We start from the raw sequence: 115,343 nt of genomic DNA, 5'->3' as shown, positions 1-115,343 counted from the left end.
GCGCAGCATTTGCTTCGCCGCTCGACATTCCAGAAATGGCTGATCGCGCAATCGTGGTCTCCTCCATATCCAAGTCGCATGCAGCACCCGGTTTTCGCGCGGGTTGGGCTATTGGATCGGAAGAGTTCTGCCAAAGATTGCTGCCGTTTTCCGAATCCATGCTCTTCGGCGGACAGCCTTTCATCGCCGACATGGTGGCTTATGCGCTGACCCACGATCTGACGACATCTTCCGTCATGCGCGCCCAATACAAGGCCCGGTCGGAACTCGTGGTCAAACAATTGCGCGGTGTCGCGGGCATCAAGCCGTTGATGCCGGAAGCTGGCATGTTCGTACTGCTGGATATTGGCGGCACCGGACTGAATGGCGAAGAATTCGCCAGCCGCCTGCTTGAAGAACACTATGTCTCGATGATGCCCGGCACGTCTTTCGGCCAGGTTGCGAAGGATCTGGTGCGCATGAGCGTCACCGTTCCCGAAGACCGGATTATCGAGGCTTGCGACCGCATCGCGCGTTTTGCCCGCGGCCTTAACCACAATGCGGAAAGTCTGGTGTCATGAGCAGCAAAACAACGGTCGGGCAGGCGTTGATTGAGCTTCTGGAAGCGTACGACGTTGACACAGTATTTGGCATTCCAGGCGTGCATACGGCAGAGCTTTATCGCGGTCTGGCCGGGTCGAGCATTCGGCACGTCACCCCGCGCGACGAGCAGGATGCAGGTTTCATGGCGGATGGCTATGCGCGGGTTTCCGGCAAGCCAGGCGTTTGCCTGCTGATTACCGGCCCGGGATTGACCAACGCCATCACCCCCATGGCGCAGGCGCGCGCGGATTCCATCCCAATGCTGGTCATCTCCGGGGTCAATGCCCGCCACACGCTCGGACATTACCGGGGGCATCTGCACGAATTGCCCGATCAGTCCGCAACGATGCGAACAATCGCCTTGTCATCGGAACGGCTGGAACAATCCGGCGATCTGGTATCACTGGTTGACCGCGCCTTTGCCCGGCTGAAATCGGGACGTCCCGGTCCCGTCCATATCGAAATTCCAACCGACCTCATGGAAGCTCCATTCGAAGGCGCACCACTGAAGCTGTTGAAAAAGGCTGCCGCCGCTTTCGACACTGACAAAATCGACGACGCAGCAACATTGTGTGCGAAAGCGCGGCGTCCCTTGATTCTCGCTGGCGGGGGCGCCAACCGCTCGTGTGATGCCATTTCCACCCTTGCACAAATGCTTGACGCACCGGTGGTGACCACAACAAACGCCCGTGGTTTGCTTGGTCGCCATCCCCTTATGGTACAGGCAAGCCCGAGCCTGCTGCCGATCCGCCAACTGATCGCAGAGGCCGATCTCGTCATCGCCATTGGAACCCAGTTTGGGCCGACCGATTACGACATGTATGTGGATGGCGGTTTTGAACCGCCCGCCAGAATGATCCGCATTGATGTCGATCCCGATGCAGCTGCTACCAGCTATCCGGCCGCGCTCTCACTCACAGGCGACGCAGCCCTGATAGTGGAAGCGCTCGCGTCGTCCCTCCGTGATTTGTCTCACACAGAGCGCGACGGCGGAAAGGAACGCGCTTCTGTCGCAACAGAGGCAGCCTACCGCTCTCTTTCATCCAAAATGCAGGCATTGATCGAAGTTCTGGACACCATTCGGGACACGTTGCCCGGGAGCATTATCGTCGGGGATTCCACCCAGCTTGCCTATGCTGGCAATCTGTTCTTCGAAGCCGATGACCCGCGAAGCTGGTTCAATGCTTCAACCGGCTATGGTGCGCTCGGGTTTGGTCCTCCTGCCGCAGTCGGCGCAAGCCTTGCGCAGAGCGGCGCGCCTGTCGTCTGCCTTGTGGGCGATGGCGGTTTCCAGTTTTGTCTGGGCACGCTTGGCACTGCCGTGGACGAGAAAGCGCCGGTGATTTTCGTGGTCTGGAACAATCACGGTTATCAGGAAATCGAAGATTACATGCTGTCCCGGGAGATAGAACCGGTTGGAGTGCGCCCGACAGCGCCCGATTTCGTCAAGCTCGCACAGGCCTATGGCATAGCGGGCGAACATATTCGGCTGACAAATGGCGACAATCAGGACGCGCTTCGTCCGGGCGCACTTGATCTTGCGCAGCTTGCCAAAGCGCTGCGACGCGCCGGGGCGGTTGAGGGACCTGCACTTATAGAAATAACAACGCCATAGGCCAGAGGGTCTAAGCAAGGCGTAACGGGAGGAACGCAATGCATTTCGGACTGACTGAAGAACAGGAAATGATCGTCTCGACAGTTCGAAGCTTTGTCGAGAACGAGATTTATCCGCATGAAACGACCGTCGAACGTCTCGGTCATGTGCCACAGGAGATCGGCGAGGAAATCAAGCGCAAGGCGATCGAACTTGGCTTCTACGCCAGCAACTTCCCGGAATCTGCCGGCGGCCCAGGTCTCTCCCATCTCGAATTTGCGCTGGTTGAGCGCGAACTCGGTCGCGGATCGATGGCGCTCACACATTTCTTCGGGCGTCCGCAAAATATTCTGATGGCCTGTCAGGGCGAACAGATCGAGCGATATCTCCTGCCTGCCGTGCGCGGCGAAAGGATGGATGCGCTCGCCATGACCGAGCCCGATGCGGGCTCCGACATTCGCGGTATGAAAGCCAATGCGCGCCGCGATGGCGGCGACTGGGTGCTGAACGGTACCAAGCATTTCATTTCAGGCGCGGAACACGCCGATTTCGTCATTGTCTTCATGGCGACCGGCGAAGAACAATCTTCTGCCGGAACGAAGAAGAAAATCACGACCTTTCTGGTGGATCGCGGCACGCCCGGCTTCACGATCCGCGAGGGATATAAATCCGTCAGCCACCGCGGCTACAAGAATATGATCCTTGAATTCGATGATTGCCGCATTCCGGATGCTCAGGTTCTCGGCGATGTCGATGGGGGCTTTGCCGTCATGAATGAATGGCTTTATGCCACCCGCATCACCGTGGCGACAATGGCGGTTGGGCGAGCGCGCCGTGTGTTCGACATGATGGTGGACTATGCCGCGCAGCGTAAGCAATTTGGTCAGCCCATCGGGCGCTTTCAGGGCGTTGGTTTCCAGCTTGCCGATTCCGTTACCGAAATCGATGCCGCCGACTGGCTGACATTGGCAGCTGCCTGGCGTCTCGATCAGGGCTTGCCAGCAAACCGTGAGATTGCGTCCGCGAAGGTCTATGCGTCTGAGATGCTGGCTCGCGTTACCGACCGCGCCATTCAGGTGCATGGCGGCATGGGATTGATGGACGACCTGCCGTTGGAACGCTTTTGGCGCGACGCCCGTGTGGAGCGAATTTGGGATGGCACCAGCGAAATCCAACGCCACATCATTGCCCGCGACCTTCTCCGACCACTCGGAGCCTGATCGTGAGCAAAAAGAACCTGTCTCGTGTTCTACGTCCGCGTTCGATTGCGATCTTTGGCGGCGGGTGGTCTATGGCAGTGCTGAGGCAATGCCGTAAAATGGGTTTTGAAGGCGACCTTTGGCCAGTCCACCCCACGCGCGATACGATCGACGATATCCAGTGCTATCGATCTGTCGCAGACCTGCCCGGCGCGCCCGATGTCAGCTTCATCGGCGTCAATCGCGACGGAACAATCAACATCGTTCGAGAACTGGCAGCGCGCGGCAGTGGCGGCGCGGTATGCTTCGCATCCGGCTTCAATGAGGTTTCCGATGGCGCCGAGCGCAACCGGGCTTTGCTGGGAGCGGCGGGCGATATGCCGATCCTCGGCCCCAATTGCTATGGCTTCATCAATTATCTTGACGGCGCGCTGCTCTGGCCAGACCAGCATGGCGGCAAGAGAGTGGAAAGCGGTGCCGCAATTGTCGTGCAGTCGTCCAATATCGCCATCAATCTCACTATGCAGCGTCGCGGCCTGCCGATTGCCTATGTGCTGACCGCCGGAAATCAGGCCCAGACGGGTCTTTCTGAACTTGCCGAAGCAGCCCTGGACGATCCGCGTGTTACCGTTCTTGGCCTGCACATTGAAGGCTTCGACAATATTACACGGCTGGAACGTGTATTCGCTAAAGCGCGCGCAATGAGGAAGCCCGTCGTGGCGATCAAGGTCGGGACCTCCGCCGCGGCACAGGCGATGACCCTTTCACATACCGCTTCACTGGCCGGAGCCGACACGCTTGCCGATGCCTTTTTCGCACGATGCGGCGTCGTCCGTGCCCGGACGCTCGACGAATTTGTCGAAACCCTGAAGCTGCTGCATGTGCTTGGTCCCTCGCCGGATCAAAGTCTCGGCTCGATGAGCTGTTCCGGCGGCGAAGCATCGCTCGTTGGCGATCTTGCAAGCGCTGCCGGTCTTGAGCTCCGACCGCTTGCACCTGACGAGGCCGAGAAACTACGCGCCACCTTGCCCGAAATGGTCACGATCTCGAACCCCCTCGACTATCACACCTTCACATGGGGAAATGGACCAGCACTCACGGCAACCTATCGCGCCATGCTCGACGGAAATTTCGGCCTGACCATATTGGTGCTCGACTTTCCTCGCGGCGACCGCTGCGTCGACAATGGTTGCGAAACATCGCTAGAAGCGGCGATAGAAGCGCACAAGGCAAGCGGTGGGCGCTTCGCACTCGTCGCCAGTCTGCCGGAAAACCTCACCGAAACCCATGCCGAACGGTTGATCGCCGCCGGTATCGCGCCAATGATGGGGCTTGCCACAGCGCTGACGGCTGCGGCCAATGCCGCCTGGATTGGTGATAGCTGGTCGCACCCGCAACCTCCACTGCTCACCACCCAGGCGCCAGCCCTTGCATCGGACGCGATTGCAATGGACGAATGGTCGTCCAAAGCTGTCCTGCATGAAATCGGCATCGTCACCCCACAGGGCGGCATCGCATCCACCGTCGATGATGCTGTCGCGCTTGCTGAAAAGCTGGGCTACCCCGTCGTCCTGAAGGGCGTTGGAGACAACCTTCTCCACAAGACCGAAATGGCGGCGGTCCACCTCAATCTGGCGGATGCCGAGGCTGTGCGTACAGCCGCAGTTTTGCTTGCCCATCTTGAGTGCGATTTTCTGGTCGAGAAAATGGTTCAGGGAGGTGTTGCCGAACTGATCGTCGGCATCGCACGCGATCCGCAATTCGGGCTTTATCTCACCATCGGCGCAGGCGGCGTGATGGTCGAACTCTGGAATGATACGCGCGCGCTTCTTTTACCCGCCAGTCGCGATGATATTCGAACAGCGCTTCTCTCGTTGCGCTCAGCCCCGCTTCTGACCGGGTTCCGTGGCCGACGGAAAGCGGACATCGAAGCCGCCGTGGAAGCGGCGTGGCGAGTTGGCAACCATGCTCTCGCTCAGGCAGGCTTGATTGAGGAACTCGATATCAATCCGCTCATCGTCACCCCGGATAATGCCATCGCCGTCGATGCCCTAATACGCAACAGGAGAGCATGATGTCTGAAGAGGTCAAAATCGTTCGCAACGGCCAGATATTAGAGATCACGCTCGACCGGCCCAAGGCCAATGCGATAGACCAGCCAACCAGTCGAAAGCTCGGCGACGCCTTCGCCATTTTTCGCGATGATCCGGACCTGCGCGTTGCGATTTTCACAGGTGCAGGTGAGAAATTTTTCTCCGCTGGATGGGATCTGAACGAAGCTGCCGCCACTGGCGGAGATGGCTATATCGCTGACTATGGCCAGGGCGGCATCTATGGCTTTTCAGAACTGCCCGGATTGGAAAAGCCGGTCATCTGCGCGGTCAACGGCTATGCCATTGGCGCTGGCTTCGAAATACTCCTGACCGCCGACTTCATTATCGCCGCGGATCATGCACAATTCTGGCTACCCGAGACATCGCTCGGTGTTCTGCCGGATATAGGTTCGTTCGTTCTGCCCAAACTTCTGCCCAAGGTCATTGCAAACGAAGTTCTTTACGGCGGTCGACGTTTCAATGCACAGGACTGTCTGCGGTGGGGGCTGGTCAATGAGGTGGTGCCGCAGGCCGAGCTGATGAATGCGGCCAGAGCGCTCGCCGCACGCATTCTGCGTTCTGCGCCGCTTTCGGTTGCCGCCGCAAAACAGACGACACGCATGGCCGAGCATATGAGCCTGGCCGAGAGCTATGCCGCCATGCGCGCCGGTACGTTTCCACTGTTCAGAGCGCTGATCGAAAGCGAAGACGCGCTGGAGGGACCGCGCGCAGCTGTCGAGAAACGCGATCCCGTTTGGAAAGGCAGATGAAATGAGCACGCAGGCCGAAGCTGCCATAACAACCCGCCGTGAAGGCGCTATTCTGGAAGTTACGTTGGACCGGCCCAAGGCCAACGCGATTGATCTTCCAACGTCGCGGATCATGGGGCAAACCTTCGCGGCCTTTCGCGACGATCCCGAACTGCGCGTCGCCATTCTCAAGACCGCCGGTGAACGCTTCTTCTCTGCCGGTTGGGATTTGAAAGCAGCGGCCGAAGGCGCTCCCATCGACGGTGACTATGGGATTGGCGGCTTTGGCGGCATTCAGGAACTGCGCGACCTGAACAAGCCTGTCATCGCTTGTGTCAGCGGCATGGCCGCAGGCGGCGGCTTCGAACTCGCTCTGTCCTGCGACCTGATCTATGCCGCGGACCACTCTTCTTTTTCATTGCCGGAAATCCGCTCGGGAACCATTGCAGATGCAGCAAGCATCCGGCTTCCGAAACGCATTCCTTATCACATCGCGATGGAACTGTTGTTGACCGGCCGCTGGATCGACGCTCAGGAAGCGCGCCGCTGGGGCCTCGTCAACGAGGTCCTGCCTCAAGATAAACTGGAAGAGCGCGTATGGGAGATCGCGCGTTTGCTGGCATCCGGCCCGCCGCTGGTTTACGCAGCAATCAAGGAAACCGTGCGCCACGCCGAAAGCGAAGATTTTCAGACCATGATGAACCTTGTCATGCGTCGCAAGCTGGCAACGGTCGATATTCTCTATGGATCGGACGACAATCTGGAAGGCGCCAAAGCCTTCGCCGAAAAGCGCGATCCAGTCTGGAAGGGAAAATAGCAATCAGGTCTACGGCTGAATGCGCTTACGACTGCCCTGCCAATGCCATCACGACATCTCTCGTCAATCGGCTTTCCTCCGTTCAGTTCTTCCATTAGCTAGAAGCAATGAACACGCAGAACTTATTGAACATACCGCTGAAGGCATCTTTCGGTGGATGGAAAGCTATTCCCTGGATAGCATGGGGCCATAACAATATTGGTCCGCGGCTTACGCTCCATGATGACCGCATTGAATTCCGGCTTTTTCTCTTGCGCTCCAAGCCATATTCCAGCGTGTCACGCGTTGACTATCGCACCATGCGCGGAACCGAGAACATCGTATTGGAGTTCAAAGATTCACTGACGACCTTTATAGGCAATGCGGCTGATCGCGCCTTGGCGCGCAATGCCTTGCAATATCTCGGCGAAAAAGGCTGCCCTTTGTCCAAAAGCGCTTCAGCTCTGCTGGAAGACATTGCCGTCCCGACTGGGTCTTAGGTTGATCTCCGCCCTGCAAGCTATTGGGTATTCCCTCGAAGGGACTTGACGAACACGGTTCGGATACAGAAAACCAAACCAAAATTGCAATTCATGCCTTCTGGCAAACGGGAGTAGTCAACTGTGGCAGTCGGTCGTCAATCCATGCCGCCGCTTAATGCGCTGGTGGTTTTCGACAGCGCGGCCAGACTTGGCAGTTTCTCCCGTGCAGGTCTGGAACTGGGCCTGACCCAAAGCGCCGTCAGCCGCCAGATCGGCAAGCTGGAAGCGTTCATCGGCTCCAAACTCTTCAATCGTCTGCCCGTCGGCGTGCAACTGACCGCTATCGGCGAGAGCTATGCCTCGGAGGTCAGTCGACTCTTGGGCGATCTGAGCGCTGTCACAGACGGCCTTCGGGCTTGGATCGGGCCCCGGCAGATCACCATCGCCTGTTCGCGCGGCATTGCCGACCAGTGGTTTCTTTCGCGCATAGGCAAGTTAAAAGCTGAAATTTCGGGTATTGAAATCCGGCTGCGCGTGACGGATGACGTCGCCCATTTGCGGCTCGATGAGTTCGATCTTGCATTGTTCTATCGCAAAGAGCGCCCCATCGGCGTCAATCTCACAGTGCTGGGTCGAGAGGAAGTTGTGCCGGTATCAGCACCGGGCGTGCCCAATATCATGGAGCAGGAAGCGCCTGTGCTGCTTGCTATCGAAGATACGATGCGCGAATGGCAGGGATGGCCGGAATGGTGGCACGACGCCCGACTGTCGCCGCCCGCTGGCGCGCTGGAATGGCGGCTTGGCGATTACGGCCTTTGCGTCGCCGCGGCAACGCAAGGCATCGGCATCACGCTCGGCTGGACATGGCTGATCAAGGAACAGCTTGCGAGTGGGACACTGGTTCCCGTGCACAGCCACATGATGCGGTCGGACGCCTATTTCTATCTGATGCGGCCAGCCGACCGTCACCAGCGTAAAATCGTGCGGGAAGTGGCCGACTGGCTGATTGCAAGCAACGGAACCGATCCGATCACGTAAAGATGATCGGATCGGCGAAACGCATCATTCCTGTGCGAGTGCGGCGCGGCGACGCGACACCATGCGGAAGCGGATATATCCGAAAACGGTTATGACCAGCCAGGCAACCTGCGAAATGAAGGAGCCGAGGTTGAAATTCCAGGCTAACGAATAGATCAGGGCAACGCCGCCCAGAACATTCAGCAGCGGAATGACCGGATCATCGACGGTAAAAATACGCAATTGAATCAGCGCATAGCCAAGCAGGTAAAAGAACGCGCCCACCAAGCCGATAACATCCGGCAAACCCATTTTCGATCTCCAGGATCATCCAAATCTGAAAAAGCAGGAGCGGCTTCCCTTACGGAAAAGCGCCCCTGCCGGTACTGTTGGACGCTCCTTTATTCCTGTTCGCGCAAATGCCAAGACACACATTTCGCATGGGGGTATGCTTAAAAGTCATACCCAGAAATCGGACATCAACCCTTGAAAATAAGGGCTGCAGTAAGCTACCCCACCCGCAAAAGCCGATAAGCTATGACTTAAACACAGGGGTACAGAATGCCTGAGCAAAAAAGCCAGTTTCAATTGACGCGTCGTTCTTTCATGGCGGGCGCAGCAGGCCTCGGTCTGGTGGGCATCACTGGCATGAGCGGCCTGATCACCTCGCCCGCTGCTGCGGCAGGCGATGGCGCGCCAAAGAAAGGCGGAGTGCTCAAGCTCGGCATCGGCGGCGGCAGCACGACCGACAATTTCGATCCGCGCCTTCTGAAAGATTGGGTTCCGGTCAATCAGGCCTACATGCTGATGAACGGCCTTGTCGAAATCGACGCCGATAACAAGGCTGTGCCTGAGCTGTTCGAAAGCTGGGAACCGTCAGCCGACGCCAAGGAATGGACCTTCAAGGTTCGTCAGGGCGTGACCTTCCATAACGGCAAGACGCTTGACGCCGACGACGTCATCTATTCGATCAACCTTCATCGCGGCGAAACCACATCTGGCGCGCGTTCGCTGGCATCGGAATTCACCGATGTCGCCAAGGTCGATGCTGGCACGGTCAAGATCACACTGAAGAGCGGCAATGCCGATCTGCCTTACATCCTGTCCGATTATCACTTCCTCGTGGTTCCGAAAGACTGGACCGATTTCAACAAGCCGGTCGGCACCGGACCTTTCGTTTTCGAGCGTTTTCAGCCGGGCGTGCGTTCGCGTTTCACGCGCAATGAGAGCTATTGGAAGCCGAACACGGCATGGGTTGATGCAGTTGAAGTCATCGTCATCAACGATGTGTCCGCCCGCACCAACGCCATGATGTCCGGTCAGGTTCACGCTATCAACCAGCTCGATTTCAAGACCGTCGATCTGTTGAAACGCAATCCGAACCTCAACATCGTCCAGTCGTCCGGCGGCCAGCACTTCTCCTTCCTGATGGATTGCACGCAGGCGCCTTTTACCGACAACAATGTCCGTCTCGCCATCAAGCACGCCATCGACCGCGAACAGATGCTCAAGACCGCCTTGCGCGGCTATGGACGTCTCGGAAACGACAACCCTATCCCGAGCACCGACCCGTTCTTCGACGCAGCACTGCCGCAGCGCGCCTATGACCCGGAAAAGGCCAAGTTCTATCTGAAACAGGCAGGCATGGATTCGCTGAAAATCCAGCTGTCCGCATCCGATGCCGCCTTTACGGGCGCTGTCGATGCCGCAGCGATTTTCCGCACCGCCGCCGCCAAGTCGGGCATCGAGATCGATATCAAGCGCGAACCGGCTGACGGATATTGGGACAATGTCTGGATGAAGGCGCCGTTCTGCATGTCTTATCGTGGTGGTCGCCCGACCGCCGATCAGGCCCTGTCGGTTGCCTACGCATCCAACGCATCGCAAAACGATACGCATTGGAAGAGCGCCGATTTCGACGCCAAACTGCTTGAAGCCCGTGCGATGCTCGATCAGGCCAAGCGCAAGGAAATCTACGCCGAACTGCAGGCCATGATCAGCAATGATGGCGGCGCACTTATCCCAATGTTTGGCGACTATCTCGATGCCACCTCCAAGAAGCTCAAGGGCGTGACCACGCATCCGATGTTCAATCTGATGGGTGCGCGCCTTGCCGAAAAAGTCTGGCTGGAAGCATAAATGTTCGTTCTAATCATCAAGCGTGTGGGGCTCGGGCTCCTCACGCTGTTCCTCGTGTCGGCGTTGATTTTCGCCGGCACGCAGATCCTGCCGGGTGACGTGGCGTCCGCCATTCTCGGCCAGAATGCCACGCCGGAAGCGCTTGCGACGCTGCGCGAAAGCCTTGGCCTCAATCAACCGGTCCTCGCACGCTATTTCGCGTGGCTTGCTGGGTTCGTGACTGGCGATCTTGGCACCTCGCTTGCCAACCAGCAGCCGGTAGCCGATCTCCTGTGGCCGCGTTTCTGGAATACGATGGCGCTTGCAGCCTTTGCAGCGGTCATCAGCGTTCCTATCGCTATTCTCCTTGGCCTTATCACTGCGGTGAAGCGCGGCGGCATCTTCGACCGCGTCGTGAATATTGTGGCGCTCGCCTTTGTTTCACTGCCAGAGTATTTCCTCGGCCTGCTACTGATCCTGTTCCTGTCGATCCGCTTCAATCTGCTGCCCAGCCTCGCCGACACCTATGAGGGCATGACGTTCCTCGAATGGATTCAGGCCACTGCCCTGCCCGCACTGACACTGGTTCTGGTAACCGTTGCGCAGATGATGCGCATGACCCGCACTGCCGTTTTGTCGGTTATGGATCAGGCCTATGTTGAAACGGCATACCTCAAGGGCCTGCGCACCAAGCGCGTCGTGACCAAGCACGCTTTGCCCAATGCGGCAGCGCCGATCGTCAATGTGGTGGCGTTCAACATCGCTTACCTCATCACCGGCGTTGTGCTTGTCGAAGCTGTCTTCAACTATAATGGCCTTGGCCGCTTCATGGTCGATGCCGTTTCCAAGCGTGACCTTCCGCTCGTGCAGGCTGCGGCCCTCGTCTTCGGTGCGGCCTATGTCATTCTCAATATCATCGCCGATGTCGCTGCCATCGCGCTCAATCCGCGCCTGAGGCATCCACGGTGAAGACAATGAAGAAATCTATTCCCCTGACGGCGTGGGTCGGTCTCGCCATCGTTACCCTCTGCCTCCTGATGTTCCTGTTTGGCCCAATGATCGCGCCTTATGGTCAGGAAGATATTGTCGGCGCACCATTTGATCCACCATCGGCCCAGTTCTGGTTCGGTCTCGATCAGAATGGCCGTGACATGCTCTCGCGCCTGCTCTTTGGTGCGCAAATGTCGATTGGCGTTTCGCTGGCTGCATCGCTGTTGTCATTCAGCGTCGGCGTGCCTCTCGGTTTCCTTGCCGCCATTTTCGGCGGCTGGGTCGATACGATCCTGTCGCGCATCGTCGATACCGTCATGTGCATTCCGGTGCTCATTTCGGCACTCGTCATCCTTCAGGCGCTCGGCTCGTCGCTGCCGGTGCTGATCATCACCATCGCATTGCTCGATTCCACCCGCGTATTCCGCTTGGCGCGCATCGTGGCGCAGGGCGTTAATGTGCTGGAATATGCCGAAACCGCTCGTCTTCGCGGCGAAGGTCTCGGCTGGCTGATCTGGCGTGAAATCCTGCCGAACACCTTGCCACCGCTGATCGCGGAATTCGGCCTGCGTTTCTGCTTTACCTTCCTCTTCGTGGCCGGTCTGTCGTTCCTGGGCCTCGGTATCCAGCCACCGTTTGCGGACTGGGGCGGAATGGTGAAGGACAACCAGCAGGCCATTCTCTACGGCCTCTACGCACCGCTGTTCCCGGCGGCTGCCATCGCCATTCTCACCGTTGGCGTCAACCTCGTCGTGGACTGGCTTCTGGCCGGACGCACGACCACACAGGGAGCTGATCGATGAGCAAGGATATCGTTCTTTCAATCTCCGACCTCGTCGTCAAAGCACCCAATGGCGCAACGCTTGTCGATCATGTCGATGTGACGCTAAAGCGCGGTGAAGTGCTGGGCCTCATTGGAGAGTCCGGTGCTGGCAAATCCACCATTGGTCTGGCCGCAATGGGCTATGGCCGTGGCGGCTGCGGGATCGCTGAGGGCACCATTGTCGTTGACAATATTTCGTTGATGGACGGTACTCGCGAGACCCGTGAAAAGGCGCGCGGCGCACGCATTGCCTATGTGGCGCAAAGTGCGGCGGCGTCGTTTAACCCGGCGCACCGCATTGGCGATCAGATCATGGAAGGCCCGCTCTATCACGGCCTGATGACCAAAGCGGAAGCAAAGGCATGGATGCTGGAACTGCTGCATACATTGCAACTTCCAGACGCCGATACTTTTGGCGATCGCTATCCGCATCAGGTTTCCGGTGGTCAGTTGCAGCGTGCGATGGTCGCCATGGCCATGTCCTGCCGCCCGGATATTCTCGTGCTGGACGAGCCGACCACCGCACTTGATGTGACGACCCAGATCGAGGTGCTGGCACTTTTGCGTAGCCTGATCCAGCGTTACAACACCGCTGCTCTTTACATCACGCATGACCTTGCAGTCGTGGCGCAAATTGCCGACCGCATCATGGTGCTGCGTCATGGCAAGATGGTCGAGCTTGGTTCTGCGGAAGACATTCTCGAAGCACCCAAGCAGGACTATACTCAGCGTCTGGTGTCTGAACGTGAAGCCAGCATTTCGGGCGAACAGGCCGAACACAAGACCGGCGAAATCCTGCTCGAAGTGAAAAGCGCGACGGCCTATTACGGCAAAAAACTCGTTCTGACCGATGTGGGTTGCTATATCCGTCGCGGTGAAACGCTTGCGGTAGTGGGTGAATCCGGCTCGGGCAAGTCAACGCTTGCGCGTGTGATTGCAGGCCTGCCGCCGCACTCAAGCGGCATCATCACGCTTGCCGGGCAGCGGCTGGAAGCGAACTACAAAAAGCGTAGCCGCGAAGAACTGCGCCGCATTCAGCTCGTTTACCAGCTGCCTGACGTGGCGTTGAATCCACGCCAGACCGTTGGTGAAATTATCGGGCGTCCGATGAAGTTCTATTTCGGCATGAATGAGGACCAGCGCGAGATTGAGGTCAAGCGCCTGCTTGAGCTCATTGGCCTGCCTGCCGATTTCGCAAGCCGCCTGCCGGGCGCGCTTTCGGGCGGCCAGAAGCAGCGTGTTTGTATCGCCCGTGCGCTGGCTGCCAAGCCTGATCTCATCATCTGCGATGAAGTAACTTCAGCACTCGACCCGCTCGTCGCAGAGGAAATTCTCAGACTTCTGCGCAAGTTGCAGGACGAATTGCACGTGTCATATCTCTTCATCACCCACGACCTTGGCGTCGTCCGTCGGCTCGCCGATCGCACCATGGTGATGCAGAAGGGCAAGGTGGTCGAAACCGGCACCACGAAGGCAATCTTCGAACCGCCTTACGAGCCCTATACGGAGCAGCTCATCACATCCGTTCCGGAGCTGCGCCGCGACTGGCTGGACGACATCCTGAAGACACGTGCCGCCAGTTAAACTACCGATGCGGCGCTAATGCCGCACCGGCTCCTCTTTATTGAAATTGGAACCGATCATGACCGTCAACATCACCGAGCATCTGTGGATCACTCTCAAGGATGGCACCCGTCTTGGTGCGCGCCTGTGGCTGCCTGAAGGCGCCGAGGGAAATCCCGTTCCTGCCGTGCTCGAATATATTCCGTACCGCAAGCGCGACGGCACGCGTGGCCGCGATGAACCAATGCACGGCTATTTCGCGCAGAACGGCTATGCCGCAATCCGCGTTGATATGCGCGGCACGGGCGAGTCCGATGGCCATATGGCCGATGAATATATCCAGCAGGAGCAGGACGATGCGCTGGAAGTCATCGCCTGGATCGCGGAGCAGCCATGGTGCAGCGGCAATGTCGGCATGATGGGCAAGAGCTGGGGCGGTTTCAACGGCCTCCAGGTTGCAGCCTGCCGTCCGCCCGCATTGAAGGCGATCATCACCGCCTATTCGACCGACGACCGTTTCCGCGACGACATCCACTACATGGGCGGTCTGCTGCTCAATGATAATCTGTGGTGGGGCACGATCATGCTCGCCTATCAGTCGCGTCCGCTTGATCCGGCGATTGTGGGCGCTGGCTGGCGCGATGCATGGATTGAACGTCTGGAGCGTCTGCCGTTCTTCCCGGCGCTCTGGCTCGAACACCAGCATTACGACGAATATTGGAAGCATGGTTCGGTCTGCGAAGACTGGTCTGCAATCCAGTGCCCGGTTCTCACCATTGGCGCATGGGCCGACAGCTACACCAATGCCGTTCCGCGCCTTCTCGAAAACCTGCAAGTCCCTGCGCGTGGCATTATCGGCCCCTGGGGCCATGTCTATCCGCAGGACGGCCTGCCGGGCCCGGCAATCGGCTTCCTGCAGGAAGCTGTGCGCTGGTGGGACCAGTGGCTCAAGGGCAAAGAGACCGGCATCATGGACGAGCCGAAGCTGCGCGCCTATATCTGCGATACTATCGAGCCCACCGGCTCGCGCGACTTTACCAATGGTCGCTGGGTTGGCGAACAGAACTGGCCTTCGACCGAAATCACGCCAAAGCCTTTCGCGCTTGGCGCCGACTTCACGTTGGGCAAGGCCGATGCAGCCAAGGGTATACTCTCAATCTCCTCACCAAGCAGCCATGGCAAGGCCGGTGGCGAATGGATGGCGACAGGTTGCCCCGGCGAACACCCGACCGATCAGCGTCTTGACGATGGCGGCTCGCTCAACTTCGATACCGCTGTTCTCGCCGAAGACCTCGAAATTCTGGGCGCGCCAGTTGCCCGTCTGACATTCACCGTCGATCAGCCGGTTGCACAGGTTTCGCTGCGTCTGAGCGATATTCTGCCTGATGGCCGTATCACGCGCGTCAGCTATCAGGTCTTCAACCTCAACCACATCAACGGCCATGACAAGCCGGAAATGCTGGTGCCGGGCAAGACCTATGAGATCGCGATCAAGCTCAACGATAGCGGCTACAGCTTCAAAAAGGGCCACCGCATTCGTCTTTCGGTTGCGACCGGCTACTGGCCGATGGTCTGGCCATCGCCTAAGCGCGTGACACTAACGCTCGACACCGACACCTCGGTTCTCGATCTGCCAGTGCGTCAACCGTCTGCCGACGATGCTAAGGTTTCCTTCCAGAAGCCTGCGCATGGCCCGGCAACACCGATGACGCAGCTTGATCCGGGCAGCGTGCGCCGCTGGACCGAACAGGATCACGTTACCGGCGAAACGCTCTATGTGACGGAAGGCATTGGTGGTCTCTTCGGTGAAGGTATTTTGCGCTTTGACGATCTCGGCACGCAATTGAGCCACAGCCTCAAGCGTGAACTGCGCATCAATGACAATGATCCGTTATCCGCGTCTTATGTGCTGACACAGGCCTATCAGATGGGCCGCGAGGGCTGGATGATCGATATCGAAAACACCACCAGGATGCATTCGGACGCCACGAATTTCTATATTTCCGGCGTGCTGACGGCAAAGGAAAATGGTGAAGCGGTGACAACCCGCGAATGGAACCAGACCATTCCGCGCGATCACCTCTAATAGCCGCGAAAAGCGTCAATCCAATTCGTTGGATTGACGCTATCTACACGAATGCAAGATCTGCTGAACCAAGGTTGGCGAGCAATCACTCGCGCAATGTGTCAGCGACAAGGGCATTGGCATGACCATGGCCCATGCCATGTTCCTGCTTGAGCCATGCGACCAGCTCCATGTGCTTCTTACCGCTTTGACCGCGGATCAGCTCTTTCCATTCAGCGATCGGACGCCCGTATTTGGCCTCTATAGACGGAAAATAGGACGCGGGGCCCTTTACAGTATTCGTCGCCATTGCTCCTCCCGGGCATCAGGTTCCTCACGCGACAAGTGATAGCACGACCAGACGCACTGTCACTATCCGCCTTTTCGGCCACGAATTGTTCGGCAACTATCAGCGCCGCGAAAACTTTACGGGAGCCGTAACCGTCCTGTTGACGTCGGGCGGTGGTGCGGGAACCGGCGAAGCGCGCTGCACCAGCGACAGAACTTCCTCATCAAGTTCGGCGAAGCCAGACGAACGCGCCAGCGAAACTGACAGCACCTTGCCCGCTTCATCGATGCGGAAGCGAACATAGACGACACCCTCCTCATGACGGGACTTCGCGCCCGCCGGGTAGCGCTTGCGCCGCTCCAGATGCGCCATCAGCCGTGACTGCCAGCGGGCCGGACTGACTGAAGAGGCAAACATGCCGGATGCCGACTGGCGGGCCGCATTGCGATTGGATTGTGTTACCTGCGCCTGCGCATGATTGGCCTGCCGCGATGCGGCCTGCTCTTGTTGGCGCTGTTTCACTGGGTTTTTCTTCGGCTCTTCTTTCCGGACGGTCTGCTTTTCCGGTTCCTGCGGCTTGGGCCTTGCGAGCGGCAGCGGAACCTCGACCTTGTCGAGCTGAACCAGCTCTTCCGCCGGTTCGGCTTCAACCGGCTCCTCCAGCTTTTCCGCAGGCGTGCTTGCATCGGCGGTTTCTTGATCGGGAGAGATTTCGTTTTCTTCCGTCATCTCGGCTTCCGGCGTTTCCGCAAGTTCTATCATGATCGCGGCAGGCGGTGTGTTGTCGGCAGCCGCCATTGCAGGCTCACGCAGGAGCCAAAGCGCCACCCCAACATGAACGGACAGAACCACAAGCCCTGCCGCAGCCCACAGGACAAACTCCACAAAACTGGTCTCGAGTCCCCGGTTGTCTTCCATAGGGTTCACGTTGCGCTGGCCTGCATCCTGTGCCACGTCAGGCGCACGGTCCTGCCCGCCGCTGCGGCCCTACAAAGAGCAGCAGTCCTGCAAAAAGCAACACGTTGATCGTCATTTCAAAATGCCAGAAGGGGCGCGGACCGAGCGCCAGTGTGACCACACAAAGCATGGCTACCAAGGCGAAAATCGCCAACCGGATAAAACGAGGAAACGCGCCGAGCCGCCGCCAGAGCGAAAGCGCATGGCGCGCAACGCCGTTCGTCTCGAACCAGCGCAACGCGCGCGATGACAGCTGGATAAGGCAGAGAAGCGCACAGAAGGCAAACAGAGTTGACGGCATCAGCGGGACTTGCAGTCCAACCAAAGAAGCAGCGCCAAGCATGAAGCCAAGCGACAGATAACCCGCGCGCTGCCTTTCATCGGGATAGCGGATTGCTTCACTGGATGGGACATCCACATTGCAGGTTGATAGTTCGATGGCATTCATTGGAACATCTCCTTCACAAGAGCGTGGATACGAAGGAATGGCGCGACCGTCTGGACAACGATGCGAGCCGTTCTGGACCTCAACCTAGAAGTGGAAGTTGAGGCCGAGCTTCACCGTATGCGTATCAAGCGAGTTCGAAGCCTTGCGCCCATTCATGACACTGGAGCTTCCCTGGTGTTCGACAGTCTCGTAGATCGGACGCTCGCTCGGTTCGCAGAACTCTCCGCCCAGAATTTCGCAGATGATCGGCTCCGGCGGCACGATCTCCGTCCCAACCTGTTCTGATGTGGTATAGTTGCCGCTGGTGCCACTCCGGCCGTTTTCGAAAGCAAAGTTACGGTTTCCGAACCGGCTGTAATTGTAGTCGGCCTTCACCGACCAGCGATCATTGATCGCATATTCCACACCGCCGCCGATGGTTAGTCCGGCGCGCATCCCCGAAGACTGGTCAACGGCAAACATGGTCGTGCTTTCCTTGCCCATAATATCCATCGAGTAGCGATACTGATCACGTGTCTGCCTCTCATGCAGGAAGGCCACGCCCGCCGTGCCATAGACCAGCCAGCGATTGTCGAGCGCATAGCCGAGGCGCCCCCGAACCGAGCCTGTCCAGTCGACGTCGTAATGGGTCACGGACTGAATACCCACCGTGTCATTGACCGGCTGAAGCCAGTCCTCCTGCATCACGGCGGTCTGCGAACCACGCATCCGCGTCTTGCTCACATCGGCCTCAATGCCAAGCACAACACGGTTGCCAAGCTGATAGTTGTAACCGGCCTGCACACCATAGAGTGCAGCTGTACCGAAGCCCCGATCTGCCGATTCAGATGAAGATATGGGGTCCACAGTGCCATCAAGAGCGGTGGTTGTGCCCCATGTCCGCCCCGATGACATGCCGGTATGGACACCGGCATAGAACCCGGTCCAGTCAATCCCCGGCGATCCTCCTTGCGAACGGGAGAATGGTGACAGTTGCGGCAGCTTCTGATCGCCGCCAAATGTGCTCGTCAGACCCGCATAGAAGGTGCGCCCCGGTCCCGGCTGGTTCACCAGCCCCAACGGATCGACATAATATTGATCGGTCAAGTTTTCGATACGGGCCGTCGCGGTCAGGCTGTCGGTGACCTTGTACTCGGCGAATACATCCACCAGCGTATAAGGCTTCCAGCGCGTCTGCGAGATGAACTCGCTTGCGCCAGTCGCGGTCACATCGCCATGGCCGATGGCGCGCGGACCGATATAGGACACACGCCCGCCAAGTGTCAGCCTGTCGTCGAGCATTTTCTGCGACAATGTCAGATCAACCGAATACTTCGGCGGAACATGGTTGGTTGCATAGTCGCCATAAAGCGACTTGCTTCCGCATGTGTCGGAGGTTCGGCAAAACTCCACATCGAGATAATAGTTCGCAGACAGATCGGCGGTGAAACCACCAGCCTCATACCGGCTGGAAAACTCAAGACCGGAAAACTGCGCCCGGTCAATATTGTGGATGCGCATGCTCGAATAACCAAGCGGGCTGCTCCACCACTCGCGCGAGATATAGTTCTTGATGTCCCAGTTAAAGTAACCGAGCTTCATCATCAGTGTGTCGTCGCTCTGGAACACATCGCCCCGTTTGAGATTTGCACCGATATCCCAGTTGTTGCCCCGCTCCGGAGCAAGATCGGGCTGGATGACGGTGAAGACACCCATGGACTCCACAACGCTCGGGAAACGCAGCGCGTTCGAATAATTCACATAGAGCTGTGCGCCGTCGAAAGGCTCGACCACAACGCCCGCAGTCGGGCTTACCCCGCCCTGCGAACGCTCGCTCGGTTCCGCCTCCACATTGGAACTCTCACCACGGTTATGCGACCAGTAATGCGAGTAGCGCAGACCCGTATTCAATGTCAGCCAGTCCACCGGCTTGTAGGACATTTTGGTGTAGACGGCGGCTTCGTCACGATAGACGCTTGGAAGCTGCAACCAGCCTTCCAGCAACTCGGTATATCCGCTCGGCTTGGTATCCTCATTGAGATAGGAAACGCCATAGGTGAGATCGACCGACCCATAGCGACTCAGATCGAAACTTGACGTATTCGACACATCGCCGCCCCACATGACGGTATCCGAACCCGTTCTGTAATCGGATGGAAGACCCACCGATTCCGATGTCGGTATCGGCGAACCGCGTCGCGGATTGCGCATCTCCAGCCTGGTCAGCCACAGATTGGCTTTCATGTCGATCAGGTCATTGTCGTCCGGGTTCCAGCGATAGCGCAGCGTGCCCGTATCCAGCTTGGTGCCGGATGTCAGCTCCTGCTGTGTCGGCTGGGTGCGTTCGCTGGTGAAGCGCGAGGCGAGAAGATCGCCCGCCTCGCTGCGAAAACCATTATAGCCAAGCTGAAGCTCGTGACCACCGTCAAAACGCAGCGTCGCCTTGGTCAGATAAGATTCGGTCTGAAGCTGAGTGTTCAGCACCTCCTCGCCGGCACGGTAATTCGTCAGACCACCATTCTCGACATAAGACGGCCAGTTTTCACACCAGCTACCCGAACTGTTGCAGATCCTTCGCGGTCCGACATTGATCGGTTCCGCCGCAGGTCCATGCTTGCCCGCATAATAATTGCCGCGCTTGCGATAGGCATAGCCTGCAAGGAGATCGTAGTTTTCCTCCTTCATGGCTGCCACGACGCTGCCTGAACCGGCGGTCGGCGTGAGAAGGGACGGCCTGTCCAGGCCATCGCTGGAGGGAACGGCGACCGGATTGTTCCCCGGAGAATAGGGCCATTCGTAACCGCCCTTCGCGCCACCATGCGGCGTTGCGGAGTTTCCGGCATATTCGCCCTTCACCCGGAGACCCCAGGTGTCGCCCGGCTTGACGATATCATCTGCATTCACCGTGCGAATGGCGACGCTGCCCGCTATACCGCGCGACGTCGCATCCGACCCCTTACGCACATCAATGCCGCCAATAAAATCAGGGTCGATATAGGTGCGGTTCGAAAGGCCCTGATAGCCCTGATAGACCGTGACGCCGTTTTCCGCGCCGTCGATGGTGGTAGCAACACGCCCGAAGCCCTGCATGCCGCGAATATTCACATCGACTGCACCCGCGCCGTTGCGGGCTTCGCCCGACATCACACCCGGTGTGCCGCGGAAGATATCGGCGGGACTGGAACCCCTGAACCGCTCAATCGTCTCGGCCGAAATATAGTTCGTCGCTGCCGGTGTAACATAAGGCGCATCTGACGCGGCGACGCCGCTGCCGCTCGTCACCGTGATCGTATCGAGAAGGGTGGTTCCAGCCACATCAAGCGGTGCTTGCACCGCTGCCGTCTGGCCGGAAAGCGCGACCGTGCTGCCGCTTGTGAAACGATAGGAAATACCAGACCCGGAGAGAAGCCTTGTCAGCGCCTGTTCTGATGTCATCGTGCCGGAAACACCGGCAGAGCGCTTTGCTGAGGCCAGTTCCGGCAGATAGGTCACCTGCAATCCCGCCTGCTTGCCGAATGCGGCAAGCGCACCGGACAGCGACCCGGCGGGGATGTTGAATGCAGTCTGCCTTGTTGTCTGGGCTTGCGCGGCGCCGCTTGTCGCCAATGAGAGCGCGAAAACGCAGGTCGACCCCAGAAGCGCGGTGGTTAAAATACCTATTCCAAACTGCCGCCGAACACGATTATTGACATCAAGCCCCATAGCTCAACCACTCCAATCCGCCATTTATGGAAATGGGCTGTCGTATGGCAGCAGCTAACTTCCGGCCCTGTTATCTGAAACGGACGGAGCTATGTAATTTTCTCCCCCTGCTTCAAAAAAAAACGGGCGAAAAATCAGATGGTGGAAATAATCGTTAGCCAGGGTGATATCTGGCGGACTTTGCCGCCATAGGGTTCGACGACGGCTTCAAGCGCCGACAGCGGCTGGTTGAGGTCGAACACACCGGAAATGCGCTCGGCACCGAAACTCGACTGGGCCAACACAACACGGCCAGATTTCCAGCGCGCAATACGCGCCACAACCGAGGCAATGCTGTCGCGATCTGCCACCAGCAGCCCTTCCCGCCAGGCTGCGATCTGGCTGACGTCGCGAATGCCGCGCTCGAAGCTTGAACTGCGTGGATCAAAGGACAGCCATTCGCCTGCACCGACCGATGGTTGCGCAGGCAGGCTATCCGGCTGAACCTTCACATCCACAGCGCCATGATCGACAGATACAGCGAGATAACCTGCATCATTGCTGACATCAAAAGCCGTTTCCAACGCCGTCGCTACCAGATTGCCCGTCATTACCTGAAACGGCCGCGCCGTATCCGGCGTGACATCGAAAAAAGCCATGCCAGCCAGAAGCTCAACATTGCGGGAGTGCTCGTCGAAGCGCGACCGGATGGCGCTATCGGGTCCGAGTGTCACTTGCGTTCCGTCTTTGAGCGTGACGCGCCGCAGTTCAGCGGTAGCTGTCAGATAGTCGGCGCGCGCCTGCAAGACGAGCTGCGGCCCAAGCATGGAACCCAGTCCGATGGCAGCCAGACCAGCTGCGCCACCAAACAGAACTGAGCGACGCGACATGCCCCGGCCTGCGCTTGCTGTGCTGCGCTGCGCCTGCATGACCTTTCCGGCCATGCCGTGAATTTCCATTGCCTCGCGCCAGGCCGTCTCATGGTCGGCGCTGCGTGCGCGCCAGCGCGCAACGAGGTCGAGCGCGACCGGATTACCGGGATCGTCCTGCATGCGGATAATGAGGTCCAGCGCTTCCTCGAACAGCCTTTCGCTTTTCGACACTTTGTCATCCATCAACGAACGGTTCCTCGTGGCGCTGCAACTCCGCAAGCCGGAGCAATCTCTCTATAATTGGTGAAACGGACGAGTGGCGGAAATTTTCACCCGCTGGCGGAAGAACAGCGATCAAAAGGAAGCGTCTTCCTTCAGCCGCTGGCGCAAATGCAGATAGGCGCGCTTGATCAACGTCCATGTCCGCGAGATGGAAAGGCCAAGCTCGGATGCAACCTCAGCAATCGTCTTTTCATCGAGACGATGCATCTCGAAGGCCCTGCGCGTCTTTTCCGGCAATTCCAGGAGCGCGCTTTCGATAATGGCGAGGCGCTGCCGATCATAGACCACGGCTTCAGGCGTTGGCGTGGTGTCGGCAATCCGCTGCCATTCGTCTTCCGCCAGATCGGATTGCTGGAACAGCCTTTCACGCCGGTAGAGGTCAATCGACAGGTTGCGGGCGATCTGATGCAGATAAGCGCGCGGATTGTTATCGGTCTGGGGCGTTGCAGTCAGAACCCGGACAAATGTGTCCTGTGTGAGATCGGCAGCCGTTTCCGCATTATGCCCCCTGCGCCGGAAGAACCGGTTCAGCTCCCGGGCATGGTTCTGGAAGAGACGGTGCAAGTTCCACATTGGTCGAAACTTTATTTAACCCGGTCGGATGGGAATGAACAAACTGGCGCGCCGCCACAAGGCAGCGCGTCTGCTTCTCATCTTATATATGACTATAATAGTCAAGTTTAATTTGACGTCGAAAAGGATGGCTATAGCCTCCTGCCCGCGCCCTTTATCGGCGCGGGCAGGAGTGGCAATCAGAGGTTATACTGTTGGCGTGCAATAACCCCGAGACCAGCCTTATCCAGATTGGCCAAAGGCGCGAGGAATGTCACCTGTATCACGCCCGGATCGCGCCCGATTTCAATCGCGCCGTTGATCGTCGCCCGGTTCCGCACTTCCGAAACGGACATATCCAGCAGTTTGGCCGCTCTTTCCAGACCGTTGGCAATAGCGGCATTCATGTTGGCCGCAGTACCAATGACGGAAATCGGCGCAACATCCTCAACGGCTTTGACACCCCATTGCTGAGCCAATTTAGCACCGCGCTTTTTCTCGTCCTCCGTGAAGGGCTTCGCCAATGGCGGCAAATCTTCAAGCAATGGGAACAGTACGGGACCGTCATTGTTGTATTTCTTCAGCACTTCAACCTGCAGGGTCACGCTTCCGGCCACGTCCATCGTGTGGCCTGCGATTTCGCCGTCACCCTGGGCAGCGTGCATGTCGCCCATATAGACGCCAGCACCCGGAACCTTCACAGGGCAAACCAGCACAGCGCCAGCGCGAACGGCATCAATATCCATATGCCCATCGGTCTTGTGCTTCTGCAATTCCTCCTCGGTCAAAGCATAAGGATGTGGCGCACCGACAAGGAACGCGCCAAAATCGCCTGCATTGTGAGAATCCGGCATAGCCTTCGACGGTGTGGTGCCCAACTGCCCAAGGAAGGGCCGCATGCGCACAATCGCACCAACCAGATCAGCCGGAGCGTAGTTCAAAACGGAATGTTGCACGGATTGATCGGGCAACGATGCATAATGGTTCGCGTTCTTTGCAATGCGTTCGGCGGCGTCTTTATTCACCGTCAAGCCGACATCTTGCGCTTCGTCGAAAACAACCGTGTAGCCATGCACAATCTCGAATGGCTTGATTGCGGTTCCGCATTTGTTGCAGCGCACGGAATCCTGACCCACACCTTCAATGTGCGTTTCAGGCCATACCTCGTCACAAACGGGACAACGCGCGGCGACAAACGGGTCACCAAGGCAATACTTGTTCGAAACAGCATCATGCCCCGATGCAGTTGCCAGCGATGTTACGGATATATCGCGAATGCGGATGATAACACCATCACCAACATCTGCGCCTTCAATATAAACCGGCTTCGTGACCTCGTGCCCGCCACGCAGCCGCGGCGTAATCATTGGTCCCCAGCAGCCCGGCGCTGTATTGGCAATGATCGTTCCACCATTTTGCAACGGGCCCATCATTGGTTGGGACGGGTCCAGAACGCTATTGGTAAAACCGTCAACGACGACGCTTCGTTTCGCAATGTTTGCTGGTGTATCGGCCATGATTGCTCTCCCGCTGATTTGCATTGAAGGCCTGATCATACCGCCAATGGCCGCGACCACAAGGAAAGAACGCTTGGTGTCTGGCTATCGCTGGAATTGAAAGCAGCGCCTTTTTAGCACAGGCAGGGTTTTAAGCGGCCACGCATAGCAGCCATGTCTTATTGAAGCTTGTCGGCAACGAACCTGATAAGTATTTACGCTGCAATTACTGAACATCGGATAATCTAATGAGCCCGAACACTTATGTGGCCACGGTGGTTGTGGCTTGTGCGTTATTCCTGGCTTGGTCCATCGCGGAGCGGTTTCGATACGAAATGGCGAGCACGCAGATTTCTGTCCAATCGGCAGAGTGGTGAGCTAATGTATTGCGCATCGACCGATTGGTCGAGACGACACTAATCGCGCGATGATGAACGCTTTCCACCTGCTGATGCAGAGGCTTGCAGCTTTGAGGGCTTCTGCTCCGAAAGACAGTTGATCACAACGTCAACGATATCAGACGAAACAAAGTCTGCGTGTATTCGACTTTGAAGCTCCGCGGGTTCCTTGCGATTTTTGGCTGGCGTCAGCGACCAAATTGCAATGCCAATCAGGGCATCCGGATTAAAGCGCTTCAATCTGCGGATTGAAAATCTGCCGCGTATCGCAGATTCCACATTCAGATAACAGACGACGACAGCCGACGCCGCGGCAATAGCCTCTTTGCTCAACTGACTTGGCAATAATCCCGCATGGCCAATCACAGTGGCCTGCGCACCCTGAACCGACAGCGCCTGTCCCACCATTTCGGCGGTGATGTCCCCCAGCGCATCATGTCCCCCGATGCTGACGATCACCTTTCCATCGCCGGATGGGAGTTCGATCTTGGCCTTTTCGTCCGATGCGGTTTCGACCGTCACATCTTCATCATTGTCGAGTTCTTCACTGGCGATCATGCGAAGATTGGCAACCAGCATATTTGCACTGTTCGTCACATCGTCGAGCTGCTTGTCGTTCAGTGCACCACGCGCCCTATCCTGCTCCGCAAGTAGAAGAGCTGGAATTCCAACCGTGCTATAATACTCAACCAGAAACTTCTCTTCGAGTATCTCTTCCGCGTTGTCTGTCGCTTCAATAGGGTCTCCAGCGAGCAGGCGTTGATAGAGCCTCTCCTCGGGATCAAGAACCGGCTCATCACCGAACAATATCTCAAAGAACTCAAACTGCGGAACGTGCCGACCCAAAACAACAAGACAAACCGTCAATGGTGTGGAAAGCACCAGTCCTACAGGCCCCCACAACCACGCCCAGAAAATTGCGGATACAATGATTGCAAGTGGAGACAATCCTGTTCTGGAACCATAAAGCCAGGGTTCGATCACATTGTTGCTGATGAGTTCCACAACAATAAAAAGTGCAATCGTGCAGATGAGCAAAGTCCAGCCGGGTGAAACCGCAAAGGCCAGAAATATCGGCATCACCGCAGCTATCACTGGTCCGATATAGGGGACAAACCGCAAGACGATGGCGAGCATGCCCCACAACAGCGCATTGGGTATGCCAAGTAACCACAAGCCTATACCCAATGGAACACCATAAGCGATGTTGACCATAAGCTGCGTCAGCAGATACTGGCCCACACGACTACCAGCTTCCTGTAGGGCCTCTGTGGTTCGGTGCAGGTCGCCATAGCCGACAAGCCGGATGAACCTGTCGCGCAGTTCCTCCCTTTCAAGCAACATGAACACAACCACCACAATGACGAGGCCCGTTGTCGCCAGTGGGCTGACCAGCGGCCCTATGATGCTTTCCAGTGTTTCAATGGGGCTTCGACGCGAAAATACCTCGACCAGAACCGGCTTTCTTTCCGGCTCCGGATTGATGCCCGGAACGTTCGGCTTATCTTCCGGACTATTGATCTCGGCCCCCACCCTTTCGGCAAAGCGGTTCAGACGGTCAATAATCCCGCCTTCCGTGCCTGCCTTCTTCAGGTTCCGTATCTTTTCAATGATATTGTACTGGTAAGTCGCAATATTCTGCCCGACTTCCGTTACCTGAAAGGCCAGAATTGCGCTGAAAACTGCAATGATCAGAAAGCCGCCAGCAACGCTGGTGATGATTGCCACCAGCCTCGGCAGCCGTAACCTCCGCAGGAAGGCAACAATTGGCGCAAGCATGAAGGTCAGCAGAATCGCAATTGCCAGCGGCAGGAAAACATCTTTGGCAAAATAGAACACAGCAATGACGCCAGCCATCGCGGCCAGAGTGGGTAATCTGGTGTGTGCTGCGTTCAAAGGCAGATTTCGATTAGGAACCCCACCATAACGGTCCATAGTGCATCCGGCTAATAATTGCTCACCTTATAAATAGTGCTGCGCCGCTTTTGTTCCGTCGAACGGAAAACTGGACCGGATAATAAGAAAAAAGCGGCCTTTCGGCCGCTTTTGACTAGAATTTCGCACCGACCCGCAGTGCAATTGCATGGTCTCTCACACCAGAACCGCCGAAGCCGGTTCGATATTCGATGCCGGTTGCCCAGGCATTATCGAAGCTGAAATCTAGCGACAGGCCCACATTGCCGCTGTCGCTGCTCTCGCCTTCAACATCCAGTGCATAGGGAAGCCCGCCAAGCGCGCTGTAACCCATTGCGGCACGGCTTGCCCCCTGAAAATCATGCGCATATTCAGCCCGGACACCTGGTGTCAGGCGTCCCCACGTGTAGTCGATGGAGTAATTTGCGCGCAAACCAACCACACCCGTGACGGTGTCCACTGTCTGATCGCCATAGGTCAGACGATAGATACTATCGCCGCCTTCAGAATAGCCATCAAGCCAGGAGCGCGACATTTCCATCCGGCCATAGGGCGAAACAAGCCATGCTTCTTGACGAAACTCGTATGCAGCCGTGACGGACCCGAACAGTTGATGGCCGTCACGTTTGCCATCCGTCAAGCTTGCGTCAGCCGTTATGAAGCGCGTTGAGTCGAAATCCAAAATGCTGCCACCGACAAGCGCGTCGATAAAGAAATTGTCGATCGGCTTGAAGCTACCATAGACAGCGGCGCTATATGCATTGGCGCGGCTTTCAGTACCGTTATCGCCAATATCTGTACGATCCCGTCCATAACCGACACCGAAGCCCGCCACGAAGCGTTCCGAGAACCGGTAGTCTATGCCTCCGCTCACGCCGACAAGCGTATAATCCAGATCGAGCTTGCCGCTATCGCGCTGGCCGAAATTGACAAAGCCGCTGCTCCACAAGGCGACCGGTCCAAGATCAGGCTCAAAGCTCCGCTGGGGCTGTTCCGGCTCTTTCAGGCCAATCGCCTTGCCCGGAAAAGCATCACGCTTTTCGGAGGCATAACCCAGAGGCGAAATTCCTCCCGACGATGCAGAAGAAGATGGATTGGCCGGGTCTTCCGGTTGCTGCGTAGCCGATGAACCACCAAGCCGCACGCCGAGGCTGGACCGTCGCCTGTCGCCTTCATCATGCAATTGCTCTAGCCGGTTTTGAAAATTCCGTGTTTGAACCTGCGCAAAGCGTCGTGCGGCACTTGTCTGCGCATTCAACAAGCCGATCACTTCGGGATCAAGCGTCGGATCGGGGAAAACCATGGCCGCACGGCTGACGACAACCGTATAGCTGCGACTGGCTCCACTTGGCGCAGTCACAACAATCGAAACCGTGTTCGAACCAATAGCCAGTCCGACGGGTGCACTGGAACTTCCAGACGCAACACCGCGACCAGCAACACTGACCCGCGCTGAGGGTTCTGAAACCGTTGGGGCGAAAGATATGCTTTCGACACTATTCTCAACGTTGAGAGAATAGCTGAGCGTCTCTTTGTCAAATGCCGGGTCAAGTGTTCCGACGCTGGGAATAAGGCTTGCAAGCGTTGCGTCCGCTGATGCAGCCCTGGTAACGTTTATCGTATAGCTGCGTGTCGTTCCATTCTGTGCTGTCACGACAACCGTGACGGTCGTGGTACCAGCACCCAGTTGGAGTGCATTGCTTGAACCACCAGATGATACGGTTGCTCCATTGACCGTAATGGTAGCCGCCGCGTCTGCTGATGTGGGCGTCAGTTGGAGCGATGACGTATCTGTGGGGACCATCAACGAATACGTGGCCGTGCTCGGCGAAAATGCAGGGTCCAGTGTTCCGACGCTCGGAACCAGCCCCACAAGATCGGCATTGCCCGACTGCGCGCGGATGACATTGACAGTGTAGGTTTTCTTGGTGGTGCCATCCTGCGCAGTTACAGTCGTCGAAACCGTATTGCTTCCAACCGCCAGATTAATTGCAGGGGTGGCCGTTCCATTGGGTATTGTTGCCCCGTTGACGACAATCGTTGCGTTTACATCTGCAAGCGAGGGCCTGAACGTAATATTCTCGACGTCGCTTGCTACATTCAGCGTGTATGAGGTTGTGTTGGGAGCGAAGGCAGGCGTTAAGATGCCTGCGCTGGGAGTGAGGTTCTGCAAATCTGCATTTGACAATTGCAGTATAGGCACAGTCATTGTGTTGGAAGGAGTGTTTGGATTTCCGTACTTACTTTCGACACCTCCCGATAGCAACTGCACGCTGAGCGTGCCGTTGCCGGTTACACCAACGTCAAGCGTATAAATTATACCGCTTTGCGTTTGTATTGGAAAAGGCGTTACTGCGACATTGCCGGTCATTATAAAAGCAAAATCATTTAAGGATAACCCCGTGACAGCTTCTGAAAACGTCACAGTGAAGCGTTGAACCGTATCGGATGGTAGCGATGAGGTCGTGATTACGGCTGTAGGCTTCGACGTATTCACGAGCACGCCGACCATAGACCCGACACTGTTGAGCGATGGCATGGCCGATTGACTTGTGTTGCTGAGGATCGTCCCGCCGTTCATTGCGATCGATGAACCAAGTGTAATTCCGTCCATATCCATATCACCGGACTGAACTGAATAGGCGAAACTAAGGACCGATGTGCCACTGCCACTTGCATATCCGGCGGATCGACCAGTCGAACCAATAGTAAGTGACAAAGATGGCGTGCCCGTAACAAAAACATTTTGATCAAATGCTACGGAGAAATTCAGTGTAGATCCTTCTCCATAATAGCCATTTGCAGGAACACTCACGGCAGTTACCTGCGGAGACATATCAGATATTGTGAAGAAAGCATTACCTTCTGAAGATTCTCTGGTCGCTCCACTGGTTTCTTCCACCAGGTATTTGAATGAATCACCGCCCGTGAATTCAGCATTAGGCGTATATGTAAAGCTTCCACCGGCATTAAGCACAATAGTTCCATGCAAAGGAGCAGTGACGAGGCTGAACGTAAGCACGCCTCCGCTCCCCGTGGCTGTCAGTGTACCCGTCACTGCTGTGTTTTTAGGACCACCGAAAGAGTTCGAGGTGATAATCGGGGCAGTATGTGCCGATATCGAACAGAACAATATTGCGTAAAGCCCCAGCAACATCGCACACAAATAACGCCATCCCGGCGCGCCAAGCGCCCCCGCCAGTGTCCCCGACCGCACGATATCCCCCTTGCCCCGAAATTCTTATTTTCTTTGTCACTAAAATGTATTTGCGACAAGAGGTCATCGAATAGACATACAGAAACATTTAACAAAATACGGCACATGCCGTATTTTACATTGTCTTCAGAAAACAATTTTCAACATTGCATGGAAGTCTGAATATAACCGCACGCATGAGTGGAAAAAACTGCGCGCGCATCCTGTCAGAAACCCTGATCAATCGATCATTATTTTTGACATGACATTACTCCGCGCCAGGAGTAACAGCTCATTGAATAATAACGGGTTTGGCGGGTCATTATGTCAACGGGCATGCAGGAAACGAAGCCGCTGGTCGGAATTGCGCTGGCATCGGCTGGCTATGCCTGTTTTGCTTTGCAGGATGCATTAGTAAAGTGGCTGGTCGCGAGTTATGCTGTGCCGCAAATCCTGTTCATGCGCAGTCTGGTCATCGTGGTGATCACCGGCATTCTGGTGCGTCAGTATCGTCACCCGTCGATCATGCACAGCCCCTATCGCGGGACGCTTGTTCTGCGCGCCGGGCTGATGCTGCTTGCATGGCTGCTGTTCTATAATGCAGCCAAGTTTCTCGGCCTTGCCGAGCTGACTACACTTTATTTCTCCGCACCCATCATGGTCATGTTCCTGTCCATTCTCGTTTTGAAGGAACGAATTGGAACCGGTCGCTGGATCGCCTGTTTCGGCGGCTTCGTCGGCGTTCTCATTGCGGCCAATCCCGGTCATTCGCCAAACCTGATACCCGCCATCATGTGCGTCGTGGCTGGCTTTTGCTGGGCATGGAGCACGATCCTGATCCGGCTTGTCAGCCGCAGTGAAACAACGCTGACCCAGATGTTCGCCACGAGCCTGATCTTCGGCATCGCCTGTGCAGTCTCATTTCCGTGGATCTGGCAATGGCCCGATGCCATGGGTTGGGCGCTCATGTTTGGTCTCGGCCTGATCGCCACGCTCGGCCAATATCTTCTTTATGAAGGGTTCCGCCACGCGCCCGCCTCCGCGCTTGCGCCTGTGGAGTATACCGGCCTCATCTGGGCCTTTGTATACGGCTACGCGATCTGGGCGGAGATCCCGGCCTCAAACGTGTTCGTCGGCGCCTTGCTGATCGTCGCCTCCAGCTTTGTACTTGTCGGATGGGAACGCTACGAAATCACCATGAAACGCAGGCGCGCAGTCTGACGCGTGCCGGACCGGTTCCACAACTAACTGCCGAGAACATAGAGCCAGAAGGACATGGTGACCGCCGACAGCAGCGTGCCGATGAGGATGGCATTGGCCGCCACACCGGAGGCGCGGTTGTAATAGGTCGCGAATATATAGACATTCACCCCGGCGGGCATGGCCGCGAGCAGCACGCCATAACGCGCGGTTTCCACCGGCACCTTCAGCACCCAGATCATCAGGACATAGGCCAGCGCCGGATGCACCATCAGCTTGATGATCGATGCAACGAGGGCCTGCTTCCAGTTTTCCGAGAGCTTGAATTGGGTCAGCGCACCGCCGATGCCGAACAGCGAAACCGGCACGACCGACTGCGCCATCATCGAGAAAAACGCATCCGCTGGCTCTATCAGCTGGAGGCCGAGGCTGGAGCCTATAATGCCAGCGGCAATGCCCCATATGAGCGGGTTGGAACCAATACGGCGCAGCGCGACAACGATTGTCTTGCTCAAAACCTCACCGTCGCGACGCACGAGCTCCATCGTCATCATGCCGACAGTCAGCAGGATGGCCCCATGCAGACCGATGATCGACAAGGTGACCGGCAGCGCCTGATCGCCATAGGCGCGCGTCATGATCGGCAAGCCGATCAGCACGGTATTGGTGAATGTGCCGGTGAAGCCAACGGACACGCTTTCGCCCGGACGGTTCGCATAGACTTTGCGGGCAATCGTAATGCCCAGCACAAAACAGATGATCGCCGCCACGTAAAACGGCCCGATGATCTTGAGATCGAAGGCGGAACGAAAGTCGCTCGTCGTAATCGAGTAAAACAGCAAACAGGGCGTTGCAAAATTATTCACGAAGGAGATGAGACTGCCAACACCAGCAGCCGGGAATAAACCCGCCTTCACCGCAAGAAAACCAAATGCCATGAGCGCGAATATCGGCGTAATAACGTATATGATATCGATCATTTCAAGACTTCATTGCCATTCTATTGCGTATTTCTCTTATCTTTACCAAATAATATTATTTTCTCAATAAAGGAATATGAATATTATTCTTGATAAATTCAAAGACCTAGAAAAGAATTTACACGCAACTTTCTCCCAACTTTGGCCTTGTCTTGCAGATCAACGGCGGCTGCCGCCATCATCAATATTTAACTATATGCGACGCTTTGCACATTTGACCGATAACCGCCCCATCCTGTCAACATAATATAAAGGCTTCCTGATACTAATATCGCCTCAAGCAGGGGTTGTAGACCTTCAAGAGCTGACATAGGCAAATGGTGCGCCGGATGAAGACGCTTCCGTCGATCCGTGCACCAAACGCGGGGAAATGAATCATGAATGAATCCATTCGGGAACTTCTGACCAAAGTTGGCGGCTTGCCCATAGCCGTAACCGACATCGCTGACGATGCAGATCTCTATACGGCTGGCCTGTCATCCTTCGCGTCGGTGCAGTTGATGCTTGGCCTCGAAGACAAGTTCGACATCGAATTTCCGGACCAGTTTCTCAATCGCAAGTCCTTTGCGAGCATCAGCGCGATTGAACAGACGATCACCAGCATCCTCAAGGATAATGAGGCCGTGTAATGAATGCAGGCGGGGGGAATAGCCTTTCCGAGCGTGCAGGTCGCGTAGCAGCCATCGCCGGAAAATTTGCCGATAGTGTCGACAAGGAAGGACGCTTTCCACAGGAAGCCATCGATGCGATGAAGGCCGAGCGCCTGCTCGGTATTCAGGTGTCGCGCGATCTGGGCGGCGAAAGCGCCGAGATCGACCAGATTGCAGAACTGTGCTGCATTCTGGGACAATCCTGTGCTGCAAGCGCGATGATCTTCGCGATGCACCACATCAAGCTTTCCAGCCTGGTGGAGCATGGGCAATCGGTAGAATGGCATCGCAACTTCATGCGTGACGTCGCGGACGAACAGTTGCTGCTCGCCTCGGCGACGACAGAAGGCGGCATTGGCGGCGATTTGCGCAACTCCATCTGCGCGATCGAAATCGATGGCGACACCTGCCGTCTGGAAAAGAACGCTACGGTTATTTCCTATGGCGTCTATGCTGATGCCGTCCTGATCACGTCGCGTTCGCATGAAGGTGCGGCCTCGTCCGATCAGGTCATGACCGTTTTCCGGAAAGACCAGTACACGCTGGAAAAGACCAATGAATGGGACACGCTCGGCATGCGTGGCACCTGTTCGGAAGGCTTTGTGTTCCGGGGTGAAGCGGACAAGGTACAAATCCTGCCGCATCCGTTTGCGGAGATTGCCGCGCAGTCCATGCTGGCGCAGTCCCATACATTGTGGAGTTCGCTCTGGTATGGCATCGCCGTCGATGCCGTGAACCGCGCGCAGGCTTTCGTACGCGCCGCGGCGCGTCGCAATCCGGGCGCACCACAGCCGGGCGCTTTGCGCGTCGCCGAAGCCTCGAACATGCTGCAAATGTTGAAATCGGAAATCGTCGCCTGCCTCAAGACCTATAAGGACGCGAAGCACGACGCGGACAAGCTTGCTTCCATGGGCTTTGCCATTGCGATGAACAATCTGAAGGTCGCGGCCTCGCAGACGATCTTGCAGGTCATCAACCACGCCATGCTGGTGTGCGGCATCATGGGCTACAAGAACGGCACGCCCTACAGCCTTGGCCGTCATTTGCGCGATGCGCATTCGGCCCAGCTCATGATTTCCAACGAGCGCATCCTCGGCAACACGGCCACCATGCTGCTCATTCACAAACAGAACACCAGCCTCTTGGGATAATGCCATGGACGCGCAAAGATCTTTTCTCAACCGGCTTTTCGATGCCGGACTGCTGATTGAAACCGGCGTGGACGGCCTTTACGGACGCTCCGGCCAGTTTGAAGATGTCATCGTCGCCTTCGAGCGCCTTGTTGACCGCACCGGTGGCGCTGATGGCGCAGAAGCGATCCGCTTCCCGCCCGGCCTCAATCGCGCTTACTTTGAAAAAAGCGGCTATATGAAGAGCTTCCCGCAGCTGGCTGGCACGGTGCACAGCTTCTGCGGTTGCGAGCTGGACCATATCAACCTCATCAAATGCATGGATGCTGGCGAAGACTGGACGCTGGAGCAGAAGGCGACAGACATCGTCCTGACGCCCGCCGCCTGCTATCCGCTTTATCCGACGATTGCCAAGCGTGGACCGCTGCCGCAGGGCGGCGGCCTCTATGACCTGCAATCCTATTGCTTCCGTCATGAACCATCGGTCGACCCTGCCCGCCAGCAGCTGTTCCGCATGCGCGAATATGTGCGCATGGGCACGGAAGCCGATGTGATGGAATTCCGCCAGCTCTGGATCGAGCGCGGCACGGACATGATGAAGAAAGTCGGCCTGCCGGTTGAAATCGACGTGGCGAACGATCCCTTCTTCGGACGAGCAGGACGCATGCTGGTCAATAACCAGCGTGACCAGAACCTGAAATTCGAACTGCTGATCCCGATCACCAGCGTCGAAAAGCCAACCGCCTGCATGAGCTTCAACTATCATCAGGACCAGTTCGGCGTGAAATGGGGCTTGTCGCAGCATGACGGCGAAGTTGCGCACACGGCTTGCGTCGGCTTCGGACTGGAGCGCATCGCATTGGCGCTGTTCCATCATCACGGCCTCGACGTCAAAGCCTGGCCGGAGAGCGTACGCAACGAATTGTGGGGTTAAAGCGCGACATGCAGGCAGTCTTTCCGCATATCTCGCCAGAAACCTACGCGCCGCATGCGCTGCATGCGCAGACACGCATTTGGCCGGAAACCAATTGCTATGTCGATCTCTGGATCGAAGTGCTGTCATCGCTTCAGGTCGCCCCCGAAGCCATGCTGGGCTTTACGCTGACGCAGGATTTCGAGGGCGACCAGTTCACCTTCTTCAAGGTGCCGCTGGAAGACCTCGAAGCGCTCTATGGCGTGCGGGCGACGGAACTTGCGATTTTCGACAATGTAGAAGGCCATATCGCGGAACAGATCTCGCGCGGGCGGCTGTGCATGGTGGAGATGGACAGCTATTTCATGCCTGAAACGCATGGCGTGAGCTATCGCACCGAACATGGCAAAACCACCATCGCGATCAACCGCATGGATGTAGAGAACCGCTCGCTCGATTATTTCCATAATGGCGGTTTTTATCATCTGGAGGGCGAGGATTTCGACGGCGTTTTCCAGCGTCATCTGACGGAAGCCGACCTGCCCTTCCTGCCCTATACGGAATTTGCGAAATTCCCGAAGGACGTGCCCAGTGAAGCACATCAGCGGCGCGTAGCGGAAATTCTGCTGCCGCGCCACTTTGCGCGCAGGCCCAAGGATAATCCGATCCGCGCTTTCGCCGCTGTGTTTCCGGCACAGGTGGAAGCGATTGCGGAGCGTCCCTTCGGCTTCTTCCACAAATATGCGTTCAACACGCTGCGCCAGCTCGGCGCGAATTTCGAACTGGCCGCAAGCCATCTGCAATGGCTGGGCGAAGGCAAGCGTTTTACCGCTGCCGCTGCCGATGCGATCCAGATCGCCGAGACGGCCAAGGCGGTGCAGTTCCAGCTTGCGCGTGCAGTGATGCGCAAGAAGTTCGATACGCTGGCAAGCGCGCTGGTGCCTGCCGCCGATGCTTGGGATCGCATGACAGGAGCGCTTGAAACAGAACTTGGTCGCGATGCTGCCTGAACAAACTGCCACAAGCCGCCCGCTCACTGAGGGCTGGCGGCTTTTCCTGACCGCAGCCAATGAGGCCGCAACGCCGGGCGATGTCTTGCGCGATGGGGTATATCTCGATGCGCCGGTTCCGGGCACAGTGGCGGAAGCGCTTGAAAAGGCAGGCCATTTCAGCCGCACTGCTCCGACGCCGCTGAACAATCAGGATGCGTGGTATTTTCTCGACCTCTTAGAGCCGCCCGGTGAGGCAATGCTGCATTTTGCGGGTCTTGCCACGATTTGCGAAGTCTATTTGAACGGTGCTTTGGTTCACAAGAGCGACAGCATGTTCCTCGCCCACGACCTGCCGGTCACGCTGACGGGCGTGGATGAGCTGGCGCTCTGTTTCCGTGCTCTCGGTCCCCGGCTGGAGCAAAAGGGCCCGCGTGCGCGGTGGCGCACGCAATTGATGAACACGCAAGGCTTGCGCCTGATCCGCACGACAGCGCTTGGTCATATGCCGGGCTGGTGCCCGGAAGTTCATGCCGTTGGCCCCTGGCGTCCGGTGACGATCAGCCGAGCCGACGCGGAAGCTGTTACCGAAATTGCTATCCAATCCACGCTTCATGAAAATGGCGACGGAGAACTTACCGTCAGTTTTACCTACGCGGGCAATGCTGAAAATCTGGCCCTGCATTGCGCGGGATCGAAGATCACCTGTAACCGACAAACGGATGGTCGCTGGCAGGCGAACCTGACCATTCCCGCTGTCGAAGCGTGGTGGCCGCACACTCATGGCGCGCCGACGCTCCATGATGTGGAACTGTCCATCGACGCCAAAAAGCAGCCGCTCGGGCGCACCGGCTTTCGCCGCATCAGCGTGGATCGCGGATCGGACGGAAAATCCTTTGCGCTGGTGATAAACGGCGAGAAAGTCTTTTGTCGCGGTGCTGTCTGGAGTTCTGCCGACATTGTCCGCCTGCCGGGCGCACGCGCCGACTATCAACCGTGGTTGCAGCTTGCGCAGGATGCGGGCATGAACATGCTGCGCATCAGCGGTATCACCGCTTATGAAACGCCTGACTTTTATGCCCTTTGCGATGAACTCGGCATCATGGTCTGGCAGGACTTCATGTTCGCCAATTTCGACTATCCGGTGAAAGACGAGGGCTTCGTCGCCAAGGTACAGGATGAAGTACGACAGCTTCTTTGCGCCATTCGCCGTGCACCCTCGCTAACGGTGTTATGCGGTGGCAGCGAGATTTACCAGCAGGGCGCCATGATGGGCCTGCCCGAGACAATCTGGAAAGGCGCGCTGACAGAAGAAATTCTGCCTGCCATCGTGCGCGAATTCTGCCCTGACATTCCTTATGTGCCGAACTCGCCCTGCGATGGGGCGCTGCCCTTCATCAGCAATGAAGGCGTCAGCCATTATTATGGCGTGAGCGCCTATTGCCGACCACTGGACGACGCGCGCCGCGCCGAAGTGCGCTTTGCAACCGAAAGTCTGGCTTTCTCCAATGTTCCCGAAGCACGCACGCTCAAGGCGCATTTGGACGTGCCCGCAGTCCATGATCCGCGCTGGAAAGCCCGTGTTCCGCGTGATCGCGGCGTGTCGTGGGATTTCGAAGATGTGCGCGATGCCTATCTGGAAATGCTCTATGGCTACGATCCGGCTCGCTTGCGGCGGGAGGATATGGAGCAGTATCTCCATCTTTCCCGCGCCGTCACGGCGGAAGTGATGGAGGCGACCTTTGCTGAATGGCGACGACCGGCAAGCACCTGTTTCGGCGCTCTGGTCTGGACATTTCAGGACGTGTTGCCCGGCGCTGGCTGGGGCGTGGTCGATGCGACCTGCGAACCGAAACCTGCATGGCATGGGTTGAGACGCGCGTTTCGTCCGGTGCAGGTTGCCTTGACCGACGAAGGCGTCAACGGGCTTGCCATTCACGTCCTGAACGAACAACCCCATGCCGACGATCTGACACTGGAACTCGCCTGCCTGCGCGCCGGTGCGCAGCCGGTTGTGAGCGGTCGCCGGGATATTTCACTCTCCGCACGCTCGGGCGTCACGATACCGGCGACCGAATTGTTCGGTGCATTTTTCGACACAACTTATGCCTATCGCTTCGGCCCTCCGGCCCATGACGTGACGGTCGCCCAGTTGAAACGTGGCGAAGCCACCATCGCGGAGGCTTTTCATTTTCCGCAGGGACGCACCAAAGCTTTCCACGATGCCGCAATTGAATGCAGTCTCGTGGAAGACAGCGGCAACTGGTTTCTCGATCTGAGCACATCCGTGCTGGCACAATCGGTCAGCATCGACGCGGAAGGCTGGAGAGCAGCTGAAAACTGGTTCCATCTCGCCCCCGGCGAGACAAAGCGTGTCGCCCTTCTCCCCCGTTATGGTTTCGAAGGCAAACCGTCCGGCGAAATTCGCATTGCCGGATCGGCGCGAACCGTCTGGTTTTAACCAGCGTTCAAAGTCAGCGCGCGGATCGCATCGATATAGACCGTGCGTGCATGTTCCGGCGTCAGATTGTGATCGGCGTCCGGAATGACCGCAACCTTCATATTGTCGAAGCCCTGCACCTTGTCGCCCGCCTGATCGAAATAATAATTGAAATGCTCGCGGCCGGTGTCTTTTTCGGCGTAGACCAGCGTCAGCGGCACCTGCCGCAGCTTCAATTCATCGAAAGCGGAATAGATCGCCCGGCCTTCAACCGTGCGGCTGCGCAAGAGCTTGCGCGCCAGCCCAAGCACCCGCCCACTGACACCCCGCACAAGATTGCGCAGGATGGCGCGAATATCGAGTTCTCCGCGAAACAGGCGCTTAAACGTATCAAGACGCATCGCGCGGCTGCCATAATCTTCCAGCGTGCGATTGCCTTCCCGGACCACATCGTCAACTGAAAGCTCCGGCGACCAATAGAATGTCACCGGATTGACCAGCACCGCACCCGATACCCGCTCATCCAGCACCGCGCAGTGCAGCCCAAGGAACGCGCCGCTGCAACGACCGGCCAACACCGGACGCCCAAGCCCAATCGTGTCCAGATAATCGAGCGCGTCGGCCACATCGGCCTCCGGCGCATGGGTATAAAGCACCTGTTCCGGCATGCCCGGATTGGGCGGGCTGTCGCCGGCATTGGCAATGTCGAAGCGAAGCGACGGCACGCCATCGCGCGCCAGCTTGCGCGCCATGTCGACGGTGGTCCGCCCCCATCCGACGCGCCGATCATAAGAGGACGACAGGAACAGGACCGTCTGTCCCTTCCTTTCACCTGAGGGTTCGCAGAGCACACCCGACAAACGGCTATGTGAACCGAATGCGACCGGCGTTTCGACGAAGCTGTCGCCCGCGATCTGCCCGCCAAGACCGCTTTCATCGGCACAGTTCCGGGCGGGTCTGGAACCGGCAAGCGCCACCGCCCAATCGACCAGCCGATCCGCAACATTCAACGGCAATCGTGAAATAACCGGATTGGAAATCAGCTTATCGTAATCGGTGAAGGCTTCCACCGTAACTTCCGCGCCCAGCTTTTCGAGATGCGCTGCCAGTTCTGCGTCATTCGGACGGTCGATCCTTGCGAGCAGAAGGCACTTGTCCGCAGGCTTTTCAGGCAGCGACAGAAGATTGATCTTCTTCACTTCAGTTGCGATTTCGGGCGTCATCGTCAGGGACGCGATGGAAACGGCCCCTTTGATCCGCTGCGCATCGGGAAGGCCCAGATCGGCATCGACCATGCTCGACCAAACCGCCAGTTCGCGGGTGTAAAACCGACCGGAAATCACCGGAGACAACAGTGCGAGTGCGTCCAGACCTTCAATACGCGGTCCAGCTTCGGCGGCGACTGCCGCGCCAAGGCTCTGCCCGATGATCACGACGCGGCTTGCACCCGACAAAAGCCGCGCCTTGTCTGCCGCTTCGATCAGCGTCTTACGCCAGAGTTCCAGCCCGGAAAAAAAGTCGATGTCATCGCGCCCGTCGCCGGTGCCCGGCCAATCAAACCGAAGCGATGCAATCCCACGGCTCGACAGCCTGTCGGCGATGATGCGCCAGAACTTCCGCGTGGTGCAAAGCTCTTCCAGCCCCCAGGGGCTTGCAAACACGACAGCCGTATCGAGACATGTGCCGGAAGCGCGTTGAAATAGTCCCAGAGTGCCGGAAAAGACAATCGGACTGGCCGCCGCCATGCCATCCAGGGGCTTGGAAGAAGATATGCTTTCCGCGCCGTCGCCCATGCCCGATATCCCCCGTTATATACACAATATCTGCAATAACGGAATTTAAGCGAGGAACCAAGGGGGCACAGTGAATACCTAAAAGCGACTAAACCCTAGGATGTAAATCATAAGCTTATTTTACAGGTCATCACGACATCTCAACACATGCGAAAAGCGCGTTTTTCCGCCAAAAACGTTGTAATAGCAGGCACTTTATTATAACAATCTCGTGAAAATTTCCACTTGCCCACAATCTTGATATTCGCGTTAACCGCTAATCAGTAATTGCTATGCAACCAAAGGATCATCAAATTCGGGCTTGGGTTTCTAGAGGCTAAGATGTGTTACACGACTATGATGCGCCGATGTGCGTTGATACGATCTGGGCATATCGGCCGCTCGGTTCCTATCGAGTCTCTGCATTTGTAATGACCACCTAAGCAGCCAGGTTTCTCTGTCGGATCGTAACGGACCGACGTTAAAGCCAAGCCGATCACTTTGGGCAATTCAATGCCCTGACCTCGTTTTATAGGGCTATCGGGGCCAATCCACTCCATGATTACCGTTCTCAATTGTATTGCCACGCAGCATGAAGCGTGGCTGACAACGTTGGCAGCCTTGATCTGCCTCGTCGGTTCAGCGATCACGCTCAATCTCGTCCGCAAGGCAGCGAAATGTCATGGCGCGGTTCGCTATGGCTGGCATTTTCTGGTGGCAATCGCGTCGGGTTCGACCGTCTGGAGCACACATTTCGTCGCCATGCTGGCCTATGAGCCGAGCGCGCCCGTGGTTCTACTGCCAGACTTGACAATCCTGTCGCTGGTGATTGCCGTTGTCGGCACCGGGATCGGCTTCGTCGTCATGACCGGCGGCTTTCCGCGGTTCGCCCCGGTCATTGGCGGCGCCATGGTCGGCGCTTCGATTGCCGCCATGCACTATATCGGCATGCTGGCTTATCGCGTCGACGGGCTGATCGAATGGAACATGGATTATTTCTATGCGTCCATCGTGCTTGCCGTATTGTTCGGTTCCCTGTCCGGTCAGGTTCTGATGCGCTTGCGATATCCAACCTCATATCGTCTGGCAGTTTTGACCTTCACGATCGCCATTGTCAGCCTGCATTTTACCGGCATGGCCGCAATGACCGTCACGCCGATGAACTATCTGCAAGACGCCGCACTGGCCGACAAGTTTGCGCTCGCCGTTTCGGTTGGCGGCGTCGGCCTGCTCGTGCTCGGTACAGCGCTTGCAAGCTACCTCATTGACAGCCACGTCCAGTCGTCCAACTTGCGGCAGCTGCAACATATTGCCCGCCATGACTCGCTGACCGGATTGCCAAACCGCACCCAGTTTGTCGAGCGCTTGAACCGCGAGAAGATCAATGCCGATAACGGCCATTATCGTATCGCACTGATCGGCATCGATCTGGATCGCTTCAAGGAGGTCAACGACCTCTATGGCCACGCCGCCGGTGACAGGCTGCTCTGCGAGATTTCCGCCCGCATGACCGAGCATCTGGAAAGCGGTGAGCTGATCGGTCGCTTTGGTGGCGATGAATTCGCAGCCCTGAAGACATTTGAGGACGAAGACGACCTGCGCAGCTTCATGTCACGCCTGAATACCGCGCTTTGCGATCTTGTCGACCTCGGCAATGCCGTTGTCCGCCCCGGTGCGAGCCTTGGTATCGCGATCTATCCGACTGATGCCGACGATGTGGAGAAGCTCTTGTCCAATGCGGACATGGCCATGTACCGTGCCAAGCAGAGCATTGAAGACAAGATCTGTTACTATGAAAGCAGCATGGATGAAGCGGCACGCAAGCGCGCAGCGCTGGCCCGCGACATTTGGACGGCTATCGACGAAAACCAGTTCTTCCTGAATTTTCAGGTCCAGCGCAGCATGAAGGATGGCGGCGTATCGGGATATGAAGTTCTGCTACGCTGGCGTCATCCCGTGCAGGGTCTGGTTCCGCCAACCGTGTTCATTCCGATAGCCGAAGAATCCGGCGTCATCACACAGCTTGGCGAATGGGTATTGCGTGCAGCCTGCCGCGAGGCGGCTAGCTGGCCCGTCGCCCGCAGGATTGCGGTCAATATTTCCCCGCTACAGCTCAGCCATACCGGCCTCGTGGAAACGGTTCGGGATATCCTGACCGAGACCGGTCTTTCGCCAAAGCTTCTGGAACTGGAAGTGACCGAAAGCGCGATCATTCGCGATCAGGCGCGTGCCCTGCACATCTTGCGCGAAATCAAGGCACTTGGGGTCAGCATCGCGATTGACGATTTCGGCACCGGCTATTCATCGCTGGCGACACTTCGTTCCTTCCCCTTCGACAAGATCAAGCTCGACCGCAGCTTCGTCACCGATCTGGCACAGAATGTGCAGTCTAAGGCTTTCGTGCGCGCCATTCTTGCACTTGGCCAGAGCCTTGACATTCCGGTGCTGGCCGAAGGTGTCGAAACGCAGATCCAGATGGATATTCTGCAGGAAGAAGGCTGCAATCAGGTGCAGGGCTTCCTGCTCGGTTATCCCGCACCCGCCATTCAGCTCGGCCTCAATAAAGAGGCTGAGGCCCAGGCAGCCTGACGCCGTTACAGAGCAAACCGCAGGACTAAAGCCTGCGGTTTCGTTGGCTCGGTTCGCAACGTGTGCGGCGCTATTACAGCAGCTTGCGAATCTGCCTATAATCACCACATGCCCATTCGACACTTAAGCGAAACCATCATCAATCAGATCGCGGCAGGCGAGGTCATTGAACGGCCTGCCAGCGTGATCAAGGAACTTGTCGAGAATGCCATCGACGCTGGCGCAACCCGCATTGAGGTTGTGACCGGCGGCGGCGGCAAGACGCTGCTGCGCGTCACCGACAATGGCTCCGGCATTCCCGCCAACGAGCTGCCGCTTGCGGTTTCGCGCCACTGCACATCCAAACTTTCCGACGATGTGCACGATATTCGCGCGCTGGGCTTTCGCGGCGAAGCCCTGCCCTCCATCGGTTCGGTCGCGAAGCTGACGCTGAAATCGCGTCCGCAGGATGCGGATGCCGGTTTCGAAGTCTCCGTTTCAGGTGGGCATCTGGAAGGCCCGCGTCCCGCCGCACTCAATCGCGGCACGATCGCCGAAGTGCGCGACCTGTTTTACGCGACGCCCGCCCGCCTCAAATTCATGAAGACCGACCGTGCCGAAGCTTCCGCCATCACAGATGTGCTGAAGCGTATCGCCATCGCCTTCCCGCATGTGCGCTTTTCGCTGTCGGGTACCGACCGCTCGCCTTTGGAAATGCCCGCGACCGGCACGGGCGCTGATGCCACGCTGGAACGGATCGGGCAGGTTCTGGGTCAGGATTTCGGCGAAAACGCGCTGGCCATTGATGCCGAGCGCGACGGTGTGCGGCTCGCAGGATTTGTCGGCATACCGTCCCATAATCGCGGCAATGCACAGCACCAGTTCGCTTATGTGAATGGTCGCCCGGTGCGCGACAAGCAGATCTTCGGAGCGCTGCGGGGAGCCTATGCCGATGTGATTGCGCGTGACCGCCATCCGGTCGCCGTGCTGTTTCTGACGCTCGATCCTGCACTGGTCGATGTGAATGTGCACCCGGCCAAGGCTGATGTGCGCTTCCGCGATCCCGGTCTGGTGCGTGGTCTGATCGTCGGCGCGATCAAGCAAGCGCTGGCTCAATCCGGCATCCGCCCGGCAACCAGCGGTGCGGAAGCCATGTTGCAGGCCTTTCGCGCAGAAGGATTTCAGTCGCAGTCCTCGTCAAGCGCGCGCGCCGCATCCAGCAGCTATGCCTCCACCAGCTGGCGACCGGATCGGCCAGCGCCTCGAAGCGAATGGTCGCCCCAGACCGCACATCCAGCGCATAGACCGCTTGATTTCGGCAACGCATCCGCGTTTCACGAAAGCGAGCAGGCGACAATCGACGTCGTGAACGTTCCCACAGCCGATGCGCGGGGAACGATGAGTGAAGTCCCGGTCGAGTTGCAGCAAAAGCCGCTGGGTGCTGCCCGTGCACAAATTCATGCCAATTATATTGTCTCACAAACAGAAGACAGCCTCGTGATTGTGGACCAGCACGCAGCCCATGAACGGCTGGTCTATGAAGCACTCAAGAACGCGCTGCATTCCCGCCCCATACCGGGTCAGATGCTGCTGATCCCGGAAGTCGTCGATCTGCCCGAAGAAGACGCTGAGCGGCTGGCAAGCCATGCTGAAACGCTGGCCCGGTTCGGGCTGGGCGTAGAGCAGTTCGGGCCGGGCGCGATCGCCGTGCGGGAGACGCCCGCCATGCTGGGCGAGATGAATGTGCAACAACTGATCCGCGATCTGGCCGACGAGATAGCCGAGCATGAAACCGCCGACGGGTTGAAAGCCATGCTCAACCATGTCGCGGCCACCATGGCCTGCCACGGTTCAGTGCGTTCCGGACGCCGCCTCAAACCGGAAGAAATGAACGCATTGCTGCGCGAAATGGAGGCAACGCCCGGTTCCGGCACGTGCAATCATGGACGCCCGACATATATCGAGCTGAAGCTGAGCGATATCGAACGGCTCTTCGGCAGACGTTAACGATTTTTCTAACAGCTGCTCATCCAGCACCGCTGGACGCCGAGGTTCGCACTTGCTAGAATCCAGCGCAAAGGTTTTACACATATGAACAGATTTGAATCGCCCCGCTCATCCTCCGAAGCTGTCCTGCGTTATCTCGACGGCGACTATGAAATCGTCAAGCACGGTTCCTATGTGCTCTGTGCCGTAACTGGCGCGCAAATTCCGCTGGACGAGCTGAAGTACTGGAGCGTTGCGCGGCAAGAAGCCTATGCAACCGGCCATATTTCCTTCGAGCGCGAGCTTGAGTTCAATCCGGAAATGCGCAGCCGCAAGAAGGCCTAGTTTCCTAATAACGACCGGCTTTTAAAGCGCTCGATCACCGTATCGAGGATATGATTGAGCGCATCCGTGCGCTCAAATTTCAGATCGATATCAAGAACCGCCAGTTTCGACAGAAATTCCGCCGGTACACCGACCATGGTCGCCAGACGCACATGGTCCTTCGCCGTGGTGATCAGGTTCAGGCCGTTGCGGCGGGCCGTATCGATCAGATCGCGAATTTCATCAGGCTCGAAGCTGTGATGGTCAGGGAACGAGCGTGTTTCGACAATCGTACCGCCTGCCTGTGCAAGACTTGCATAGAACTTGTCCGGATTGCCGATGCCGGCAAAGGCCAGCCATCGCTGCCCTGCCACCGTTACCGTCGAAGATGGAATGAGCTTTGCCTCATAGATCGGTCGTCCCGCACGGGCCGCCTGACGGATCACGAAATCCGCCGCATCGCCCTTGCCGATCCGCAACAGCGCATCGGTCTTGCGCATCTGGTCGGTCAGCGGCGCACGCAATGGACCAGCCGGGATAACACGGCCATTGCCGATCCCGCGTCCTGCATCCACCACGAGCAGCGCAAAATCGGCATGAAGCCGCGCGCTCTGGAACCCGTCATCCATGATGATGAAATCGCAGCCGAGCGATTGCAGATGCTGCGCCGCTTTTACGCGGTCGGGCGAAAGCGCGACCGGCGCATGGCGCGCAAGCAGCAGCGGTTCGTCACCGACATAACGGGCGCTGTCATGCCCCGGATCAACGACATGCAGGCCCTGATAACTGCCGCCATAGCCGCGCGAGACGATGCCCGGTTTCAGCCCACGCACCTTTGCGCCTTTGGCAAAGGCAATCGCTGTCGGGGTCTTGCCTGCGCCGCCGACCGTGAAATTACCAATGCAGAGAACGGGCAGAGCAATTTTGGGTGGTTCGGAGCGGATCAAGCGTCGCCCGGCGATAGCGCCGTAAATCCAGGCGGCAGGGGCAAGTGATCTTGCGCGCCAATCGGGCTTTTCCCACCAGAAAGGCGGCGCTTCGCTCGCCATGTCAGATGCCGCCTTGGATGTAGGCAACCTCATTGCGATTGCCGGGGAACTGCGCCTGCAACACAAGCGGCTGGATGAAAGGTTCCAGCGCGACAAGCGTGCGGTCGAGCGCACCGCGCATATCCTTGACGGTGCTGACACCCGCATTGATCATGCCGCGCAGATGCTGCGGATTGTTGAACAGGAAATTGATCGCCCCGGCGAGCATGTTCCGGTCCTTCACGATACGCGCGCCGCCATTCTTGATCAGGCGCTGGAAGGACTCGCGGAAGTTCTGCACATTCTTGCCGGTCAGCACCGCTGTGCCCATCATCGCCGGCTCCAGCGGATTGTGCCCGCCTTCCTTGGTCAGCGAATTGCCGATGAACGCAATCTCCGTCAGCTGGAGATAAAGCCCCATTTCGCCAATCGTATCGCCCAGCAGAATATCGGTATCCGCTTCAACGGCCAAGCCGCTGCTGCGTTTGGTGACTTTCAGCCCCTTTTCCGCCAACATCGCCTCGATTGCAGGCGTGCGGTCCGGATGACGCGGCACAATGATCGTCACGAGATGCGGATAGCGGACCTTCAGCATCTGGTGTACTTCGGCAGCGATTGCCTCTTCGCCGTCATGGGTGGAGATCGCCGCCCAGCTGCGCCGTCCGGCAATCTGCCGCTGCAATGTGGACAAGGCCTGCGGATCGGCAGGCGGAGGCATAGTGTCGACTTTCAGATTGCCCGATACACTGACCGGACGCGCACCCAGCGCACGGAAACGGTCACCGTCGAGTTCCGACTGGGCCACGACATGGGCGAAATTTTCGAACAAGGCTTCGGCCAGCTGAGGTCGCTTCTGCCATCTGGCGAAAGAGCGATCCGACATGCGGCCATTGACCAGCACCTGCGGAATATGACGACCGCCGAGCGACAGCACCGTTGCGGGCCAGATTTCGGATTCGCAGCCAATGGCGAGGTCCGGCTTCCAGTGATTGAGGAAATTATTGACCGCCGGCTGCAGATCGAGCGGAGCATATTGATGGATGACCTTGGAGCCCAGCTGATCGGCCACAAGCTTTGCGGACGTCACCGTGCCGGTCGTCATCACGATATGAATGCCGGTTGCGGCAATGCTTTCGATCAGCGGCGTAATGGCAACGCTTTCGCCAACGCTGGCGGCATGGGCCCATATGACCGGCCCCTGCGGGCGGGCAACTGCTGACTTGCCATAACGCTCACCACGACGCTGCCGCTCTTCCTTGCCGCGCGATGCGCGATAGGCAATGTAAGGCCCCATGAAGGGATAGGCGGCGGAGCCGAACATGCGATAGGCTGACAATAGATTGCGCGCCCAGCGTTCGCTCATTTCGCTTTCTCCAATGCCGCATAGGCGCGCACCGTGGCATCGTTGAGCAGGCGCGTCAGTTCCATGCGTTTTTCTTCCAGTTGCGTTTCATCGGCGTCGGCATCCACCCACACATTGTCGGCGCGCACAACAACGGACCGTCCAAAAGGCAGTGGAATCGTCGTCTTGTCCCACGACTTCTCCAAAACATGATTTCTCGAGAAGGCATAAGCAACCGGAATGATCGGTCGCCCGGACAATTTCGCCAACAAAATGATCCCCTCGCCCGCCTCGCGCGGCGTGCCATGGGGAATGTCGGCGATGATCGATGCCGACTGTCCTTTTTTCAGCGCGTTCTTCAAGGTGAGGAGCGCACGCGCACCACCCTTTTCCGGCTTCGCGCGTGAGCTGCGTCCACCTGAACCGCGAACCGTCATCAGCCCCAGCTTTTCCGCCACGCGGGCATTCAGCTCCGCATCGGCGCTACGCGAGAACATAGCAACGAGTTCGATCCCCTTGGGGCAGATAAACGGCCCCATGAGATGCTGGCCGTGCCAGAAGGTCACAATGAAAGGATCGTCCTTGCCGACCAGCGCCTGCGGGTCGGCCGATCCTTTCAGACGTGTATTGGTATAATAGACGAACTTGAAATAGCTCGTGATAAGCCAGACCAATATCGATTTGAAGACAGCCGACTGCGTCAGCGGCCCGCGCACGCGCTTCCAAAGACGCTTCGCAAAGCCGTCTTTTTTCTTGCGCCTGGCGGGTTCTACCGCTGACTGGACCGGACGCTCTTCGCCTTCGGTTGTATGTTGGTCTGGACCGGGCAAACCGCTCAGTCCGCCTGCAGCGTCACACCTTCGGGATCGAGCAACCGATGCAGGTGCACGATGAAATAACGCATATGAGCGTTGTCGACAGTCTGCTGGGCCTTGGCCTTCCAGGCGGTCTTTGCGGATTCATAGTTGGGATAGATGCCGACGATATCGAGGTTTTCGAGATCGCGGAACTGAACGGTTCCGAGCTTCGACAGCTCGCCGCCGAAAACCAGATGAAGAAGCTGCTTTTTGTCGCCTTCGACACTCATGACAATAATCCCTGAACAATTTTGGTTCGCGGCATGATTAACCCAACGGTCACTCCGCGACAACACTCAACATTTCACGCAGCAAATTCCCGCTGGCCGCGACAAGAGCCCCATGGCTCCGCGTCGGACCGCCATAAATGAGCGGAAGAGCATCGTTTGTCAGAATTGCCCCGCCCGACTCACTCAAGATGAGATCGGCTGCAGCCAGATCCCAATCATGCGAATTTGGCCGAATGAAGGTGCCTGCGATGTCGCCCCGCGCTACCATCGCAATACGATAGGCAAGCGATGGCACATAGGCGTGCAGCTTGACCCTGTCACGCCATTTTTCCGGCAGCGCGGCGGTCATGTTGCGCGCCGAGGCAATGGTAACCTTCTCGCCTTCCGGCGGCAATTTGACTTGGATCGGCGCATCGTTTTGCACTGCGCCAAGTCCCTGCCCGGCCTCAATCAGTTCCTTGCGCACCGGGCATTCCAGAACCCCGGCAATCGGCCTGCCATCCTCGACAATCGCGATGCTCACGCACCACTGGTCCTGACCGGCAATATAAGCGCGGGTGCCGTCGATGGGATCGACGACGAAAGCCCGCCGTCGTTTTGCCTTGGCGCGCTCATCGCCGGTTTCCTCAGAAATCCAGCCATAATCGGGACGCGCTGTCAGAAGCACGTCTTTCAGATAGCGATCAACTGCCAGGTCGGCCTCGCTGACCGGCGAATGACCATCCTTCAACCAGACTTCAGGCGAGCGCCCGAAATAACGCATCGCAATGCGCCCGGCCTCACGGGCTGCATCGCGCAACAGCGCCAGCTCGTCACGCGTTTCGCTGTGTTTGTCAGTTTCCGGCAAGTGTCATGCCTTCGATTACGAGGGTCGGCGCCGTCATCCCGAAATTGCGGTCGATATCCGATGCCGGTGTCAGATTGAGGAACATGTCCTTCAGGTTCGACGCGATGGTGACTTCGCTGACCGGATAGGCAAGTTCGCCATTTTCGATCCAGAAGCCGGAAGCGCCGCGGCTATACTGGCCGGTGATCATATCCACGCCCTGACCGAAAACTTCCGTCACATAGAAACCCGTGCCGACAGCGCGGATGAGATCTTCCGGCGATTGCGTGCCCGGCTCAATGGCAAAATTGGTCGAGGCAGGCGAAACACCGGAACCCGAACGCACGCCACGTCCGTTGCCCGTCAGGCCCAGTTCGCGGGCGCTGGAACCAGACAACAGCCAGTGCTTCAGCACACCGTCTTCAACCATGGTCAGTGGCTGACCCTCAATGCCTTCACCGTCGAAAGGACGGGACGACGATCCACGCATGCGCAGCGGATTGTCCGTCACCGTGATGCCCTGCTTCAATATCTGCTTGCCCAGACTGTCGCGCAGAAAGCTCGTCTTGCGCGCAACCGATGCACCATTGATGGCGCTGGCCAAATGCCCGGCGATGCCGCGTGCGAGGCGCGGATCAAAGACCACTGTGACCGGGCCGGTCTTTGCCTGCCGTGCGTCGAGCCTGCGCACAGCGCGCTCCCCGGCGCGACGGCCGATGGCGTCCGGCGTATCGAGATCGGCGAAATGCAGCCGCGAGCTGAAATCATAGTCGCGCTCCATCTTGGTGCCTTCGCCCGCAATGGCCGAAACCGACCGTCCGAAACGGGTGGCGGCATAATGACCGGCAAAGCCGGTGGAAGTGACAAGCACCAGTCCGCCGAGGCTGCGCGATGCGCCCGCGCCGCCGGAATTTGTCACGCCCTTGACCTCGCGCGCAGCGGCTTCTGCTGCCAGCGCATCCTGTGTCAGACGTTCGGTATCGATTTCGGTCGTGTCGTAAAGATCAAGATCGCGCGGCGACTTCACCAGCAGGGCCGGATCGGCAAGCTGCTCATAGGGATCTTCCGGTGCAACGCGCGCCATGGCGACGGCGCGCTCCGCCAGACGGTCGGGATCGGCGCCCGCATTGGCAGAAACACTGGCGATCCGCCGTCCGACAAAAACGCGCAGCGCAAAATCGTCGCTCTCCGACGATTCGGTTCCCTCAACCTTGCCAAGTCTCACCGAGACGCTGACGGAGCGGGCACGCATCACGACAGCGTCAGCATGATCGGCACCCGCACGTTCGGCAGCTTTCACCAACTGGGCCGCACGCTCGACCAGCTTTTCCGCCGAATTATTTGAAATCATTGCACAATCCCGCTTTGGCAAGCTCGCCTCCGCCTGACCGGACATTGCAATGTGCAACGGGTCGTGACCGGGACTTGCTAAAAAAATATCGTCAATTTGGTCGACATCGGGCTGATTGCAGCCATATCTTGTTTCTATATTGCCGAAATCGGGGGGCATCAAGGCACGCCCGTCCACATTTCTCCAAATCCTCAAGTCGCGAGACCCTTCCGTCTCCGAACCACAAGAGCGCGCAGCATGATTCCGACCGGTGGAAATCTCTACCTACAGGCCCTAATGATTCTCGGTGGCGCCATCATCGCCGCACCGCTGTTCAAGCGTCTGGGGCTTGGCACTGTGCTGGGCTATCTGGCTGCCGGCATCACGATTGGACCCGTCGCGCGCCTCATCGCCGACGGTGAGGAATTCCTGCACTTTTCCGAGTTGGGCGTGGTGTTCCTGCTCTTCATCATCGGCCTCGAACTGAAGCCGTCGCGGCTCTGGGCGTTGCGCCATGCGATCTTCGGGCTGGGCGCGGCACAGGTTCTGCTGTGTGGCGCAGTTCTAACGGGGCTTGGAATCTATCTGGCAGGCCTAAACCCGGAAGCAGCCATCATCATCGGTTTCGGCCTCGCCCTGTCCTCGACCGCCTTCGCCATGCAGGTGCTGGAAGATCGCGCCGAGACCAACCAGAAGCACGGGCAGCGCGCCTTCGCGATCCTGCTGTTTCAGGACCTCGCCATCGTCCCAATTCTGGCAATCATTCCGGCCCTGTCGCCGAATGAACCGTCACAGGCGAGCGCGGGCTTTCACCTTGCAACCGCCGTTGCCGCCATTGCCGCGCTCGTCGTTGCCGGGCGCTATCTGATCAATCCGATGTTCCGGATCATCGCCAATACCGGTGCGCGCGAGGTCATGATCGCTGCCGCCCTGTTTGTCGTGCTGGGATCGGCAGGATTGTTGCAGGCCGCCGGTCTGTCGATGGCCATGGGCGCGTTCATCGCTGGCGTGCTGTTGGCCGAGTCCTCCTATCGCCACGAGCTGGAAGCCGATATCGAACCGTTCCGTGGTATTTTCCTCGGTCTGTTCTTCGTCGCTGTGGGCCTGTCGCTCAATCTCAGCGTGATTTTGGAATATTGGAAGACGATCCTTCTGGCCGTGCCGGTCTTCATGGCGGCAAAGATCGCCGTCATCTATGTGCTCTGCCGCATCTTCCGTTCCAGCCACAATGATGCCGTGCGCATCGCCTTCCTGCTGCCGCAGGGCGGCGAGTTCGCCTTCGTGCTGTTCTCGGCTGCTTCTGCCGCAGCGATCATCTCCGGTGCTCTCGGCTCTGAACTGGTGGCAGCTGTCACGGTTTCCATGGCGCTGACCCCGCTTTCCGTGGCCATCGGCTCGAAGCTTCTCATCAAGGACAAGCCCGTCGATGAAATCGAAGAGGATTTCGAAGGCGCTGGCTCCGACGTATTGATGATCGGCTTCTCGCGTTACGGCCAGATTGCATCGCAGATCCTGCTCGCTGGCGGTATCGACGTGACGGTGATCGACAAGTCGCCGAACCGCGTGCGCGCCGCCGGAAAATTCGGTTTCCGCATCTATTTCGGCGATGGTACCCGCAAGGACGTGCTGGAAGCTTCCGGCATCCGCAAAGCCAAGATCGTCGCGGTCTGCACCCACAACAAGGAAACGACGAACCATATCGTCAGCCTGATCCAGTCGGACTATCCGGATGTGCGCCTGTTCGTGCGCTCCTATGACCGCGAGCATACTTTGCAGTTGCGGGCACAGGGCGTGGAGTATGAACTGCGCGAAACTTTCGAATCCGGTCTGCTCTTCGGGCAGCGGGCGCTGGAAGGTCTGGGCATGGCGGAGAATAGCGCCTATGCCATCCGTGAGGATGTGCGCCAGCGCGATGAGGATCGCCTGCATGTGCAGGCCTCCGAAGGCATCATGGCGGGACGACACTTGTTGTTCAACAAGCCGGTTACGCCTGAACCTCTGGTCAAGCCGACGCGCGAAGGCCAGCGTATCGACAAGACGGTCGATGCGCCTTCCCCTGCCGCCAATGACGATACGATGGAAGATGCAATTCCCGCCGAATAAAGCGGGAGCTAGGACAGCGTCGGAAGATTATCGCCCTCGATAATGCGATCGAGGGCGTGTTTCAGCTCTTCGCGTACACCGACGCTCTGTTCGAGAATCTGATCGAATTTCAGGAAATCGAGCAGGCCGATCCGGCCCACATCCGGCCGCAGAAAAATATGCGGTGGCCGAATGCGGAACTTGTTCTCGATGATCGAGCACATGGTGAGCTGATTGCCGCCGATGACCGCTTCGAATGTCGTCGGCATATAATCGTCGTCACCGGGCGGCGCGCCTACGACATCGATGCCGATGACGATATCCGCCTTGTCGAATAGAAGATCGAACGGCACCGGGTTGAACAGGCCGCCATCAACCAGAATGCGGCCATTGCGGCGCACGGGTGCGAAGACCGGCGGAATAGCGCAGGAAGCGGCGATTGCAGAGCGCAAATCGCCATCGACGATCTGAACTTCCTTCGCGGCGTGAAAATCCGCCGCAGTAATGCTCATCGGAATCTTGAGGTCTTCGACCTTGTCCGGCAGCGATGCGGGCAGGAACACATCGATGATTTTCTCGATGTTGAACTGGCTGACGCGAAAGCCGCCCTTCAGCAATTCGACCCAGCGGGATGGACGCGTCTGCCACATGCGGCGCGCCACTTCCGAACGGCGATTGAAAATCGCCGCCATATAGTCGTGTATTTCCTTGCCGCTCATGCCGTTGGCCATGCCCGCACCGACAATCGACCCGATGGACGACCCGGCAATGGCGACAGGCTTGATGCCCAGCTCGTCAAGGGCTTCGATGATATGCAGATGCGCAATGCCCCGCGCTCCGCCACCGCCGAAAGCGACGGCAATGCGGGGCGTGGATGGCATGGCGTTATCCAACATTTTATCCTCTTGAGAGGCGCCTTAGGCTCTTAACTTTTAGCGGGTCCGTAAATCAGTATCGCCGGTTCGGCTTCAAGCAGCTTTTTGGCAATAGCCTTGACCTGATCGAGCGTCACCGCATCGATAAGCGCCGAACGCTTGTCGATATAATCACGCGGCAGTCCCGCATCCTGCAAGCTGACCAGCGTTTCGGCAATCGCGCCCGAAGAATCGAGATTGTTCACCGCATAGGATCCTTTGAGGAAGCTCTTTGCAGCGGCAAGCTCTGCTTCGGTCGGGCCGTCGCTGGCCATGGCAGCCACCTGCTCGCGAATGATCTTGAGCGAGTCCTGTGCCTTTTCCGGGCGTGTCGCCGTGGAGATTGCCAAGGCGGACACATGATCGTGCAACACCAGCTGCGAAGAAACCGAATAGGCGAGACCGCGCTTTTCGCGCACTTCGGCATAAAGCCGCGAAGTGAAGCCGCCACCCAGAATGTGGTTCATCAGGTAAGCCGCAAAGAAGTCCGGATCCTTGCGCGGAATTGCCGGATAGACGAACCGGATCGCCGTCTGCGGTACATCGAACGAAAGGCTGGTGGTCGTGCCGAGCGCCAGCTTGACGTCCGGCACCGGAACCAGTTCCGCCGCTGCGGGCAGATCGCCGAACACCTTGTCGAGCATCACGCCAAGGTCCTTGGCATTGATGGAGCCGACCACACCGACGATCAGCCGGTCGCGGGCGAAATTCTTGCGATGGAACGCCACAAGATCGTCACGGGTAATCGCCTGAAGCGATTTGACCGTGCCTTCGTCTGGCCGTGCATAAGGATGGTTGCCATAAAGCACTTCAGCAAAACGGCGCGCTGCGATGGTTCCCGGATTGCGCTGCGCCGCCTCAATGCTTGCCACGACCTGACTGCGGATGCGGTCAACCGCAGGCTGATCGAAGCGCGGCTTGTTGACGGCCAGCGCCACGAGATCGGTCACGGCATCGCGATTTTCCGCCAGCATACGAACCCCGCCAGCAACGGCATCCTGCGTGGCGGTGAAGCTCATTTCCGCACCCAGATTATCGATCCGCTCCTGAAACGCATCGGAATCGAGATCACCGGCGCCTTCATCGAACAGACCGGTCATCAGATTGGCGAGGCCTTCCTTGCCAGCCGGATCCTGCGACGTGCCGCCCTTGAACGAGAAGCGCATGGAAACCAGCGGCACCGAATTGTCCTCCACCAGCCAGGCATGAATGCCCTTGGGCGAAACGACTTCCTGTATCTCGATGGCGCGCGCAGGCAGAGCGCAAATCACGAGAAGCGCCATGGATGCGACCAGAGCACTTGCGAGCGAACGCGGACCGCCAGAGGCAAAAACGCGTTTGAAGTTCAGCATGATCATGGTCTTCACTGGATCGCTCCCTCTGCACCATTGCCGCTGGCACCGTTTGCGGGCGCGTTGGGGTTCTCACGGGCGTTTTCCGGCTCGGCATTGGGCGGCAGAAGATAACTGGTCACCGACTGGTCCTTGACAAGATACCGCTCCGCCACGTCACGAATCTGATCGGCTGTCACCGCCTTGATAAGATCGGGCCATTTCTGGATATCTTCAACCGACTGGCCGACGGATAGCGTCGAACCATAAATCCGCGCCATGCCAGCCTGGCTGTCACGGGCGAAAATGACCGCCTTCAGGAAGCGGTTGCGCGCCTGATCCAGTTCGGTCTGGGTCACGCCGTCCTTGACGATCCGCGCCAGTTCAGCTTCCACCGCCTTCTCCACATCGCCAAGCGTTGCGCCGTCGCGCGGCGCGCCATAGACCGAGAAGGTGCCGTCATCGAGCGCATCACCGCTATAGGTTGCACCCGTATTGGCTGCGATGTTGTTCTTGACGATCAGCGTCTGGTAAAGGCGCGACCGGGTCGAGCCGCCGAGAATTTCACTCAACAAATCGAGCGCAGGCGCATCGCCCGGCTTCACATCGGGGAACCGCTTTTCATTGGCATAGGACGGAACCAGCCAAGACATGCGGAACGACGGCGTGCTGATGCGTGCATCATGCAGCGTCACCACGCGGGCGGCGTGTTTTTCCGGCTCCTGCGGGCGGTCGCGCGGCAGAACTTCGGCACGCTTCGGCACATTGGCCCAGGTCTTGAGCGTCAGTTCACGCACGCGTTCCGGCGTCACGTCACCGGCGATGACCAGCGTGGCGTTGTTTGGCGTGTAATATTGCTGGTAGAAGTCGATAGCGTTCTTGAGGCTCAGCTTTTCCATTTCCTGACGCCAGCCGATGACCGGCTTGCGATAGGGGTGGTTGTAGAAGAGCACGGCATCGGTGTTCTCGCTCAGCATCGCAGCGGGGTTGGAATCAACGCGCATGCGCCGTTCTTCCAGAATGACCTCACGCTCGGTCGTCACGGCTTCTTCGTTCAGGACCAGATTTTCCATCCGGTCCGACTCGAAACCCATGATCATTTCCAGCGCTTCCGGCGAAACCCGCTGGTAATAGGCGGTGTAATCGTAGGAGGTGAAAGCGTTTTCCTCGCCGCCGATCGATGCGACCTTGGACGAGAACTCGCCTGCCGGATGGTTCTTCGTGCCCTTGAACATCAGATGTTCAAGGAAATGCGCGATGCCGGAAACACCCGGCACTTCATCAGCCGAGCCAACGTGATACCAGATCATCTGCGTCACAACCGGCGCGCGATGATCGGGAATGACCACGACTTTCAGGCCATTGGGCAAGGTGAAATTGCTGACACCGTCGGACTGGGTGATTTCAGGCAGAGCGGCCTGATCGCCTTGCGCTTGCGGCGCAGGGGCCGGCTGGGCGGCATCGGTTTGGGGGGCTGGTTGATTTTGAGCTTCAACGGAGCCGGTTGCGAGCGGCAGAGCCAGCGCGAAACCAAGAGCGGTCGATAACAACAGGCGTCGGAGGGAGGTGTTATTCACCAAGCGACATCTCCAATCGGTTTCATTTCCGCCCGGCCTTTCCGGACGGCATGCATCAAATCAATATCGGCGATGCTATCGCCGAACAGAAAGAACGCGGCGGCAAACACCGCTGCAAATCATCTCAATCGGCTTTGAGTTGGATGAGCCGAATGATTGTGCCGCCATAGTTGCGCTCGTCAAGCACAACAAATTGTTCGTCAAGCTCAAGCGAAGCTTCAGCTGCCTCTTCAAGCACCAAAAGTGCGTCAGGATTAAGCCAGCCGCCCTGAAGCGCCGATAAAAATGCTTTTTCCCCCATGCGCCGTCCATAAGGCGGATCGGCGAAGATCAGATCGAACGGCTCCATCGTGCCGACAATGCCAAGCTGGCAGGCGTCGCGCCGAAGAATCTTCGTATGACCTTGCAGGCCAAGCGCCTCGACATTCTGGCGCAACAGCCCACGGCCCTCCGCGGATTCCTCCACGAAGGTCGCGTAACGCGCACCGCGCGAAAGGGCTTCAAGACCGAGAGCGCCGGTGCCCGCGAAAAGGTCGAGCACGCGCCCACCTTCCACCTTGTCGGGGAAGCTGTGCGCGAGAACATTGAACAGGCTCTCGCGCGTGCGGTCCGTGGTGGGGCGAATGGCGTTGGTAGACGGTGTTACAAGCGGGCGGCCGCGAAACTTACCGCCGACGATCCGCACCGCCGCCTCCCGATCTGCCACCACCAGGTTTTCCGCCACCGGGCTTTCCACCGGTCGGCTTGCCACCCGGACGTCCGCCTGGCTTACCGCCCGATTTACCTGCTGGCTTTCCACCATCGGGTCCGCGACGCGGGCCATCGCTGAAACCGCGTGGAGCGCTACCGCTACGCGCGCCTGAACGCGTGTCGCGATCGGAACCGCCGAAGCGACCCTCGCCACGTGTACCGCCCGGCTTGTCGGACTTGTATGGTTTGTCGGATTTGAACGTCTTGCGACCTTCAAAACCACCCTGCGAGCGCTCACCGGAAGCTGCATCGCGCAGCTCAGCGCGCTCGCGCTTGCCGGGACGACGTTCCTTGTGGCCGTCCTCACGCTTTTCGCGCGTTTCCGGACGCCCGCCCTCAGAGCGGGAACCTTCAAAACGGGGATCCTCAGAACGAGCGCCGTAAGAGCGACCTTCCGCCCCCGGCTTGCCGCCAGCGCGCGGACCGCTTGAACGCGGGCCTTCCGAACGCTTGTCGTAACGGCGTTCGCCGCCCTCTTCGCGACCCTGCTCTGCATCGTCCGAACGACGCGGACGCACCTGCATGTCGCCGCTGAACTTTGCGCCGCGATGCGGCACCTGGTGCTCGACGCGCGCAGGCTTGGAAGCAGCCTTCTCGCCCTTTGGACGCGCGCCAGGCGCCATCCAGACATTGGCGTTGCCGCGACGGCGCGGCTCTACCTTCTCCGTCTTGTCCTCGCGTCCGCGACGACGTTCCGGACGGCTCGAAATCCATTCGCGCTCACGCGGTGCGCGGCGGGTTTCGCCTTCCTGTTCCGGCTGAGCTTCTTCCATCTCGCGACGGGTGCGGCCCTGCACGGCGGCATTGGAGAACTCGTTGAAGATCGGCGCGTCGAAATCGGCACCGGAATCCTCAACCAGCTTGTCGCCAAGCTGGTCACGCAGCGTGCGACCCTTGATTTCGCGCACAGCGCCTTCTTCAAGATCACCAAGCTGGAACGGGCCGAAAGACACACGGATCAGACGACCGACGGTCAGACCCAGTGCGCCGAGAATGTTCTTCACTTCACGGTTCTTGCCTTCGCGCAGACCGATATTGATCCAGACATTCGCGCCCTGAACGCGCTCAAGCTCCGCTTCGATGCTGCCATAGAACACGCCGTCGACAGCGATACCGTTCTTCAGTTCATCGAGCTGCGGCTGCGTTACCTTGCCATGGGCGCGCACGCGATAACGGCGCAGCCAGCCGGTAGACGGCAGTTCCAGAACCCGCGACAGCCCGCCATCATTGGTGAGCAGCAGAAGTCCTTCGGTATTGATATCGAGACGGCCAACCGACAGCACGCGCGGCATTTCAGCTGGCAGCGCATCGAACACAGTCGGGCGACCTTCCGGATCGCGATTGGTGGTCACGAGACCGGCAGGCTTGTGATAGAGCCACAGGCGTGTGCGCTCGGCCTGCTTCAGCGGCTTGCCGTCGACGGTGATGACGTCGGTGCGCTTCACATTGACCGCAGGGCTATCCAGCACCTTGCCGTTGACCGCGATACGACCGGCGGCGATCATCGTTTCAGCTTCGCGACGCGAAGCGATGCCGACACGCGCCAGACGCTTGGCGATACGCTCGCTCGTATCTTCCTCAACTTCTACATCGCGCGGGGCACCCCGGCGCGGACCAGCGCGGCGTGCATCGTCCCGGTCACCTTCATCGCGGCGCGGGCGGCTGTCACGGCCCGGGCGATCGGATCGGTCGGAACGGTCCGAGCGTTCAGGGCGATCCGAACGGTCAGACCGCTCGGGGCGATCAGAACGATCAAATCGTCCCGAACCACCCTTGGGGCCGCCTGAGCGCCCGCCGCCGGTGCCACCGGGGCGTCCGTTACGGCCATGAGGCGGCTTGCCGCCCTTGTTATCGTCGTCTTTAGTCATCTGGTATTGGCCTCTCAGCAGCGTTTCCGTGTCATTTTGCACCGTCGAAAGCAGGCAAAGGAATGTCTGGAACGAAAACGCCGTATAAATCTGTTCGCAAATCGGTTTCGATTTCGAGAATTATGCAGTAACAAATCGCTCCAGTGCTTGCGAGCGAAATTTCCCGATCCATGCAATGAAATGGACGTGCATGAAATGGAGTGCACATGAAAAAGGCGGCCTCCGCAACCGTTACCGACGCACCAACACCGATGGCTGCCGCGCTGAATGAAGCGCGCGCCGCTGGTGCGCGCGGCGAAGTGCCGATTGGTGCCGTTGTCGTGCATGACGGGCAGATCATCGCCCGCGCCGGAAACCGCACGCGGGAACTCAACGACGTGACCGCCCACGCCGAAGTGCTGGTCATCCGGCAGGCCGGTGAAGCCCTGCAATCGGAACGGCTGATCGACTGCGATCTCTATGTGACGCTGGAACCCTGCGCCATGTGTGCCGCTGCAATCTCCTTTGCACGCATCCGCCGCCTTTATTACGGCGCATCCGACCCCAAGGGTGGCGGCGTCGAACACGGCCCCCGCTTCTACACCCAGCCGACATGTCATCATGTGCCAGAGATCTATCCGGGCTTCTCGGAAGGCGAAGCGCAGAAAATCCTCAAGGATTTTTTCCGCGAGAAGCGCTGAACCCACATGTCCGAGCCTGCCATAAGCCGCCGACAGAATATTCTGGTTTTTGCGCTCCTCATACCGCTGATCGCCGTGCTGCTTCTCAGCTGGCTGGGTGCAGCCATTCTCATCAATCGATATTTTCCAGAACTGGAGATCTCGGCGGAAGATGTGCTGAATTACATTCTGGTCGGCTTCATTGCGATTATTTACATGCCCTGGATTCAGGCACGAACCTATCGCCGCCAGTCCGCAGCGTTTGAAAGCCCTCAATCGCAGCCCGTCGCCGTCATGATGAGGCGCTTCGGTCTGCTCAGCGTTGCGGCCCTCTCTCTTTTACTGGCGTTCGGGCCATTATCTTTTCAACGGCAGATTTACAGCTGGGCTTATGGGACGGGTCTTGTGACCCGATCCATATATCTGATCGAACTCGTATTTCTGGTTGTGGCTGCACTGATCATTGGACTGGCGATAGCTCTTTCAACAATCTTCCCGCGCTCTCACTCAAAAACGTCACCCGCGCCGGAGAGCAAGGATCAGGTCAAACAAGCCAAAATCTGGCTCGGTTGCTTTGGCTGGACCTATGGTCTTTGCGCCGCCCTATGCCTTCTGCCGGGATTCTTTATCCTCAGGTTCTTATAAAGCAGAGAGACCAGTCAGCCCTTCGACTTATGCCCGGTCATATGACGCAGCGTGTCATCACGCAGCGCGAAATGGTGAACCAGCGCCATGAATACATGGCAGACGACAACCGCCAGTAAAGCCCAGCCAAGTGGGCCATGAAGCGCGCTGCCGATGCTGTTCAGCGTTTCGTTTTGGACGCCAGCCGCATCGAAGATCGGCATGCCGAGGAAGGAAAAGCCCCGCCCCCGACCATAGGCGCGGATCAGAGCGAGCACCGGAATGGCAAACATCAGCGCATAAATGCCCAGATGACCGAGCATTGCGGCCTTACCCATCAGGCCGTCTTTATGCGGGCGGCGACCCGCATTGAGAAGGCCCCAGACGCCACGCAGCAGAACCAGAACCAGCAATGCAAAACCAAGCTGCTGGTGTGCCGACCAGAAAAACGTAAAAACCGCGCTGCCTCGCGCAAAGAGATGCAAAATTGCCGACATGAACTGCCATAGAAACAACAACGCCATCAGCCAGTGAAAGCTGCGGGAGACCACACCGTAACCGTTGCGGCTGTCCCAGATCGTGTTTGCGTTGCTCATTGAACTGTACCTTTGAAGCTATGCCCTATCATCGCCCTTTACAGACATGAAGTCTTTGATTGAAATCAAATAGAAGTCATGACGCTTAAAATTACAAATTTGAAATATCTGCCCAGAAAACCTTCACACTATACTCACAATAAAACAGCCATAGCGGATATTAACGCCATGGCTGCTTAAACTCTTATAAATAAATTCTGGACGTTAGTTCCAGGGCAGATAATCGCGCCAGCCCTTGGACTTGCCAGCGGCCTTCTTGCGCTCGCGTTCCTTCTGCGCCTCGTCCTGCCCCAGCTCGCCGGTAGCGGCGGTGGATGCCGGTTCACGATAGGCCAGCGGCGGCTCGCTCAGATATTTGCGGTTCGTGGCCGAACCCTGCGCCTGCTGTGCACGTTCTGCCTTGATGGCCGCCATTTTCTGCGGATCAACGGTTGGCAAACGGGAATCATATTCTTCGCGACGGCTGTTGCCGCCCGGAAGTGCAGTCTTCAGGTTGCTTGCAACCGGACCGTCTGCTTCAACCGGCGACACGAAGTTCGGGTTATCGCGGTTGGCGGTGATTTCATCACGCAGGCGCTTGCGGCGCTGTTCTGGAGATTCCGGCCAGTCTGCACCACCCGCGGTGGCAACATTATCCTGCGGTGCAGGCAGCTGCCCCTTATCGCCCGGAGAAGGACGCACAAGATCAGGACGCGGCTTGTAATCGATGCGCTCTTTCTTGTTCTTGCCCTGACCGAAGCTCGCCATATTGGAAACGTCGTCGAAGAGCTGCGCGCCCGACGACTTGTCCGTTCCGTAGGTCGGCGAAGACATGCAGCCTGACAGCGAAAGACCCGCTACAGCCGTCATAAGTATCAGAACTCGTCCGTCAATCTTCATTAGCGCCACTTCTTTTACGCCTGTCGATTCTTTGTTCGCGAGGCTTGCTCCAGCGTGCCTTGCCTCAAAAAACCGGCAACTCCAAGGCAGATCGTGAATTTATTCGAGGACTGCCTTGTACATGAGAGGAACTCATGCGGCAATCCGGCTTTAACCGCTATTTCACCATGTTCACGCGGGGAGCCGCAACCCCTATCGCGCAAACAAACAATCCGCCCCGGGTGAAACCGGAGCGGATTGTGATTTCTGCGATCAGGCTTCGAGCTTGCCGAGCGCCTTCAATTCGCGCAGCGCCTCGGCATCGCGGGCCGACACTTCCGGGAATTCCGGGTCGGAACCCACATCCGTGGTGTAGCGCCACGAACGCGCACATTTTTCGCCTTCGGCGCGAACAGGCACGACGGCCACACCCTTCACATCGCCAAGCGTGAAAGCGCTTTCCGGTGCCGCTGCATCGCTGAACGAGATGCCGCTGGTGATGCAGATTTCCGCAAAATCGAGACCGTCGAGCGAATCGCTCAGGCTCTTGTCGGAAATGTGGACCACCGGCGCTGCTTCCAGCGACGAACCAATGCGCTTGTCTGCGCGTTCCAGCTCCAGCGCGCCGGTCACGACGCGGCGAACCGCGCGCACCTTGCGCCACTTTTCGGCCAGCACGTCATCACGCCATGCAGCAGGCGTCGGGCGGAACTGCTCGGCATGGACCGAAACCGACTGCGGATAACGGTCGAGCCATGCTTCTTCCATGGTGAAAGGCAGCATCGGCGCCAGCCAGGTCGTCAGGCGATCGAAGATTTCGCGCACGGTCTGCAACGCAGCCTTGCGGCGAACACTCGACGGGGCATCGCAGTAAAGCGCGTCCTTGCGGATATCGAAATAGAAAGCCGAAAGTTCGACATTCATGAAGTCGATCAGAGCGCGGGCGATGCGCTTGAAGTCGAATGTGTCATAGCCGGTGCGCACAACCTCATCCAGCTCCGTCAGGCGGTGCAGCATCAGGCGCTCAAGTTCCGGCAGATCGGCATGAGCAACGTTTTCGCCTTCGTCATGCGCCAGCGTGCCCAGCATCCAGCGGATGGTGTTGCGCAGCTTGCGATAGGCATCAATATTGGTCTGGATGATGCTCTTGCCGAGGCGCTGATCTTCCCAGTAATCGGTCGTCATGACCCACAGACGCAGGATATCCGCGCCGGATTCCTTGATGACGTCCTGCGGCGTTACCGTATTGCCGAGCGACTTCGACATTTTCTTGCCGTGCTCGTCCATGGTGAAACCGTGGGTCACGACGGCATTATATGGCGCACGACCGCGCGTGCCGCAGCTTTCCAGAAGCGACGAGTGGAACCAGCCGCGATGCTGGTCCGAACCTTCGAGATAGACGTCTGCCGGCCACTTCATGTCCGGGCGGTCTTCCAGCGTGAACGTGTGGGTCGATCCTGAATCGAACCACACGTCCAGAATATCGCGCACCTGAACCCAAGGCTCATTGGCGCGGTTGCCGAGGAAACGCTCGCGCGCGCCTTCAGCAAACCATGCATCGGCGCCTTCGGCCTCGAAAGCATCGAGAACACGCTTGTTGACCGCATCGTCCTGAAGGATGTTGCCTTCCTCGTCCACGAAAACGCAGATCGGCACGCCCCAGGCGCGCTGACGCGAAAGCACCCAGTCCGGGCGGCCTTCGATCATCGAACGCAGGCGCGTCTGACCGGCAGCCGGTACGAAACGTGTGTCGTCAATGGCCTTCAGCGCACGCGAGCGCAGCGTGGTGCCGTCGCCGAGGTTCTTGTCCATATAGACGAACCATTGCGGCGTGTTGCGGAAGATGACCTGCTTCTTCGAACGCCAGGAATGCGGATAGGAGTGCTTGAGACGACCGCGTGCGAAGAGCTTGTCATTGGCGATAAGCTGATCCATCACCGACTTGTTGGCGTCGCCCTTCTTGCCGTTGTCGTCGATCACGCGTGCGGCGCCGCCTTCGCGGTCCGGACCGAAGCCCGGTGCATCCTTGGTATAATAGCCGTCGTCACCCACCGGGAACGGGATGCTTGGATCGATACCGCGCGCTTCCAGTTCGCGAACATTGTTCATCCAGGCTTCAAAGTCTTCACGACCGTGGCTTGGCGCGGTGTGGACGAAACCCGTGCCCGCATCGTCGGTCACATGATCGCCATCGAGCATCGGAACCGCGAACTCATAGCCGCCCGCAAAACCCTTCAACGGGTGATCGAGCAAGATCTTGCCAAGTTCATCTGCTGAAATACCGCGCAGGCGCTTGAACTGAAGCTTTGCCTTGGCGAAGCTTTCTTCAGCCAGCTTGTCGGCGAAGATGAGCTTTTCGCCCGGACGCGGGCCAAAATCGTTCTCGGCTTCCGTGACTTCGTAAAGCCCATATTCGATACGCGACGAATAGGACACGGCGCGGTTGCCGGGGATGGTCCATGGGGTGGTCGTCCAGATCACCACGGCGCTGCCGGAAAGATCATTCTGGCCAGCGACCGGGAACTTGACCCAGATCATATCCGACTCGACGTCGTGATATTCGACTTCGGCTTCGGCAAGCGCCGTGCGCTCGACAACCGACCACATTACTGGCTTGGAGCCGCGATAAAGCTGACCGGAAGCCGCGAACTTGAGAAGCTCGCCAGCGATGCGCGATTCAGCGTGGAAATTCATCGTCGTGTACGGGTTTTCGAAATCGCCGAGGATCGCAAGACGCTTGAACTCATCCGTCTGGACCCTGATCCAGTTGGCAGCGAATTCACGGCATTCCTTGCGGAATTCGTTGATCGGCACTTCGTCCTTGTTCTTGCCTTCGGCGCGATATTTTTCCTCGATCTTCCATTCGATCGGCAGGCCATGGCAATCCCAGCCCGGAACGTAGTTCGAGTTATAGCCGCGCATCTGGAAAGAGCGGGTGATGACGTCCTTGAGGATCTTGTTCAGCGCATGGCCGATATGGATATTGCCGTTGGCATAGGGAGGGCCATCGTGCAGCACATAAAGCGGGCGGTCTTTCGCCTGCTCGCGCAGCTTCTTGTAAAGGTTCATCCCCTCCCAGCGCTCGACGAACAGCGGTTCGCGCTGCGGCAAGCCCGCGCGCATCGGAAATTCTGTCTGCGGCAGATTGAGGGTTTTAGAGTAATCGATCTTGGTCGTCTCAGTCATGATCGGTATTCGCCTGTGAAGCCTCGGCCAGAAATGGCGGGCATGTGGATCAACGATAACAGGGGGACTGTAAGAGCACAGCCGGTCGTTCCCGGACCTCCGCGCCAGATATTGCCTGGCAAAACAGCCATTCAGGCAAAGCGGGAGGCCGGGCCAATAATTCGTATGGCCGTCATGATAAGCCGAAAATCCGTCATCATGGGCACGCTTTTAGCAATGAGCTTTGCAGGAATAAAGAGGCTAGGGGAACAAAGACGCAATAAAACTGCATCCCTGCCCCTGAAAATCTTCACAGTAGCGCCCGCTTCATGCGGTCTGACACGTGGTCGAACCGCGTGAGCGCCTTAATCCAAAGAGAAGTCGAAACGATAGGTCGCAGAGATGCCAACCATGAACTGGTCGGGCGAGCCGCGCTCCTTGACGATACTCGAATCCTTGGCCGGGCCCTGCAGGCGGGTATATTCGCCAAACAGGCTGGTATCGATCTTGTCGGTCGCCTTCCAGTTGATGGCACCGCCGAAACCGGCCGATTTGAAGCCGCCGCCCGGATTATATTCCGACAGGCCGGACGCTGCCGATTCCTGCGCATCGACGCCGTAATAGGTCTTGAAGTAGTCCTTCGACGCGAAGGTTGCACGTGGACCCGCCGAAACGCGGATAACCGGCGTCACATCATAAAAGGCGTCCGCGGAAATATCGGCGACAACGCCCTTATGTGCGCGGATGCCCTGACGCACCTCGCCACGCACGCGCAGCCAGTCAGTCGGGTAGACTTCGGCAAAGCCGCCTACTTCGCCGCCGAACTTGGTGTCTTTCAGGCCGTGAATATCATCATCGCGTTCGAACAGCAGTTTGCCTGCCAGACCGGCGCGGAAGCGGTTGTTGTCGATCAGCGCGAAGGAAACATTGTCGTTACGCGAGGAAAACCGCGTCGCTTCGCCCTGACGGCCAAGCGAAATCAACGGCTGTGCGGAAAAGCGATATTTGTTCGAGCCTTCGAACTTCGGCGCGACCAGACCGGCTGCACCGACCTTGAGGTACCAGTCGCCGGACCAGAAATGCTTGCGGGCCGGCTGAACCGTTTCCGCCGCATAAACATCGGTCTGCTGCACATCGGCTGCATATGCAATGGAGCCGGTGGCGGGAATGAGAGCGCCAACAACGAGGGTCAGTGAGCGAATACGCAAAACAATATCTCCGACAAACAGCGCTTCGAAAATTCATAGCATCTGTAACACTGTCTGTCGGAAATATGTAAAATTTAACTTAAATCTTAGGTAGAAAAATATTCCGCTACACTTCACTCAAAGGAAAGCACACGGTCTAGTTCCGAAAGCGGGCGGGCACCGGCCAGCAAGGCGCGGGCCTCTTCCTCGTCGCGCTTCATCTGCTCGATCAGCGGATCCAGCCCGTCAAATTTCACTTCGCCGCGCAGGAAGCCGAAGAACGAAACACAGGCGACTTCGCCGTAAAGATCGCCGGAAAAGTCGAACAGGAATGTCTCTAGAAGCGGCGAGCCGTCACTATCCACCGTAGGACGACGGCCAAAACTGGCGACACCGTCATGCAGGCTTCCATCCTGCCTGCGGAAACGGACGGCATAGATGCCGTGTTTCAAGCTGGTCTGGGCGCTGACTTTCATATTGGCCGTGGGAAAACCGAGTGTGCGCCCTAGCTTCTTGCCGTGGATGACCTCGCCGCAGACCGTATAGCGATAGCCGAGCAGTCCTGCCGCTCCGGCAACATCCCCGTCGCAGAGCAAATTGCGAACCCGCGTGGAGGAAACGAGATTGTCGCCTTCGTCGGTAAAGGCATCCACCAGCGTCACATGGAAACCAGCACCCTCGCCTGCCTGCAGGAGAAACTCCGGCGTGCCACGCCGGCCCTTGCCAAAATGAAAGTCATAGCCGGTCACGACACGGCTGGCATGAAGTTTTTCGACCAGAATATGCTGCACGAAATCTTCAGCCGACCGGCTGGAGAATTCGGCGGTGAAAGGCTGCTCCACAACCGCATGAAAGCCCATGTGCCGCAGGATAGACGCCTTTTCACGCGCATCGGTGAGCCGGTCGATCGGTTCGTCCGGCTTGAAGAAACTGCGCGGATGCGGCTCGAATGTCAGCACGACTGCAGGCAGATTTTCCTTGGCCGCGATTTCCAGCGCCCGCTCAAGCACGGCCTGATGTCCGCGATGAACGCCGTCGAAATTGCCGATGGCCACCACGCAATTGCGCAGCCGCTCCGGCAAGGTGTCGGTTCCCGAAAGACGTTGGAAATCTGAATTCGTCATGGTGTGCCTGAGTCTTGACTTGCTTCAGTCTGGGCTTGTTTGACCTTGCCCGCAATGTGCGAAAATATCAGACGAGTGCGTAAAGCTCGGCGACCGGACGATGTCCGTGCTTTTCCAGAAACGCTTCCATCTTTGCGAGATCGACAGCTCCGTTATCTGCATAATCGGCAGCGTGCACGCCCCCCGAAATATAGAGCACATCGAGACCGAAACCGGCGGCGCCCTTCACATCGGTCAGCACGCCATCGCCAATGCCGAGAATGCGGCTCTTGTCGACGGGGCCGCCACGAACCTCTTCGGCAGCGTGCAGCGCAGCCTCATAGATCGGGCGATGCGGCTTTCCGGCGATCAGCGTGCGACCACCGAGCTGGCTGTAATCGCGCGCAAGAGCGCCCGCACACCAGACAAGACGCGGACCACGCTCGACCATAATGTCGGGATTGGCGCAGATGAAAGGCAGGTTGCGCGAACGCAGACGCTGGAGCAGGTCGGCGTAATCGGCAGGCGTTTCCACATCGTCATCGGCAAGACCAGTACAGACGACGCCATCGGCCTCGAATTCTTCCACCAGTTCCACATCCAGCCCGTCATAGATCGACAATTCGTTTTCGCGACCGATGTGCAGAACCTTGCGCGGACCTTCGACGATCAGGTCGCGGGTCACGTCGCCGGAGGTGACGACACGATCATAGGTATCCGCAGGCACGCCCAGCATTGCGAGCTGAGCCTCGACGCCCGGATGCGGGCGCGGAGAATTGGTGACGAGAATGACCGTAACGCCCCTGGCACGGGCGCGCTTCAGCGCATCGACAGCAGCCGGATGTGCAGCGACGCCATTATGCACCACGCCCCAGACGTCGCAGAAAAACACGTCATACTGGCCGGTCAGATCGTCGAGGCTTTCAAGCTGCTTCATAGTCTTCCTCTTGATATTCCATTTTCGAGCTGGAACGCCGCCCGCATATGCAAGCCGCATGCGCTCCATCTAACGCAGCCGATCAAAACTGTCACGAGCTTTACCGCCAATAAGCCGAGAAAGCGCCGCGTCCAAACACCCCATGAGGAATGTCTCAATAAGCTGTTGCGTAGATTCATCGATCGTTTACCGCACTTCGTGACCGACTGTTAGAAAGATGCTGCTAGGAACGACACACAACCTTGCGGTTCAGAGCGCATCCCGAAAAATGTGAAACGGTTTTCGGACAAGATGCGCGCCTAAACAGCAGCAACACAACCTTTCGGGCGGGCGTGGATTTGAATAACTGGAGCGGACCAGCAAGGAGGCTTTTCGCCGCCTGCACGACGGGCTTTGCACGCAAAGCGGATTTCGAAAGCCTTTCAGAAAAAGCAGGTCGATTCTGCGGTGACGAACGCGGCAATTTCGCGATGATCACGGCCATATTGCTCGTGCCGTTATTGCTTGCTGGCATGGTTGCCATCGATGCCACCAATCTCATGCGCGCCCGCAACAATGTTCAGGCCGCGCTCGACGCAGCCGCGCTGGCCGTCGGCAAGCGCTTTTCAACCGGCGCAAGCGAAGCCGACATGAAGGACTATGGCGGCAAGGTCTTCAATGTGAACCTGACCGCGCTTTCCGCAGACCGCGTTACCTTTGCCGTCCAGTTTCCCCAAACTTCGAACGATAATCAGCAGATCGAAGCCACCGCGAACTTCATATATCCATCGCTGTTCGGCTCCATCGCAGCACAACTGACCAACTCGGCCAATGACTGGGACAATAAGCAATATACACTAAGTTCCTTCGTTCGGCTGAAGAATACGATTGAAGTGGCGCTCGTGCTCGATAATTCCGGCTCGATGAATGACAACGGCGCCGGCTCGAACACGCAACGCCTGCAATTGCTGAAAGACGCAGCAACGCAGCTCGTCGACAGCATGGCAGCGCAATCGGCGCTGATCACGCGCGTTGAGAAGCCAGTGCAATTCGCGCTGGTGCCTTTTGCGGGCTCGGTCAATATCGGGCCCAGCTATCTCAAAGAAACATGGATGGACCCAAGCGGTACCTCGCCGGTTAATCTCGAAAACTTCGTACTGCCGGTTAAGATCGACAACACGCGCAGCATTGTCGAAAAACCGACAGGCAGCGGCCTTTACATCAAATCGGGTACTGGCTGGGGAACGGACAATAACAAGGCCTTTTCCCGCGCTGTTCTCTACGCCGATCTTGCAAAACGTTCGACCGCCACGTGGATTCCATGGGCGGGATGCGTTGAGGCGCGTCCAGGAGGCCTGGCGCTGGACGTCACACCGCCATCAACCGGCAAGCCGGAAACCCTGTTCGTGCCTATGTTCGGCCCGGCGGAATATTATGATGTCGACAAAAATAGTAACCCGACAAATCTTACGCTGAACAGCTGGTGGACAGACGACTTGAGTTTGAGCGGCCTCTCGCGCCAGAACGACCTCAAGAAATATTATCTGAATAATGTGTTGTCGAAGCGGTCTGATGGCGGTGGGCCGAACTATAGCTGTACGACCACCTCCATCACACGCCTGACGGACATCTCCACCGATGCAGGCAAAACCACTATCAAAACAGCCATCAAGGCGATGCAGCCGAGTGGCGGTACGAATGTGCCCGAAGGCATGGCGTGGGGATGGCGGACGCTCGTTCAGGGTGCACCGTTTACGGAAGGTCGCCCTTCGACCGACCGCGGCAACGATAAAGTCGTCATCGTGCTCACCGACGGCGCGAACACGTATTACACGTATAATTCGCTTGCGGGATCGAACAGGGATAAGGCCAGCAACCTGTCTTACTATTCGGCGCATGGCTATACGAGCCGCACCACGAAGGGTTACAGCCAGACCCGTCTGTTTCAGGAAAGCGGCGTGTCTGTCTCGCAGGACAACAGCGTCTATACCAAAGCGATGAATGCCCGCTTCAACAAGCTTTGCAACAATGCGAAGGACTCCAACATCATCGTCATGACTGTGGCGGTGGACCTGAACACCAGTAAGACGGACGAAAAAGCTCAAATCGAGCTGCTGAAAACCTGCTCGTCCGATTCTCGTGTCCGCCTCGACGGCGGCAAGCCCGCCAAACTGTTTTGGAACACCACGGGCGGCAATTTGTCGGAAACCTTCCGCCAGATCGGCGATGAGCTGTCAAACCTGCGTATCTCGGGTTGATCCTGTAAACCGAACCACCATATGCGGAGCGGACCACCCGGCCCTCCGCATATCAGGCCGCCTGATCGCTTCGCGAACGGTGCAAATTAACCATCATTCGCCTGTCAAATTTTTCAGGCAATCTTGACATTAAAAGATCCTGCCTCTATCTCAAAGGCACGTTAGCACTCTGGAAGAGAGAGTGCTAACAGCGCGGATCGGCTCGATCCGCATAACAGGGTTCAACGTCTATAACACCAAGGGTTATACCATGGCTGATATCAAGTTCCGCCCGCTTCATGACCGCGTCGTCGTTCGTCGCGTTGAATCGGAAGCAAAGACCGCTGGCGGGATCATTATCCCTGACTCCGCTAAGGAAAAGCCGCAGGAAGGCGAAGTTGTCGCTGCTGGCGCCGGCGCTCGTGACGAAGCTGGCAAGCTCGTTCCGCTGGACGTCAAGGCTGGCGACAAGGTCCTGTTCGGCAAGTGGTCCGGCACGGAAGTCAAGATCAACGGCGAAGACCTGCTGATCATGAAGGAATCCGATATTTTGGGTATCGTCGGCTAATTCATTTAGCCCGGAGCATTTCCAGCAAAAGTGCGAAGCGGTTTTGTGTAGGATAATGCTTAAAAACAAAGAGACAGAGCGGGTTCGCTCCTGCCTCAAAAACAATTCACCATACCTGACCGGGATATTCCCAGGAGAGTAAAATGGCTGCAAAAGACGTAAAATTCGGTCGTTCTGCGCGCGAAAAGATGCTGCGCGGCGTCGATATCCTCGCTGACGCTGTTAAGGTCACGCTCGGCCCGAAAGGCCGCAACGTCGTAATCGACAAGTCCTTCGGCGCTCCGCGCATCACCAAGGACGGCGTTTCGGTTGCCAAGGAAGTCGAACTGGAAGACAAGTTCGAAAACATGGGCGCACAGATGCTGCGCGAAGTGGCTTCCAAGACCAACGACACCGCCGGTGACGGCACCACCACCGCGACCGTTCTCGGTCAAGCTATCGTTCAGGAAGGCGCCAAGGCTGTTGCCGCTGGCATGAACCCGATGGACCTGAAGCGCGGTATCGACCTCGCAGTTTCGGAAGTTGTTGCAAACCTTCTCGGCAAGGCCAAGAAGATCAACACCTCAGAAGAAGTTGCTCAGGTTGGCACGATCTCCGCTAACGGCGAAGCCGAAATCGGCAAGATGATCGCTGAAGCGATGCAGAAAGTCGGCAACGAAGGCGTCATCACGGTTGAAGAAGCCAAGACCGCCGAAACCGAACTCGAAGTCGTTGAAGGCATGCAGTTCGACCGCGGCTACCTGTCGCCGTACTTCGTCACCAACCCTGAAAAGATGGTTGCTGACCTCGAAGACGCTTACATCCTTCTGCACGAAAAGAAGCTCTCGAACCTCCAGGCTCTTCTGCCGGTTCTCGAAGCTGTCGTTCAGACCTCCAAGCCACTCCTCATCATCGCTGAAGACGTTGAAGGCGAAGCTCTTGCTACCCTCGTCGTCAACAAGCTGCGTGGCGGCCTGAAGATTGCTGCTGTCAAGGCTCCTGGCTTCGGCGACCGCCGCAAGGCCATGCTCGAAGACATCGCGATCCTCACCGGTGGTCAGGTTATCTCCGAAGATCTCGGCATCAAGCTCGAAAGCGTTACGCTCGACATGCTCGGCCGCGCCAAGAAGGTGTCGATCTCCAAGGAAAACACCACGATCGTCGACGGTGCAGGCCAGAAGGCCGAAATCGATGCTCGCGTTGGCCAGATCAAGCAGCAGATCGAAGAAACCTCTTCGGACTACGACCGTGAAAAGCTTCAGGAACGCCTTGCCAAGCTCGCTGGCGGCGTTGCCGTGATCCGCGTTGGCGGTGCAACGGAAGTTGAAGTCAAGGAAAAGAAGGACCGCGTTGACGACGCCCTGAACGCAACCCGCGCTGCGGTTGAAGAAGGCATCGTTGCTGGCGGCGGTACCGCTCTGCTCCGCGCTTCGGTTCAGATCAAGGCCAAGGGCATCAATGCTGACCAGGAAGCTGGCATCAACATCGTTCGTCGTGCGATCCAGGCTCCGGCCCGTCAGATCACGACCAACGCTGGTGAAGAAGCTTCGGTTATCGTTGGCAAGATCCTCGAAAACGGCGCTGACACCTTTGGCTACAACACTGCCAATGGCGAATATGGCGATCTGATCGCTCTCGGCATCGTTGATCCGGTCAAGGTTGTCCGTACGGCTCTGCAGAACGCAGCTTCGGTTGCTGGCCTGCTGATCACCACGGAAGCCATGATTGCTGAACTGCCGAAGAAGGATGCAGCTCCGGCTGGCATGCCTGGCGGCATGGGCGGCATGGGCGGCATGGATTTCTAAGAAATCCATAAAGCACTACTTTAAAGAGAACCTCCGGCTTCGGCCGGAGGTTTTTTTATTTCTAAAGCCCAAAAAGCCATCCTTGATTGGCGGATGCTAAGCCAAACCTACAGCCCGATAATGAGCCCGCACATATGCGGGAGAGCGGTTAACCGGCACTTTTCTCATTACGTTACGTAACTATCTGTGATTTATAAAAAATTTACCGTCTGGCCCCTTTGCCGATGTTAATATTCTATTTTAGAAAGTTCTCATTGACTTGAGACAACCAATCATGGTCAATCCCGGTTGACATGAGATGGACTTCCAGTTTGCCCCCGCACCCCGGAAGTCCTGTCTCAGGCAACAGGAAAGGCAGGCTTCGGCCTGCCTTTCCACTTTAAGGCGTATTTTCACAAATTTCTGGCCCGTAGATTTTCCTACGAAATTCAGCTCAAGCTTGCGCTCGACTGCTTCAGCTTGCCTCCCGGCGATTTTGCCCTATCGTTATCGCAACCGGAAAGAGGACGGAAAATCACATGCGCAAGGAACTGCCTATCGATACTGCCCCCAAGGATGGTCGCAAGATTACAGTCGTTTGGACCGATGAGGATGATCAGCGCAATGAATCGATTGCGCAATATCGGTCGCTCGCACAACTGAACGCTGGCGGCGGACAGTGGGATGAAACCGATACCGGCTGGTGGACATTCACCGACAGCAAAACCCAGCGCAAGATCGAACCGACCGCCTGGATCTCCGAAACCGAAGGCGGTGACGACGAAAACGAAGACAACTGACCGGCGCAGAAATTCACGCTCAAATAAAGTTGAATTTCCTAATCATATTTTGTCAAATAGCTCCGTAAGGAAAAGACGGAGCTACCAATTCGTTGGTAGTGCTATATTCATTGCGTCAGAGCCCGATACGGGCCGAAAGCTAGCCGGAGACATGAAATGACCGCCACGCGTACCGAAACAGATACTTTCGGACCGATTGATGTTCCCGCCGACCGCTATTGGGGCGCACAGACACAGCGTTCCTTGCAGAATTTCAAGATCGGCGGCGAGCGCATGCCTCTGCCGCTCGTTCATGCGCTGGGCGTCGTCAAGCGCGCAGCAGCCGAAACCAATATTGCGCTCGGCAAGCTCGACCCGGTTCTGGGTCAGGTTGTAGCTGTTGCGGCGTCAGAAGTGATCGAAGGCAAGCTTGACGATCATTTTCCGCTCGTCGTCTGGCAGACGGGTTCCGGCACGCAGTCGAACATGAACGCCAATGAAGTGATCTCCAATCGCGCCATCGAACTGCTTGGCGGCGAGAAGGGTTCGAAGAAGCCGGTTCATCCGAACGACCACGTCAATATGAGCCAGTCGTCCAATGACAGCTTCCCGACGGCGATCCATATCGCCACGGCGGTTGAAGCGGTCAATCGCCTTTACCCGGCGCTGGAGCACCTGACCAAGGCGCTCAAGGTCAAGGAAGAAGCTTTCAAGGACATCATCAAGATCGGCCGCACCCATACGCAGGATGCCACGCCGGTCACGCTCGGTCAGGAATTTTCCGGTTATCGTGCAGCGCTTGAATATGCGCGTCATCGCATCGAGCAGTCCCTCGCCGATGTTTTCCTGCTCGCGCAGGGCGGCACGGCAGTGGGCACGGGCCTCAATGCGCCGATCGGTTTCGACAGCGGCTTTGCTGATGCGGTCAGCGAAATCACCGGCCTGTCGTTCAAGACAGCGCCGAACAAGTTCGAAGCGCTGGCCAGCCATGGCGCAATTCTCAACTTCCATGGCAGTCTGAACGCGCTGGCGGCTGATTTGTTCAAGATCGCCAACGATATCCGCTTTCTCGGTTCCGGCCCGCGCTCCGGTCTTGGCGAATTGTCCCTGCCGGAAAATGAGCCGGGCTCGTCGATCATGCCGGGCAAGGTGAACCCGACACAGGCGGAAGCCATGACCATGGTGGCAACGCAGATTTTCGGCAATCAGACGACCGTAACCGTCGCCGCCAGCCAGGGTCATTTCGAGCTGAACGTGTTCAAGCCGGTCATTGCTTACAATGTGCTGCAATCGATCCGTCTGCTCAGCGATGCGATGGTTTCTTTTGCCGATCATTGCGTGGACGGCATTGAAGCCAATGAAACCCGCATCAAGGAACTTCTGGATCGTTCGCTGATGCTGGTGACTGCGCTCGCACCTGCCATCGGTTATGACGGTGCAGCAAAGATTGCCAAGACCGCGCACAAGAACGGCACAACCCTGCGCGAAGAAGCGCTGGCAAGTGGGCTGGTGAGTGCTGAAGACTACGACCGGCTCGTCCGGGCGGAGCGGATGATCGCGCCTGAGTGATCAGGCGCGCATGATCGTCTACATGCAGTGAACGAACTGTCGAGAATTAAACGGCTTTTCTTGACAGTTGTTAATCGATAATTGAAGGCAAAGTTCAACAGGAGAGAGCTCCCACATGTCCTCGATTACCCCACAGTCCAACGGCGCTGTAACGCTCATCGCCCGCGTGTTTCTTTCGATCCTCTTCATCATTGCCGGTTTCGGCAAGCTGACGGCTATTTCCGGTACGGCTGGTTATTTCTCCAGCATCGGCCTCCCGCTTCCGACGGTTACCGCTGTCGTCGTCGGCCTCGTCGAGTTTGTGGGCGGCATTGCCATTCTGGTTGGTTTCCAGACCCGAATTGCAGCCGTTATCGTCGGCCTGTTCACCATCGGTGCAACACTTGTTGCGCACATGAACTTCGCTGAAGGCATGAACGCCTTGATGGCGCAGAAGAACCTCGCCATCGCTGGCGGCCTCTTCCTGCTGGCTCTGCATGGCGCAGGCTCGCTGTCGATCGACGCCAAGCGCGGCTGATCGAAACACTCCGTTCCGCCTCCGACTGCATCGGAGCGGTTCGCCTGAAATGAACAAAGCCGCGCCTGCGTATAATGCCGGGCGCGGCTTTTTTCGTTCTGTTTTCCACGGCTTTCGTACAGCCGACACGAACACAGAATTTTTATCAGAATTCTCTTTTCAAAACCGTCCACCGGTAGTTGTGTAATATTGGCCTGTCAGATAATGGAGCCGCTTATTTTAGCGTTTAGGAACAACCGCTCCGCGAACGATCAATTGCATTCAAGATTCCCCCCCAAGCATAGATTGTAGAGAAAAATGACCGTTTCCCCCGCAACCAGCAGCCAGTCTCCCACTGGCTCCTCCCCTATCGGAAATTTCGGTTTCGCACTCACCAGCCTCACCGTTCTGTTCTTCATGTGGGGCTTCATCACCAGCCTCAATGACATTCTGATCCCGCATCTGAAGAACGTCTTCCAGCTCAACTATACCCAGTCGATGCTGATCCAGTTTTGCTTCTTCGGCGCTTACTTCATCGTTTCGCTACCCGCCGGAGCGCTTGTCAAGCGTATCTCCTACAAACGCGCCATCGTCGTCGGCCTCGTGATCGCCGCCATCGGCTGCGCGCTGTTCATTCCCGCAGCTTCCTACCGGGTCTATGGGCTGTTTCTCGGCGCGCTCTTCGTGCTGGCGTCCGGCGTCACGGTTCTGCAGGTCGCCGCGAACCCCTATGTCACGATCCTCGGCAAGCCGGAAACGGCTGCAAGCCGCCTGACGCTGACACAGGCGTTCAACTCGCTCGGCACGACGATTGCACCCCTTTTCGGCGCAATGCTGATCCTGTCTGCCGCAACCGGGGCCGTCAACAGCACGGCGGAAGCCGATGCGGTCAAGTTCCCCTATCTCCTGCTGGCGCTGGCCTTTGTCGTTCTTGCTATCGTTTTCGCGATCCTGAAGCTACCGGATGTCGAAGCCGAAGAAAGCGCGGTCGCAGATGAAGGCTCTGCCTGGCAGTACCGGCATCTGGTGCTGGGTGCCATCGGCATTTTCGTCTATGTGGGCGCGGAAGTCAGCGTCGGCAGTTTTCTCGTCAATTTCCTGAGCGACCCGAGTGTGGTCGGCTTGTCGGAAACCGATGCAGCGCATCACGTCGCCTATTTCTGGGGCGGAGCCATGGTTGGTCGCTTCATCGGCTCGGCAGCCATGCGCTATATCGATGACGGCAAGGCGCTGGCCTTCAACGCCGTGGCCGCCATTCTGTTGCTGCTCCTCACGGTTGCGACAACGGGCAATGCCTCCATGTGGGCGGTTCTGGCAATCGGCCTGTTCAACTCGATCATGTTCCCGACCATCTTCAGTCTGGCGCTGCACGGTCTTGGCAAGCACACCAGCCAGGGTTCAGCGATCCTGAATCTGGCCATTGTCGGCGGCGCGATCATCCCGCTGATACAGGGCGCGCTGGCCGATACAGTCGGCATTCATCATGCCTTCCTGATGCCTATCATCTGCTATGTCTACATCGCCTTTTATGGCCTCGTCGGCAGCAAACCGAAACGCTAAACCTGAAAACGACAAAAGCCGGTCTGAAACCAGACCGGCTTTTTCATTGATTACCGTACCATAACAGAAGCGTCAGGCCGCAAGACCTTTGCGGATACGCTCGGCAATTTCCGCGATACGGGCATTGCCATGGCTGCGGCGCGCCGAAACAAGGCAGGCCTGCGAACGCAGGATGACGCCATCTTCCAGAACCTTCAGGCGATTGGCGCGCAGGGTGGAGCCGGTCGACGTAATATCGACGATCATGTCGGCAGAACCTGCTGCCGGAGCGCCTTCGGTCGCGCCAAGGCTTTCCACGATGCGGTAAACCTGAATGCCGTGTTTCTGCGAGAAGAATTGCTGCGTCAGACGCCAATATTTGGTGGCGATGCGCAGACGGCGACCATGACGCTGGCGGAAATCTGCGGCCACGTCATCAAGATCGGCCATGCTGGTCACATCGCGCCAGACTTCCGGCACCGCGACAACAACATCGGCATGGCCGAAGCCCAGTTCCGCCTCGATGGCCACGCGCTCATCGGCATGGGCCAGCGTTTCGCGCACGAGGTCTTCGCCCGTGACGCCCATATCGACGCTGCCGTAGCCCAGCTCGCGGGCAATCTCGGACGCCGACAGGAAGAGAATATCGAGATCGTCTTCACCTTCGACGCGCGCGCGATAATTGCGGTCGTCATCCGGCAGGATCACCTTGTATCCGGCTTTTTCGAGAACGGCGAGCGTCTGTTCCTTCAGCCGACCCTTGGACGGCAATGCCAGTGTGACGCTCATTTCGTTGCTCCCGCCAGCACTTGCAGCCGGTCCAGCCAGATGGAGAAGCCGACGCCGGGAATATTTTCGGAAGCGCCGAGCATGGTCAAAAGCCGGTCATAACGACCACCACCTGCCAGAACCGCATCTTTTTCCACGCCGGAGGCGCGAATTTCATAGACGAGGCCGGTATAATAATCGAGCGGACGACCGAACGAGGCGTCATAGACGATATCGCTGGTCTTGATACCAGCCGCAGCAATCGCCTCCGCACGAGCTTCGAATTTCTGAAGAACAGCGCCAAGATCGAGCGCATTTTCAGACGCGAAAGCACGCAATGTCACCGCTGCGGAATCGAGCGTGACATGCGTTTCCAGAAACTGCTTGAGCAGATCGAGCGCCGAAGCCGGGAAACGCGTAGCGGCCAGATCTTCCTTCTCGATCAGGCGACGGGCGATTTCCGCAGGCGAACGGCCAGCACCCGGCGAAATGCCAGCTTCCAGCATTTCGGCTTCCAGCATACGCGCAAGGCCGGTTTCGTCGCCTTCAGCAACGAGAACGGCAAGGGTTTCCGGCAGCGGATCGCGCCGTTGCGCGCCTGTCAATTCAGCCAAAGCCAGTTGCATGGAATGCGCATCGCCAAACGAGCGTAGCAGCTTCTTGCGCCAGCCTTGCGGTAGACCGAGCGCCTTAAGCATACCGGCGAAGACCGACTGATCGCCCAGAACGATATCAAGCCCGGCTTGCGGGGCGACGGAGCGAACACAGGACAGCGCATCGGCAATCGAGCGCGCATCCGAAGCCGCCTCATCGGCAGCGCCCAGATCCTCGATCCCGGCCTGAAGAAACTCAGCCGCGCCATCACGACGCTGCCGGAACACTTCGCCAAGATAGGCGTAACGTTTCGGCGTCGCCGCATTGAGCGCAATATGGTTGCGACAGACGGGAATGGTGAATTCCGGCCGCAGGCACAGGCTGTCGCCGTTTTCGTTTTCGGTGAGGAAAATACGACGGCGCAAATCCTCGCCTGCCATATCCAGAAATGGATCGGCAGGCTGGATTAGCGGTATTTCCACCAGATCGGCATCGCGCGCATCAAGCTCTGTGCGAAGCGCGTTGAAAACCGGCGATGTGCGCGTTGCGGCCATGGTTCCGATCACTTTGCGGCTTGAGCGCGGTCCTGCGCCTGACTGCTGAGAATTTCCCGAACCGCTTCGACCAGACCGTCTTCCTTGACGGTGATCTGCGCCGGGCGGCTCTCGCGCCAGGTCACATTGTCCTCGATCTCGGCGGAAAGACGCTTGCCTTCAACCAGATCCTTGATCTGCACTTCACCGGCTTCACGTTCCTGCGAGCCCTGAATGATCACGCATGGCGCTTCGCGACGGTCGGCATATTTCATCTGCGCCTTCATGCCGGAACCGCCGACATACATTTCAGCGCGGATGCCCTGCTGGCGCAGATCGGAGACCATTTTCTGATAGCGGCCGAGGCTTTCCGTGTCCTTGTCCATCACCAGCACGACTACCGGGCCGACGACATCGGACACATCCAGCTTGCCGAGATTTTTCAGCGCCGTCATCAGGCGCGAAACACCGATGGAGAAACCCGTCGCCGGAACCGGCTCGCCACGGAAGCGCGACACGAGACCGTCATAACGACCACCGCCGCCAACCGAGCCGAACACGACCTTCTGGCCGTCTTCATTGGTCACGTCGAACAGAAGCTCGGCTTCGAATACCGGGCCGGTATAATATTCAAGGCCGCGAACCACGGACGGGTCGATCTTCACGCGACCATCATAGCCGCCTGCCGAAAACAGCGCCTGCATGTCGGCGAGTTCGGTGACGCCTTCTTCGCCCTTGGCATTGCCCGCAACGACAGCGCGAAGATTGGCAATCGTATCGGCACCCGTCGCACCACCGGCGGCGGTGAAAGCCAGCACCTTTTCAATCGCTGCATCGGCCAGTTCTGCGCCCTTGGTGAAATCGCCGCTTTCGTCAAGGCGACCCTTGCCGAGCAGAAGGCGCACGCCTTCGGGGCCGAACTTGTCGAGCTTGTCGATGGCGCGCAGTACATTCAGGCGCTTGGCGGCATTGCCCTCGCCTTCAAGGCCGATGGCATCCAGCACGCCGTCCAGAACCTTGCGGTTGTTGACGCGGATTGCGTAATCGCCACGACGAATGCCAAGACGCTCCAGCGTATCGGCCATCATCATGCACATTTCGGCATCAGCGGAGACGTTCGGCGCGCCGACCGTGTCGGCGTCGAACTGCATGAACTGACGGAAGCGGCCCGGGCCCGGCTTCTCGTTGCGGAACACCCAGCCATTGCGATAGCTGCGATAAGGCTTTGGAAGCTGCTCGAAATTCTCGGCCACATAGCGCGCCAGCGGCGCGGTCAGATCGTAGCGCAGCGACAGCCACTGCTCATCGTCGTCCTGAAAGGAGAACACACCTTCATTCGGGCGATCCTGATCCGGAAGAAACTTTCCGAGCGCGTCCGTATATTCCACCAGCGGCGTTTCCACCGGCTCGAAACCATAGAGGTCATAGACTTCGCGGATCGTCGCCATCATCTTTTCGGCGGCGCGCAAGTCGTCCGGAACCCGATCGACAAACCCGCGCGGCAGCCGCGCCTTCATCTTGTCCGCTTTATCGGCCATTTTTCCTGCCTGATCGCTAAGTATATACAATATATGCCGGAAGAACCGGCAAATCCTCGAAAACCGAGTGTTGCCGGTTTCCTAACCGATCAGGCCCGTTGCGGCAAGTGCAGGAAGCGCGTTCAGCGTGCGGCAATGGCGACGGCGGCGCCCGCCATCATGCCAGCGCTGGTCCGATTGGCAATGCGCATCATACGTGGGCTGCGCAAAACACGCCGCGCCTGCGCGGCCAGCACCACCCAGGCGGTGTCGACCGCCGCCAGAACGGCAAACATGACAGCCAGCAATTCTGCCCAGCCAACCAGCGACACATGGGTGATATCCACGACGGTTGGCAGAATGGCGATATAAAAGACCATGATCTTCGGATTTCCGAGCGTGACGGCGAGTGCGCTGAGGAAAAGCTTGCGCCCTTCACCCTCGCGCGGAATGGCATTTTCATCCGCTTCTTCATCGACTGGTGCGATCCACATTTTCCACGACAAATAGATCAAATAGGCGACGCCTGCATATTTCAGCACCAGAAACGCGGTGTGGAAGCTGTTGGCGAGAGCCGACAGGCCCCAAACGGCAAGCGAGAGCCATACGGCATCACCCAGCCAGAGACCGAACATGAATGGAAAGACGCCCTTATGCCCACGGCTGATGACGCGCGCCACCAGCGCGCCGACATTCGGCCCCGGCGTGCCTGCGGCTACGACCAGAATACCCGCGAAAGCAATGAGCGACGTCAAATCCATGGCTGTTCCTCCGAATGAACACTGCTTTTCGCAGAAAGATCGCCGGTTATCAATCTCCGGTTTATTGGGGGCGCTTGAATGCCAGCCGCAGCTTTTCGACATGGGCGCGGCAGTGGCAGCCTTCGATATGGTCGTTGACCAGACCCATGGCCTGCATGAAAGCATAAACCGTGGTCGGCCCGACGAAGGACCAGCCGCGCTTTTTCAAATCCTTGGAAATGCGGATGGAGGTATCGGTTTTCGGATTGGCAATCAGGGTCGGATAATCCACGACGACAGGGCGGTCCTCCGCACCCGGTTCAAACGACCAGAAATAGGCCGCAAGCGATCCCTTTTCCGCGACCAGTTCAATGGCGCGGTTTGCATTGTTGATCGTGGATTCGATCTTGCCGCGATGGCGCACAATACCCTTGTCGGCCAGGAGACGCTCGACATCCTTGACGTCATATTGCGCGACGCGGTGGAAATCGAAACCATCGAAAGCCGCGCGGAAATTCTCGCGCTTGCGCAGGATGGTGAGCCAGGACAGGCCCGACTGGAAACCTTCGAGGCAGATTTTCTCGAACAGCCGATAATCGCTGGAGACCGGCACGCCCCATTCATTGTCATGATAGGCGAGATAATCCGGCAATACGCCCGGCCAGAAGCAACGGGTCTTGCCATCTTCGCTGACGATAAGACCGGTTTTCACTTCGGCAATGTCACTCATTTCCCGCCTCCAATTTTCTGCTCATGACCTGATTTGAAAAGTGTTTCCCACTTTTTGGGGACATGCGCAAAGCTTCATCGATCATTAAACATGTGGCGCAACCTGACGCTAACCACAACTCTACTTAGAGTGTCGTCCAAGCAAAACACGCGACCGAAATTTACCTTTCCGATTCCATTGGGGCGCACAATCCCGGCATGAAATTAAGGGCTGTTCTCCTGACAGGACGTGTCAGGAGCCGCAGCCGGGCAACCGCGCCAATGGACCCAGACGGGCAACGCAACCGGGATAATGGCGCAAAGAGAGACGGATCTGGACCATGCAACCACGTCATCTTCTTTTGATCGGATCGCTTGCAGCGATTGCTGTTTCCATCGTCAGCACCGGCATGGCTTTTGCCAATGACCGTTACGCGACCCTGCCGCCGGTGGCCGTCAGCCCCGACCTTTCCGCACCATGGGTAGCGCAGTTGCACGGTCAGCCGGCGCGCATGCGCCAGATGCCGGAGGGGACAGTCCAGCAGCCAGTGCGCCGCACCACCGTCAAACAAAAGCAGAAGTCGAAGCCGAATTATCGTCAGGTTTCCTACCAGCGCCCGGCAAGCAATCCAGCCACCGCGCCGAGCAAACATCAGATCGACCCGATCTATCTGCCGCAGAGTGTTTCCTATTCCGGCAGCGAAAAGTCCGGCACCATCGTGATTGATACCAGCAAGCGCTTTCTTTATCTCGTCCAGTCCGACGGCCGGGCCATGCGTTACGGCGTCGGCGTGGGCAAGCAGGGTTTCAGCTGGAAAGGTTCACAGCACATCAGCCGCAAGGCCGAATGGCCGACCTGGACGCCGCCCAAGGAAATGATTGCCCGCGAGCGTCGCAAGGGGCGCATTCTGCCTGCGCGCATGGATGGCGGCGTTAACAATCCGCTTGGCGCACGCGCCCTTTATCTCGGTTCGACGCTTTATCGCATTCATGGCACCAACCAGCCATGGACCATCGGCAAGGCTATGTCGTCGGGTTGTATCCGTATGCGCAACGAGGACGTGACCGATCTCTATGAACGCGTTCCCATTGGCACACGCGTCGTGGTTCGCTGATCCGTTCCGGAACAGTTTTATAGTCAAACAAAGCCGCTCTCTCTGCAGGGCGGCTTTTTTACATTCATAATACTGAAACATTGGATTTTTTGATGAAATCAATCTGTCACAGGCCCAAAAACAACCTGAAAAGGCTTTTGCTTTTCCCGCGAACACCCATATGCTGCCAATGATGATTTGAGTGATGATTTGAAAAAACATGGACGGCGCCGCCAGAGGGCGGCCACAAATGCGACTGTATCGGAATATGAACCGGTGTCGCATTTGGATGGAGGGAAAGGATAGATCATGACCGTACCGACCGTAAAACTGAACGACGGCAACCATATTCCGCAGCTCGGTTACGGTGTCTGGCAGGTGGGCAATGATGAAGCGGTTACAGCCGTCAGCGAGGCGCTGAAAGCGGGCTACCGGCACATCGACACCGCCGCCATCTATGGCAATGAAGAAGGCGTGGGCAAAGCCATCAACAATTCGGGCATTGCACGCGGCGACATCTTCCTGACGACCAAACTCTGGAACAGCGATCAGGGCTATGAATCGACGCTAAAAGCCTTTGCGACCAGCCTGAAAAAGCTCGGCACGGATTATGTCGATCTGTATCTGATCCATTGGCCGATGCCGTCAAAAGACCTGTTCATGGAAACCTGGCGCGCCTTCATCAAGCTGAAGGAAGAAGGCCTCGTGAAGTCTATCGGCGTGTCGAACTTCCGCACAGCCGACCTTGAACGCGTGATCAAGGAAAGCGGCGTGACGCCGGTTCTAAACCAGATCGAGCTGCATCCGCAGTTCCAGCAGGACGAGCTGCGCCTGTTCCATGGCAAGCACGACATCGCCACCGAAGCCTGGAGCCCGCTTGGACAAGGCAAGATTCTGGAAGACGAGAAGCTAAAGGCGATTGCCGCCAAGCACGGCAAATCCGTTGCACAGGTCATCCTGCGCTGGCACATCGAGACCGGCAATATCGTCATCCCGAAGTCGGTCACGCCTGCCCGTATCAAGGAAAATTTCGAGGTTTTCGATTTCAGCCTCAATGGCACCGATCACGATGCCATTACCAAGCTGGACAAGACCGATGGCCGCATCGGCCCCAACCCGGCGACATTCTCGGCGGGCTAATCCAAAACACATGAACAAAAGGCCGGGCAATCGCCCGGCTTTTTTTATCGCAGCAGCTTCAGGCTGCCGGTCAATGAGCGGACCCATTTGGCGGGACCGGCGATCCCCACACCATCAATGACCTCGGCGGCAAGATCGCGGTTCGGAAACGTGGTTTCATATTCCGCATAGACATGCATTGCCCGCGCGAAGGCCGGAAAGGCGACAACCGCTTCCCTGTCTTCATGTGCCGCCGCTTTCAACAGGATCGCCCGGATCGTTTCCGCGTCTGCTTGCAGGATCGGCACGGGCCGGTCCGAGCTGATATCGATGGCGACGCCTAAGCGATCAACCAACTGCCGCGCCGCGACTTGAGGCAGTCGTGCGCCAAGTCCAATCGAGATGGCCGCGACCGTGTTTGCCAGCAGGCCTTGGGCCAGATCAGGGTTGACGATAACGGCGAGACGCAGATCTTCCTGCATGGTGGCTCCAGAGTTTCAGTGTTTCTCGGTGAGAAATACACCGCATCCTCTGGGCGATCCTGCCTTTCTTACCTCACTATTGTCATAATAAGGTAGATTCTACCCCATATTAACATCAATCAGGTAGTTTTTATGAGCGCGCTGGAACCCTCCGATATTCGCATTCTCGAAGCTTTGCAGGAAGACGGTCGCCTGACCAATCAGGCGCTGGCCGATCAGGTCGGCATGTCCACCTCGCCAAGCTGGCGCAAGATGCGCAAGCTGGAAGAAGATGGTGTGATCGACGGCTATCGCGCTAACCTCAATCGCAAGGCAATCGGCCTTGGCGTCATGGCTTTCGTGCGGATCAAGATCGACAGTCACAGCGAATTGGAGGCGGAGCAATTTGCCGCCGAGCTGATGGGGCTCGACGACGTGATCACCTGCTACAGCATTGCAGGCGATGCCGACTTTCTGCTTCAGGTGGTCTCACGCGATCTCGACACATATGCCGATTTCGCCATGTCCACCCTACGCCGCCTGCCCCGTATCAAGGAAATGCAGACGACCTTCGTTTTGAAGGAAACGAAAAGCTTCAAGGGCTTTCCGTTGCACTATGCCGCGTCAGTGAAGGCGGGAGCTTGAGAGCGCAACTGGCTTTGGCCCGCCATAGGCCCAGTCGATCAGCTCCACCGTATGAACAATCGGCAGTTTGCTGCCGGTGGCAATCTGCGTCATGCAACCGATATTGCCCGTTGCGATAAGGGCGGCGCCAGTTGCCTCGATATTCTTCACCTTGCGATCGCGCAGCTTGACGGCAATCTCCGGCTGCATGATGTTATAGGTACCAGCCGATCCGCAGCAGAGGTGCCCTTCCAGCGGTTCCTTTACCGTAAAGCCCGCCCTGGAGAGCAGGTCTTTCGGCTGTCGCACGATTTTTTGCCCATGCTGCATCGAGCAGGCCGAATGGTAGGCGACCGTCAGCGCCTGCGGCGCATCGGGTTCCGGCAAGTCGATGCCGACCAGATACTCAGTGATATCCTTTGCCAGTGCCGAAACCCGCGCAGCCTTGTCCTGATAGGCCGGATCAAGCCGCAACATGTAACCATAATCCTTGATCGTGGTACCGCAGCCGGACGCCGTGACGATGATCGCATCGAGACCGCCCGCCTCAATCTCGCGCGTCCAGACATCGACATTGTGCCGCGCCTGTTCAAGCGCCTGCTCTTCACGGCCCATATGGTGAACCAGCGAACCGCAGCAGCCTTCGCCCTTCGGCGTCACCACTTCGATGCCGAAGCGGTTCAAAAGCCGCAACGTGGCGGCATTGATACCCGGATTGAGCACAGGCTGCGCACAGCCGTTGAGAATTGCCACGCGACCGCGCTTTTCGCCCTTGGCGGCGCTGACGGTTTCGATAGGAACCGCCGCTGGCAGGCTTTGCGGTGCGAGATCAAGCATCGCCGCCATGGGTTTCAGGGCATCGCTCTTGCGCAAAAGCGGCGCAAACGGCTTGCCCAGTTTCGCCAGCTTCAGCGCCGCACGGAACCGGCCCGGATAGGGCAGAACCTGCGTCAGTACACCGCGCAGGAAGCGGTTCATGAAGGGGCGCTTGTAGGTTTTCTCGATATGCGCGCGAGCATGATCGACCAGATGCATGTAATTGACGCCCGAAGGACAGGTCGTCATGCAGGAGAGGCACGACAGGCAGCGGTCGACATGGCGCACGACTTCCTCATCCGCCGGACGGCCGTTTTCCAACATGTCCTTGATCAGATAAATGCGCCCGCGCGGACTGTCGAGTTCATTGCCAAGCGTCACATAGGTCGGGCATGTGGCCGTGCAGAAGCCGCAATGCACGCATTTGCGCAGAATCTTTTCCGATTCCTGAACACCAGGATCGCGCAGCTGGTCGGGGCTGAAATGAGTTTGCATCGTGTCACGCTCCAACCTGATGAGAATGCATACGGCCCGGATTGAGAATATTTTCCGGATCGAATTGCTGCTTCAACCGCTGCGACAAGGCCGTAAGGGCTGCTGGCTGCGGTTCGAACACATCAATGCCAGCACGGACCGTCTCCGGCGCGCGCACCAGCGTCGCGTGACCGCCACCATATCTGGCAATGAGTTTGCGCAAGATCTGCGCTTCCGGATCGGCTTCCATCCGCATCCAGATCAAGCCACCCTGCCAGTCGTAATAGGCGTCGACGCCCGCATGACGGCGGAATTCGTCCACCATCTGCCAGCCTTGCATCGGCGTCATTGAAACGCGCCAGACAGCGCGATTGTCGCCCGCATTGGCATAAGGCAGCACATCGCGCACTTCGCGCCAAAGCTGCTGCGACTGCGCCCCGTCCAAAGCTTCCACCGCGCCGGATTGGAGGAGCAGCGCCTGCAACTGGCGGCTGCGATGCTCGACCGAAGGCGCGAAACCTTCAAGCCGCAACACGGTCGCCGCTTCCCAGCCAAGCTTTCCATCAAGGAAGCGATTGGCAACTGTCGGCGGCAGATGTGCTGCGGAAGCGACCTCCTCGCGCGAACCCATCGCCATGGCCATGACGCACGCCGCCTGTTCATCGGTCAGCCCGCGCACGACGAGCGTGGCTGCCGTTTCCGGCTTTGGCAGAACCTTGAACGTCACCTCTGTGGCGACGCCCAGCGTGCCCCAGGAATTGGCCATGCCCTTGGACAAGTCATAACCCGTCACGTTCTTGACCACGCGACCGCCGGATTTGAACAATTCGCCCCGCCCCGACACAACGCGCACGCCAAGCACATGGTCACGCGCAGCGCCCGCCTTGAGGCGGCGCGGCCCAGACAGATTGGCGGCAAGCGCACCGCCGATCGTGCCGCGACCAGCCTCGCCCGACAGCAGCGGGCCGTAATCCATCGGCTCGAAGTGAAAACACTGATTGTTGTCAGCCAGAAGTTTTTCGATCTCGACCATCGGCGTTCCGGCCTTTGCCGAAAGCACCAACTCGTCTGGCTCATACAATGTCACGCCCGAAAGCCGCGACACGTCGAGCACGCGGCCCGCATCGACCCTGTGTCCGATACCGCGCTTGGAGCCATGGCCGATGATTTCCAGCGGGGTGGAGCTGGCCAGCGCATCCTGCACCGCATCCAGAACGCCCGCTTCATCCTGCGGCTTTAGAATATTTGCATCGCTCATGATCAAAACCACAATTCAGAATCGGGGAATATCCGGGTGGGCCAGTTCGCCACGATGCACATGCATGCGGCCGAGCTCGGCGCAGCGGCGCAATTGCGGAAACACCTTGCCGGGATTGAGCAGATGCTTGGCATCGAAAGCACATTTGACGCGCATCTGCTGGTCGAGATCGATGTCGTTGAACATTTCCGGCATCAGATCGCGCTTTTCGATGCCGACGCCATGCTCGCCGGTGAGAACACCGCCAACTTTCACGCAGAGCCGCAAAATATCCGCGCCGAAGTTCTCGGCAGCTTCCAGTTCACCTGGAATATTCGCATCATAGAGGATCAGCGGATGCAGATTGCCATCGCCCGCATGAAACACATTGGCCACCCGCAATCCGTATTTTTCGGACAGGTCGCGCATGCCTGACAGCACACGCGGCAGCTCCTTGCGCGGAATGGTGCCATCCATACACAGATAATCCGGCGAAATACGTCCCACCGCCGGGAAAGCCGCCTTGCGCCCAGCCCAGAAAGCGAGACGCTGCTCTTCCGACTGCGACAGAATGCAGGTCGTGGAGCCGTTGCGCAGCGCCAATGCTTCGACGCGTCCGATCAGGTGATCGACCTCCACTGGCGGACCGTCGAGTTCGACGATCAGAAGCGCTTCCACATCAAGCGGATAGCCGACGCGGACAAAATCTTCTGCCGCCTTGATGGCTGGCCGGTCCATCATTTCCATGCCGCCGGGAATAATGCCTGCGCCAATAATATCGGCCACGCACTGGCCAGCCTGTTCGCTGGATGGAAAGCCGACCATGACGGCGCGCGCCGTTTCCGGCTTTTGCAAGATGCGCACCGTGATTTCCGTCACCACGCCGAGCAGGCCTTCCGAACCGGTCATCAGCCCCAGAAGATCATAGCCCTCACTGTCGAGATGCTTGCCGCCGAGGCGCAAAACCTCGCCGGTGATCAGCACCATTTCGATGCCCAGAACATTATTGGCGGTGAGGCCGTATTTGAGGCAATGCACGCCACCTGCATTTTCAGCGACATTGCCGCCGATGGAACAGGCAATCTGCGACGACGGATCGGGCGCATAATAAAAGCCCTCATGCTCGACGGCTTTGGTAATGCCCAGATTGGTGACGCCCGGCTGCACCACGGCAACGCGGTTCGGATAATCGATTTCGAGAATACGATTGAAGCGGGACATGCCGAGCAGCACCGCATCCTGCAAGGGCATCGAACCGCCGGACAGCGATGTGCCCGCGCCGCGTGGCACAACGCGAATCCCGTTCTCGTGACAGTAACGCAGAACCTGAGAGACCTGATCGACCGTTTCCGGCAGCACGACCACCAGCGGCAGTGAGCGATGCGCGGTCAGGCCATCGCTCTCGAACACCCGCATTGCATTGACGGTATCGACCACGCCCTCGCCCGGTACGATGCCGCGCAGATCATCCACGATCTGCCCGCGCCGCTGCATGACGGACGCATCCGGCTCCGGCATAATCAATCCGCTCATTTGCTCCTCCGCCGCTGGTCAGGCGCCTTTTCGTCAAGGCGCCGCCAGCCCTCAAATGCCGTCCCGGCTTTCATCCTCGCTTGAGAACCGGAGCGGTCGTAACGCATCGTTTTCGCGCCATACCAGACTGGATGGACAGACCCGAACTTTTCTGGAATAGCTCTAACATGCACAGTGCACCCTGCACCATATTCGTCAAGTGGTAAATCATTTTTACCACTTGCACCGTTCGCATAACAGTTTTCACGCTGCGGCATAATTGCTTGCGGAGCCTTGTATCGCTGGGCTAGATGCAATTGAAATGCAGGCCAATTCGGTTGGAGTGGGATCACGCGATCATGATGAGCAGCAGTCTGGCCGATATGGAAATCTTTGCCCGCGTTGTCGCAACCGGCAGCATGTCGGCAGCGGCTCGCGATCTCGGCCTTTCCCCCGCGGTGGTTTCCAAGCGTCTTGGTCGTCTGGAAGAGCGCCTCGGCACCCGGCTCCTGCAACGCACAACACGGCAGATCGCGCTGACCGAGGCCGGTCAGGGCTATCACGAGCGCGTCCTGGCCATTCTGTCGAACATCGAGGAAGCGGAAGCTTTTGTCGCGCGGCGGTCCGCCGATGCGCGCGGCACGCTGAAGATTTCGGCCCCCACGACCTTCGGGCGCATGCATATCGCCCCTTATCTGGTGCCTTTCATGCGCGCCAATGCCGACCTCACGGTCAATATGCAATTGACCGACGAAATGGTCGATATTGTCGGCGACGGCTATGATTTGGCGATCCGCATTGGCGAATTGTCGGATTCGACCCTTGTCGCCCGCAGGCTGGCGCCTGTCCGTCGCCTGCTCGTCGCGTCACCCGGTTACATTGCGGAGCGTGGCACGCCTGAGACAATCGAAGATTTGCAGGCGCATATCTGCCTTGCGCCGCACAATAATGATCCATGGCGGCTTGAAGGGCCGAAGGGGCCAATCGTCATTCGCCCGGTCGGCCCGCTCCAGACCAATTCCAGCGAGATGGTGCGTGAAGCCGTGCTGGCTGGCCTCGGCATTGCACAGCGCTCCACATGGGATATTGGCCCGGAACTCGCGGCAGGCAAGCTGGTTCAGGTGCTGCCCGACTATACAGCGTCGCGCAACGTGGCCATTCACGCGGTCTATCCGTCAAAACAGTTCCTGCCTGCCAAGGTGCGCCTGTTCATAGATTATCTCGCCGACCTCTACGGCCCTGTACCTTATTGGGAGAGCGGCAGTTCTCCACAGGTCGCATCTCAAAAATAGACATCAAGTCTTTCGCTGGCTATGTAACGCACGCATTAGAAAACGCGCATATACATGCGGCACGGTATCTCCTCCCATAATACCTGTCGCTTTGTTCCGAGCCTGAGGAAAGATAATGAACACTCCGATCCGTTTTATTCTCGCCATCATCGTTGCCGTTGTCGTCGGTTGCGGCTTCATGTTCTACGACAAGTCCCGCGGTGCGGAATGGGTCGTGTCACCGCAGCAGATCGAGCAGGCGAAGTCTGAAGGCAAGACCGGCTTCGAAAGCCGTCCGGGCACTGTAACCGTGCTGCCGATCCGCAGCGAAACGGCTGACGCGCTGCCCTTCAAATGGGCGATGTATGGCATTGTCGCCGGTCTGTTCGTGCTTGTTTCGACGCGCAAGCGCAAAAAGGCTTAAAACATCCTTCTTCCAACCATCAGAAAGCCCGGCTGGATCACCAGTCGGGCTTTATTTTCAATATATTCCGTTGCCGGGTCCGTCCCTTGCGGCTACCTTGCCGCCGATACGCAAAGGGCTTGAACGGCATGTCCGAAACGATTTTTTCCCGCATACAGACGAGCCGCACAGCGGACGATGTCGTATACCAGATCGAGACGCTCATTCTGGAAGGCGTTCTGCGCGGCGGCGACCGTCTGCCCGGCGAACGCGAGCTGGCGCGCCAGTTCGACATTTCCCGGCCCATCCTGCGCGATGCCCTCAAGCGCCTTGAAACGGCGGGCCTTTTGACTTCACGCCACGGCGGTGGAACATTCGTGGCCGATGTGATCGGACAGGTCTTCAGCGCGCCCGTGGTCAAGCTTTTTGCCGATCATCGCAAGGCGACCGCCGATTATCTGGAATATCGCCGCGAAATCGAAAGCATCGCCGCTGAATACGCAGCGCTTCGGGCGACGCCCGCCGACAAGGCACTGCTGACGGAAATCATGAAAGCGATGGAAACCGCGCATGGCGCAAGCGATTTCGACACCGAAGCACGCCTTGATGTCGAGCTGCACAATGCGGTTGGCGAAGCGGCGCATAATATCGTGCTGCTGCACACTTTGCGCTCCTGCTACCAGCTTTTGAAGGATGGCGTGTTTTATAACCGTAGTCTGATCTACAGCTATCCCGGCGTCGCTGACATGTTCCTCTCGCAGCATCGCGCTATCTATGATGCGGTGATGGCTGGCAACCCGCAAGCGGCCCGCGAAGCGGTGCAAAAACATATCCGCTTCGTCGAGCAGGCAACGCACGACCGCGAGCTGAACGAAGAGCGTGAGCGCGTCTCGCAGCTGCGCTTCCGCCAGCGTGCGGGCACCAATGCGGTGAAGGAAGTGAAGGACGAAGGCGAATGACCGGTGTGATTTTCAAGGATGCGTGCGGCCCGCAGAACATCCGCCTTTACGCCATCGGCGATGTGCATGGCCGCTTCGATCTCTTGCAGGACATGCATGGATTGATCCGCGCCGATCTCGATCATCGCCCCGTTCACGACTGGCGTATCATCCATCTTGGCGATTATATTGATCGGGGGCCGCAATCGAAGGAAGTGCTCGACTTTCTCATTGATGCAGCCGCGCATGATCCGCGCATCCTGTCGCTGCTCGGCAATCACGACGACGGCTTTCTCAATTACCTCGCCACCGGCGACACGGCAGGCATCTTCGCCTTGCATGGCGGCGTGGAAACCGGACGCTCCTACGGTGTGGAACTGGATTTTTCCGATACGGATAAAGCCCGACGCAGCCACGAAGCGCTGGTGAAAGCCGTACCGCAAGCGCATATCGATTTCATACGCGCGATGCCGCGCTGGCTCTCGTTTGGGGATTTCTTTTTCTGCCACGCAGGCGTCGATCCGGCCCTGCCGCTCGAAGAGCAGGACCCTGACGATCTCATCTGGATACGGACGCTGTTTTTGAAATGGACCGATCCCCTCGCAAAGGTGATCATCCATGGGCACACGCCGCAAGGTGCAGTCGATGTTCAACCCAACCGGGTCAATCTCGACACCTATGCCTGGAAGAGCGGTCTGCTCTCGGCAATCGCAATCGACGGTGTGGAAAAGCGCTTCATCGAAGCGCGATAACCAAAATTAGTGAGCGCTGGAAATTCCGTAACCGTCGCTCGAAACTATGGTGTTACCGGCATCGACGGTAAAGATGCCGACTGCCATGAACACGATCGCGGAGACCATCAGGACGGTAAGAAGGGCGGCATGCTTGGCGGTCATATTCGGAAACTCTCTCGACGGTTGCCGGATGAAATTCGATAAAACGAGCCGCCGTTACGAGCATGGCGTGAAGCCCTGCCCGACCGATCATTGCCCGGGAGACGGCGTTCAGTTACACCCGATAAAAGTTACCCGCAACTGAACGACGGCGTCGTTCACCGCGCTTTTTTCACAAATCCACGCATTGCTGACAGGATGTGGCAAAGCAGCAACGCGAAGCTTATCCTTAAGGTTAATGTTGGGTTTACAAGCTTGTAGCGGAAGCACCGAAAGTCTTCCTCATCGTGTGGGCGACCGGGAATCGCAAGAGCGGTTTTGCCCGCTCTAGATTCGGCCGATCCAGGCTTTGGCCAGCGCGGCACCCGCCTTGTCGGAAGAACGACCGACGCCCTCGGCCAGTTGCGGAAAGGCCTTGTCCCAGCCCGGCGCGAAGTCTTCGATTTCGTGGGCGAGTTGGGCATTCCACTGTTTGACCAGCCCGGTATCGGCCTCGAAATGGAACTGGGTGCCATAGACTGCCCGGCCAATCCGGTAGGCCTGATTCTGCGTCATGTCGCTCGACGCCATATGCACCGCCCCTTCAGGAAGGGTGAATGTATCGCGGTGCCAGTGGAAGATCGGAAATGCATTGCCCGCCGTCGACAGAACCGGATCGCGCTGCCCTTCATCGGTCAGGCGCACTTCCTGCCAGCCGAACTCCATTGGACGATCGAGAATATTTTCGCCGCCATAGGCGCGCGCCACAAGTTGGCTGCCGAGGCAAATGCCGAGCACGGCCTTGTCCTTGTCGCCAAAACCACGGATGAGATCGAGCAGATGCGGGAAATAGGCAAATTCGGCGTCAGCCAGCGCATTCTGCTCGCCGCCCAGAACGATCAGCGCGTTATGTCCGCTGGCATCGGCGGGCAGCGCATCGCCATTATAGGGGTGGCGCAAATCAATCGAATAACCGGCTTGCGTGAGGACAGGCTCAATCTGCCCCAGCCCCGCACCGTCATAATTCTGGACGACCAATACGCGCATAGACCACCCCATAAATCTCGTTTCCATTGGCTAACACGAAAAAGGCCCGGACAACAGCCGGGCCTTTAATCAGTTGGATGCCGATTATTCGACGACCGACACGCTGACCGTTCGGCCCGCCACGAGGTGCACACCTTCCGGCACCTCCTCCAGTTTCACCCGGACCGGCACGCGCTGCGCAAGACGCACCCAGTTGAAAGTCGGCGTGACATTGGCGAGCAGGCTTGTGGTCGCAGTGCGTTCACGATCCTCAATGCCACCGGCAATGCCTTCCACCTTGCCCTTGAGCTGCACCTTGCTGCCCATGACATCAACCAGAACCGGATCGCCGATCTTGATACGCTCAAGCTTGTTTTCCTCGAAATAGCCCGAGACATAATAGGAATCCGTGTCCACCAGCGCGGTCACGGCAGAACCTGCGGTGACATAGTCGCCCGGCTGAAGCGAGAAGTTGGTGATGACGCCGTTGACCGTCGCCTTGACCGAAGACCGCTCCATATTGAGCGCGGCCAGATCACGGTCCAGACCGGCCTGACGGTAAGCCGCCTCGGCCTGCATGGCTGTGGTTTCGACCTGTTCCAGCTTCTGGCGGGTCACAGTCGTGTCGTTAAGCTGGCGATAACGGACGAGATCGCGATCGGCCATGTCGAGCGCGGCCTTGCTGCTGTCAACCTTGGCTTCCGCCGTCTGCAGCGCCAGCTTGTAGCGCGCCTGATCGATGCGGAAAATCACATCGCCCTTTTTGACGTTCTCATTGTCGCGAACCAGAACCTCGCTCACCAGACCCGAAACGTCAGGCGCAACGCGCACCACATCGGCAAGAATCTTGCCGTCGCGTGTCCACGGCGCATTCATGTAATAATCCCAGAGATGCCAGCCAAGCAGACCCGCCATTGTGACCATGACGAGGGTGAGAAAAACCCGGCCAGTATGTGCGAAGAGCTTTTTCATCAGTCTATTCCGTTCAAGATAATGGCGGCAGCGCCAAGAATGCAGAAATACATGGCGGCATCGAACAAAGGCCGGTGCCACACAAAACGGTAGAAACGCACGCGCGCCAACAGACGCTGCATGATCGTATTGAGGACATAGGCGCCAAGCGCCAGCACGCCCAGGGTGGGGATATAAATCCCGTATATATCGAGTTCAGGTCTCATGATCGTTCACATTCAGGTCTTCACGGGGCTGTTCTTCCCGCGGCTGTATGTCAGGCAGCTTGCGGCAGCTCTAATTGCGGGCGCGGTGGCAAAGCGAATGGCGGCGCCTTGGGAAACAGGTTGAAACGCAGCGCCACCAGTGCAAGCCGCGGACGGCGGGCAACAGCGGGCGAACCGCTTTCGATGATCGCCGCTATCGCCTTGTCGATGGAGGCAAGCAGTTGTTCATCGGTATTCTTGCGCGACTGACCGTCCGGTCCATGCTTGGACAGAGCCCGATAATGCACGCCAACACCGTCCAGCACCGCATCCACCGCATCGCGGCAAGGCTCGGCCAGTTTGGCGCGATATTGCTGCAGGTCGATGGTGTTCATCCCGTTGCGCAGGTCGCGCAGCAGATCGACCTTGGCGACATCCGCCGACGGAATCAGCGCCAGACGCGGCGTCATCATGCCGATGCGGTCGATCATGCGCAGCAACAGGCGGTTCATATGCTGCCGGCGATGACGGCTCGGACCGCGCTCGGTTGCCGCGACGATGTCGCGCCAGCCAGCCTTGACCAGACGACGCACGCTCCATTCAGCACCGACCGAGCGCACGATAGATGTGACCACCGCAGCGATGACGATACCGATAACAGTCGCCAGATTGGCATTCGCGAACGTCACGAAATCCGACGTGGCGTGGCTTTGCAGCATGAGCATGTTCGGCAGGTTTACACAGAGCACCATGCCCAGCAGAAACTGCGATGGAATTGCCAGAAGCACACCGGCGGGCACAAGAAAGAGACCCAGCACCAGCGCCAGCGGGAAGAAGCCGTCCACCAGCGGCAGTAGCGCAAATTCGAAGACGAAAGCGGCCAGAATCACGATGAGCAGCAGCCAGTTAAACTTGCGCATCACCGGTACGGGATCGTCCATCGTCGCGAAGATACAGCAGAAGATGCCTGCCATCATCGCGGCCGCACTGCCCTGCGACCAGCCTGTGGCGATCCAGAAAGCGGTTGCCACGCCAGTTGCGAGAAAGGCCGAGAAGCCCGACAGAAACGCCATGCCATAATCGCGGTGCGCCGGACGTCCCTTGAGATGGGCATCGTAACGACGCCAGCGCAGCGCATGACCGCGCTTCGCACCGGACACGATATCCTGACGCAGCGTGATACAATCGCTCCATATCTGGACCAGATCGCGCACACGCGCTGCCACATTGAACGGCAAAAGCTCGCCCCAGCTCGAGGCATCCTTGCCATGACGCTCGATCTCATCGATCAGCTTCAACAAAACCGCGCGACGCTCGTCGCTCAGGTTTTCGCCGCTTTCGAGCCAGTCACAGGCTTCGTCGAGAAGCTTCTGAACTGCGGGGTGCCATGGCTTTTCACCCTCACCGGGCTTCAGCACGATGACATCATGCAAGCTGGAAATGATCGGCAGCACGGCCACCATGCGTTGCTGCAGCACATGCAGCATGGTTCCGACGCCGCGAATGGACGAGGTGTCATAGGCCACATGGGTAGTCAGGTTGCGCAGTTCCAGCGCATCGGCGGCCAGACGCTGACGGTCGCGAAGGAATTGCGGGCTGGCGCCCTCGCCGCGCATGGTGGCGACGGCCAGCCGTGAACCTTCACGCAGCCAGTTGTCGATACGACCGACCAGAACCGGCCCGCTGTGGCGTGGAAAGACGAGGCGGTTGACCACTGCCGCACAGATAATGCCAATGGCAATTTCCTCGACGCGACCAAGCGCATAATCAAAGGTGGTTTCAGGAACGGAAACCACGGCAAAACTTGCAATCGCCACGGTGTAACCGGCGAGCATGAACAGATAGCTGCGCGGCGTGCCGTCAAGCAGGCTAATCGCCAGACAGACGCCCATCCACAGGCCGATGGCGACGGTCAGGATCTCCGGCGAATTGATCAGATGCGGCACGAAAAGGATCGTCACCGCGCCGCCGATAATCGTGCCGATCAGACGGTAGAGACCCTTGGATGTGGTGGCCCCCGAAAGCGGATGCGCGACGATGTAAACGGCGGCAATCGACCAGTACGGGTTCGGCAGATTGGCCATCAGCGCAATCCACAGGGCAAGCATACCGGCGGCGAACGTCTTTAACGAAAAGACGACATCCCAGAATTTCGGTGTTGTTTCGGCAAGCTTGGTCATGGTTTTCGAAGGCAGCGTTTGTTTAAAGGTTGAGGAACTTCTCGTTCAGCTTGCGCAAAACTTCCATGGCGACATCGACCTGTTCGGCGTCGAAATCGCTTAAGAACTGCGTCCGAAGACGTGCCGCAGATTTTTCCACCTTGGTGGCGACGGTGCGGCCTTCTTCTGTCAACTGGATGAGTTTGACGCGACGATCGGCATCGTCGGCGACGCGCAGGATCAGGCCATCCTTCTCCAGCTCATCGACAACACGAACAATCGTAGCCCCCTCGATGCCAACCCGTTCGGCCAGCACCCCCTGGGGGATCAGATCGCCATGCCGCAAGAGGGTCATCAGCGGAACGGCTTTCGCATCGGAAAGACCATGCTCCGCCATTGCCGCATCAAAGGCTTTCCGCCATCCTCTGGCAGTGCTTGCAAGAAGCGGCGCGAATTCGACCCAAGCTTGTTTCATCACTTCAATTCCATTCAAATAGATAGCTTCATACCTATATGGATACAATCTAATTAGATTCAACCACCAGACATTTCCCATCAATTGTTTGTGTAAGCTTTTCTTCAAGTGAGAGCGGTTTTCGATCCGCAAGCTGGCAGAACGGTCACACAAAGCGCTTGACCGGCGGGCTTTCCCTCTGCCATCGATGCGAACATGCGCGCCAATTACAGAATGCAACGACTTTATATCGAGGATGACCTCGCCCCGGAAACACCGGTCGAGGCTGCGCCGCAGGCTGCGCATTATCTCACTCACGTGCTGCGCCTGAAAGAAGGCGATGAAGTTCTCGCTTTCAACGGGCGCGACGGTGAGTGGAAAGCCCGGCTGAAGCCGGAAGGCAAGAAGCGTGTTCTGCTCGTACCTGTTGAGGAGACGCGCCCGCAGCCAGCGCCAAGCGATCTCGTCTATTGTTTCGCGCCGCTGAAACAGGGCCGCCTCGACTATATGGTGCAAAAAGCCGTTGAGATGGGCGCAGGCGTTCTGCAGCCGGTCGTCACCCAGCACACGCAGGTGCCGAAGCTCAACACCGACAAGATAAAGGCCAATGCCATCGAGGCTGCCGAACAATGCGGTGTGCTCTCCATTCCAGAATGCCGCGACGCGGTGCGTTTCGACCGCTTCATCGACCAGTGGGACCCGTCTCGCCGTCTGATCTTTTGCGACGAAGGCCACGAATCGGACGACCCGTTGAGCATTCTGCAAGGTTTGAAGCCCCAATCGAAGCCTTGGCCGATGGGGCTTCTGATCGGCCCGGAAGGCGGATTTTCGGAAGAAGAGCGGCAATTGCTGCGCCGTTTGCCCTTCGTAACGGCCATTCCGCTCGGCCCCCGCATTTTGCGGGCGGATACCGCTGCGGTTGCGGCCATGGCGCTGGTGCAGGCCATTCTCGGTGACTGGAGAAATGCGGCATGATGTTCTCTAAATCGATCGTTCAATGAAATTGACTTGCGTGATTTGACAAATTTGTCCAATCACGCTGACAAGCTGAAATACGACCAGGGATAGACTGTATGGCGCGCGATACGACTGACGAAACGGCACTGACGGGCGTTGAAGAACTTGCGATCTATCTTGCCGGGGGAAACAAACCCAAGGATGCCTGGCGCATCGGCACCGAGCACGAGAAGTTTCCCTTCTATACGGCGGACAACAGCCCCGTTCCCTATGCGGGCCCGCGCGGCATCAAGGCCATTCTGGAAGGCATGCAGGCCATGCTCGGCTGGGAGCCGATCATGGATGAAGGCAACATCATCGGATTGGTGGAGCCGACCGGACAGGGCGCAATTTCGCTGGAACCGGGCGGCCAGTTCGAGCTTTCCGGCGCACCGCTTTCGACCATTCACCAGACCTGTCGCGAGATGAACGCTCATTTGAGCCAGGTGCGGGAAATCGCCGAGCCTCTGGGCATTCGTTTTCTCGGCGTTGGCGGCAGCCCGAAATGGACGCTGGCCGAAACCCCGGTCATGCCGAAGTCTCGCTACAAGATCATGACCAACTACATGCCGAAGGTCGGCCATGAAGGTCTGGACATGATGTACCGGACCTCGACCATTCAGGTGAACCTCGATTTCAGCTCCGAACGCGATATGCGCCGCAAAATGCAGGTTTCGATGAAACTGCAATCGGTCGCCACAGCGCTGTTTTCCAGCTCACCCTTCACCGAAGGCAAGCCGAACGGCCTTCTGTCGTGGCGCTCGAGCATCTGGCGCGATACCGACAACCAGCGCGCCGGTGTGCTGCCTTTCGTCTTCTCGGAAAATTTCGGCTTTGCTGACTATGTCAACTGGGCGCTCGATATTCCGATGTATTTCATCCTGCGCGATGGCCGTTATCACGATTGCACCCATGTCACTTTCCGCCAGTTCATGAACGGCGCATTGAAGGGTGAAGTCAGCGATCCGGTGCCGAATATGGGCGACTGGACCAACCATCTTTCAACGCTGTTCCCGGAAGTGCGCCTCAAGCGCTTCCTCGAAATGCGTGGGGCAGACGGTGGTCCATGGCGGCGCATCTGCGCCTTGCCCGCCTATTGGGTCGGCCTGCTCTATGATGAAGAAGCGCTGACGGCAGCCGAAATGCTGACCAAGGACTGGACCTATGAAGAGGTTCTGGCGCTGCGCAATGACGTGCCGACCAAGGCGCTCACTGCAACATTCCGCGGCAAGCCGCTGGAAGGCATCGCCCGCGAAACGCTGAAGATTTCGCGTCTTGGCCTGAAGAACCGCAACAAGCTGAACCCGGAAGGCTTTGACGAAACCCACTTCCTGGCCCCGCTGGAAGAAATCGTCGCCGCTGGCATCACCGATGCCGAGCGCATGCTGAAAGCTTACAACAGCATCTGGGCCGGTTCCGTCGAGCCGATCTTCCTGGAATATGCCTACTGAGCTTCGAGCCGGTAGAAACACCCAAACAAAAAGGGCGCGTTTTTCGCGCCCTTTTTGTTTTTCGAGATGTGCCCCAGATCAGCTCGTGACCTGCTGACCCTTTGTCGGATCGGGGATCACGACAATCGTGCTGCCATCGCGCACATTGTTATAAAGGTCGATCACATCCTGATTGAGCATACGGATACAGCCGGAGGAAACGGCCTTGCCGATACTCCATGCTTCCGGCGATCCATGGATACGATATAGCGTATCGCGACCATCCTTATGGATATACATGGCGCGCGCACCAAGCGGGTTCTTGAGGCCGGGCGGCATACCACCATTGGCGATGCTGTAAGGCTGGAGCGCTGGCTGACGCGCGACCATCTCGTCCGGCGGTGTCCAACGCGGCCATTGGCGCTTGTAGGCGACCACGGCCCGACCCGCCCAGGCAAAACCATCACGACCAACGCCGATGCCGTAGCGCATAGCACGACCGTTGCCGAGCACGTGATAAAGATATTTGTTCGGCGTATCGACGATGATGGTGCCCTTCACCTCGGATGTCGGGTAATCGACTTCCTGCCGCCAGAATTTCTGATCGACCTTGCTGATATCGACGGCAGGCAGCGGAAATTGCTCTTCCGGCATGGCCTGATACATGAGCGGCACAGGCTGCGACGGGGCGACCGGCTTCTTGACGGGCTGGGTCGGTTGCGGCGGCTGGGCGGTCGAAACACAGCCTGACAAGGCGACAGCGCTGGCGCCAATCAGAAAGCTGCGGCGGCTGAACACGGCCGTCTTCAGACCGGAAAAGGGGGCGTCCTGGGAGTTTTTACGCGACATCCTTGAACTCTTTGTTGGACACGCATCGCGGCAATGAACAAGGTTCGTTCGCGCCGGAATTGTGCCTATCATTTCGGATGTGCGAGAAAGAAAAGGCCAAGCTTAAGCCAGCCTTAAGAGAAAAGCCCCGGTGAGCGGACACCTCTCAATTCGGCATTCAAGAGATTGCGAGTGTTGCTAAAATAGCGATCCCTGCCCACCCGGACGGGACGATGCAGGCTTTTTCGTCCCGCTCGGCCTGGCTGGCGATTCGCCCTCTGCGCCGCCATCGGCAACCACCGCAACATCGCCGTCACGGAAGCGGAGCGACAGGGCATCACCCGCAGCAACACTTGCAGCCTGCTTGACCGGATTTCCGTCCGCATCGAACACGATGGCAAAGCCGCGATCCAGCACGCTTTCATAAGACAGGGTGCGCATGAGGCGTTCCAGTTCCTGTCCGCGCCGTTTGGCCCGTTCGATCAATAGCCGCACTGCCTGATCGCGCCTGCGATCCAGCTGTTCGACCGCCGATGTGGCAAGGCGGGTGCGCCGCAAAATCGGTTCCGGGACCAGCCGGTCAGCGCGATGCGAAAGCGCCGTGCGGCGTTCACGCAGGAAGGCTTCCAGCGCACGCGGCAGTCGCTGGCCAAGCAGCGACATGGTGCGTTGCTGCTCAACAAAGCGGCGTTGCAGCAGGCGCGGCGACAATTGACGGGCGCGCCCTTCAAAGTGAACGCGCTTCTTCTGTGTGTTGACGAACAGCGCCCGCGTCAGTCGTGACGCGGATTCGTCGAAACGGCGGCGTGGCAAGGCCAGCAACTGATCGGCAGACGGCAGCGCGCGCGCTGCCGCGCGATGCGCCTGCCGCTTCAGATCAATGAAGCGCGACATAGCAGAGGCAAGACGCGCTGATTGCCCGGCAAGCGTTGCCTGCAAATCGGCCTTGACCGGCACGGCCATTTCCGCAGCGCCTGTCGGGGTTGGTGCGCGCACATCGGCAGCAAGATCGATCAGCGTCCAGTCGGTTTCGTGGCCGACCGCCGAAATCACCGGAATATGCGACGCAGCCACGGCGCGTACGACGATTTCGTCGTTGAAGCCCCACAGGTCTTCCAGACTGCCGCCGCCACGCGCCACGATCAGCACATCGGGGCGCGGCACGGGGCCGTCTTCCGGCATCGCATTGAAACCATCCACGGCAGCTGCCACTTCCGGCCCGCTCGTCTCGCCCTGCACGCGCACGGGCCAAACGATGACATGCAGTGGATAGCGATCTGAAATGCGGTGAATAATATCGCGAATGACAGCGCCTGTCGGTGATGTCACCACACCGATCACGCGCGGCATGAAGGGCAGAAGCTGCTTGACCGCCGGATCGAACAGGCCTTCCGCCGCTAAGCGGCGCTTGCGGTCTTCCAGAAGCGCCATCAGCGCACCGGCGCCCGCCGGCTCCATCTGCTCAATGACGATCTGATATTTTGACGATCCCGGATAGGTGGTCAGCTTGCCGGTGGCGATAACCTCCATGCCTTCTTCGGGACGAAACCGCAGGCGACCCATGGAGCCACGCCAGATCACGGCTTCCAGCCGCGAACGGTCGTCTTTCAAGGCAAAATAGGCATGGCCGGAAGAATGCGGCCCGCGGTAACCGGAAATTTCACCCCGCACGCGCACATGGCCGAACGTTTCCTCGACCGTGCGCTTCAAAGCGCCGGAAATCTCGGAGACGCTATACTCGGCGACATTCGACGATGCGCCGGTAAAACTCGAATCGGAACCCATGCTCATCCCATCATAGGCCATTAGCCGGTACGGCTGGTCAAGCAGCCACACGGCAAATTACAGTGCGATCACAACTGGCCTTACCAGCCAGGCAGCAATTCATTGGCCCGCACCCTCCGCGTGCGAACCGCCGGAAACGAAGAGATTTCCGGTGAATTCATCGCGCCGACAATGCCCACCGGCTGCGGCGACGAAATATTGTCGAGGCTTTCGATAATGTGCTGCGCCAGCGCATCCACCACCCCATTCTGCTTGTTCAGACCGCGCATAATGCCAATGCCAAATTCCGGCAAGGTGCCAAATCCGTCCGCCTCGCCCAGCACCCGCATACCCGGGCGCAACGCACATTCCGGCAGCACCGAAACGGCAAGGCCAGAGAGGACTGCAGCCGCCGAAACCGTTGCGGACCAACTTGTGATGATAATGCGATAATCGCGTTTCGCCGCTTCCAGCACTTCAATTGCCGCATGACGCCAGATGCATGTCGGACGTCCCACTGCAAGCGGCAGAACAGCTTCCTCATGCACGGCATGATTGGCCGATGTGACCCAGAGAAGCGGTTCGGTGCGGACCACTTCCGAACGGCGCTTGTCGTCGCACTGGGTGACCAGCGCAATATCCAGCGTGCCGCGACGGATCATTTCGTCGAGATTGACCGTCGGCTCGCAGACCACCGACAGTTCAACGCGCGGGTTGGAGCGGGCGAAACGCGCCATGATTTCCGGCAGGAAGCGGTCGGCATAATCATCGGGTGTTCCGATGCGGACATGCCCTTCCAGTTGCGTATCATCGAAAGCCGCAATGGTTTCGCCATTCAGCTGCATCATCCGCCGCGCATAAAGCAGCAGCCTGTCGCCATCTTCGGTCAGACGATTGGAGCGCCCGTCCCGTTCGAACAACGGCTTTCCGATCCGTTCCTCAAGCCGCCGCATCTGCATGGAGACCGCCGATTGCGTCTTGAAAATCGCATCGGCAGCGCGTGTGAAACTGCCCGTGTCGGCTATCGCGATGAAGGTTTGTAACTGATCCAGATCCAGAGGCGTGCTCATGGGCGCTATCCATCACTATTATTGAAGAATGACATTAGAAACATTCGTTGGAACAATCAATTCGATTGTTGGATAAAGCAGCCATCGTAGAGGAAAGGAGCCGCGAAAGCGCATGACCCTGACGATGAGAACCCCTTAGCACCGCTGATTTAAAGGAGAGCGGACATGACAGCGATAAGCAAGACAACGACGACCTATTTACCGGCAACGAGCGCAGCAACCTCCACGTTCGCGCAAACGGTGAAAGCTGTGTTTACGTCGGCTCTGCGTCGCTGGATGATTCTCCGCAATCGACAGCACGTGATGCGACTGAACGAGCTTGACGATTATCTTCTGCGCGACATCGGCCTGCATCGCGGTGATGTCTATACGGCGACGCATTATCGCGGCAAAGAAAATCCGACACGTGTTCTGCGTTCGCTTGCCGATGCGCAGCGCCGCATCGAGGCCACACGGCATATCTGCTGAGCCAAGTGCTTCAGCAGCCTCTTGAATCCCGGTGGTTCGGGCGAAGACAACCCTCCGCCCGAACTGCCGACGGAACATCTGGCAGGCGCCACCTTCACAAGCCGGGTCCCCTCTCGGCCAGCCTGCCCTTTGCCCGGCCCGCTCCTCCGCTGGCCGGGCCTTTTTATTTTAAAGCCGTGTCAATTCACGCCGTCCGCTTGACCACCTGACAAAAGGCCAAGCTTTGCGGTTTTTTTGACCATCGCGGCTCGACAAATTGGGGATAGCTAAATTTGCTGTTCTTTTTTCAAAGAAAGGGGTTGCGTTCGCGGTTTGAGTTCGCTAGATGGAGGCCGTCGCGAACGAGCTTCACGCTCCTGTCGCAATTGCAAACTCTCGATAAGAGAATAATTTGCAATCCTTGCTGGGGAATAGTTTAAGGGTAGAACAACGGACTCTGACTCCGTTAGTCTTGGTTCGAATCCAGGTTCCCCAGCCAATATTTTCCTTGAGAAAATCAAAAAAATAGACGCGAAGCGGCACCGTTTTAGGTCTGTTTTGATGTCGCGTCTTGTCGCAAATAGATTTCCATAAATTACAACGACTTACGAAAAGGCGTGGCAGGTCCACGCAACATGGTATTTTGTCTTCGCTACATATGATGGCTGATGCAGTTGTGGATATCTGGAATCACGTTATTGTCCGGTAAGTATTCTTAGTTTCTTTGGGTAGGGGAAATTGAAACCACTCACCGTTATCTTCTGTACGGCTCTTATCATCAGCGCCCTCTCCGGCTGCGCAAACCGCTCATGCCGTGACTGGCCCGGCACGTGCATTATTCAGTGATCGACGCCCAAGGCATCCGTACCTTGTTTAAGGCCCTGCAGATTGCATCCCGGTCTCTCTCTCGGGGGGCCTTTTGAACCGGCGAGTACATACTGATTGTCCTCTTGGGTAGACAGCAGTCATTTGTCCCGTTGCGGTTTTTCGTTGTGGGTGTATTTCGCAATTAGATAATCACGTTTTAATAAATTGACTGTCCAGGCCTTGTAAAAATCCTTAGTCAGCGCTAGATAATTTGTATCGATTTTGTCATCGAACGACGCGGCTAAAATTATAAGCCCCTCTTTTTCTTTCAAATCGTAAAACTCGCAGCGAATTAATTTTCGTTATTATTTAACCGTTCGATTTGAAGGATATTCAATATGACCAACGGAACAGTAAAATTCTTTAACAGCGCAAAAGGCTTTGGATTTATTCAGCCTGACGACGGTTCTCCCGATGTGTTCGTTCACATTTCTGCAGTTGAGCGCGCAGGTTTGCATTCGCTCAACGAAGGCCAGAAGGTGGGTTTTGAACTGGTAGCAGATCGCCGCTCAGGCAAAAAGGCTGCTGACAATCTTCAGGCTCTGTAATCAGAGAAGAAATATTGTCTCCGATCTTTGACCACGGATGTACTGGCATTGATGGTTGAGACAAACAGAAGGTCGGGTTAGCCCGGCCTTTTTTATTTTGGCCTCTGTTTTTCGTAGCCAAATGCGGAACCAACGTGCCGAACGGGAGTATAGTATGGGTGAACTAACAAAAGAAACGCTCTTCAAGCAGCCTCTCACGCGAATGGAAACCAAAAACGCGGTTACCGACAAGACGGCTAAAGGCATCCTGGAAAACGAAAGAGCGGCAGTAGACGCAAAGACTGAACGCCTCCGAGCTGCGCGATTGGAGCGCGATCACACCAAACCATCAAAAGAGTAGGATAGAAATTGCAGGTACTCGTAAGAGATAACAATGTCGACCAAGCGCTCCGTGTACTAAAAAAGAAGCTGCAGCGCGAAGGTGTCTTTCGTGAAATGAAAGCCCGTCGCGCTTACGAAAAGCCGTCAGAAAAACGTGTCCGAGAGAAGGGCGAAGCCATCCGGCGCGCGCGCAAAGATGCGAAAAAAAGAGCGCAGCGAGAAGGACTGTTACCTAAGCCTAAGCGAAAGGCAGCACCTGCACGACCGCGAAATTCTGCAACTTCTACTCAAAGCTAACACTGAATTTAGAGGTTGGCACTTTATTCATGTGCCAACCGTCATTTATGCAACCAGCCGAGCTCAAGGCACAGCCGATGGCTATACATGACAGGAAAGCAGCATGCCTGTCGCGCCTTGTTGCGAAAGAATCCCATACTCACAGCCGGTTACGCACAATCGCGGAAATTCCTCGCTATATGGAAAGCAACAGGCTTGACTCTTTTATAAGACGTGAACAAAATAAGAACATCAACGGCGAAAGCCAATAGATTCCGATATGCTTAGGAATGATGATGTCTGCTTATAAGGAGCACGGCAAATGAACGCGCTTGTACAAAAACAGGGCTATGAGGACGAGATTGACCTCGTTCTCGCCTATCACAATGGCGACGTGCGAACCGCTATCGAAGCCTTGCTGAAGGATCGTGATTTTCTCATCAAGGAAATCGAATATGCCAGTCTTGCAATGTCGATGGGTTTTGCTCGCGGCTGGAAGCCGACCGTCTTCACAAAGTGATTCCGCGTGGCGATGTGCCCGAAGGGTTGGGCCGTATTTTGATAACCATATGACAGCTGGTATTGTATAAGCGATCGCTTGGATTTGATCGCGATCAATGCCCATTCCGACCTGCTCTGCGAAGCTTGACCATAGCAAAGGAAGGAGACGTCATGTCGAACACGCCCCACACGCTCGGAGAAGAGTTCCCCGGCCAGATTGAAGCTATCCATGCCCTTAAGGCGAAGGATGTGCGTTTCGCGCGTATTCTGGAAGAATATGACTCGATCAATGATCGTATTCATCTGGCTGAAACCAAGATCACGCCCTTGAGCCAGGAAGAAGAAACGCTTTTGCGCAAGCAGCGTCTGGCGCTGAAAGATACAATCGCAGAGGCACTTGCCTCCGTGTAATGCGATAGCGCAAACGCGCTGCGATAAAACCAGCGAGTGAGGAAGAAATCTTCCTCACTCGCTGGACGCCCCCGCGTAGACTAGCAAACCGCATCAATGCAGCCAGCCAATATTATGACATGAAGTTGTTAGGGAAATTATCGTTCGAAACCAGCCCGTCACAATACGGCAGATGTCGTATATCGTGACAGTTTTGCCTGATTGAAGCATGATCGGCGGGCTTGATAGATTACACGCACATTGAGATGAACTTCCGTTTTTGCTGCCGTCAGCCCTCAAATAACGAGGAGTCGGACGGCTCTAACCACCCGCATTGCGGCATTGCTATCAATACTTTACGCGCCGCGATTCCAGAATGATCTGGACTGCACACCCGCACCACAAATCCGGCAATCCTAAGTTGTTTTATTATGCGAATTGTCACCCTTCGCACGATTCATATTATTCATTACTTAACAATGCCGCCTTTTTGCCGCACAAATGGTATAGCTATTCGACAACTCGAAAAAAAATGAAAATAAAATAATCGAAGCGATGGTCGGCTCTTGACGAATTCCTTAGGCAAGCGTCTACTATGCTATTGTTTTCATTTGTTATAAGTGCCGGCGAAAGATCATGGACGCGAATTTTATCGAGTCTTATGAATTTCGAATGCGTCCGCAGTATTCACGCTGATTTAGGTAATTTGCTTTATTGACCGACCATCTCAGGGAGAAATGCAATGAACCTTAGTCGTCTTTTAGTCTGCCTGGTCGTGTGCGCGACCGCCGTTTCCGGCGCATTCGCCGGTTCTTTGCCCAAGCCGCAGGACAAGCCTATCCTCACCATATCGGGCAATATCCAGAACAAGAATAATGGGGACACAGCGCAGTTCGACCGCGCAGGTCTGGAAGCCCTCGGCCTCAAGACCGTGGAAACCGCCAATCCGTGGTACGACGGAAAGGTTAGCTTTGAGGGCGTTTCTCTCGATCAGCTCATGAAACTGGTCGGCGCAGAAGGCAAAACGGTCACCGCCGTCGCGCTCAACGACTACGTGACCACCATTCCGCTCGATGATTTCAAGAAATTCAACGTAATTCTTGCTTTAAAGCGGGACGGAAAGTACATGGCCGTACGGGACAAAGGACCGTTGTTTATTATCTACCCGTATGACAGCGACCCTCAACTCCAGAATCAAACTTATTACACGCGCTCCGCCTGGCAGGTTGCCAAGCTGATCGTCGAATAGAGGCCAAGCTTGAGACGCATACTGGGTGTCATTATCTGCTGCTTTGTGGTGGCAACGGGCTATATCGCCTATGTCATCGCAGAGCGTCAGACGGCTTTGCAAAAGTTTTCCCGGTATAATGACTCCTGGTCCATCGGGCAGACTGTGTCTGAATATCTGCGCCTTGAGCACCGGCTCAGCGCGCTGGCGCTTGGGCTTCCCGATGTCGATCGCGATGAAGTCCGGCTGCGGCTCGACTTCATGGTCGGGCGCCTTGAAATGCTTCAGCAGGGCAATCTGCGCTCGTTCATTCAGGACGACCCAGGACGCCGCCAGCTTTACGTGAAACTGAGCGAGATCATCCACCAGCTGGATATAAAGCTCGACACGATGAGCCCGGAAGACATGAAGGCCATGCTGGTTGCCATGAGCGAGCTGGACGGGCCTTTGACGACACTTGCCTCCACATCGGTGGAGCATGATGTCGGGCTGATCGATGCCGCCCAAAGCGACGTCAAGCAGCTCCATTTCATCTATACGGCGCTGGCTGCAGGCCTTATTCTCTGCGGCGTCATTCTGGTCATTCTGCTTATCCGCCATAATAATTTGTTGGACCGCGCCCACGGACGCATGCAGCGCCTCACGGCCGACCTGCGCGAAGCCACGGCGGAACTGCAATCACAGAACTTTCGTCTCGAACATGATGCGCATCACGACGCGCTAACCGGCCTTCCGAACCGCGTCCTGTTCCGCCAGGATCTGGAAACGCGGCTGACAGCAGCCCTCTCCGGCGGGCCGTCAGCTGTCATTCTTCTGCTTGATCTCGACGGCTTCAAGGATGTGAACGACACGCTTGGGCACGATGTCGGCGATATCCTGCTGCAAGCCGTTTCACGGCGGCTGACGCGGCTGAGCCGCAAGGGCGATATTGTCTGCCGCCTCGGTGGTGACGAATTTGCCGTGTTGTCGACAGGCATGACCGAGGAGGACTCGCTCGAATTCGCCGCTCGCCTGATGGACGAAATCAGCCGTCCGTATCGGGTTGGAGAGCTGGAAATCAAGATCGGAACCTGCGTCGGTGTCGCCATATCGGAAGGCGAGCCGGACACGGAAGAAATGTTCAAGCATGCCGATCTGGCGCTTTATGAAGCCAAGGCCGTCGGCCATGGACATGTCAGCGTCTTCAAGTCAGACATGCTGACGCGGCTGCGTGAAAAGAAGTCGTTCGAAGCGGATTTGCAAACCGCACTCCAGAACAACGAAATGGAAGTCTACTACCAGCCGCAGGCGACGACAGACACGCGGGAAATCTGCGGCTACGAAGCGCTTCTGCGCTGGACGCATCCGGTGCGCGGCCCGGTTTCTCCGATGGAGTTCATTCCCGTGGCCGAGAAGATCGGTACGATCATGCCGCTTGGCGAATGGGTGTTGAAAACCGCCTGTCAGGAAGCGACACGCTGGAACAAGCCTCTGAGGATTGCCGTCAACCTTTCCCCGGTGCAGTTCCGCGACAAGGATCTTGTCCAGACCGTGATGGCGGCGCTGGAGGAAACCGGCCTCGATCCGCGCAGGCTGGAACTGGAAATCACCGAATCCGTGTTGCTCGACAAGAACGAGCAGACGCTGGAAACCCTGCGCGGCTTGAAAGCGCTCGGCATCCAGATCGCCATGGATGATTTCGGCACGGGTTATTCGTCGCTCGGCAGCCTGAGCGGCTTCCCCTTCGACAAGATCAAGATCGACCGCTCGTTTGTCCGCGATGTCACGACGCGCAGCGACGCGCTTGCCATTGTCGAGCTGGTCACCGGCGTTGGCCGCAGCCTGCGGATGATCACCATCGCCGAGGGTATCGAGACCGAGGAACAGTATGAATGCCTCAAGGGCCTCGGTTGTGATCAGGTACAAGGCTATTTGATCGGCAGGCCGATGCCTGCAACAGAGCTCGCTTATCTGCATACCAAAAAACGACGAGGAAGGACTGTTTCCGGACGCAGCTAACTGCTACCAATAATTATGTGGCAGCAATCTATTGGGTGCGTAAGTGTTGAATGTACATGGGGTCGTTGTACCCATCGAGCCGGGCGAAGTATCGCCCGTCATCTGGCAGGCGCTGAGCAGCGGCAGCTATGAAGCCAAGGAAGCCCGTACGATCAAAAAGGCCGTGAAGGCCAGTGACCGGGTTCTGGAACTGGGGTCCGGTATCGGCATCATCACCTCCCTGATTGCGCGAATCGATGATGTGGCCGTCTGGGCCTTCGAAGCCAATCCGGCAACCGCCTCGCTGGCGCGGCGCGTACTCGACGCCAACGGCCATGACAATGTGGTCCTGTCGCAAGGCATTTTGAGCGCGGGTGAAACCGGCACCTTCCGCTTCTACGTGCGCAAGGACCTCTGGATGTCGTCCATGGACGAAAATCAGGGGCCTTACGAAAGCACGATTTCCATCACCTCAACCAATATCGACCAGTTCATCGCCGACCACGGCATCAATGTGCTGGTGATGGATATTGAAGGCGCGGAGCGTGATTTGCTCAAGCTGGCCGAACTGCCGGGCGTCGAGCGCATTTTCCTGGAGCTGCACGACCATCTTTACGGTCTGGCTGGCATTCGCGATATCACCCATGCGCTGGCCGAAAAAGGCTTTGCCTATGACCCGCGCGGCTCGCAAGGTCCGTGCGTGCTGTTCGCGAAGGATGACGGCGCGCGCGAATATGAACCAGAAGCCGATGCACCTTTGATGTAAGGCCATTCCTTTTAACGAGAACAGCCCCGGTTCGATATCGAGCCGGGGCTGTTTACATTTCATCGCTGCTGATCGCGATCAGAAATCGCGCAGCTTGCGTGCCGTGTCCTGCAACAGCGTGAACGCCTCGAAACGGCGATCATGCCATTTTACCCGGTCGGAATCGGGCTGATTGACCTCGCCCAGTTCGGACATGGCGTCCATCGCCGTCGCGAGGTCCGGATAGGCGCCGCCCGCAACGGCTCCAAGCATGGCTGAGCCGAGCAGAACCGGTTCCGGCGAGGTGGAAGCCGCGATGACGAGACCCGTCGTATCGGCCAGCACCTGACGCACGAGATGCGAACGTGCCGCACCGCCGCTGACGACGATGGTATCCGTCGCGATGCCCTTTGCCTTCTGCGCTTCGACGATCTGGCGCGCGCCATAGCCAAGCCCGCAAAGACCGGCCAGATAAAGCGCAGTCAAGCTGTCGATACCCGCATCAAGATCAAGCCCGGCAATGACAGCACGGGCGTCCGGGTCCGCGAATGGTGCGCGGTTACCGAGAAATTCCGGTACGACATGAATATCGCCGATGATCTCAGCCGTCTTTGCAGCACCGCCGCGCGCTTCCACTTCGGAAGCAAGACGGTCTGCCAGACCCCTGCCTTCAGCCGCAGCCTGCTTTTCCGCTTCAGCGGCGAAGGGATGCATATGGATCAGATGATCAATGGCCGCACCCGCCGCCGACTGACCGCCCTCATTGAGCCAGAGCCCCGGCACCATGGCCGAATAATACGGACCCCAGACGCCATCCACAAAAACCGGCTGTTCGGTCGTGGTCATGGTGCAGGCGGATGTGCCGAACACATAGGCCATGCGCGACAACACCTTGCCCGCATCGCCGCGCGCGCCCACCGTGCCAATACCGCCCGCATGAGCGTCGATCAGACCGGCGGCAATCGCGATGCCCGGCTTGAGGCCAAGCTCTGCAGCGGCCTGTTCGCTCAGAACGCCAAGCTTCTCGCCACCAGCGCGAACCTCCGTACCAATGCGCACAAAGCCCTCATCGGCCAGTTCTCCGAGGCCAACTTCGCGGAAATAGGCTTCGTCCCAGCGATTTTCATGGCTTAGATAGGTCCATTTGCAGGTGACCGTGCAGGCCGAACGCGCAAGACTGCCGCAAGACTTCCAGGTCAGAAAATCGGTAAGATCGAAAAACTGCCAGGCGGACGCAAAACTTTCCGGCTTGTTTTCCTTCAGCCAGAGGAGCTTTGGCGTTTCCATTTCCGGCGAAATGGTGCCGCCGACATAATCCAGCACCTTGGCCTTGGTTGCATTGATGCGCTCGGCCTGTTCGACCGCACGATGATCCATCCAGACAATGATGTCGCGGGCCGGGTCATTCGACGGGCCAACGGCGAGCGGCTTGCCGCCCTCGCCCAGCACCACGAGCGAGCAGGTGGCGTCATAGCCGATACCGGCAACGCTGGCAGGATCGATCCCGGCCACCTTCACCGCCTCGCGCACGCTTTCGCAGACGGCCTGCCAGATATTGGCGCTCGACTGTTCAACAATGCTGCCAGCCTCGCGCCACATCGTAATGTCGCGCTTGGCCGAAGCCAGCATTGTACCCCTGGCGTCGAACACGCCAGCCCGGGCGCTCCCGGTGCCGACATCGACGCCCAAATAATAATAAGTCATGGTCTCCGACCCGTTTTTGAGCATTTCCAGCAAAAGTGCGAAGCGGTTTTGCGTAGGATAATGCGTAAAAACAACAAGATAGAGCGTTTCCCCGATTCCGTTTTAACCGGGACCGTTCTTGAAGGAATTACAGATCGAGGCTCTGCGGCACGATGACGAGATCGCGAATGGTGATGTTGCGCGGGCGCGTCAGCATGAACATCACCGATTCAGCCACTTCCTTCGGCTCCATCAGGCTGCCATTGGCCAGCGCTTCTTCGAGCTTTGCCTTCGGCCAGTCGCTGATCAGCGCGGTCACGACCGGGCCGGGCAGGACACCGCCGACGCGAATGCCATGCGGCGCAACCTGACGGCGAACCGTATGCACGAAAGCCTGCACGGCATGTTTGGAGGCCGTGTAGATCGGCTCCCAGATCACCGGCACCACACCGGCCACCGAGCTGGTCATGATAATGTCGCCTGTCTTGCGCTCCATCATATGCGGTAGCACAGCGTGAACCGTGCGGAACGCCGCATTGATGTTGAGGTTCAACATGCGATCCCAGGCGTCCGGATTACCTTCCCAGAGCGGCCCGCCGATATAAGCGCCCGCATTGGCGTGGAACACATCAAGCTGACCAGCCTGTTCGAGAATCTGCGGCACCATGGTGGCAACCGATTCCGGGCTGAGCAGATCGATGACCAGCGGCTTTGCCTTATCGCCAAGCTCCGCGCATTTTTCGGCCAGCGCCTTCTCGTCACGATCAACGAGAAACACAGTCATGCCTGCTTCGATCATATGCTTTGCACATTCGAAGCCGATGCCGGAGGCAGCGCCGGTAACCGCTGCAACCTGTCCTTTGAGATCCTGGGCCATTTGGAGAATCCTTCTATTTGTTAGGCGCGACCGTGCGACTGGCGCGAGCGGCGTGCAAGAGAATCGACAATCACGGCAATAGCCAGTACGGCACCGGTGATCATATAGCGAAGCGACGACGACAGATCGAGCAAGGTCAGACCGCTGGCAATCGACTGGATGACGATGATGCCGAGCAGGGCCGACCATGCGCTGCCGCGACCGCCAAACAGGCTGGTGCCGCCAATAACCGCTGCCGCAATGGCGTTGAGGTTGACGTCGCCCGTACCGGCCTGCTGGCTAGACGATGCCAGACGCGATGCGGCCAGAATGCCGCCTGCCGCAGCCAATACCGAACAGGTGACGAAGGCGGAGATATAGATGAAGGTGACGTTGATACCGGCACGGCGCGCGGCTTCACGATTGCCGCCGACGGCCTGCATGGCGCGGCCCCAGCGGGTGCGGGTCAGCGCATAGTTCATGGCAACCACCAGCGCCACAAACAGGCCGAACATCCACGGCACGCCGCGCGACTGGTTGAGATAGAACACCGCACCACCGACGATGAGCGTGATGATGATGGCCTTCAGCGAGATACCAGCAACGGAAGGTGCCGAAAGCCCGGCCTCACGACGACGCTGCGCCGAGCGAAAACCCGTGAAGAAGATCGCGAGACCTGCAATCAGCGCCAGCGCATAGGAGAGCGGGCGCGGCATCACCAGAAGCTGGCCGAAGCTGACGAGCCAGGAGCCGTAAGGCAGATTGATCGAGCCGGTATTGCCGAGGAGATAGAGCTGTAAACCGAGTGCTGCGAGCAGACCCGCCAGCGTCGACACGAAGCTTGGCATGCTGAAGCGGTTATAAAGGAACGCATAGAGCAGGCCGATTAGCGCGCCCGCGCAAAGGGCGGCGACAATTGCCAGCGCCACCGGCCAGCCATTGTTGACCCACAACACACCGACGATGGCCGACGCGAGACCGCTGACGGAACCAACAGACAGATCGATTTCGCCGAGCATCAGAATGCAAACGATGCCAAGCGAAATGACGCCGATGGTCGAGCAATCGAACAGCAGGTTCACGAGGTTATTGCTCGACAGGAAAACCGGGTTCAGCGTCTGGAACACTGTCCAGATGATGACTAGGCCGACGATAACCGGCAGCGAGCCGAGATCGCCCGAGCGGACGCGGTCGAAGAAGCTGCGCAGCGCGCCCGAAACGCCTTCATCATGACGCACGCGGGCATCCTGCCGGTCGAGGGGGGTATTTCCGGTTGTCTGGTTCATCATGCTTCTCCCCGGTCATGGGCGTCATCGTGCTGTGCCTGACGTCGTTCGGCACGGCGGGAAACAGAATTGCTGGTTGCGCCAGTGATGGCGGCAACCAGTTCCTCGTTCGATGAATCCGGATAGAAAACACCGTTATTGCGACCGAGACGCAGCACCACGATGCGGTCTGCGACGGCGCGCACATCTTCCATATTATGGCTGATCATCAGAACACCCAGACCGCGATCACGCACGCGCTCGATCAGATCAAGCACTTCCGCCGTCTGCGCAACACCAAGTGCGGCGGTCGGTTCGTCGAGCATGATGAGCTTTGGATCGAGCAGCAGCGAGCGCGAGATCGCGACGGTCTGCCGCTGGCCGCCCGAAAGC

101 protein-coding genes and 1 tRNA gene (2 of these 102 running past the window's edge) are annotated in these 115,343 nt (G+C 57.8%); 51 read left to right on the top strand and 51 right to left on the bottom strand.

Going from position 1 to position 115,343, the window contains the following annotated elements; all coding sequences use genetic code 11:
• From FHW03_RS04735 to FHW03_RS04700, 8 genes are all read left to right on the top strand, one after another.
• On the top strand, positions 1-560 hold the 3' end of the coding sequence (locus FHW03_RS04735) for a pyridoxal phosphate-dependent aminotransferase (RefSeq protein ID WP_182519589.1). 637 nt of this gene lie to the left of the window's left edge; 560 of the gene's 1,197 nt are visible here — the last part of the coding sequence; the start codon falls outside the window, past its left edge; it ends in the stop codon at positions 558-560.
• A complete protein-coding gene (locus FHW03_RS04730) occupies positions 557-2,197 on the top strand; it encodes a 5-guanidino-2-oxopentanoate decarboxylase (RefSeq protein WP_182519588.1) in 1,641 nt (546 codons plus the stop codon). Before FHW03_RS04735 ends, FHW03_RS04730 begins: the two co-directional genes overlap by 4 nt.
• Before the next feature lie 38 nt (positions 2,198-2,235).
• Entirely contained in the window at positions 2,236-3,396 is a 1,161-nt protein-coding gene (locus tag FHW03_RS04725) for an acyl-CoA dehydrogenase family protein (protein ID WP_182519587.1), read from the top strand.
• 2 nt (positions 3,397-3,398) lie between these two features.
• Positions 3,399-5,450, top strand: coding sequence for an acetate--CoA ligase family protein (locus FHW03_RS04720; protein WP_182519586.1), 2,052 nt, complete (start codon positions 3,399-3,401; stop codon positions 5,448-5,450).
• Entirely contained in the window at positions 5,447-6,238 is a 792-nt protein-coding gene (locus tag FHW03_RS04715) for an enoyl-CoA hydratase-related protein (protein ID WP_377514138.1), read from the top strand. Before FHW03_RS04720 ends, FHW03_RS04715 begins: the two co-directional genes overlap by 4 nt.
• A gap of 1 nt (position 6,239) precedes the next feature.
• A complete protein-coding gene (locus FHW03_RS04710) occupies positions 6,240-7,034 on the top strand; it encodes a carnitinyl-CoA dehydratase (protein WP_182519585.1) in 795 nt (264 codons plus the stop codon).
• Positions 7,035-7,141: 107 nt separating this feature from the next.
• The gene (locus FHW03_RS04705; RefSeq protein WP_182519584.1) at positions 7,142-7,513 is read left to right on the top strand and encodes a hypothetical protein; all 372 of its coding nucleotides are present in this window, start codon (positions 7,142-7,144) and stop codon (positions 7,511-7,513) included.
• Between the two features lie 123 nt (positions 7,514-7,636).
• Entirely contained in the window at positions 7,637-8,533 is an 897-nt protein-coding gene (locus FHW03_RS04700) for a LysR substrate-binding domain-containing protein (protein WP_182519583.1), read from the top strand.
• A 24-nt stretch (positions 8,534-8,557) separates the two neighbouring features.
• Here the strand turns inward: FHW03_RS04700 and FHW03_RS04695 are convergent, their stop codons facing one another.
• Positions 8,558-8,824, bottom strand: a complete 267-nt coding sequence (locus tag FHW03_RS04695; RefSeq protein ID WP_182519582.1) for a cyclic nucleotide-binding protein — start codon at positions 8,822-8,824, stop codon at positions 8,558-8,560.
• Positions 8,825-9,073: 249 nt separating this feature from the next.
• Between FHW03_RS04695 and FHW03_RS04690 the strand changes: the two genes are divergently transcribed.
• The 5 genes from FHW03_RS04690 to FHW03_RS04670 are packed head-to-tail and all read left to right on the top strand — an operon-like array spanning position 9,074 to position 16,092.
• Positions 9,074-10,651 (top strand): ABC transporter substrate-binding protein, encoded by a 1,578-nt coding sequence (locus FHW03_RS04690; protein WP_182519581.1) that lies wholly within the window; start codon positions 9,074-9,076, stop codon positions 10,649-10,651.
• Positions 10,652-11,599, top strand: a complete 948-nt coding sequence (locus FHW03_RS04685) for an ABC transporter permease (RefSeq protein WP_182519580.1) — start codon at positions 10,652-10,654, stop codon at positions 11,597-11,599.
• A gap of 5 nt (positions 11,600-11,604) precedes the next feature.
• Positions 11,605-12,423 carry an ABC transporter permease gene (locus FHW03_RS04680; protein ID WP_121539578.1) on the top strand — a complete coding sequence of 273 codons (819 nt, stop codon included), beginning with the start codon at positions 11,605-11,607 and terminating at the stop codon, positions 12,421-12,423.
• A complete protein-coding gene (locus FHW03_RS04675) occupies positions 12,420-14,027 on the top strand; it encodes an ABC transporter ATP-binding protein (RefSeq protein ID WP_182519579.1) in 1,608 nt (535 codons plus the stop codon). The genes FHW03_RS04680 and FHW03_RS04675 overlap by 4 nt, the downstream gene beginning before the upstream one ends.
• A gap of 58 nt (positions 14,028-14,085) precedes the next feature.
• A complete protein-coding gene (locus tag FHW03_RS04670; protein WP_182519578.1) occupies positions 14,086-16,092 on the top strand; it encodes a CocE/NonD family hydrolase in 2,007 nt (668 codons plus the stop codon).
• Positions 16,093-16,177: 85 nt separating this feature from the next.
• Here the strand turns inward: FHW03_RS04670 and FHW03_RS04665 are convergent, their stop codons facing one another.
• From FHW03_RS04665 to FHW03_RS04625, 9 genes are all read right to left on the bottom strand, one after another.
• On the bottom strand, positions 16,178-16,381 hold the full coding sequence (locus tag FHW03_RS04665; RefSeq protein WP_078338923.1) for a DUF4287 domain-containing protein: 204 nt from the start codon (positions 16,379-16,381) through the stop codon (positions 16,178-16,180).
• A 99-nt stretch (positions 16,382-16,480) separates the two neighbouring features.
• Positions 16,481-17,314: a TonB family protein gene (locus FHW03_RS04660; protein WP_377514133.1), complete on the bottom strand. Its 834-nt coding sequence runs from the start codon at positions 17,312-17,314 to the stop codon at positions 16,481-16,483.
• Between the two features lies 1 nt (position 17,315).
• The gene (locus FHW03_RS04655) at positions 17,316-17,765 is read right to left on the bottom strand and encodes a DUF454 family protein (protein ID WP_182519577.1); all 450 of its coding nucleotides are present in this window, start codon (positions 17,763-17,765) and stop codon (positions 17,316-17,318) included.
• Between the two features lie 84 nt (positions 17,766-17,849).
• Positions 17,850-21,446: a TonB-dependent receptor domain-containing protein gene (locus FHW03_RS04650; protein ID WP_182519576.1), complete on the bottom strand. Its 3,597-nt coding sequence runs from the start codon at positions 21,444-21,446 to the stop codon at positions 17,850-17,852.
• 134 nt (positions 21,447-21,580) lie between these two features.
• Positions 21,581-22,540 carry a FecR domain-containing protein gene (locus tag FHW03_RS04645; RefSeq protein WP_182519575.1) on the bottom strand — a complete coding sequence of 320 codons (960 nt, stop codon included), beginning with the start codon at positions 22,538-22,540 and terminating at the stop codon, positions 21,581-21,583.
• A 111-nt stretch (positions 22,541-22,651) separates the two neighbouring features.
• The gene (locus FHW03_RS04640) at positions 22,652-23,152 is read right to left on the bottom strand and encodes an RNA polymerase sigma factor (RefSeq protein WP_182519574.1); all 501 of its coding nucleotides are present in this window, start codon (positions 23,150-23,152) and stop codon (positions 22,652-22,654) included.
• 179 nt (positions 23,153-23,331) lie between these two features.
• A complete protein-coding gene (locus FHW03_RS04635) occupies positions 23,332-24,648 on the bottom strand; it encodes an acetamidase/formamidase family protein (RefSeq protein WP_182519573.1) in 1,317 nt (438 codons plus the stop codon).
• A gap of 395 nt (positions 24,649-25,043) precedes the next feature.
• Positions 25,044-26,960, bottom strand: coding sequence for an AI-2E family transporter (locus FHW03_RS04630; RefSeq protein ID WP_182519572.1), 1,917 nt, complete (start codon positions 26,958-26,960; stop codon positions 25,044-25,046).
• A gap of 115 nt (positions 26,961-27,075) precedes the next feature.
• On the bottom strand, positions 27,076-30,096 hold the full coding sequence (locus FHW03_RS04625) for a cadherin-like beta sandwich domain-containing protein (protein WP_377514348.1): 3,021 nt from the start codon (positions 30,094-30,096) through the stop codon (positions 27,076-27,078).
• A 363-nt stretch (positions 30,097-30,459) separates the two neighbouring features.
• Here FHW03_RS04625 and FHW03_RS04620 point away from each other — a divergent pair, with 363 nt between their 5' ends.
• Positions 30,460-31,356, top strand: coding sequence for a DMT family transporter (locus FHW03_RS04620; protein ID WP_182519570.1), 897 nt, complete (start codon positions 30,460-30,462; stop codon positions 31,354-31,356).
• A gap of 23 nt (positions 31,357-31,379) precedes the next feature.
• On the opposite strand, the gene FHW03_RS04615 is transcribed toward FHW03_RS04620, so the two are convergent.
• A complete protein-coding gene (locus FHW03_RS04615; RefSeq protein ID WP_182519569.1) occupies positions 31,380-32,315 on the bottom strand; it encodes an AEC family transporter in 936 nt (311 codons plus the stop codon).
• Positions 32,316-32,692: 377 nt separating this feature from the next.
• Between FHW03_RS04615 and FHW03_RS04610 the strand changes: the two genes are divergently transcribed.
• Genes FHW03_RS04610 through FHW03_RS04590 form a run of 5 tightly spaced genes read left to right on the top strand, consistent with a single transcriptional unit; the run spans position 32,693 to position 38,458 of the window.
• Complete coding sequence (locus FHW03_RS04610) at positions 32,693-32,944, top strand: acyl carrier protein (protein ID WP_182519568.1); 252 nt, start codon at positions 32,693-32,695, stop codon at positions 32,942-32,944.
• Entirely contained in the window at positions 32,944-34,116 is a 1,173-nt protein-coding gene (locus tag FHW03_RS04605; RefSeq protein WP_182519567.1) for an acyl-CoA dehydrogenase family protein, read from the top strand. The genes FHW03_RS04610 and FHW03_RS04605 overlap by 1 nt, the downstream gene beginning before the upstream one ends.
• A 4-nt stretch (positions 34,117-34,120) precedes the next feature.
• Entirely contained in the window at positions 34,121-35,029 is a 909-nt protein-coding gene (locus tag FHW03_RS04600) for an amino acid--[acyl-carrier-protein] ligase (RefSeq protein ID WP_138783540.1), read from the top strand.
• Positions 35,030-35,037: 8 nt separating this feature from the next.
• Positions 35,038-36,018, top strand: a complete 981-nt coding sequence (locus FHW03_RS04595) for a DUF1839 family protein (protein ID WP_182519566.1) — start codon at positions 35,038-35,040, stop codon at positions 36,016-36,018.
• On the top strand, positions 36,008-38,458 hold the full coding sequence (locus FHW03_RS04590) for a glycoside hydrolase family 2 protein (RefSeq protein ID WP_182520046.1): 2,451 nt from the start codon (positions 36,008-36,010) through the stop codon (positions 38,456-38,458). The genes FHW03_RS04595 and FHW03_RS04590 overlap by 11 nt, the downstream gene beginning before the upstream one ends.
• Here the strand turns inward: FHW03_RS04590 and FHW03_RS04585 are convergent.
• A complete protein-coding gene (locus FHW03_RS04585) occupies positions 38,455-40,230 on the bottom strand; it encodes an alpha/beta fold hydrolase (protein ID WP_182519565.1) in 1,776 nt (591 codons plus the stop codon). The genes FHW03_RS04590 and FHW03_RS04585 overlap by 4 nt on opposite strands.
• A gap of 537 nt (positions 40,231-40,767) precedes the next feature.
• Here FHW03_RS04585 and FHW03_RS04580 point away from each other — a divergent pair.
• From FHW03_RS04580 to FHW03_RS04570, 3 genes are all read left to right on the top strand, one after another.
• Positions 40,768-42,798 (top strand): EAL domain-containing protein, encoded by a 2,031-nt coding sequence (locus tag FHW03_RS04580; protein WP_182519564.1) that lies wholly within the window; start codon positions 40,768-40,770, stop codon positions 42,796-42,798.
• Positions 42,799-42,906: 108 nt separating this feature from the next.
• Positions 42,907-44,784, top strand: a complete 1,878-nt coding sequence (mutL, locus tag FHW03_RS04575; RefSeq protein ID WP_182519563.1) for a DNA mismatch repair endonuclease MutL — start codon at positions 42,907-42,909, stop codon at positions 44,782-44,784.
• A gap of 84 nt (positions 44,785-44,868) precedes the next feature.
• Complete coding sequence (locus FHW03_RS04570) at positions 44,869-45,108, top strand: DUF2093 domain-containing protein (protein WP_078338939.1); 240 nt, start codon at positions 44,869-44,871, stop codon at positions 45,106-45,108.
• Here FHW03_RS04570 and lpxK read toward each other — a convergent pair.
• From lpxK to FHW03_RS04540, 6 genes are all read right to left on the bottom strand, one after another.
• Positions 45,105-46,136, bottom strand: coding sequence for a tetraacyldisaccharide 4'-kinase (lpxK, locus tag FHW03_RS04565; protein WP_182519562.1), 1,032 nt, complete (start codon positions 46,134-46,136; stop codon positions 45,105-45,107). The two genes, FHW03_RS04570 and lpxK, sit on opposite strands and share 4 nt — an antisense overlap.
• A gap of 1 nt (position 46,137) precedes the next feature.
• Entirely contained in the window at positions 46,138-47,478 is a 1,341-nt protein-coding gene (waaA, locus tag FHW03_RS04560; protein WP_182519561.1) for a lipid IV(A) 3-deoxy-D-manno-octulosonic acid transferase, read from the bottom strand.
• The gene (locus FHW03_RS04555) at positions 47,475-48,173 is read right to left on the bottom strand and encodes a lysophospholipid acyltransferase family protein (RefSeq protein WP_182520045.1); all 699 of its coding nucleotides are present in this window, start codon (positions 48,171-48,173) and stop codon (positions 47,475-47,477) included. The genes waaA and FHW03_RS04555 overlap by 4 nt, the downstream gene beginning before the upstream one ends.
• A 119-nt stretch (positions 48,174-48,292) precedes the next feature.
• A complete protein-coding gene (locus tag FHW03_RS04550; protein WP_078338942.1) occupies positions 48,293-48,544 on the bottom strand; it encodes a DUF4170 domain-containing protein in 252 nt (83 codons plus the stop codon).
• Positions 48,545-48,593: 49 nt separating this feature from the next.
• Positions 48,594-49,391: a 3'(2'),5'-bisphosphate nucleotidase CysQ gene (locus FHW03_RS04545; RefSeq protein ID WP_182519560.1), complete on the bottom strand. Its 798-nt coding sequence runs from the start codon at positions 49,389-49,391 to the stop codon at positions 48,594-48,596.
• A complete protein-coding gene (locus tag FHW03_RS04540) occupies positions 49,378-50,721 on the bottom strand; it encodes a TldD/PmbA family protein (RefSeq protein WP_182519559.1) in 1,344 nt (447 codons plus the stop codon). The genes FHW03_RS04545 and FHW03_RS04540 overlap by 14 nt, the downstream gene beginning before the upstream one ends.
• A 237-nt stretch (positions 50,722-50,958) precedes the next feature.
• Between FHW03_RS04540 and FHW03_RS04535 the strand changes: the two genes are divergently transcribed.
• Positions 50,959-52,803, top strand: coding sequence for a monovalent cation:proton antiporter-2 (CPA2) family protein (locus tag FHW03_RS04535; protein ID WP_182519558.1), 1,845 nt, complete (start codon positions 50,959-50,961; stop codon positions 52,801-52,803).
• An 8-nt stretch (positions 52,804-52,811) separates the two neighbouring features.
• Here FHW03_RS04535 and FHW03_RS04530 read toward each other — a convergent pair whose 3' ends face one another.
• The 5 genes from FHW03_RS04530 to FHW03_RS04510 all read right to left on the bottom strand — a co-directional run bounded on the left by FHW03_RS04530 (position 52,812) and on the right by FHW03_RS04510 (position 59,222).
• Positions 52,812-53,675, bottom strand: coding sequence for a patatin-like phospholipase family protein (locus tag FHW03_RS04530; protein ID WP_182520044.1), 864 nt, complete (start codon positions 53,673-53,675; stop codon positions 52,812-52,814).
• Between the two features lie 32 nt (positions 53,676-53,707).
• Positions 53,708-55,048 carry a pitrilysin family protein gene (locus tag FHW03_RS04525; RefSeq protein ID WP_182520043.1) on the bottom strand — a complete coding sequence of 447 codons (1,341 nt, stop codon included), beginning with the start codon at positions 55,046-55,048 and terminating at the stop codon, positions 53,708-53,710.
• A gap of 11 nt (positions 55,049-55,059) precedes the next feature.
• Positions 55,060-56,604: a pitrilysin family protein gene (locus FHW03_RS04520; RefSeq protein ID WP_182519557.1), complete on the bottom strand. Its 1,545-nt coding sequence runs from the start codon at positions 56,602-56,604 to the stop codon at positions 55,060-55,062.
• A 124-nt stretch (positions 56,605-56,728) separates the two neighbouring features.
• Positions 56,729-57,289, bottom strand: a complete 561-nt coding sequence (gene rsmD, locus FHW03_RS04515) for a 16S rRNA (guanine(966)-N(2))-methyltransferase RsmD (protein ID WP_182520042.1) — start codon at positions 57,287-57,289, stop codon at positions 56,729-56,731.
• Entirely contained in the window at positions 57,270-59,222 is a 1,953-nt protein-coding gene (locus FHW03_RS04510) for a pseudouridine synthase (protein ID WP_182519556.1), read from the bottom strand. Before FHW03_RS04510 ends, rsmD begins: the two co-directional genes overlap by 20 nt.
• A gap of 206 nt (positions 59,223-59,428) precedes the next feature.
• On the opposite strand from FHW03_RS04510, the gene FHW03_RS04505 reads away from it, so the two are divergent.
• Complete coding sequence (locus FHW03_RS04505) at positions 59,429-59,902, top strand: nucleoside deaminase (protein ID WP_182519555.1); 474 nt, start codon at positions 59,429-59,431, stop codon at positions 59,900-59,902.
• Between the two features lie 6 nt (positions 59,903-59,908).
• Positions 59,909-60,526 (top strand): hypothetical protein, encoded by a 618-nt coding sequence (locus FHW03_RS04500; protein ID WP_182519554.1) that lies wholly within the window; start codon positions 59,909-59,911, stop codon positions 60,524-60,526.
• Positions 60,527-60,540: 14 nt separating this feature from the next.
• Here FHW03_RS04500 and FHW03_RS04495 read toward each other — a convergent pair whose 3' ends face one another.
• From FHW03_RS04495 to FHW03_RS04470, 6 genes are all read right to left on the bottom strand, one after another.
• On the bottom strand, positions 60,541-61,101 hold the full coding sequence (locus tag FHW03_RS04495) for a cytochrome b (RefSeq protein WP_182519553.1): 561 nt from the start codon (positions 61,099-61,101) through the stop codon (positions 60,541-60,543).
• 204 nt (positions 61,102-61,305) lie between these two features.
• Entirely contained in the window at positions 61,306-61,980 is a 675-nt protein-coding gene (locus FHW03_RS04490; RefSeq protein WP_182519552.1) for a hypothetical protein, read from the bottom strand.
• A 252-nt stretch (positions 61,981-62,232) separates the two neighbouring features.
• Complete coding sequence (gene ileS, locus FHW03_RS04485) at positions 62,233-65,145, bottom strand: isoleucine--tRNA ligase (protein ID WP_182519551.1); 2,913 nt, start codon at positions 65,143-65,145, stop codon at positions 62,233-62,235.
• Between the two features lie 344 nt (positions 65,146-65,489).
• Positions 65,490-66,332: a MipA/OmpV family protein gene (locus FHW03_RS04480; protein WP_182519550.1), complete on the bottom strand. Its 843-nt coding sequence runs from the start codon at positions 66,330-66,332 to the stop codon at positions 65,490-65,492.
• A 113-nt stretch (positions 66,333-66,445) separates the two neighbouring features.
• Positions 66,446-67,435, bottom strand: a complete 990-nt coding sequence (locus FHW03_RS04475; RefSeq protein ID WP_182519549.1) for a bifunctional riboflavin kinase/FAD synthetase — start codon at positions 67,433-67,435, stop codon at positions 66,446-66,448.
• A 67-nt stretch (positions 67,436-67,502) separates the two neighbouring features.
• Positions 67,503-68,351, bottom strand: a complete 849-nt coding sequence (locus tag FHW03_RS04470) for a TIGR01459 family HAD-type hydrolase (RefSeq protein ID WP_182519548.1) — start codon at positions 68,349-68,351, stop codon at positions 67,503-67,505.
• A gap of 332 nt (positions 68,352-68,683) precedes the next feature.
• Between FHW03_RS04470 and FHW03_RS04465 the strand changes: the two genes are divergently transcribed.
• The 7 genes from FHW03_RS04465 to FHW03_RS04435 all read left to right on the top strand — a co-directional run bounded on the left by FHW03_RS04465 (position 68,684) and on the right by FHW03_RS04435 (position 77,302).
• A complete protein-coding gene (locus FHW03_RS04465) occupies positions 68,684-70,588 on the top strand; it encodes a pilus assembly protein TadG-related protein (protein ID WP_377514119.1) in 1,905 nt (634 codons plus the stop codon).
• Between the two features lie 250 nt (positions 70,589-70,838).
• Entirely contained in the window at positions 70,839-71,135 is a 297-nt protein-coding gene (groES, locus tag FHW03_RS04460) for a co-chaperone GroES (protein ID WP_078339070.1), read from the top strand.
• Between the two features lie 143 nt (positions 71,136-71,278).
• The gene (gene groL / locus FHW03_RS04455) at positions 71,279-72,919 is read left to right on the top strand and encodes a chaperonin GroEL (protein WP_182519547.1); all 1,641 of its coding nucleotides are present in this window, start codon (positions 71,279-71,281) and stop codon (positions 72,917-72,919) included.
• Between the two features lie 518 nt (positions 72,920-73,437).
• Positions 73,438-73,698, top strand: a complete 261-nt coding sequence (locus FHW03_RS04450; protein ID WP_078338957.1) for a hypothetical protein — start codon at positions 73,438-73,440, stop codon at positions 73,696-73,698.
• Between the two features lie 156 nt (positions 73,699-73,854).
• Positions 73,855-75,246 carry a class II fumarate hydratase gene (gene fumC, locus FHW03_RS04445; RefSeq protein WP_182519546.1) on the top strand — a complete coding sequence of 464 codons (1,392 nt, stop codon included), beginning with the start codon at positions 73,855-73,857 and terminating at the stop codon, positions 75,244-75,246.
• A gap of 115 nt (positions 75,247-75,361) precedes the next feature.
• Positions 75,362-75,763: a DoxX family protein gene (locus FHW03_RS04440; protein WP_182519545.1), complete on the top strand. Its 402-nt coding sequence runs from the start codon at positions 75,362-75,364 to the stop codon at positions 75,761-75,763.
• A gap of 297 nt (positions 75,764-76,060) precedes the next feature.
• Positions 76,061-77,302, top strand: coding sequence for a sugar MFS transporter (locus tag FHW03_RS04435; protein ID WP_182519544.1), 1,242 nt, complete (start codon positions 76,061-76,063; stop codon positions 77,300-77,302).
• A 72-nt stretch (positions 77,303-77,374) separates the two neighbouring features.
• Here FHW03_RS04435 and hisG read toward each other — a convergent pair whose 3' ends face one another.
• The 5 genes from hisG to FHW03_RS04410 all read right to left on the bottom strand — a co-directional run bounded on the left by hisG (position 77,375) and on the right by FHW03_RS04410 (position 82,163).
• Positions 77,375-78,070: an ATP phosphoribosyltransferase gene (gene hisG, locus FHW03_RS04430; protein ID WP_078338961.1), complete on the bottom strand. Its 696-nt coding sequence runs from the start codon at positions 78,068-78,070 to the stop codon at positions 77,375-77,377.
• On the bottom strand, positions 78,067-79,197 hold the full coding sequence (locus tag FHW03_RS04425) for an ATP phosphoribosyltransferase regulatory subunit (protein ID WP_182519543.1): 1,131 nt from the start codon (positions 79,195-79,197) through the stop codon (positions 78,067-78,069). Before FHW03_RS04425 ends, hisG begins: the two co-directional genes overlap by 4 nt.
• Positions 79,198-79,205: 8 nt before the next feature.
• Positions 79,206-80,714 (bottom strand): histidine--tRNA ligase, encoded by a 1,509-nt coding sequence (gene hisS, locus FHW03_RS04420; protein ID WP_182519542.1) that lies wholly within the window; start codon positions 80,712-80,714, stop codon positions 79,206-79,208.
• 122 nt (positions 80,715-80,836) lie between these two features.
• Complete coding sequence (locus FHW03_RS04415) at positions 80,837-81,454, bottom strand: LysE family translocator (RefSeq protein WP_182519541.1); 618 nt, start codon at positions 81,452-81,454, stop codon at positions 80,837-80,839.
• 61 nt (positions 81,455-81,515) lie between these two features.
• Positions 81,516-82,163, bottom strand: coding sequence for a DNA-3-methyladenine glycosylase I (locus tag FHW03_RS04410; RefSeq protein WP_182519540.1), 648 nt, complete (start codon positions 82,161-82,163; stop codon positions 81,516-81,518).
• 319 nt (positions 82,164-82,482) lie between these two features.
• On the opposite strand from FHW03_RS04410, the gene FHW03_RS04405 reads away from it, so the two are divergent.
• Positions 82,483-83,256: a L,D-transpeptidase gene (locus FHW03_RS04405; RefSeq protein WP_182519539.1), complete on the top strand. Its 774-nt coding sequence runs from the start codon at positions 82,483-82,485 to the stop codon at positions 83,254-83,256.
• A gap of 288 nt (positions 83,257-83,544) precedes the next feature.
• Positions 83,545-84,375 carry an aldo/keto reductase gene (locus FHW03_RS04400; RefSeq protein WP_182519538.1) on the top strand — a complete coding sequence of 277 codons (831 nt, stop codon included), beginning with the start codon at positions 83,545-83,547 and terminating at the stop codon, positions 84,373-84,375.
• Between the two features lie 44 nt (positions 84,376-84,419).
• Here the strand turns inward: FHW03_RS04400 and FHW03_RS04395 are convergent, their stop codons facing one another.
• The gene (locus FHW03_RS04395; protein ID WP_182519537.1) at positions 84,420-84,836 is read right to left on the bottom strand and encodes a DUF2000 domain-containing protein; all 417 of its coding nucleotides are present in this window, start codon (positions 84,834-84,836) and stop codon (positions 84,420-84,422) included.
• Between the two features lie 132 nt (positions 84,837-84,968).
• Between FHW03_RS04395 and FHW03_RS04390 the strand changes: the two genes are divergently transcribed.
• Positions 84,969-85,460, top strand: a complete 492-nt coding sequence (locus tag FHW03_RS04390; protein WP_182519536.1) for an Lrp/AsnC family transcriptional regulator — start codon at positions 84,969-84,971, stop codon at positions 85,458-85,460.
• Here FHW03_RS04390 and glcF read toward each other — a convergent pair.
• The 3 genes from glcF to FHW03_RS04375 are packed head-to-tail and all read right to left on the bottom strand — an operon-like array spanning position 85,440 to position 89,499.
• Entirely contained in the window at positions 85,440-86,750 is a 1,311-nt protein-coding gene (glcF, locus tag FHW03_RS04385; protein ID WP_182519535.1) for a glycolate oxidase subunit GlcF, read from the bottom strand. The two genes, FHW03_RS04390 and glcF, sit on opposite strands and share 21 nt — an antisense overlap.
• 4 nt (positions 86,751-86,754) lie before the next feature.
• Positions 86,755-87,987, bottom strand: a complete 1,233-nt coding sequence (glcE, locus tag FHW03_RS04380) for a glycolate oxidase subunit GlcE (protein WP_182519534.1) — start codon at positions 87,985-87,987, stop codon at positions 86,755-86,757.
• 15 nt (positions 87,988-88,002) lie between these two features.
• Complete coding sequence (locus FHW03_RS04375) at positions 88,003-89,499, bottom strand: FAD-linked oxidase C-terminal domain-containing protein (RefSeq protein WP_182519533.1); 1,497 nt, start codon at positions 89,497-89,499, stop codon at positions 88,003-88,005.
• Positions 89,500-89,840: 341 nt separating this feature from the next.
• Here FHW03_RS04375 and FHW03_RS04370 point away from each other — a divergent pair, with 341 nt between their 5' ends.
• The 4 genes from FHW03_RS04370 (at position 89,841) to FHW03_RS04355 (ending at position 92,842) form a co-directional block, all read left to right on the top strand.
• Positions 89,841-90,770: a LysR family transcriptional regulator gene (locus FHW03_RS04370; protein ID WP_078339071.1), complete on the top strand. Its 930-nt coding sequence runs from the start codon at positions 89,841-89,843 to the stop codon at positions 90,768-90,770.
• A gap of 115 nt (positions 90,771-90,885) precedes the next feature.
• On the top strand, positions 90,886-91,173 hold the full coding sequence (locus FHW03_RS04365) for a hypothetical protein (protein ID WP_182519532.1): 288 nt from the start codon (positions 90,886-90,888) through the stop codon (positions 91,171-91,173).
• A gap of 128 nt (positions 91,174-91,301) precedes the next feature.
• Positions 91,302-92,111 carry an FCD domain-containing protein gene (locus tag FHW03_RS04360; protein WP_182519531.1) on the top strand — a complete coding sequence of 270 codons (810 nt, stop codon included), beginning with the start codon at positions 91,302-91,304 and terminating at the stop codon, positions 92,109-92,111.
• Positions 92,108-92,842 carry a metallophosphoesterase gene (locus FHW03_RS04355; protein WP_182519530.1) on the top strand — a complete coding sequence of 245 codons (735 nt, stop codon included), beginning with the start codon at positions 92,108-92,110 and terminating at the stop codon, positions 92,840-92,842. The genes FHW03_RS04360 and FHW03_RS04355 overlap by 4 nt, the downstream gene beginning before the upstream one ends.
• Before the next feature lie 6 nt (positions 92,843-92,848).
• On the opposite strand, the gene FHW03_RS04350 is transcribed toward FHW03_RS04355, so the two are convergent.
• The 6 genes from FHW03_RS04350 to FHW03_RS04325 form a co-directional block, all read right to left on the bottom strand.
• A complete protein-coding gene (locus tag FHW03_RS04350) occupies positions 92,849-92,986 on the bottom strand; it encodes a hypothetical protein (RefSeq protein WP_182519529.1) in 138 nt (45 codons plus the stop codon).
• Positions 92,987-93,310: 324 nt separating this feature from the next.
• Entirely contained in the window at positions 93,311-94,009 is a 699-nt protein-coding gene (locus FHW03_RS04345) for a type 1 glutamine amidotransferase (RefSeq protein WP_182519528.1), read from the bottom strand.
• An 84-nt stretch (positions 94,010-94,093) separates the two neighbouring features.
• Complete coding sequence (locus tag FHW03_RS04340; protein WP_182519527.1) at positions 94,094-94,960, bottom strand: HlyD family secretion protein; 867 nt, start codon at positions 94,958-94,960, stop codon at positions 94,094-94,096.
• Complete coding sequence (locus FHW03_RS04335) at positions 94,960-95,166, bottom strand: DUF1656 domain-containing protein (RefSeq protein WP_078338977.1); 207 nt, start codon at positions 95,164-95,166, stop codon at positions 94,960-94,962. Before FHW03_RS04335 ends, FHW03_RS04340 begins: the two co-directional genes overlap by 1 nt.
• A 50-nt stretch (positions 95,167-95,216) precedes the next feature.
• Positions 95,217-97,325, bottom strand: coding sequence for an FUSC family protein (locus FHW03_RS04330; RefSeq protein ID WP_182519526.1), 2,109 nt, complete (start codon positions 97,323-97,325; stop codon positions 95,217-95,219).
• 22 nt (positions 97,326-97,347) lie between these two features.
• On the bottom strand, positions 97,348-97,779 hold the full coding sequence (locus FHW03_RS04325) for a MarR family transcriptional regulator (protein ID WP_182519525.1): 432 nt from the start codon (positions 97,777-97,779) through the stop codon (positions 97,348-97,350).
• A gap of 195 nt (positions 97,780-97,974) precedes the next feature.
• Here FHW03_RS04325 and FHW03_RS04320 point away from each other — a divergent pair, with 195 nt between their 5' ends.
• Positions 97,975-98,733, top strand: coding sequence for a 16S rRNA (uracil(1498)-N(3))-methyltransferase (locus tag FHW03_RS04320; RefSeq protein WP_377514108.1), 759 nt, complete (start codon positions 97,975-97,977; stop codon positions 98,731-98,733).
• 98 nt (positions 98,734-98,831) lie between these two features.
• The gene (locus tag FHW03_RS04315) at positions 98,832-100,205 is read left to right on the top strand and encodes a glutamate--cysteine ligase (protein ID WP_182519523.1); all 1,374 of its coding nucleotides are present in this window, start codon (positions 98,832-98,834) and stop codon (positions 100,203-100,205) included.
• 78 nt (positions 100,206-100,283) lie between these two features.
• Here FHW03_RS04315 and FHW03_RS04310 read toward each other — a convergent pair whose 3' ends face one another.
• The 3 genes from FHW03_RS04310 to FHW03_RS04300 form a co-directional block, all read right to left on the bottom strand.
• Entirely contained in the window at positions 100,284-101,033 is a 750-nt protein-coding gene (locus tag FHW03_RS04310; protein WP_182519522.1) for a L,D-transpeptidase, read from the bottom strand.
• 177 nt (positions 101,034-101,210) lie between these two features.
• Positions 101,211-102,797, bottom strand: coding sequence for an exodeoxyribonuclease VII large subunit (gene xseA, locus FHW03_RS04305; protein WP_182519521.1), 1,587 nt, complete (start codon positions 102,795-102,797; stop codon positions 101,211-101,213).
• Positions 102,798-102,877: 80 nt separating this feature from the next.
• Complete coding sequence (locus FHW03_RS04300; protein WP_182519520.1) at positions 102,878-103,846, bottom strand: LysR substrate-binding domain-containing protein; 969 nt, start codon at positions 103,844-103,846, stop codon at positions 102,878-102,880.
• Positions 103,847-104,011: 165 nt separating this feature from the next.
• On the opposite strand from FHW03_RS04300, the gene FHW03_RS04295 reads away from it, so the two are divergent.
• The 10 genes from FHW03_RS04295 to FHW03_RS04250 all read left to right on the top strand — a co-directional run bounded on the left by FHW03_RS04295 (position 104,012) and on the right by FHW03_RS04250 (position 111,167).
• A complete protein-coding gene (locus tag FHW03_RS04295; RefSeq protein WP_182519519.1) occupies positions 104,012-104,314 on the top strand; it encodes a DUF1127 domain-containing protein in 303 nt (100 codons plus the stop codon).
• 404 nt (positions 104,315-104,718) lie between these two features.
• Positions 104,719-104,792: transfer RNA gene (locus FHW03_RS04290), tRNA-Gln, on the top strand.
• 706 nt (positions 104,793-105,498) lie between these two features.
• Positions 105,499-105,708, top strand: coding sequence for a cold-shock protein (locus tag FHW03_RS04285; RefSeq protein WP_182519518.1), 210 nt, complete (start codon positions 105,499-105,501; stop codon positions 105,706-105,708).
• A 154-nt stretch (positions 105,709-105,862) separates the two neighbouring features.
• Positions 105,863-106,048 carry a hypothetical protein gene (locus FHW03_RS04280; RefSeq protein ID WP_182519517.1) on the top strand — a complete coding sequence of 62 codons (186 nt, stop codon included), beginning with the start codon at positions 105,863-105,865 and terminating at the stop codon, positions 106,046-106,048.
• An 8-nt stretch (positions 106,049-106,056) separates the two neighbouring features.
• Entirely contained in the window at positions 106,057-106,326 is a 270-nt protein-coding gene (gene rpsU / locus FHW03_RS04275) for a 30S ribosomal protein S21 (RefSeq protein WP_182519516.1), read from the top strand.
• A gap of 301 nt (positions 106,327-106,627) precedes the next feature.
• Positions 106,628-106,825 (top strand): CUE domain-containing protein, encoded by a 198-nt coding sequence (locus FHW03_RS04270; protein ID WP_182519515.1) that lies wholly within the window; start codon positions 106,628-106,630, stop codon positions 106,823-106,825.
• A 152-nt stretch (positions 106,826-106,977) separates the two neighbouring features.
• On the top strand, positions 106,978-107,217 hold the full coding sequence (locus FHW03_RS04265; RefSeq protein WP_182519514.1) for a YdcH family protein: 240 nt from the start codon (positions 106,978-106,980) through the stop codon (positions 107,215-107,217).
• Positions 107,218-107,938: 721 nt separating this feature from the next.
• Entirely contained in the window at positions 107,939-108,445 is a 507-nt protein-coding gene (locus FHW03_RS04260) for a molybdopterin-dependent oxidoreductase (protein WP_182519513.1), read from the top strand.
• A gap of 9 nt (positions 108,446-108,454) precedes the next feature.
• A complete protein-coding gene (locus FHW03_RS04255; protein WP_182519512.1) occupies positions 108,455-110,422 on the top strand; it encodes an EAL domain-containing protein in 1,968 nt (655 codons plus the stop codon).
• 43 nt (positions 110,423-110,465) lie between these two features.
• Entirely contained in the window at positions 110,466-111,167 is a 702-nt protein-coding gene (locus FHW03_RS04250; RefSeq protein ID WP_182519511.1) for an FkbM family methyltransferase, read from the top strand.
• 78 nt (positions 111,168-111,245) lie between these two features.
• Here FHW03_RS04250 and FHW03_RS04245 read toward each other — a convergent pair whose 3' ends face one another.
• The 4 genes from FHW03_RS04245 to FHW03_RS04230 form a co-directional block, all read right to left on the bottom strand.
• The gene (locus tag FHW03_RS04245; RefSeq protein ID WP_182519510.1) at positions 111,246-112,850 is read right to left on the bottom strand and encodes an FGGY-family carbohydrate kinase; all 1,605 of its coding nucleotides are present in this window, start codon (positions 112,848-112,850) and stop codon (positions 111,246-111,248) included.
• A gap of 127 nt (positions 112,851-112,977) precedes the next feature.
• A complete protein-coding gene (locus FHW03_RS04240) occupies positions 112,978-113,706 on the bottom strand; it encodes an SDR family oxidoreductase (RefSeq protein ID WP_182519509.1) in 729 nt (242 codons plus the stop codon).
• 20 nt (positions 113,707-113,726) lie between these two features.
• Positions 113,727-114,971: a sugar ABC transporter permease gene (locus FHW03_RS04235; protein ID WP_182520040.1), complete on the bottom strand. Its 1,245-nt coding sequence runs from the start codon at positions 114,969-114,971 to the stop codon at positions 113,727-113,729.
• Positions 114,971-115,343 carry the final stretch of an ATP-binding cassette domain-containing protein gene (locus FHW03_RS04230; RefSeq protein ID WP_138783453.1) on the bottom strand. It continues 452 nt past the right edge of the window, so 373 of the gene's 825 nt are visible here — the last part of the coding sequence; the start codon falls outside the window, past its right edge; its stop codon occupies positions 114,971-114,973. The genes FHW03_RS04235 and FHW03_RS04230 overlap by 1 nt, the downstream gene beginning before the upstream one ends.

Source organism: Ochrobactrum sp. RH2CCR150, from assembly GCA_014138095.1.
Lineage (GTDB): Bacteria > Pseudomonadota > Alphaproteobacteria > Rhizobiales > Rhizobiaceae > Brucella > Brucella gambitense.
This window is presented reverse-complemented; position numbering and strand designations above follow the sequence as displayed.

Coding starts and splice junctions, on each gene's coding strand:
- waaA (WP_182519561.1), bottom strand. CDS start 47,478: ATGAGCGAACGCTGGGCGCGCAATCTATTGTCAGCCTATCGCATGTTC.
- FHW03_RS04325 (WP_182519525.1), bottom strand. CDS start 97,779: ATGAAACAAGCTTGGGTCGAATTCGCGCCGCTTCTTGCAAGCACTGCC.
- FHW03_RS04505 (WP_182519555.1), top strand. CDS start 59,429: ATGAAAAAGGCGGCCTCCGCAACCGTTACCGACGCACCAACACCGATG.
- hisS (WP_182519542.1), bottom strand. CDS start 80,714: ATGGCCGATAAAGCGGACAAGATGAAGGCGCGGCTGCCGCGCGGGTTT.
- FHW03_RS04640 (WP_182519574.1), bottom strand. CDS start 23,152: ATGTGGAACTTGCACCGTCTCTTCCAGAACCATGCCCGGGAGCTGAAC.
- FHW03_RS04635 (WP_182519573.1), bottom strand. CDS start 24,648: ATGGCCGATACACCAGCAAACATTGCGAAACGAAGCGTCGTCGTTGAC.
- FHW03_RS04705 (WP_182519584.1), top strand. CDS start 7,142: ATGAACACGCAGAACTTATTGAACATACCGCTGAAGGCATCTTTCGGT.
- FHW03_RS04280 (WP_182519517.1), top strand. CDS start 105,863: ATGGGTGAACTAACAAAAGAAACGCTCTTCAAGCAGCCTCTCACGCGA.
- FHW03_RS04715 (WP_377514138.1), top strand. CDS start 5,447: ATGATGTCTGAAGAGGTCAAAATCGTTCGCAACGGCCAGATATTAGAG.
- FHW03_RS04620 (WP_182519570.1), top strand. CDS start 30,460: ATGTCAACGGGCATGCAGGAAACGAAGCCGCTGGTCGGAATTGCGCTG.
- FHW03_RS04285 (WP_182519518.1), top strand. CDS start 105,499: ATGACCAACGGAACAGTAAAATTCTTTAACAGCGCAAAAGGCTTTGGA.
- FHW03_RS04435 (WP_182519544.1), top strand. CDS start 76,061: ATGACCGTTTCCCCCGCAACCAGCAGCCAGTCTCCCACTGGCTCCTCC.
- FHW03_RS04490 (WP_182519552.1), bottom strand. CDS start 61,980: ATGAAGATTGACGGACGAGTTCTGATACTTATGACGGCTGTAGCGGGT.
- FHW03_RS04580 (WP_182519564.1), top strand. CDS start 40,768: ATGATTACCGTTCTCAATTGTATTGCCACGCAGCATGAAGCGTGGCTG.
- FHW03_RS04540 (WP_182519559.1), bottom strand. CDS start 50,721: ATGATTTCAAATAATTCGGCGGAAAAGCTGGTCGAGCGTGCGGCCCAG.
- groES (WP_078339070.1), top strand. CDS start 70,839: ATGGCTGATATCAAGTTCCGCCCGCTTCATGACCGCGTCGTCGTTCGT.
- FHW03_RS04395 (WP_182519537.1), bottom strand. CDS start 84,836: ATGCAGGAAGATCTGCGTCTCGCCGTTATCGTCAACCCTGATCTGGCC.
- FHW03_RS04365 (WP_182519532.1), top strand. CDS start 90,886: ATGAACACTCCGATCCGTTTTATTCTCGCCATCATCGTTGCCGTTGTC.
- xseA (WP_182519521.1), bottom strand. CDS start 102,797: ATGGGTTCCGATTCGAGTTTTACCGGCGCATCGTCGAATGTCGCCGAG.
- FHW03_RS04335 (WP_078338977.1), bottom strand. CDS start 95,166: ATGAGACCTGAACTCGATATATACGGGATTTATATCCCCACCCTGGGC.
- FHW03_RS04675 (WP_182519579.1), top strand. CDS start 12,420: ATGAGCAAGGATATCGTTCTTTCAATCTCCGACCTCGTCGTCAAAGCA.
- FHW03_RS04355 (WP_182519530.1), top strand. CDS start 92,108: ATGACCGGTGTGATTTTCAAGGATGCGTGCGGCCCGCAGAACATCCGC.
- FHW03_RS04590 (WP_182520046.1), top strand. CDS start 36,008: ATGCTGCCTGAACAAACTGCCACAAGCCGCCCGCTCACTGAGGGCTGG.
- FHW03_RS04405 (WP_182519539.1), top strand. CDS start 82,483: ATGCAACCACGTCATCTTCTTTTGATCGGATCGCTTGCAGCGATTGCT.
- FHW03_RS04315 (WP_182519523.1), top strand. CDS start 98,832: ATGGCGCGCGATACGACTGACGAAACGGCACTGACGGGCGTTGAAGAA.
- FHW03_RS04495 (WP_182519553.1), bottom strand. CDS start 61,101: ATGAGCAACGCAAACACGATCTGGGACAGCCGCAACGGTTACGGTGTG.
- FHW03_RS04535 (WP_182519558.1), top strand. CDS start 50,959: ATGATTCCGACCGGTGGAAATCTCTACCTACAGGCCCTAATGATTCTC.
- FHW03_RS04270 (WP_182519515.1), top strand. CDS start 106,628: ATGAACGCGCTTGTACAAAAACAGGGCTATGAGGACGAGATTGACCTC.
- FHW03_RS04690 (WP_182519581.1), top strand. CDS start 9,074: ATGCCTGAGCAAAAAAGCCAGTTTCAATTGACGCGTCGTTCTTTCATG.
- FHW03_RS04340 (WP_182519527.1), bottom strand. CDS start 94,960: ATGAAAAAGCTCTTCGCACATACTGGCCGGGTTTTTCTCACCCTCGTC.
- FHW03_RS04510 (WP_182519556.1), bottom strand. CDS start 59,222: ATGACTAAAGACGACGATAACAAGGGCGGCAAGCCGCCTCATGGCCGT.
- FHW03_RS04595 (WP_182519566.1), top strand. CDS start 35,038: ATGCAGGCAGTCTTTCCGCATATCTCGCCAGAAACCTACGCGCCGCAT.
- FHW03_RS04415 (WP_182519541.1), bottom strand. CDS start 81,454: ATGGATTTGACGTCGCTCATTGCTTTCGCGGGTATTCTGGTCGTAGCC.
- lpxK (WP_182519562.1), bottom strand. CDS start 46,136: ATGGCGAGCGAAGCGCCGCCTTTCTGGTGGGAAAAGCCCGATTGGCGC.
- glcE (WP_182519534.1), bottom strand. CDS start 87,987: ATGAGCGATGCAAATATTCTAAAGCCGCAGGATGAAGCGGGCGTTCTG.
- FHW03_RS04615 (WP_182519569.1), bottom strand. CDS start 32,315: ATGATCGATATCATATACGTTATTACGCCGATATTCGCGCTCATGGCA.
- fumC (WP_182519546.1), top strand. CDS start 73,855: ATGACCGCCACGCGTACCGAAACAGATACTTTCGGACCGATTGATGTT.
- FHW03_RS04370 (WP_078339071.1), top strand. CDS start 89,841: ATGAGCAGCAGTCTGGCCGATATGGAAATCTTTGCCCGCGTTGTCGCA.
- FHW03_RS04670 (WP_182519578.1), top strand. CDS start 14,086: ATGACCGTCAACATCACCGAGCATCTGTGGATCACTCTCAAGGATGGC.
- FHW03_RS04645 (WP_182519575.1), bottom strand. CDS start 22,540: ATGGATGACAAAGTGTCGAAAAGCGAAAGGCTGTTCGAGGAAGCGCTG.
- FHW03_RS04265 (WP_182519514.1), top strand. CDS start 106,978: ATGTCGAACACGCCCCACACGCTCGGAGAAGAGTTCCCCGGCCAGATT.
- FHW03_RS04610 (WP_182519568.1), top strand. CDS start 32,693: ATGAATGAATCCATTCGGGAACTTCTGACCAAAGTTGGCGGCTTGCCC.
- FHW03_RS04350 (WP_182519529.1), bottom strand. CDS start 92,986: ATGACCGCCAAGCATGCCGCCCTTCTTACCGTCCTGATGGTCTCCGCG.
- FHW03_RS04410 (WP_182519540.1), bottom strand. CDS start 82,163: ATGAGTGACATTGCCGAAGTGAAAACCGGTCTTATCGTCAGCGAAGAT.
- FHW03_RS04570 (WP_078338939.1), top strand. CDS start 44,869: ATGAACAGATTTGAATCGCCCCGCTCATCCTCCGAAGCTGTCCTGCGT.
- FHW03_RS04605 (WP_182519567.1), top strand. CDS start 32,944: ATGAATGCAGGCGGGGGGAATAGCCTTTCCGAGCGTGCAGGTCGCGTA.
- FHW03_RS04375 (WP_182519533.1), bottom strand. CDS start 89,499: ATGAGCGGATTGATTATGCCGGAGCCGGATGCGTCCGTCATGCAGCGG.
- ileS (WP_182519551.1), bottom strand. CDS start 65,145: ATGACTGAGACGACCAAGATCGATTACTCTAAAACCCTCAATCTGCCG.
- mutL (WP_182519563.1), top strand. CDS start 42,907: ATGCCCATTCGACACTTAAGCGAAACCATCATCAATCAGATCGCGGCA.
- FHW03_RS04310 (WP_182519522.1), bottom strand. CDS start 101,033: ATGTCGCGTAAAAACTCCCAGGACGCCCCCTTTTCCGGTCTGAAGACG.
- FHW03_RS04345 (WP_182519528.1), bottom strand. CDS start 94,009: ATGCGCGTATTGGTCGTCCAGAATTATGACGGTGCGGGGCTGGGGCAG.
- FHW03_RS04665 (WP_078338923.1), bottom strand. CDS start 16,381: ATGGCGACGAATACTGTAAAGGGCCCCGCGTCCTATTTTCCGTCTATA.
- FHW03_RS04625 (WP_377514348.1), bottom strand. CDS start 30,096: ATGTTGCTGGGGCTTTACGCAATATTGTTCTGTTCGATATCGGCACAT.
- FHW03_RS04475 (WP_182519549.1), bottom strand. CDS start 67,435: ATGACGAATTCAGATTTCCAACGTCTTTCGGGAACCGACACCTTGCCG.
- FHW03_RS04630 (WP_182519572.1), bottom strand. CDS start 26,960: ATGGACCGTTATGGTGGGGTTCCTAATCGAAATCTGCCTTTGAACGCA.
- hisG (WP_078338961.1), bottom strand. CDS start 78,070: ATGAGCGTCACACTGGCATTGCCGTCCAAGGGTCGGCTGAAGGAACAG.
- glcF (WP_182519535.1), bottom strand. CDS start 86,750: ATGCAAACTCATTTCAGCCCCGACCAGCTGCGCGATCCTGGTGTTCAG.
- FHW03_RS04245 (WP_182519510.1), bottom strand. CDS start 112,850: ATGACTTATTATTATTTGGGCGTCGATGTCGGCACCGGGAGCGCCCGG.
- FHW03_RS04450 (WP_078338957.1), top strand. CDS start 73,438: ATGCGCAAGGAACTGCCTATCGATACTGCCCCCAAGGATGGTCGCAAG.
- FHW03_RS04710 (WP_182519585.1), top strand. CDS start 6,240: ATGAGCACGCAGGCCGAAGCTGCCATAACAACCCGCCGTGAAGGCGCT.
- FHW03_RS04470 (WP_182519548.1), bottom strand. CDS start 68,351: ATGAAGCAGCTTGAAAGCCTCGACGATCTGACCGGCCAGTATGACGTG.
- FHW03_RS04525 (WP_182520043.1), bottom strand. CDS start 55,048: ATGCTGAACTTCAAACGCGTTTTTGCCTCTGGCGGTCCGCGTTCGCTC.
- FHW03_RS04295 (WP_182519519.1), top strand. CDS start 104,012: ATGACAGCGATAAGCAAGACAACGACGACCTATTTACCGGCAACGAGC.
- FHW03_RS04685 (WP_182519580.1), top strand. CDS start 10,652: ATGTTCGTTCTAATCATCAAGCGTGTGGGGCTCGGGCTCCTCACGCTG.
- FHW03_RS04730 (WP_182519588.1), top strand. CDS start 557: ATGAGCAGCAAAACAACGGTCGGGCAGGCGTTGATTGAGCTTCTGGAA.
- FHW03_RS04320 (WP_377514108.1), top strand. CDS start 97,975: ATGCGCGCCAATTACAGAATGCAACGACTTTATATCGAGGATGACCTC.
- FHW03_RS04695 (WP_182519582.1), bottom strand. CDS start 8,824: ATGGGTTTGCCGGATGTTATCGGCTTGGTGGGCGCGTTCTTTTACCTG.
- FHW03_RS04585 (WP_182519565.1), bottom strand. CDS start 40,230: ATGGGCGACGGCGCGGAAAGCATATCTTCTTCCAAGCCCCTGGATGGC.
- FHW03_RS04240 (WP_182519509.1), bottom strand. CDS start 113,706: ATGGCCCAGGATCTCAAAGGACAGGTTGCAGCGGTTACCGGCGCTGCC.
- FHW03_RS04360 (WP_182519531.1), top strand. CDS start 91,302: ATGTCCGAAACGATTTTTTCCCGCATACAGACGAGCCGCACAGCGGAC.
- FHW03_RS04425 (WP_182519543.1), bottom strand. CDS start 79,197: ATGGCCGCAACGCGCACATCGCCGGTTTTCAACGCGCTTCGCACAGAG.
- FHW03_RS04500 (WP_182519554.1), top strand. CDS start 59,909: ATGTCCGAGCCTGCCATAAGCCGCCGACAGAATATTCTGGTTTTTGCG.
- FHW03_RS04400 (WP_182519538.1), top strand. CDS start 83,545: ATGACCGTACCGACCGTAAAACTGAACGACGGCAACCATATTCCGCAG.
- FHW03_RS04330 (WP_182519526.1), bottom strand. CDS start 97,325: ATGACCAAGCTTGCCGAAACAACACCGAAATTCTGGGATGTCGTCTTT.
- FHW03_RS04650 (WP_182519576.1), bottom strand. CDS start 21,446: ATGGGGCTTGATGTCAATAATCGTGTTCGGCGGCAGTTTGGAATAGGT.
- FHW03_RS04600 (WP_138783540.1), top strand. CDS start 34,121: ATGGACGCGCAAAGATCTTTTCTCAACCGGCTTTTCGATGCCGGACTG.
- FHW03_RS04655 (WP_182519577.1), bottom strand. CDS start 17,765: ATGAATGCCATCGAACTATCAACCTGCAATGTGGATGTCCCATCCAGT.
- FHW03_RS04300 (WP_182519520.1), bottom strand. CDS start 103,846: ATGAGCACGCCTCTGGATCTGGATCAGTTACAAACCTTCATCGCGATA.
- FHW03_RS04390 (WP_182519536.1), top strand. CDS start 84,969: ATGAGCGCGCTGGAACCCTCCGATATTCGCATTCTCGAAGCTTTGCAG.
- FHW03_RS04680 (WP_121539578.1), top strand. CDS start 11,605: ATGAAGAAATCTATTCCCCTGACGGCGTGGGTCGGTCTCGCCATCGTT.
- FHW03_RS04550 (WP_078338942.1), bottom strand. CDS start 48,544: ATGAGTGTCGAAGGCGACAAAAAGCAGCTTCTTCATCTGGTTTTCGGC.
- groL (WP_182519547.1), top strand. CDS start 71,279: ATGGCTGCAAAAGACGTAAAATTCGGTCGTTCTGCGCGCGAAAAGATG.
- FHW03_RS04235 (WP_182520040.1), bottom strand. CDS start 114,971: ATGAACCAGACAACCGGAAATACCCCCCTCGACCGGCAGGATGCCCGC.
- FHW03_RS04725 (WP_182519587.1), top strand. CDS start 2,236: ATGCATTTCGGACTGACTGAAGAACAGGAAATGATCGTCTCGACAGTT.
- FHW03_RS04440 (WP_182519545.1), top strand. CDS start 75,362: ATGTCCTCGATTACCCCACAGTCCAACGGCGCTGTAACGCTCATCGCC.
- FHW03_RS04260 (WP_182519513.1), top strand. CDS start 107,939: ATGAACCTTAGTCGTCTTTTAGTCTGCCTGGTCGTGTGCGCGACCGCC.